At 67.5% G+C, this 114,679-nt stretch carries 105 protein-coding genes and 1 riboswitch (2 of these 106 cut by a window edge); of the genes, 45 read left to right on the forward strand and 60 right to left on the reverse strand.

Features of this window, described 5'->3' with window-relative positions:
• The 5 genes from rpsK to truA form a co-directional block, all read left to right on the forward strand.
• On the forward strand, positions 1-338 hold the 3' portion of the coding sequence (gene rpsK / locus D7316_RS24830; RefSeq protein WP_124710627.1) for a 30S ribosomal protein S11. It extends 70 nt beyond the left edge of the window; 338 of the gene's 408 nt are visible here — the last part of the coding sequence; its start codon lies off the left edge, out of view; its stop codon occupies positions 336-338.
• 24 nt (positions 339-362) lie between these two features.
• Positions 363-968 carry a 30S ribosomal protein S4 gene (rpsD, locus tag D7316_RS24835; protein WP_124710628.1) on the forward strand — a complete coding sequence of 202 codons (606 nt, stop codon included), beginning with the start codon at positions 363-365 and terminating at the stop codon, positions 966-968.
• Between the two features lie 78 nt (positions 969-1,046).
• Positions 1,047-2,099, forward strand: coding sequence for a DNA-directed RNA polymerase subunit alpha (locus D7316_RS24840; protein WP_124710629.1), 1,053 nt, complete (start codon positions 1,047-1,049; stop codon positions 2,097-2,099).
• Positions 2,100-2,161: 62 nt separating this feature from the next.
• Entirely contained in the window at positions 2,162-2,812 is a 651-nt protein-coding gene (rplQ, locus tag D7316_RS24845) for a 50S ribosomal protein L17 (protein WP_124710630.1), read from the forward strand.
• A gap of 11 nt (positions 2,813-2,823) precedes the next feature.
• Positions 2,824-3,705, forward strand: coding sequence for a tRNA pseudouridine(38-40) synthase TruA (gene truA / locus D7316_RS24850; protein ID WP_124710631.1), 882 nt, complete (start codon positions 2,824-2,826; stop codon positions 3,703-3,705).
• 22 nt (positions 3,706-3,727) lie between these two features.
• Here truA and D7316_RS24855 read toward each other — a convergent pair whose 3' ends face one another.
• The 3 genes from D7316_RS24855 to D7316_RS24865 are packed head-to-tail and all read right to left on the reverse strand — an operon-like array spanning position 3,728 to position 6,816.
• Positions 3,728-4,432, reverse strand: coding sequence for a TetR/AcrR family transcriptional regulator (locus D7316_RS24855; protein WP_232017070.1), 705 nt, complete (start codon positions 4,430-4,432; stop codon positions 3,728-3,730).
• A 46-nt stretch (positions 4,433-4,478) separates the two neighbouring features.
• Positions 4,479-5,417 carry a shikimate dehydrogenase gene (locus D7316_RS24860; protein WP_124710632.1) on the reverse strand — a complete coding sequence of 313 codons (939 nt, stop codon included), beginning with the start codon at positions 5,415-5,417 and terminating at the stop codon, positions 4,479-4,481.
• A gap of 40 nt (positions 5,418-5,457) precedes the next feature.
• Entirely contained in the window at positions 5,458-6,816 is a 1,359-nt protein-coding gene (locus tag D7316_RS24865) for an MFS transporter (RefSeq protein WP_124710633.1), read from the reverse strand.
• 225 nt (positions 6,817-7,041) lie between these two features.
• On the opposite strand from D7316_RS24865, the gene D7316_RS24870 reads away from it, so the two are divergent.
• Positions 7,042-8,988 carry a sugar phosphate isomerase/epimerase and 4-hydroxyphenylpyruvate domain-containing protein gene (locus D7316_RS24870; RefSeq protein WP_124710634.1) on the forward strand — a complete coding sequence of 649 codons (1,947 nt, stop codon included), beginning with the start codon at positions 7,042-7,044 and terminating at the stop codon, positions 8,986-8,988.
• A gap of 26 nt (positions 8,989-9,014) precedes the next feature.
• Here the strand turns inward: D7316_RS24870 and D7316_RS24875 are convergent, their stop codons facing one another.
• Complete coding sequence (locus D7316_RS24875) at positions 9,015-9,632, reverse strand: TM2 domain-containing protein (protein ID WP_124710635.1); 618 nt, start codon at positions 9,630-9,632, stop codon at positions 9,015-9,017.
• Positions 9,633-9,756: 124 nt separating this feature from the next.
• The gene (locus D7316_RS24880) at positions 9,757-10,758 is read right to left on the reverse strand and encodes an alpha/beta fold hydrolase (protein ID WP_124711564.1); all 1,002 of its coding nucleotides are present in this window, start codon (positions 10,756-10,758) and stop codon (positions 9,757-9,759) included.
• Between the two features lie 348 nt (positions 10,759-11,106).
• Between D7316_RS24880 and D7316_RS24885 the strand changes: the two genes are divergently transcribed.
• Positions 11,107-11,784 carry a DedA family protein gene (locus tag D7316_RS24885; protein ID WP_124711565.1) on the forward strand — a complete coding sequence of 226 codons (678 nt, stop codon included), beginning with the start codon at positions 11,107-11,109 and terminating at the stop codon, positions 11,782-11,784.
• 7 nt (positions 11,785-11,791) lie between these two features.
• On the opposite strand, the gene D7316_RS24890 is transcribed toward D7316_RS24885, so the two are convergent.
• Together D7316_RS24890 and D7316_RS24895 are read right to left on the reverse strand one after the other, a co-directional pair.
• Positions 11,792-13,216 (reverse strand): MinD/ParA family ATP-binding protein, encoded by a 1,425-nt coding sequence (locus D7316_RS24890; protein ID WP_124710636.1) that lies wholly within the window; start codon positions 13,214-13,216, stop codon positions 11,792-11,794.
• Between the two features lie 176 nt (positions 13,217-13,392).
• A complete protein-coding gene (locus D7316_RS24895; RefSeq protein WP_124710637.1) occupies positions 13,393-14,613 on the reverse strand; it encodes a CaiB/BaiF CoA transferase family protein in 1,221 nt (406 codons plus the stop codon).
• A 334-nt stretch (positions 14,614-14,947) separates the two neighbouring features.
• Between D7316_RS24895 and D7316_RS24900 the strand changes: the two genes are divergently transcribed.
• The 11 genes from D7316_RS24900 to ahcY all read left to right on the forward strand — a co-directional run bounded on the left by D7316_RS24900 (position 14,948) and on the right by ahcY (position 24,143).
• The gene (locus tag D7316_RS24900; protein WP_232017071.1) at positions 14,948-15,343 is read left to right on the forward strand and encodes a hypothetical protein; all 396 of its coding nucleotides are present in this window, start codon (positions 14,948-14,950) and stop codon (positions 15,341-15,343) included.
• 13 nt (positions 15,344-15,356) lie between these two features.
• Positions 15,357-15,683, forward strand: coding sequence for a YbaB/EbfC family nucleoid-associated protein (locus D7316_RS24905; RefSeq protein ID WP_124710638.1), 327 nt, complete (start codon positions 15,357-15,359; stop codon positions 15,681-15,683).
• Positions 15,684-15,840: 157 nt separating this feature from the next.
• Positions 15,841-16,149, forward strand: coding sequence for a type VII secretion target (locus tag D7316_RS24910; RefSeq protein WP_124710639.1), 309 nt, complete (start codon positions 15,841-15,843; stop codon positions 16,147-16,149).
• Between the two features lie 50 nt (positions 16,150-16,199).
• Positions 16,200-17,495, forward strand: a complete 1,296-nt coding sequence (locus tag D7316_RS24915) for a hypothetical protein (protein ID WP_124710640.1) — start codon at positions 16,200-16,202, stop codon at positions 17,493-17,495.
• A gap of 39 nt (positions 17,496-17,534) precedes the next feature.
• A complete protein-coding gene (locus D7316_RS24920; protein ID WP_124710641.1) occupies positions 17,535-17,840 on the forward strand; it encodes a PE family protein in 306 nt (101 codons plus the stop codon).
• A gap of 79 nt (positions 17,841-17,919) precedes the next feature.
• Entirely contained in the window at positions 17,920-18,969 is a 1,050-nt protein-coding gene (locus D7316_RS24925; protein ID WP_124710642.1) for a PPE domain-containing protein, read from the forward strand.
• 1 nt (position 18,970) lies between these two features.
• The gene (locus D7316_RS24930; protein WP_124710643.1) at positions 18,971-19,840 is read left to right on the forward strand and encodes an ESX secretion-associated protein EspG; all 870 of its coding nucleotides are present in this window, start codon (positions 18,971-18,973) and stop codon (positions 19,838-19,840) included.
• 123 nt (positions 19,841-19,963) lie between these two features.
• The gene (locus D7316_RS24935) at positions 19,964-20,290 is read left to right on the forward strand and encodes a WXG100 family type VII secretion target (RefSeq protein ID WP_124710644.1); all 327 of its coding nucleotides are present in this window, start codon (positions 19,964-19,966) and stop codon (positions 20,288-20,290) included.
• 44 nt (positions 20,291-20,334) lie between these two features.
• The gene (locus D7316_RS24940) at positions 20,335-20,631 is read left to right on the forward strand and encodes a WXG100 family type VII secretion target (RefSeq protein WP_124710645.1); all 297 of its coding nucleotides are present in this window, start codon (positions 20,335-20,337) and stop codon (positions 20,629-20,631) included.
• Between the two features lie 390 nt (positions 20,632-21,021).
• The gene (locus D7316_RS24945; protein ID WP_124710646.1) at positions 21,022-22,533 is read left to right on the forward strand and encodes an amino acid permease; all 1,512 of its coding nucleotides are present in this window, start codon (positions 21,022-21,024) and stop codon (positions 22,531-22,533) included.
• A 143-nt stretch (positions 22,534-22,676) separates the two neighbouring features.
• Positions 22,677-24,143 carry an adenosylhomocysteinase gene (gene ahcY / locus D7316_RS24950; RefSeq protein ID WP_124710647.1) on the forward strand — a complete coding sequence of 489 codons (1,467 nt, stop codon included), beginning with the start codon at positions 22,677-22,679 and terminating at the stop codon, positions 24,141-24,143.
• Positions 24,144-24,248: 105 nt separating this feature from the next.
• On the opposite strand, the gene D7316_RS24955 is transcribed toward ahcY, so the two are convergent.
• Positions 24,249-24,830, reverse strand: a complete 582-nt coding sequence (locus tag D7316_RS24955) for an Rv0361 family membrane protein (RefSeq protein WP_232017239.1) — start codon at positions 24,828-24,830, stop codon at positions 24,249-24,251.
• Between the two features lie 344 nt (positions 24,831-25,174).
• Entirely contained in the window at positions 25,175-25,810 is a 636-nt protein-coding gene (locus D7316_RS24960; RefSeq protein WP_124710649.1) for a dTMP kinase, read from the reverse strand.
• A gap of 117 nt (positions 25,811-25,927) precedes the next feature.
• On the opposite strand from D7316_RS24960, the gene mtrA reads away from it, so the two are divergent.
• The 3 genes from mtrA to lpqB are packed head-to-tail and all read left to right on the forward strand — an operon-like array spanning position 25,928 to position 30,112.
• Complete coding sequence (gene mtrA, locus D7316_RS24965; RefSeq protein WP_408610052.1) at positions 25,928-26,605, forward strand: MtrAB system response regulator MtrA; 678 nt, start codon at positions 25,928-25,930, stop codon at positions 26,603-26,605.
• Positions 26,602-28,350, forward strand: coding sequence for an MtrAB system histidine kinase MtrB (gene mtrB, locus D7316_RS24970; RefSeq protein ID WP_232017072.1), 1,749 nt, complete (start codon positions 26,602-26,604; stop codon positions 28,348-28,350). Before mtrA ends, mtrB begins: the two co-directional genes overlap by 4 nt.
• Positions 28,337-30,112: an MtrAB system accessory lipoprotein LpqB gene (gene lpqB / locus D7316_RS24975; protein WP_124710650.1), complete on the forward strand. Its 1,776-nt coding sequence runs from the start codon at positions 28,337-28,339 to the stop codon at positions 30,110-30,112. The genes mtrB and lpqB overlap by 14 nt, the downstream gene beginning before the upstream one ends.
• A 20-nt stretch (positions 30,113-30,132) precedes the next feature.
• On the opposite strand, the gene D7316_RS24980 is transcribed toward lpqB, so the two are convergent.
• Positions 30,133-30,834 (reverse strand): ComF family protein, encoded by a 702-nt coding sequence (locus D7316_RS24980; protein WP_124711568.1) that lies wholly within the window; start codon positions 30,832-30,834, stop codon positions 30,133-30,135.
• 556 nt (positions 30,835-31,390) lie between these two features.
• Between D7316_RS24980 and hpf the strand changes: the two genes are divergently transcribed.
• The 3 genes from hpf to D7316_RS24995 all read left to right on the forward strand — a co-directional run bounded on the left by hpf (position 31,391) and on the right by D7316_RS24995 (position 35,901).
• Entirely contained in the window at positions 31,391-32,209 is an 819-nt protein-coding gene (hpf, locus tag D7316_RS24985; protein ID WP_124710651.1) for a ribosome hibernation-promoting factor, HPF/YfiA family, read from the forward strand.
• A 110-nt stretch (positions 32,210-32,319) separates the two neighbouring features.
• Positions 32,320-35,151 carry a preprotein translocase subunit SecA gene (secA, locus tag D7316_RS24990; protein ID WP_124710652.1) on the forward strand — a complete coding sequence of 944 codons (2,832 nt, stop codon included), beginning with the start codon at positions 32,320-32,322 and terminating at the stop codon, positions 35,149-35,151.
• A 207-nt stretch (positions 35,152-35,358) separates the two neighbouring features.
• On the forward strand, positions 35,359-35,901 hold the full coding sequence (locus D7316_RS24995; protein WP_232017073.1) for an Rv3235 family protein: 543 nt from the start codon (positions 35,359-35,361) through the stop codon (positions 35,899-35,901).
• A gap of 15 nt (positions 35,902-35,916) precedes the next feature.
• Here the strand turns inward: D7316_RS24995 and D7316_RS25000 are convergent, their stop codons facing one another.
• A complete protein-coding gene (locus D7316_RS25000; protein WP_124710654.1) occupies positions 35,917-36,996 on the reverse strand; it encodes a 2,3-butanediol dehydrogenase in 1,080 nt (359 codons plus the stop codon).
• Positions 36,997-37,161: 165 nt separating this feature from the next.
• Between D7316_RS25000 and D7316_RS25005 the strand changes: the two genes are divergently transcribed.
• The 6 genes from D7316_RS25005 to D7316_RS25030 all read left to right on the forward strand — a co-directional run bounded on the left by D7316_RS25005 (position 37,162) and on the right by D7316_RS25030 (position 44,555).
• Positions 37,162-38,679 (forward strand): wax ester/triacylglycerol synthase domain-containing protein, encoded by a 1,518-nt coding sequence (locus D7316_RS25005; RefSeq protein ID WP_124710655.1) that lies wholly within the window; start codon positions 37,162-37,164, stop codon positions 38,677-38,679.
• Between the two features lie 96 nt (positions 38,680-38,775).
• Positions 38,776-39,342 (forward strand): DUF6912 family protein, encoded by a 567-nt coding sequence (locus tag D7316_RS25010; RefSeq protein ID WP_124710656.1) that lies wholly within the window; start codon positions 38,776-38,778, stop codon positions 39,340-39,342.
• Between the two features lie 95 nt (positions 39,343-39,437).
• Positions 39,438-40,607 (forward strand): ferredoxin reductase, encoded by a 1,170-nt coding sequence (locus D7316_RS25015; protein WP_124710657.1) that lies wholly within the window; start codon positions 39,438-39,440, stop codon positions 40,605-40,607.
• A gap of 52 nt (positions 40,608-40,659) precedes the next feature.
• Positions 40,660-41,760, forward strand: a complete 1,101-nt coding sequence (locus D7316_RS25020) for a GNAT family N-acetyltransferase (RefSeq protein ID WP_124710658.1) — start codon at positions 40,660-40,662, stop codon at positions 41,758-41,760.
• A gap of 215 nt (positions 41,761-41,975) precedes the next feature.
• Entirely contained in the window at positions 41,976-43,289 is a 1,314-nt protein-coding gene (locus tag D7316_RS25025; protein WP_124710659.1) for a fatty acid desaturase family protein, read from the forward strand.
• 66 nt (positions 43,290-43,355) lie between these two features.
• Positions 43,356-44,555, forward strand: a complete 1,200-nt coding sequence (locus D7316_RS25030; RefSeq protein WP_124710660.1) for a fatty acid desaturase family protein — start codon at positions 43,356-43,358, stop codon at positions 44,553-44,555.
• On the opposite strand, the gene D7316_RS25035 is transcribed toward D7316_RS25030, so the two are convergent.
• The gene (locus D7316_RS25035; protein ID WP_124710661.1) at positions 44,506-45,828 is read right to left on the reverse strand and encodes an MFS transporter; all 1,323 of its coding nucleotides are present in this window, start codon (positions 45,826-45,828) and stop codon (positions 44,506-44,508) included. The two genes, D7316_RS25030 and D7316_RS25035, sit on opposite strands and share 50 nt — an antisense overlap.
• A 69-nt stretch (positions 45,829-45,897) precedes the next feature.
• Between D7316_RS25035 and D7316_RS25040 the strand changes: the two genes are divergently transcribed.
• On the forward strand, positions 45,898-46,809 hold the full coding sequence (locus D7316_RS25040; RefSeq protein WP_232017074.1) for a LysR family transcriptional regulator: 912 nt from the start codon (positions 45,898-45,900) through the stop codon (positions 46,807-46,809).
• On the opposite strand, the gene D7316_RS25045 is transcribed toward D7316_RS25040, so the two are convergent.
• Together D7316_RS25045 and D7316_RS25050 are read right to left on the reverse strand one after the other, a co-directional pair.
• Complete coding sequence (locus D7316_RS25045; protein ID WP_124710662.1) at positions 46,790-47,572, reverse strand: TIM barrel protein; 783 nt, start codon at positions 47,570-47,572, stop codon at positions 46,790-46,792. The two genes, D7316_RS25040 and D7316_RS25045, sit on opposite strands and share 20 nt — an antisense overlap.
• A complete protein-coding gene (locus D7316_RS25050; protein ID WP_124710663.1) occupies positions 47,572-48,726 on the reverse strand; it encodes a Gfo/Idh/MocA family oxidoreductase in 1,155 nt (384 codons plus the stop codon). Before D7316_RS25050 ends, D7316_RS25045 begins: the two co-directional genes overlap by 1 nt.
• Before the next feature lie 94 nt (positions 48,727-48,820).
• On the opposite strand from D7316_RS25050, the gene D7316_RS25055 reads away from it, so the two are divergent.
• On the forward strand, positions 48,821-49,825 hold the full coding sequence (locus D7316_RS25055) for a LacI family DNA-binding transcriptional regulator (RefSeq protein WP_124710664.1): 1,005 nt from the start codon (positions 48,821-48,823) through the stop codon (positions 49,823-49,825).
• A gap of 238 nt (positions 49,826-50,063) precedes the next feature.
• Here D7316_RS25055 and D7316_RS25060 read toward each other — a convergent pair whose 3' ends face one another.
• Complete coding sequence (locus D7316_RS25060; protein WP_124710665.1) at positions 50,064-51,530, reverse strand: sugar porter family MFS transporter; 1,467 nt, start codon at positions 51,528-51,530, stop codon at positions 50,064-50,066.
• 195 nt (positions 51,531-51,725) lie between these two features.
• Between D7316_RS25060 and D7316_RS25065 the strand changes: the two genes are divergently transcribed.
• Positions 51,726-52,742, forward strand: coding sequence for a Gfo/Idh/MocA family oxidoreductase (locus D7316_RS25065; RefSeq protein WP_124710666.1), 1,017 nt, complete (start codon positions 51,726-51,728; stop codon positions 52,740-52,742).
• 105 nt (positions 52,743-52,847) lie between these two features.
• Here the strand turns inward: D7316_RS25065 and D7316_RS25070 are convergent, their stop codons facing one another.
• The 6 genes from D7316_RS25070 to iolC all read right to left on the reverse strand — a co-directional run bounded on the left by D7316_RS25070 (position 52,848) and on the right by iolC (position 60,601).
• Complete coding sequence (locus D7316_RS25070; RefSeq protein ID WP_124710667.1) at positions 52,848-54,341, reverse strand: CoA-acylating methylmalonate-semialdehyde dehydrogenase; 1,494 nt, start codon at positions 54,339-54,341, stop codon at positions 52,848-52,850.
• A gap of 237 nt (positions 54,342-54,578) precedes the next feature.
• Complete coding sequence (locus tag D7316_RS25075) at positions 54,579-55,637, reverse strand: Gfo/Idh/MocA family protein (protein ID WP_124710668.1); 1,059 nt, start codon at positions 55,635-55,637, stop codon at positions 54,579-54,581.
• A 2-nt stretch (positions 55,638-55,639) separates the two neighbouring features.
• Positions 55,640-57,631 (reverse strand): 3D-(3,5/4)-trihydroxycyclohexane-1,2-dione acylhydrolase (decyclizing), encoded by a 1,992-nt coding sequence (gene iolD / locus D7316_RS25080; RefSeq protein WP_124710669.1) that lies wholly within the window; start codon positions 57,629-57,631, stop codon positions 55,640-55,642.
• A 127-nt stretch (positions 57,632-57,758) separates the two neighbouring features.
• Complete coding sequence (gene iolB / locus D7316_RS25085; protein ID WP_124710670.1) at positions 57,759-58,640, reverse strand: 5-deoxy-glucuronate isomerase; 882 nt, start codon at positions 58,638-58,640, stop codon at positions 57,759-57,761.
• 4 nt (positions 58,641-58,644) lie between these two features.
• Positions 58,645-59,616, reverse strand: coding sequence for a Cgl0159 family (beta/alpha)8-fold protein (locus D7316_RS25090; RefSeq protein WP_232017075.1), 972 nt, complete (start codon positions 59,614-59,616; stop codon positions 58,645-58,647).
• Complete coding sequence (gene iolC / locus D7316_RS25095) at positions 59,609-60,601, reverse strand: 5-dehydro-2-deoxygluconokinase (RefSeq protein WP_408610053.1); 993 nt, start codon at positions 60,599-60,601, stop codon at positions 59,609-59,611. Before iolC ends, D7316_RS25090 begins: the two co-directional genes overlap by 8 nt.
• A 188-nt stretch (positions 60,602-60,789) precedes the next feature.
• On the opposite strand from iolC, the gene D7316_RS25100 reads away from it, so the two are divergent.
• From D7316_RS25100 to D7316_RS25125, 6 genes are all read left to right on the forward strand, one after another.
• The gene (locus D7316_RS25100; RefSeq protein WP_124710672.1) at positions 60,790-62,019 is read left to right on the forward strand and encodes a Gfo/Idh/MocA family protein; all 1,230 of its coding nucleotides are present in this window, start codon (positions 60,790-60,792) and stop codon (positions 62,017-62,019) included.
• An 86-nt stretch (positions 62,020-62,105) separates the two neighbouring features.
• A complete protein-coding gene (locus D7316_RS25105; protein WP_124711571.1) occupies positions 62,106-63,434 on the forward strand; it encodes an MFS transporter in 1,329 nt (442 codons plus the stop codon).
• A gap of 134 nt (positions 63,435-63,568) precedes the next feature.
• The gene (locus D7316_RS25110; protein ID WP_124710673.1) at positions 63,569-64,594 is read left to right on the forward strand and encodes a substrate-binding domain-containing protein; all 1,026 of its coding nucleotides are present in this window, start codon (positions 63,569-63,571) and stop codon (positions 64,592-64,594) included.
• Positions 64,595-64,613: 19 nt separating this feature from the next.
• Positions 64,614-65,672 carry an ABC transporter permease gene (locus tag D7316_RS25115; RefSeq protein ID WP_124710674.1) on the forward strand — a complete coding sequence of 353 codons (1,059 nt, stop codon included), beginning with the start codon at positions 64,614-64,616 and terminating at the stop codon, positions 65,670-65,672.
• Positions 65,673-65,679: 7 nt separating this feature from the next.
• Positions 65,680-66,492 carry an ATP-binding cassette domain-containing protein gene (locus tag D7316_RS25120; RefSeq protein ID WP_124710675.1) on the forward strand — a complete coding sequence of 271 codons (813 nt, stop codon included), beginning with the start codon at positions 65,680-65,682 and terminating at the stop codon, positions 66,490-66,492.
• 116 nt (positions 66,493-66,608) lie between these two features.
• The gene (locus D7316_RS25125; RefSeq protein ID WP_232017076.1) at positions 66,609-67,787 is read left to right on the forward strand and encodes a LacI family DNA-binding transcriptional regulator; all 1,179 of its coding nucleotides are present in this window, start codon (positions 66,609-66,611) and stop codon (positions 67,785-67,787) included.
• Between the two features lie 12 nt (positions 67,788-67,799).
• Here D7316_RS25125 and D7316_RS25130 read toward each other — a convergent pair whose 3' ends face one another.
• The 6 genes from D7316_RS25130 to D7316_RS25155 all read right to left on the reverse strand — a co-directional run bounded on the left by D7316_RS25130 (position 67,800) and on the right by D7316_RS25155 (position 74,338).
• Positions 67,800-69,200, reverse strand: coding sequence for an NAD(P)/FAD-dependent oxidoreductase (locus tag D7316_RS25130; protein ID WP_408610054.1), 1,401 nt, complete (start codon positions 69,198-69,200; stop codon positions 67,800-67,802).
• A 22-nt stretch (positions 69,201-69,222) separates the two neighbouring features.
• A riboswitch (ZMP/ZTP riboswitch) is annotated at positions 69,223-69,303 on the reverse strand.
• Between the two features lie 53 nt (positions 69,304-69,356).
• Positions 69,357-70,355, reverse strand: a complete 999-nt coding sequence (locus D7316_RS25135) for a Gfo/Idh/MocA family protein (RefSeq protein WP_124710677.1) — start codon at positions 70,353-70,355, stop codon at positions 69,357-69,359.
• Positions 70,352-71,242 carry a sugar phosphate isomerase/epimerase family protein gene (locus D7316_RS25140; RefSeq protein WP_124710678.1) on the reverse strand — a complete coding sequence of 297 codons (891 nt, stop codon included), beginning with the start codon at positions 71,240-71,242 and terminating at the stop codon, positions 70,352-70,354. The genes D7316_RS25135 and D7316_RS25140 overlap by 4 nt, the downstream gene beginning before the upstream one ends.
• On the reverse strand, positions 71,239-72,339 hold the full coding sequence (locus D7316_RS25145; protein WP_124710679.1) for a Gfo/Idh/MocA family protein: 1,101 nt from the start codon (positions 72,337-72,339) through the stop codon (positions 71,239-71,241). The genes D7316_RS25140 and D7316_RS25145 overlap by 4 nt, the downstream gene beginning before the upstream one ends.
• Positions 72,339-73,139, reverse strand: coding sequence for an SDR family oxidoreductase (locus D7316_RS25150; RefSeq protein ID WP_124710680.1), 801 nt, complete (start codon positions 73,137-73,139; stop codon positions 72,339-72,341). The genes D7316_RS25145 and D7316_RS25150 overlap by 1 nt, the downstream gene beginning before the upstream one ends.
• Positions 73,136-74,338 (reverse strand): phytanoyl-CoA dioxygenase family protein, encoded by a 1,203-nt coding sequence (locus D7316_RS25155; protein ID WP_124710681.1) that lies wholly within the window; start codon positions 74,336-74,338, stop codon positions 73,136-73,138. Before D7316_RS25155 ends, D7316_RS25150 begins: the two co-directional genes overlap by 4 nt.
• A gap of 146 nt (positions 74,339-74,484) precedes the next feature.
• On the opposite strand from D7316_RS25155, the gene D7316_RS25160 reads away from it, so the two are divergent.
• Both D7316_RS25160 and D7316_RS25165 read left to right on the forward strand, forming a co-directional pair.
• Positions 74,485-75,504 carry a LacI family DNA-binding transcriptional regulator gene (locus D7316_RS25160; RefSeq protein ID WP_124710682.1) on the forward strand — a complete coding sequence of 340 codons (1,020 nt, stop codon included), beginning with the start codon at positions 74,485-74,487 and terminating at the stop codon, positions 75,502-75,504.
• Positions 75,505-75,568: 64 nt separating this feature from the next.
• Positions 75,569-76,306 (forward strand): GntR family transcriptional regulator, encoded by a 738-nt coding sequence (locus D7316_RS25165; RefSeq protein ID WP_124710683.1) that lies wholly within the window; start codon positions 75,569-75,571, stop codon positions 76,304-76,306.
• A 164-nt stretch (positions 76,307-76,470) separates the two neighbouring features.
• Here D7316_RS25165 and D7316_RS25170 read toward each other — a convergent pair whose 3' ends face one another.
• The 6 genes from D7316_RS25170 to D7316_RS25195 form a co-directional block, all read right to left on the reverse strand.
• Complete coding sequence (locus D7316_RS25170; RefSeq protein ID WP_124710684.1) at positions 76,471-77,301, reverse strand: HNH endonuclease signature motif containing protein; 831 nt, start codon at positions 77,299-77,301, stop codon at positions 76,471-76,473.
• 573 nt (positions 77,302-77,874) lie between these two features.
• A complete protein-coding gene (gene rsgA, locus D7316_RS25175; RefSeq protein ID WP_124710685.1) occupies positions 77,875-78,909 on the reverse strand; it encodes a ribosome small subunit-dependent GTPase A in 1,035 nt (344 codons plus the stop codon).
• Position 78,910: 1 nt separating this feature from the next.
• Complete coding sequence (aroA, locus tag D7316_RS25180) at positions 78,911-80,176, reverse strand: 3-phosphoshikimate 1-carboxyvinyltransferase (protein WP_124710686.1); 1,266 nt, start codon at positions 80,174-80,176, stop codon at positions 78,911-78,913.
• A gap of 55 nt (positions 80,177-80,231) precedes the next feature.
• Complete coding sequence (locus D7316_RS25185; protein WP_124710687.1) at positions 80,232-80,618, reverse strand: VOC family protein; 387 nt, start codon at positions 80,616-80,618, stop codon at positions 80,232-80,234.
• Positions 80,619-80,620: 2 nt separating this feature from the next.
• Positions 80,621-80,863 (reverse strand): hypothetical protein, encoded by a 243-nt coding sequence (locus D7316_RS25190; protein ID WP_124710688.1) that lies wholly within the window; start codon positions 80,861-80,863, stop codon positions 80,621-80,623.
• A 57-nt stretch (positions 80,864-80,920) separates the two neighbouring features.
• Positions 80,921-82,624 carry a nucleobase:cation symporter-2 family protein gene (locus D7316_RS25195; protein ID WP_124710689.1) on the reverse strand — a complete coding sequence of 568 codons (1,704 nt, stop codon included), beginning with the start codon at positions 82,622-82,624 and terminating at the stop codon, positions 80,921-80,923.
• A 113-nt stretch (positions 82,625-82,737) separates the two neighbouring features.
• Here D7316_RS25195 and D7316_RS25200 point away from each other — a divergent pair, with 113 nt between their 5' ends.
• A complete protein-coding gene (locus D7316_RS25200; RefSeq protein ID WP_124710690.1) occupies positions 82,738-83,226 on the forward strand; it encodes an NUDIX domain-containing protein in 489 nt (162 codons plus the stop codon).
• Positions 83,227-83,277: 51 nt separating this feature from the next.
• On the opposite strand, the gene ykgO is transcribed toward D7316_RS25200, so the two are convergent.
• The 3 genes from ykgO to D7316_RS25215 all read right to left on the reverse strand — a co-directional run bounded on the left by ykgO (position 83,278) and on the right by D7316_RS25215 (position 86,012).
• Positions 83,278-83,400: a type B 50S ribosomal protein L36 gene (ykgO, locus tag D7316_RS25205; RefSeq protein ID WP_124710691.1), complete on the reverse strand. Its 123-nt coding sequence runs from the start codon at positions 83,398-83,400 to the stop codon at positions 83,278-83,280.
• A 144-nt stretch (positions 83,401-83,544) separates the two neighbouring features.
• Complete coding sequence (locus D7316_RS25210) at positions 83,545-84,171, reverse strand: TetR/AcrR family transcriptional regulator (RefSeq protein WP_124710692.1); 627 nt, start codon at positions 84,169-84,171, stop codon at positions 83,545-83,547.
• 29 nt (positions 84,172-84,200) lie between these two features.
• Positions 84,201-86,012 carry a hydroxysqualene dehydroxylase gene (locus D7316_RS25215; RefSeq protein WP_124710693.1) on the reverse strand — a complete coding sequence of 604 codons (1,812 nt, stop codon included), beginning with the start codon at positions 86,010-86,012 and terminating at the stop codon, positions 84,201-84,203.
• A gap of 240 nt (positions 86,013-86,252) precedes the next feature.
• Between D7316_RS25215 and D7316_RS25220 the strand changes: the two genes are divergently transcribed.
• Positions 86,253-87,308, forward strand: coding sequence for a zinc-binding dehydrogenase (locus D7316_RS25220; RefSeq protein WP_124710694.1), 1,056 nt, complete (start codon positions 86,253-86,255; stop codon positions 87,306-87,308).
• Positions 87,309-87,331: 23 nt separating this feature from the next.
• On the opposite strand, the gene D7316_RS25225 is transcribed toward D7316_RS25220, so the two are convergent.
• The 5 genes from D7316_RS25225 to D7316_RS25245 are packed head-to-tail and all read right to left on the reverse strand — an operon-like array spanning position 87,332 to position 92,866.
• Positions 87,332-88,906, reverse strand: a complete 1,575-nt coding sequence (locus D7316_RS25225; RefSeq protein WP_124710695.1) for a PH domain-containing protein — start codon at positions 88,904-88,906, stop codon at positions 87,332-87,334.
• Entirely contained in the window at positions 88,893-89,393 is a 501-nt protein-coding gene (locus tag D7316_RS25230) for a PH domain-containing protein (protein ID WP_124710696.1), read from the reverse strand. Before D7316_RS25230 ends, D7316_RS25225 begins: the two co-directional genes overlap by 14 nt.
• 46 nt (positions 89,394-89,439) lie before the next feature.
• Positions 89,440-90,225, reverse strand: coding sequence for an SGNH/GDSL hydrolase family protein (locus D7316_RS25235; RefSeq protein WP_124710697.1), 786 nt, complete (start codon positions 90,223-90,225; stop codon positions 89,440-89,442).
• 23 nt (positions 90,226-90,248) lie between these two features.
• On the reverse strand, positions 90,249-91,010 hold the full coding sequence (locus D7316_RS25240) for an SDR family NAD(P)-dependent oxidoreductase (RefSeq protein WP_124710698.1): 762 nt from the start codon (positions 91,008-91,010) through the stop codon (positions 90,249-90,251).
• Positions 91,011-91,042: 32 nt separating this feature from the next.
• Positions 91,043-92,866, reverse strand: a complete 1,824-nt coding sequence (locus tag D7316_RS25245) for an acyl-CoA dehydrogenase (RefSeq protein ID WP_124710699.1) — start codon at positions 92,864-92,866, stop codon at positions 91,043-91,045.
• Between the two features lie 114 nt (positions 92,867-92,980).
• On the opposite strand from D7316_RS25245, the gene D7316_RS25250 reads away from it, so the two are divergent.
• Entirely contained in the window at positions 92,981-93,565 is a 585-nt protein-coding gene (locus tag D7316_RS25250) for a TetR/AcrR family transcriptional regulator (protein ID WP_124710700.1), read from the forward strand.
• A gap of 46 nt (positions 93,566-93,611) precedes the next feature.
• Here D7316_RS25250 and D7316_RS25255 read toward each other — a convergent pair whose 3' ends face one another.
• From D7316_RS25255 to D7316_RS25275, 5 genes are all read right to left on the reverse strand, one after another.
• Positions 93,612-94,751, reverse strand: coding sequence for a helix-turn-helix transcriptional regulator (locus D7316_RS25255; RefSeq protein ID WP_124710701.1), 1,140 nt, complete (start codon positions 94,749-94,751; stop codon positions 93,612-93,614).
• 133 nt (positions 94,752-94,884) lie between these two features.
• Positions 94,885-96,228 (reverse strand): FAD-binding oxidoreductase, encoded by a 1,344-nt coding sequence (locus D7316_RS25260; protein WP_124710702.1) that lies wholly within the window; start codon positions 96,226-96,228, stop codon positions 94,885-94,887.
• 324 nt (positions 96,229-96,552) lie between these two features.
• A complete protein-coding gene (locus tag D7316_RS25265; RefSeq protein WP_124710703.1) occupies positions 96,553-96,963 on the reverse strand; it encodes a RidA family protein in 411 nt (136 codons plus the stop codon).
• A 102-nt stretch (positions 96,964-97,065) separates the two neighbouring features.
• A complete protein-coding gene (locus D7316_RS25270) occupies positions 97,066-97,965 on the reverse strand; it encodes a carbohydrate kinase family protein (RefSeq protein ID WP_124710704.1) in 900 nt (299 codons plus the stop codon).
• A complete protein-coding gene (locus tag D7316_RS25275) occupies positions 97,962-98,618 on the reverse strand; it encodes a class II aldolase/adducin family protein (RefSeq protein WP_124710705.1) in 657 nt (218 codons plus the stop codon). Before D7316_RS25275 ends, D7316_RS25270 begins: the two co-directional genes overlap by 4 nt.
• 118 nt (positions 98,619-98,736) lie before the next feature.
• Here D7316_RS25275 and D7316_RS25280 point away from each other — a divergent pair, with 118 nt between their 5' ends.
• Positions 98,737-99,405, forward strand: a complete 669-nt coding sequence (locus D7316_RS25280; protein ID WP_124710706.1) for a DUF6891 domain-containing protein — start codon at positions 98,737-98,739, stop codon at positions 99,403-99,405.
• 53 nt (positions 99,406-99,458) lie between these two features.
• Here D7316_RS25280 and D7316_RS25285 read toward each other — a convergent pair whose 3' ends face one another.
• From D7316_RS25285 to D7316_RS25350, 14 genes are all read right to left on the reverse strand, one after another.
• The gene (locus D7316_RS25285) at positions 99,459-101,216 is read right to left on the reverse strand and encodes a sigma-54-dependent Fis family transcriptional regulator (protein WP_124711573.1); all 1,758 of its coding nucleotides are present in this window, start codon (positions 101,214-101,216) and stop codon (positions 99,459-99,461) included.
• Between the two features lie 200 nt (positions 101,217-101,416).
• Positions 101,417-103,066, reverse strand: a complete 1,650-nt coding sequence (groL, locus tag D7316_RS25290; RefSeq protein WP_124710707.1) for a chaperonin GroEL — start codon at positions 103,064-103,066, stop codon at positions 101,417-101,419.
• Positions 103,067-103,147: 81 nt separating this feature from the next.
• On the reverse strand, positions 103,148-104,209 hold the full coding sequence (locus D7316_RS25295) for an NAD(P)-dependent alcohol dehydrogenase (RefSeq protein ID WP_124710708.1): 1,062 nt from the start codon (positions 104,207-104,209) through the stop codon (positions 103,148-103,150).
• The gene (locus D7316_RS25300) at positions 104,206-104,976 is read right to left on the reverse strand and encodes an iron-sulfur cluster assembly protein (RefSeq protein ID WP_124710709.1); all 771 of its coding nucleotides are present in this window, start codon (positions 104,974-104,976) and stop codon (positions 104,206-104,208) included. Before D7316_RS25300 ends, D7316_RS25295 begins: the two co-directional genes overlap by 4 nt.
• The gene (locus tag D7316_RS25305) at positions 104,973-106,019 is read right to left on the reverse strand and encodes an amidohydrolase family protein (RefSeq protein WP_124710710.1); all 1,047 of its coding nucleotides are present in this window, start codon (positions 106,017-106,019) and stop codon (positions 104,973-104,975) included. Before D7316_RS25305 ends, D7316_RS25300 begins: the two co-directional genes overlap by 4 nt.
• Before the next feature lie 143 nt (positions 106,020-106,162).
• Entirely contained in the window at positions 106,163-106,501 is a 339-nt protein-coding gene (gene mimD / locus D7316_RS25310; protein WP_197718397.1) for a propane 2-monooxygenase effector subunit MimD, read from the reverse strand.
• A 5-nt stretch (positions 106,502-106,506) separates the two neighbouring features.
• Positions 106,507-107,643 carry an aromatic/alkene monooxygenase hydroxylase subunit beta gene (locus D7316_RS25315; protein ID WP_124710712.1) on the reverse strand — a complete coding sequence of 379 codons (1,137 nt, stop codon included), beginning with the start codon at positions 107,641-107,643 and terminating at the stop codon, positions 106,507-106,509.
• A 32-nt stretch (positions 107,644-107,675) separates the two neighbouring features.
• Positions 107,676-108,725 (reverse strand): 2Fe-2S iron-sulfur cluster-binding protein, encoded by a 1,050-nt coding sequence (locus tag D7316_RS25320; protein WP_124710713.1) that lies wholly within the window; start codon positions 108,723-108,725, stop codon positions 107,676-107,678.
• 271 nt (positions 108,726-108,996) lie between these two features.
• Positions 108,997-110,634: an aromatic/alkene/methane monooxygenase hydroxylase/oxygenase subunit alpha gene (locus D7316_RS25325; RefSeq protein WP_124710714.1), complete on the reverse strand. Its 1,638-nt coding sequence runs from the start codon at positions 110,632-110,634 to the stop codon at positions 108,997-108,999.
• A gap of 168 nt (positions 110,635-110,802) precedes the next feature.
• The gene (locus D7316_RS25330) at positions 110,803-112,008 is read right to left on the reverse strand and encodes a serine hydrolase domain-containing protein (RefSeq protein WP_124710715.1); all 1,206 of its coding nucleotides are present in this window, start codon (positions 112,006-112,008) and stop codon (positions 110,803-110,805) included.
• A 25-nt stretch (positions 112,009-112,033) separates the two neighbouring features.
• Positions 112,034-112,438, reverse strand: coding sequence for a hypothetical protein (locus tag D7316_RS27575; RefSeq protein ID WP_232017077.1), 405 nt, complete (start codon positions 112,436-112,438; stop codon positions 112,034-112,036).
• A 76-nt stretch (positions 112,439-112,514) separates the two neighbouring features.
• The gene (locus tag D7316_RS25340) at positions 112,515-113,693 is read right to left on the reverse strand and encodes a pyridoxal phosphate-dependent aminotransferase (RefSeq protein ID WP_124710716.1); all 1,179 of its coding nucleotides are present in this window, start codon (positions 113,691-113,693) and stop codon (positions 112,515-112,517) included.
• 50 nt (positions 113,694-113,743) lie between these two features.
• The gene (locus D7316_RS25345; protein ID WP_124710717.1) at positions 113,744-114,574 is read right to left on the reverse strand and encodes an aldo/keto reductase; all 831 of its coding nucleotides are present in this window, start codon (positions 114,572-114,574) and stop codon (positions 113,744-113,746) included.
• 44 nt (positions 114,575-114,618) lie between these two features.
• Positions 114,619-114,679, reverse strand: partial view of an NADP-dependent oxidoreductase gene (locus tag D7316_RS25350; protein ID WP_124710718.1) — the end only. 881 nt of this gene lie beyond the right edge of the window; the window shows 61 of its 942 coding nt (coding positions 882-942); its start codon lies off the right edge, out of view; it ends in the stop codon at positions 114,619-114,621.

Raw genomic sequence — 114,679 nt, forward strand, 5'->3', positions numbered from 1 at the left:
ACGGCAACGCACACATCAAGTCGACGTTCAACAACACCATCGTGTCGATCAGCGACCCCAACGGCAACGTCATCAGCTGGGCGTCGTCGGGTCACGTCGGCTTCAAGGGCTCGCGCAAGAGCACCCCGTTCGCGGCTCAGCTCGCGGCCGAGAACGCTGCACGCAAGGCCCAGGAGCACGGCGTCAAGAAGGTCGACGTGTTCGTCAAGGGACCGGGTTCGGGTCGCGAGACCGCCATCCGGTCGCTGCAGGCAGCCGGCCTCGAGGTCGGCACCATTTCCGATGTCACCCCGCAGCCGCACAACGGTTGCCGTCCGCCCAAGCGGCGTCGGGTCTAGCGGGAAAGGGAGGAACTAGAAACCATGGCTCGTTATACCGGCCCCGCAACAAAGAAGTCCCGTCGTCTTCGCGTCGATCTCATCGGCGGCGACCAGGCGTTCGAGCGTCGCCCCTACCCGCCCGGCCAGCACGGCCGTTCGCGGATCAAGGAGAGCGAATACCTGCAGCAGCTGCAGGAGAAGCAGAAGGCCCGCTTCACCTACGGAGTGATGGAGAAGCAGTTCCGTCGCTACTACGAAGAGGCCAATCGGCGCACCGGCAAGACCGGTGATCAGCTGCTGCAGATCCTCGAGACCCGTCTCGACAACGTCGTGTACCGCGCCGGCCTGGCCCGGACCCGTCGTCAGGCCCGCCAGATGGTCACCCACGGACACCTCACCGTCAACGGTGTGAATGTCGATGTGCCCAGCTACCGCGTCAGCCAGTACGACATCATCGACGTCCGTCCGAAGTCGCTGCAGACCGTGCCGTTCCAGATCGCCAAGGAGATCCAGGGCGATCGTCCGGTTCCCGGTTGGCTGCAGGTGGTCCCGTCGACCCTGCGCATCCTCGTGCACAACGTGCCCGAGCGCGCGCAGATCGACGTCCCGCTGCAGGAACAGCTCATCGTCGAGTTCTACTCGAAGTAAACGCCCGACAGCTCATCTGCTGTTCGGTTCACCCTCGAGGCCGTCAAATAGCGGGCGGCCAAAGGAGAGAAACACGAAATGCTCATCTCACAGCGACCCACCCTCACCGAGGAGATCATCGCCGACGACCGGTCGAAGTTCGTCATCGAACCTCTCGAGCCCGGTTTCGGTTACACCCTCGGTAACTCGCTTCGGCGTACGTTGCTGTCGTCCATCCCGGGCGCGGCGATCACCAGCATCCGCATCGACGGCGTGCTCCACGAGTTCACCACGGTCCCCGGGGTCAAGGAGGATGTCACCGACATCATCCTGAACCTCAAGGGCCTCGTGGTCAGCTCCGAAGAGGACGAGCCGGTCACCATGTACGTCCGCAAGCAGGGTCCGGGCACCGTCACCGGCGCCGACATCGTGCCCCCGGCCGGTGTCACCGTGCACAATCCTGATCTGCACATCGCCACCCTGAACGACAAGGGCAAGCTCGAGATCGAGCTGGTCGTCGAGCGGGGCCGTGGCTATGTGCCGGCCGTGCAGAACAAGGCGTCGGGTGCCGAGATCGGCCGCATCCCGGTCGACTCGATCTACTCGCCGGTGCTCAAGGTGACCTACAAGGTCGAGGCCACCCGTGTCGAGCAGCGCACCGACTTCGATCGGCTCGTGCTCGACGTGGAGACCAAGAACTCGATCACCGCTCGGGACGCGCTCGCTTCGGCGGGCAAGACCCTGGTCGAGCTGTTCGGGCTCGCCCGGGAGCTCAACGTCGAGGCCGAGGGCATCGAGATCGGGCCGTCGCCGGCCGAGGCGGATCACATCGCGTCGTTCAGCCTGCCGATCGAGGATCTCGAGCTGACCGTCCGGTCCTACAACTGCCTCAAGCGCGAGGGTGTGCACACCGTCGGCGAGCTGGTTGCCCGGACCGAGTCGGATCTGCTGGACATCCGCAACTTCGGTCAGAAGTCGATCGACGAGGTCAAGGTCAAGCTGCACGCGCTGGGTCTGTCGCTCAAGGACAGCCCGGCCAGCTTCGATCCGTCGCAGGTGGCCGGTTACGACCCGGCGACCGGAACGTGGTCGGATGACGCGTCGTTCGACGCCGATTCCGGTGAGGATTTCGCGGAAACCGAGCAGCTGTAAAGGCTGTCATCCAAACCCTGACTTCCGGTCGAGAGATCGTGAGTTTCTTCTAGGAGAAGACAATGCCCAAGCCCACCAAGGGTGCCCGTCTCGGCGGGTCGGCCAGCCACCAGAAGGCGATGCTGGCGAATCTCGCCACGTCGCTCTTCGAGCACGGCCGCATCACCACCACCGAAGCGAAGGCGAAGCGGCTGCGCCCGTACGCCGAGAAGCTGATCACCCACGCGAAGGCCGGTTCGCTGGCTCATCGTCGTGAGGTGATGAAGGACATCCGTGACAAGGATGTCGTGCACACGCTGTTCGCGGAGATCGGTCCGTTCTTCGCGGAGCGTCCCGGCGGCTACACCCGCATCATCAAGACCCTGCCGCGCAAGGGCGACAACGCCCCCATGGCAGTGATCGAGCTGGTGCGCGAGTCGACCGCGAGCAGCGAGGCCAGCCGCGCAACCCGCGTCGCGGCCTCCAAGAAGGCGGCCGAGGACAAGCTGGAGGCGACCGAAGAGGTTGTCGCCGAGCCTTCGGACGCCGGGAGCGAAGCGAGCGGGTCCAGTGTTGCCGACGCCGACGCCGAGAACGTGGTGGAGGCCGTGGAGGCCGACGCCACCGACGCCGAGGTCGAGAACGCCGACGCTGTTGCCGAGGCCATCGATGACCAGTCGAGTGCGGCGACGGCGGATGACGCCGCAGCCGACGAGAAGAAGTCGGACGACTGAGTCCACAGCAGTTGTCAGAACCCGCCGTCACCGCATCAGGTGACGGCGGGTTCTGTCGTTTGCGCCTCGACGTCTCCTACGACGGCACCGACTTCGCCGGCTGGGCCCGGCAGATCGGCCAGCGGACCGTGTGCGACACGCTGGAGTCGACGCTGTCGACGGTGTTGCGGGTGCCGATCCGGCTGACCGTCGCCGGACGCACCGACGCGGGCGTACATGCCACGGGCCAGGTCACGCACGCCGACGTCGCCGAGTCGGCGCTGGACACCCGGTCCATCGCCGGTGACCCGTCCCGGCTCGTGGGCCGGCTCGCCAAGATGCTGCCCGACGACGTCCGGGTGCGGCGGATCGAGCGGGTGACCGATGACTTCGACGCCCGGTTCTCGGCATTGCGCCGCCACTACGTGTACCGGCTCACCGACGCCCGCTGGGGAGCCGAGCCGGTGGATGCGCGCACCACCGCGACGTGGTCGCGGCCGCTGGATGTCGAAGCGCTCAACGTGGCCTCGCGGAGCCTGGTGGGGCTCAACGACTTCGCCGCGTTCTGCCGGCGCCGCGAGGGGGCCACCACGATCCGCGATCTGCAGCGATTCGACTGGACCGTCGACTCCGACGGCGTGTTCATCGGCCGGGTGAGTGCTGACGCCTTCTGCTGGTCGATGGTGCGGTCGCTGGTCGGTGCGGTGGCCAGCGTCGGCGACGGTCGGCGTGACATCGAATGGTGCCGCGGGCTGCTGGGCGAGACCGAACGCAACAGTCGCATCCCGGTCGCCGAGGCGCGTGGCCTGTGCCTGGTCGGGGTCGACTACCCGGCCGCGGGCGACCTCGCCGCCCGCAACGAGATCACCCGCGACGTCCGGACGTCATCGGGTGGGGGCTGCTGCGGCGGCTGAGCCGCGCGCGGCCGACCGCGGGTCAGGTCGCCGTCGGTGGGATATCGGCTCCGTCGATGTCCGGGGCTTCGGTGAGGTCGACGAGCTCGGTGCCGAGATCCGTGAGGAATGCGACAATCATGTCGCCCAACATCTTTCGCTGACCGGGGCGTTGATCGGCGGCGGTGAGGTCGCGGCCGAACAATGTCTTGAACGTGTAGCGGTTGGCCACCCGGAAGAAGCAATAGCTGCTGATGGCCAGGTGCACATCGAGCGCGTCGACGTCGGTGCGGAACAGACCGCGGTCGCGGCCCACCTCGAGGATGCGACCGAGGATGTCGACGGCTGGGCTGCCCAGCTCCTGGACCGCGGCCGAGTTCTTGATGTGGGCGCCCTTGAGGATGTTCTCGCCCGCGACGATGCGGATGAAGTCGGGATTGCGGTCGTGGTGATCGAAGGTGATCTCCGCGAGCTGCCGGATGGCGGTGACGGGGTCGTCCTCGATGTGGCTGACGCGCTGTTCGAGGCGACGGATCTTGCCGTAGGAGGTCTCCAGGACGGCTTGGTAGAGACCGTCCTTGTCGCCGTAGTAGTAGTAGATCATCCGCTTGGTGGTGTGGGTCTTCGCGGCGATCTCGTCCACCCGGGCGCCGGCATAGCCCTTGTTCGCGAATTCCTTGGTGGCCACGGCGACGATGTTCGCCTTGGTGCGTTCGCTGTCGCGGCGGCGGACGGTCTCGGTGGTCACCTGATGAACTCTATCGTTCGTTCATTGCCGGCGCCGTCCTCGACGGTCACGCACTCCGCGGCACGGCGGCGTCCTCGGCGGCGATCAGATCACGGATGTGGCGCGTCATGCGCGCGGCGTCGGGCTCGATGCCGTGGAACAGATGCAGCGCGTCGACGGCCTGATGGACGGCCATCCCGTCGCCGGTGAGGGTACGTGCGCCGACTGAACGTGCGTTGGCGATCAGTTCGGTGACGACCGGCCGGTAGACGACCTCGGCGACCCAGAGATCCGCACGCAGGGTGCCGGCCGACACCGCCATACCGGGGTGCGCGGCCATCCCGATCGGGGTGGCATGGACGAGACCGTCCGCTCGCGCGATCAGCGTGTCGGCGTCGTCGACGCCGCCCGCGGTGACCGTCGTGTCGACGAACAGCGGCCGCAGCGACTCGGCGAGCGCCCGGGCCCGCACGGGGTCGGCGTCGACGATGTGGAATCGCCCGACCCCCCGCGTCAGCATCGCGTACGCGACCGCCGCACCTGCGCCGCCCGCGCCGAGTTGGACGACGGCCGAGCGCGAGACGGGGTCGGGACTCTCGTCGCCGAATCCGAGGTCGAAGTTGCGTGCGAATCCCGACCAGTCGGTGTTGTGGCCGATGCGGCGGCCGTCGTCGAACACCACCGTGTTGACGGCCCCCAATCGCTCGGCCCCGGGCGACAGCTCGTCGAGGAGATCGAGCACACGCTGTTTGAACGGATGGGTGACGTTGAGTCCCCGCATGCCGATCGCCTGCGCGCGGTCGAGGACCGCGCCGAGGTCGAAGGTCGGTGCGTCGGCGGGCGGAACGTCGAGGACGAGGTAACTGTGGTGTAGCCCGTGAGCCGCGGCCTCACGTTCGTGCATCGGTGGTGTCAGGGAGTGCGAGATGCCCTGCCCGACCAGAGCGCAGACTGTTGCTCCCTCGTGGATTCGGCTTGCGGCGGTGGCGAACTCGGAGTGGAACATGAGTCTCTCTCGTGGTCGGGCAGGGCGATGAGCGGGACGGTCAGGCCGGCGAGCCGTTGAGCACGCGTCGCTTCTCGGCGGCGTCGGGTGCGGCGGGCCGCACACCGAGCTGCATCGTGTCGGTCTTGTGGGTCTCCACCGCCGTGGATGCGGCCGCTGCTGCGATCAGGGCGCAGACCGCGACGACGATCGCGACCGGGACCCAGCCCATGCGGCCGTCACCGAGGATCGCCGCGGCGATGAGCGGCAGGAAACCACTGCTCATGAAGCCGATCTGCGTACCGATCGCGACACCGGAGTAGCGGACCTGGGCGGGGAACATCTCCGCGTAGAACGACGGCCAGATGGCGTTGGCCGCAGCGTAGACGAACGACTGGATGACCAAGGTGGAGAACAAGATCACCCAGAAGGAGCCGGTGGTCAGCAGGAACAGGTAAGGGAAGGCGAGGACTGCGCAGCCGACCGCTCCGCCGATGAAGATCGGCTTGCGTCCGATGCGATCGGATGCGAGGCCCCACAACGGCTGGGTGAACAGCATGGTCAGGTTCGCCACGACGCTCACGATCAGCATCGAACTCTTGGAGACCTCGAAGTCGTCGGTCGCGTACTTGAGCGCGAAGGTGGAGAAGAGGGTGCTCATGGTCGAGATCAATGCGCAGGCGATCACGCGCAGCAGCGGACGCCAGTGATTGCGCAGCAGGTTGAACAGCGGGATCTGGGAGACGCCGTCGGCGTCTTCGAGGGCCTCGAAAACCGGGGTCTCGGGCATGGTCCGTCGGATCAGATACGCGACGATCATCACCACCGCGCTGAACAGGAACGGGATGCGCCAGCCCCAGCTGAGCAGTGCGTCCTCGGGCAGCGCGGCCACCGGGATGAACGCCAGGGTGCCGACCAGCAGACCGGCCTGCGTGCCGTTGAGGGTCCAACTGGCATAGAACGCACGCTTGCCCGAGTCGGAGTGCTCGACGGTCAGTGAACTCGCGCCGGATTGCTCGCCGGCGGCGGACAGGCCCTGCAGGAGGCGCAGGGACACGAGAGCGATGGGTGCGGCGATGCCGATGGTGTTGTAGTCGGGCAGGCAGCCGATCAGGAAGGTGGCAGCGCCCATCAGCAGCAGGGTGAACACCAGCACCCGTTGGCGCCCGATGCGATCGCCGAAGTGGCCCAGGATCACCGCGCCGACGGGGCGTGCGACGTAGGCGACGCCGAAGGTGGCGAAGGCGGCGAGAGTTCCTGCGCCCGAGCTGAACTCGGGAAAGAAGATCTTGTTGAACACCAGCGCTGACGCGGTGCCGAAGATGAAGAAGTCGTAGTACTCGACAAGGCTGCCCATGAAGCTGGCCAGCGCGGCCTTGCGCGGCGCCGGCGCCGGCAGGTCGTGATGGGTGGTGGTCATCGGTCCTCCAGGTGTGGTGGGCGCCACCACGTGGGCGGCGTGTGACTGAGACTACAAAGGTCTTCATTCATCGTCAAGACAACTAACCAGATAGTTCATAAAAGTTCCATAGATGCAGGTGGTGGCACCGCAAAAGCGAACTGTATTCACTCGACATGGACTCGCTAATGAACTGTTTGGTACATTTACGCCCACAGTGTCCGACGTCACTCCCGGAGGTTGACGATGACCACAGCCACCACCACATCGACCGCGACGGCAGCCGTACCCGTGAATCGGGGGGACCGTCTGCCACCCACCGCCATCGCCACGGTGTGTCTGTCGGGCACCCTCGACGAGAAACTGGATGCGGCTGCGGAGGCCGGCTTCGACGGAGTGGAGATCTTCGAACCCGATCTCATCGCCGCGCCGGCGGGGCCGCGCGAGGTCGCCCGGGCAGCCGCCGATCGTGGGCTCTCCATCGATCTCTATCAGCCGTTCCGCGACCTCGACAGCACCGTCGACGACCGGTTCGCGCGTAATCTCGTCCGGCTCGAGCGAAAGTTCGATCTGATGGACGACCTCGGCTGCGATCTGCTGCTCGTGTGCTCGTCCCCGCTCGATACGGCGGTGGTCGACGACGACAGGCTCTGCGAACAGCTCGCGACCGCCGCGGACCTCGCGGCCGAGCGCGGCAAACGGCTGGCATACGAGGCGCTGGCGTGGGGGAGGCACGTCAACGACTATCGTCATGCCGCGCGACTCGTCGACATGGTGGGCAATCCGGTGCTCGGGAACTGCCTCGACAGCTTCCACATCTTGTCCCGCGACGACGACCCGGCCGGTATCGCGACGATGGCGCCGGACTCGATCTTCTTCCTTCAACTCGCCGACGCGCCGAAGCTGCAGATGGACGTGCTGCAGTGGAGTCGACATCACCGGTGCCTGCCCGGGCAGGGCAACTTCGACCTGGCCGGATTCATCCGGGCGGTGCAGGCGGCCGGATATCGAGGTCCGTGGTCCCTCGAGGTGTTCAGTGACCTGTTCCGTCATGCCGACGCGGGACGTACCGCGCGTGACGCCCGCCGGTCGCTGCGTTACCTGGCCGAGTTGGCCGGTCACGATCCCGCCGGAGCCGAGTTGCGCCGGGTCACCGGCGACGTCGTCTCGGTACGGGTCGCCGCCGGGCCGGTGATGGCTCCGAAGGTGGCGGAGACGTTGTCGCACATCGGTTTCGATCTGCAGGGCGTCGACAGCGAGACGGGTCTGCGGCTCTATCGTGATGCCGACATCGCGGTCGTCGTCGATGCGACCGCCGGTACCGTGTGGACGGCGCCGGGCCTGCCCGCCGACATGCCGTCGATCGCCCAGATCGGTATGCGCAGCGACGATCCGACCGCGTGGACCGATCGGGCTGCCGCGTTCGATGTCCCGGTCGCCTCGGTGGCCGCGCCGGGAACCGTCTCGACCGGCGACGAGGTGGTGCGCCTCGAGGTGACCGACACGCTGGCCGTCGATCTCCGCGCCGTGGTGTCCGCGGCTGAGTGGCAGCAGCGGTTCGACCTGGTGCCACGGCAGCCGGAGCCGCCGTCGCACCTCTTCGACGGCGTCGACCACGTCGGCATCGGGATCGCCACCGCCGACTGGGAGGGCGCGATGCTCTTGTTGCGCTCGGTGTTCGGCATGCACGTCGACGACGGCCTCGACGTCCCGGACGCGGTCGGCACGATGCGCAGCCAGGCCCTGACGATGCCCACCGCATCCGGATCGACCGTGCGGATCGTGGCATCGATGGTGCCGAGCCAGCTCGACGCGCACGGTCCGCTCCGTCGACGCGGTGGCCTGACGCACGCGGCGTTCGCCTGCGACGACATCGTCGATGTGGCACGAGCGTGCCGATCCCGCGGGCTGCGTGCACTCTCCATCCCCGACAACTACTACGACGACCTGCGGGCGCGATACGACCTGCCCGAGAACATGATCGAGCAGATGCGCGATCTGGACATCCTCTACGACAACGACGGGCACGGCGGAGAGTTCCTGCACTTCTTCACGCCGACCATCGGAGAAGACCTGTTCTTCGAGGTCGTCTGCCGTCGCAACGGATATCGCGGGTACGGCGAGGTGAACTCACCTGTGCGGGTGGCGGCCGAACTGCACCGCCGGGCCGTCGAGGAGGCGGGCGGCCGGTAGCCGGGCCGGGCGGTCGAGCGATCAGGTCAGGAACGCAGGGGTAGTCCGTTGCGGTCCCGGACGCTGCCGGTCAGCATCATGATGCCGTCGATCAGTGCCCAGAGGCCGACACCCATCAGGATGAACAGTCCGACGATGAAGATCGCGGTGACCCAGCCGATGATGGTGAGCGCCAACTGTATTCCGCCGGTCTGGTTGTCGCCGATGTAGAACCGGCCCACCCCGAGGCTGCCGAGGAAGATCTGCAGGAGACCGGCGACGATCTTGGACTTGTCCGAGTACGGGAGACCGGACGACGGGTCCCGGCCGAACGGTGCGGAGGGATCCATCCCCGGATAGGCGGACCCGTAGGCGCCGTACGGCTGAACTCCGCCCGGCGGCACCCCGTAACCGTAGGGCTGCTGCTGTCCGTACCCCGTCGCCCCGAACGCATTCGGGTCCGCCGGATACGGGTTCGGCTGGGCGTAGGGGTCGGCCTGCGCATACGGATTGGGCTGCACGTACGGATTGGCCTGCGCATACGGATCGGCCTGGGCATACGGATCCGCCTGCGGGTTCGGCGCGCCCTGCGCGTACGGGTCACCAGCGCCGTGGGACTGGGGATCGCGATAGGGGTCGTTCGGGTTCGGTCCCGGGTAGCTCATCGCCACATCATCGCACGCCGGTCCGAGGACGGGGGAGACGTCGTTCGGCCGACCGGCGGCGCGGTCACCGTTCCCCGTCGCTTCGCTCGCCCGGTCAGCATTCCCCGTCGCTTCGCTCGCCCCGTTACGTGGCGCTTCGCTCGTCCTCGATGGCCTCGAGCACGGCCTCGACGGTGTCCTCGTCGCCGGTGAAGTCCTGCGGACGCTGCCCCTCACTCATCAGGTGTCGCCAGTTGGCTGGATCGAACATCACGGCCTCGTTGCCTTCGATGAAGTCGATGATGACCTTCGTGAAGTGTTCCGGGTCGCTGTGGAACGGGAAGTGCCCACAACCGGCGAAGGTGACCAGTTCGGAGTGCGGAATCGCCGAGTGCGCGAGTTGCGCGTGGTGATAAGGGATCACCGTGTCCTCGTCGCCCCAGATCAGCAGGACCGGGAGGCGCTCGGTGAGATAGCAACGATCCATCATCGTGACCACCTGGCCACGCCAATCCACCACTGCGCGCAGCGTGCGCATGAATGCCTGGGATGCGGTCGGGTCGGCGAGATCGCCGAGCACCCGGACCAGATCCTCGTGATCGTTCAACATCCGCCGCGGTGAGACGCCTGCGGGGATACCGGGGACGTGTGGGGCGGCCGCCAGCGTCCGGGCCGCTCCGCGCAGCGTCGGCATCACACCCGGCACACGCAGCAGGGTGAGGATCTCGTGCGCCACCGGCATCGTCACGAGTCGGAGCGCGGGATGGACCTCGCGGGTCACGCCGCCCGCGGCCACCAGGACCAGACGTTCGACAAAGCGGGGGAACTGATAACAGAACTGCATGGCGACACCGCCGCCGAGCGAGTGGCCGACGACGGTGACCTTGCTGTGGCCCAGGACGACCAGCAGGTCGCGCATGCCGTTCGCGAAAGCGGGAACCGAGTAGTCGGCGCGCGGCTTCTCCGAGCGGCCGTGCCCCAAGAGGTCGGGGGCGATGACCGTGTAGTGCTGCGCCAGGGTGGGGATGATGTCGTCCCACGTCGACGAGTTGTCGCCGATGCCGTGGATCAACAGCAGTGCGGGTCCACTGCCCGCGATGCGATAGGCGCGGCGATAACCGTGGATGGTGTGGTACTCGATGCGCATCTCGGTGTCGGTGACGGGCCGCAGCGCCGGGGTCTTGCCGGACTGGGTTCGGGCGCGACCACGCGAACTCGAAGTGGGCGGGTGCGTACTACCGGACACGGTGGCTCCTCGTGATCACGTCTGCGTGATGTCTCGGGCTGCGGCTTCTGCTGCGGCGTCGGCCGCTGGGCGGTGTATGCCGACCGACGCTGGTGCCGACATCCTTACCCCCGAGTAAACCGTACGTTGGCACATCTCGCCCAAGATGTTGCATCGAGTTAACCTCGGCACGAGATCACACTCCACGGACCCATGAACAGGTGGTTCGCCGACCGCATATCGCCGTCGGCGTCACTAGGCTGGACCATGATGAATCCGTTCGATGTCGACACCTTCCTGACGACCGGTGGACTGATCGGGCTGTGCATCCTGATCTTCGTCGAAACCGGCCTGCTGATCGGATTCGTGTTTCCCGGCGACTCGGTGCTGTTCACCGCTGGTGTGCTTGCGGCGCAACCCGATCCGTTCGCGCCGCTGTGGCTGCTCTGCGTCGCGGTGCCCGCGGCCGCCATCGTCGGCGATCAGGTGGGCTACCTCATCGGCAGACGGCTCGGGTCGAGCGTCGTCGAAGGTCGGCTGATGTCCTGGATCGGACCCGAACCGCTGGAGAAGACCCACCGGTATTTCGAGCGATTCGGCGCGCTCACGGTCTTCTTCGCACGCTTCGTCGGGATCGTTCGGACGCTCACGCCGCTGGTCGCCGGATTCACCCGCATGCCGTACCGGACATTCACCCTGTTCAGCGTGCTCGGCAGTATCACCTGGGCCGCCGGGATCATCCTGCTCGGGCACTCACTGGGACAGGTCGCGATCATCCGGGACCACATCGAGGTGTTCATTCTCGCCTCGGTGCTCACCGTCCTGATCCCGACCGCGATCCATGTGGGGCGTCGCTGGCGCACTGTCCGGCGGAGTCGCGCAGCCCAGGCCGGGCGGCCACCTCACCCAGGGAAGGACGAGGCCGTCTCCGACGAGCCGCCGAGATGACGCCGACTCACTGGTAGAAGGGCTCCTCCCGCTCCGACGACGCCGCCGTGAAATCGTCGGCGATGGTCGCCGCGAGCTCGGCGAATGCCTGCCGGGTCTGCTTGCTGACGAGGTCGAGGTCCACGTCGGCGCCCTCGGAGAGGTGGTCGTCGAACGGGATCTCGTGTACCGCGCGGCAGCGCGTCAGGAAGTGCTGACTCAGTGCGGTGGTGTCGATGGTCGACGCCCCCGGCCGAGAGGAACTGAGCACCACCACTGCGCGTGAGACCAGGTGGCCGAACCCGTGGGCCTCGAGCCAGTCCAGCGTGGCCCCGGCACTCCGGGCGCCGTCCATGGCCGGCGAGCTGACCAGGATGATGGCGTTCGCCAGGTCGAGCACTCCGTTCATCGCGGAATGGCTCAGCCCCGTTCCGCAGTCGGTGATGATGATGTTGTAGAACCGTTGCAGGATGCGCATGACCCCGCGGTATTCTTCGTCGCTGAATGCCTCGGCCATCGCTGGATCACGTTCGGAGGCAAGGACTTCGAGTCGACTCGGGGCCTGCGAGGTGTGCGCGCGGACGTCGGAGTAGCGGTAGACGTTCGGGTCCGCGAGCAGATCGCGGACCGTGGATCGGGTCTGCTGCGGGACGCGCTGCGCGAGGGTGCCCAGGTCCGGGTTCGCGTCGACCGCGATGACCCGGTCGCCCCGCAACGAGGCGAAGGTCGAACCCAGGCCCACCGTCGTGGTGGTCTTGCCGACGCCGCCCTTCAGCGAGAGCACGGCGATCCGATAGTCGCCCCGGACCGGCCGGTTCACCCGCTCGAGCAGATGCTTGTACTCGAGGTCTGCGGCTGATTCGCCGGGGTTGATCGCGCCCGCCGAGATCGTGTGCACGGCGCGTCGCCACCCGCGACTCGGCGCTCGTCGGGCCTTGCGGATGAGGGCTACCTCGTCGAGTGCCGGGCCCGAATGCGGGTCGCCGTAGCCCGGCGGGTTCATCGGATAGCCACCGCCGTACGGGGCGCCGGTGCCCATCGGCTGTGGTGGCAGGTGTCCGGGCGGTCCCGGTGGCGGGCCCTGCCGGGGATAGGGGGGCTGCGGTGGCGCCGGGGGCGGTGGCATCTGCTGCGGTGCCATCTGAGGCGGCATGCCCTGCGCGTACTGCGGCGGGATGCCTTGCGGGACCTGCGTTTCGGTCCGGTCCACGGGGCCACCGTCGAGGTGTGCGGATGTGGGTCCGGGCGTCGGCGGGCGGGTGGCGGCGTGATCGGGTCGGGTCGCCTCCACCGGCGGTTGGGTCGGGTATGCGGACTGTTCTCGAGACGGTGCGGTGGGTTGCGGCGCCTCGGATGGCTCGGGCTCGGCGACGTGTGGTTCGGCGAACTGGAGCCACGGCGGGGGCGCCGGCACACCGGAATTGTCCAAACTCCCGGAGTCGTCGTACGTCATGCGGAATGGTCCCCCTGTAGATGGTTCGATGGCGTGAATCCATCGTCGACCGGGAGTCTACCGAAGCCACTCGGCGGCGCAGAACTGCACGGGTGTCCCGTCGGGGCGCTGACCTGCCCCGTTCGGTGTTCCGTCCAGATCGCCGGAGTCAGGTGCGCGGGCCGGATCGGGCTGCGTCAGATGACGGCCCGGTCGGCGAGATCGGCCAGGGTGACGTCGTCGAGCCCCAGGAGGTCGCGGTAGACCTCGTCGTTGTGTGCCCCGGGGCGGGGAGGCCCGGCGGTGCGGACGCTGCCCGGCGACTCGGACAGCTTCGGCACGATCCCGGGCCCCAGCACGTCGCGCCCCAGGCGTTCGTCGTGATGGGGAACCATCATGTCCCGGGCCAGCATCTGGGGATCGCGCACCACCTCGGCCACCGTGTTCACCGGTCCCACCACCACACCGGCGGCACCGAGCAGGGTGATCAGTTCGTCGCTGGAATGACGGACCGCCCAATCGGCGATGATCCCGTCGAGTTCGTCCTGGTTCACCCCACGGGCCGAATGGTCGGCGAATCGCGGGTCGGTGGCCAATTCGGGTTGCCCCATCGCGGCACACAGTCGCCGGAACACCGTGTCCTGGTTGGCGGCGATCACCACGCGGAGACCGTCCGCGGCCTGATAGAGATTGGACGGCGCGATGCCGTCGAGCCGGGTACCCGACGGACCGCGGACGACGCCGGCGAGATCGTAATCCGCGATCGTCGACTCCTGCACCGCGAGGCAGGCCTCGGTGAGGGCCGTGTCGACCACCTGTCCGCGGCCGGTCACGGTGCGCCGGTAGACCGCGGCCAACGCGCCCTGCGCCGCGAACATCCCGGCGAGCGTGTCGCCGAGCGACAGTGCCAGCCGGGGCGGCGCCTCACCTGGGTAACCGTTCAGATAGCGCAGGCCGCTCTCCGCCTCGGCCACCGACGCGTAACCGGCGCGACCGGCCGCGGGTCCGGTCTGCCCGTAACCGGACACCCGGACCAGGATGATGCCCGGATTTCGTACCGCCAGCACGTCATAACCGAGGTCCCATCGTTCGAGGGTGCCGGGACGGAAGTTCTCCACGATGATGTCGGACCGGTCGACGAGGTCGAGGAAGATCTCGCGGCCGGCCGCTGCACGCAGGTCGAGCGTGATCGCCTTCTTGTTGCGGGCGTGCGTGGTCCAGTACACGCGTTCCCCGTCGACCTCGGCCTGGCCCCACGTGCGGATCGGGTCCGGCGAGCCGGGCGCCTCGACCTTGATGACCTCCGCGCCCATGTCGCCGAGGAGGCGCCCGGCGAACGGGCCGGCGATGAGCGTGCCCAGTTCGAGGACGCGGAGACCGTCGAGGGCGCCCGTGGGGGAGACGTCGGTGTTCCTCACCCTGCCAGCATTGCCGATCGTGTTTCACTGGGTCCGCGCGGGTCGGGTCGGCGATGCTCGCATGTCGCCGTCCGGCACGCCACGTCGGGGTTCTCCTCTCATTCGTTCGAACGAGGGGAAACGCGGGTGTTGTGTGGTCGGCCCAATGTCGTTGTGGCAGGATCTGTGCAGGTCGATCGGTACCGGTGTGTACCCGCGTCGACCCGGGGAGGTACCGGCGCGGATTCCGCGTCGTCTGCACGGTCGGTCGGGGGCCCGAATGCATTCCGTCGGATCGAGTGGAACCGATGGCGGTCGCGTTGCGTCCAAATGTCATGAAGGGGGTCGGATGGCGATGAACGCACGAGGTCACAGCGGGTGGGATCACTCCCGCGCACACACTCCCGCGGTTGCGCAGGACGGTGTGGACGCGCACGCGTTGTCCACCGCGCGTTCCCGATCGGGTTCGCTCGCCGTCGTCACCACGCAGCAGGGTCTGCCGGTATCGGTGCGGATCGACAACTCGGCCCTGGCCAAGGACCCGGCGGTGCTCGCCGGTGAGATCCTGCGCCTGTGTCAGCAGTCGGCGATGGCTGCCGGAATCCGCTTGCGCGAACAGTTGATCGACTCCGGTGTCGGCCGTGATGTCGTCGACGCGATGAAGCTGCCGCGCTCCGACGACCTGGCCCGCGCCGAGCAACTCGACGACCACGACCTCGACGCGCCGTCGTCGTGGCTGCGGTCGGTGTGAGGAGCGGGACGCCATGAGCTGGGCGATGGATGAACTCGAGGCCCGCGCCAATGCGCAGTTGAACGGGCTATACGAACTGAACGAGAGATACGCGGCGATCAGTGTGCGCGAGACGTCGGCCGACGACCTGGTGACCGTCGACGTCGACGGTGTCGGTGCGTTGACCGGTCTGTGGCTGGCGCCCGGCGCCAACGAACTCGGCGGCACCCGTCTCGGTGAACTGATCGTCGCCACCGCGGCATTGGCGGCGCAACGTGCCTTCGCCAAACGGGCGTTGATCACCGAGGAGTTCAACGAGTCGTTCGCCGAGCTGCTCGACTCGCGCCCCCGTGGTGACTGAACGCAGTGGTGACTGAACGACGTGGTGACCGACCGCAGAGACCGGGTCGAGAAATCGACCAGAAGACGATGGAACCTGATCGACACCTGGTGCGTCTGAAGTAGCAAGTGCATCGGGAGAAGTGGAAACCGACGGCCGTGAACGGGAGGGAACAGCGATGAGCGATGTGACGGTTGTGCCAGAGGTGGTCGAGGCGTTCGGCGCGACGAGTGCGGCGATGTCGACCGCGGTCGGGGCCGCCGGCTCGATCAATGCGGCGGCGAACACCGCGGTGATGATCCCGGTGTTCGGTCTCATCGGGCAGGAATTCCTGGCGTCGTTCATCGTCGCCCAGGCCAATCACCTGATGTCGGTGGGCAATCTGGCGGCCGTCCATGCGGGCAGCGCAGCGGCGACGTTTGCCGGACTCGCCCAGTTCGATGCCGAGGATGGCGCGGCCGGCGCCGCGATCCGATCGGTCCTGTGACCGGGTCGCCCGTACCCGGCCTTCCGGTCGGGATCCCCGATGTGCCCGCCATGACCCACATGACGGTGCAGGAGATGATCGATGCCTCACCGATCGGACCCATCCTGGACACGTCGGTCGCCGACGTCCTCGCCGGTCACGGACTGCCCGGCCTGCCTGCACTGCCACCACCCACGATGGGCCCACTGCCCGGTCTGCCACCGCTGCCGCCGCTGGACCTCGGTCTGCTGATCAAGCCGTTGACCGATCTGCTCGGGGGCTTCGGCACCGGCGACCTGTCGGCCGGCGACTTCGACCCCTCGGCGATCTTCCAGAGTTTGTCGAAGGTCCTCGAGACCACGATGTCGATGGGTTCGGGGGCGGTCAAGGCACTCGACAAACTGTGGACCGGAACCGCGTCGACAGCCGCGGTCGGGAAGTCGGCGGTCACCACAGCCGACACGGCCAACGTGACCACGCAGGGCACCGGGATGTCGTTCGACATCCAGGCGGCTGCGGGCATCGTCGGGGCGGGATTGGCTGCGGTACAAGCGATCATCGCTGCGACGATCGCGAAGATCTCCGCGACGATCCCGCTCATCATGACCCCGTTCGGTCAGGGCGCGGCGGTCGGCTTCGCGACCGAGGGCCTCGCCGAGGCCACCACGCAGGTCGCCGTGACGCGTGCGCAACTGCTCGGACCCACCGCGAAGATGACCACGAACGGTGCGCAGGTGCCGGTGACCGGCGCCCCGACGCCCGGTGCGGCCGCCCAATCGCCGTTTGCGGTGGCCAGCGCGGTCCTCGACGGTGCGTCGCCTGCGGTGTCGTCGGCGACCGAGTTGCCGTCGATGATCGCGTCGCCGGTCAGCAGCATGCTGTCGGCCACCAAGACCGATCCGTTGACGGGTCGCACCGACGTCACCCCGAAACCCAAGGGCCCCGGTGGCCCCGGCCCGGGCGGCGGAGGAGCCAAGGGCCATGCAGGGGGTGCGGGTGGATCCATCGGTGCGGTGTCCGCTCCGTTGGCGGCTCGCCCGTTCATGAGTGCCACCCCGGGAATGACGGAGCCGGCGGGATACAGCCCGCAGACGACCCCGCGTGCCACCGTCACCCCGACCGGCGCGGTCCCGGGGTCGATGGCCCCGATGGGCGGCGCGGGAACCGCGCGGGGCGCCGGTGCGTCCAATGAAGAACATCAGGTGCCCGACTACCTGGTGACCGAGGACAACGGACAGCAGGTTGTGGGGGATGTGCCCGACGTGGTGCCCGCCGTGCTCGGACACGAGGAGGCGCAGGTGGACACGACGTCGTCGCCCGACATCGAGCTCCGGTTGGGACCACCCGGACCCGCCACCGATTCCTGACACCAGAACCGCCGCGAAGACCGACCCGAACGAGGAGACATGACCGAATCGCAGCTGAATGTCGATCCCGCAGAGCTGATCTCGGCGGCGAGCCGTCTCGACGGGCTCGCCGACCGGTTGGCGCACTCGCTCGGCGCGGTGACCCCCGCGCTGACCGTGCGCGCGGCCGGACGCGACGAGGTGTCGCAGACGTCTGCCGCGTCCTTCACCGCGGTCGCCGAGTCGTTCACCGAGGACTCTGCCCGCGGCGTCGAGGAGCTTCGCAAGATCGCTGCGGTCCTGCGTGCCCAGGCCGGCGGGTTCACCCGCGGTGAGGACGACGCCGCGGCGGCATTCCGCCTCTGACGACCGACCGCACGGCGAGATCCACCATCGCCACACCCACCATCGCGACACCCGTCATCGGACGAGAAGGGAGATTGACATGACCGGTTTCACCGGCGTCGTCTGGGACGCACGTACCACCGAGCAGCTCGCCCTCGACCTCGGTGACGGCGCGGGCCCGGCGCCCCTCGTCGAGGCCGGACTCGCCTGGGCCGATGTGGCCGCCGAACTGGGCTCGGCAGGTGCGGAGTACGGGTCGATCCTCGCGGCCCTCGGCGTGCACTGGCGGTCGTCGTACACCAGTGAGGCGTTCGAGAAGCTGACCCGCCTGGTGCCGTGGTTCGCCGAGGCGGCCGCGGCAGCCGGCCGGACCGCGGCACGCGCCGAGACTCAGGCGGCCGCGGTGACCGTGGCGCGCATGACGATGCCCAACCTGGCCGAGGTGGATCTGGCCGAGAAGGCCAAGGACGTGGCGACCACGGTGAGCGCGCTCGCGCCCGCCCTCGTCGGCGCCGCTGCGCAGGCCGAACGCGCACTGCACGACCAGCGGATGCGGGCCGCGCGGGTGATGGAGACCTACGAGGCGGCCACCGAACCCGCCGCCCAGCCGTGGCCCGGCGGTCCCGCGGCGCCGAACCTGGTGTCGGCGACGGCACTCGGTGCGGAGCGCGCCGCGCGCGAGACCGCGGCCCGGGCCGCGGCTCGGCAGGCGACCGTCACCCCGCCGGTCGCGCCGGGGGCGTCGATGATGGGCGGAGTGGGGCCGGCTCTTGCGGTCCCGGCACCGGAGAAGACGCGGTATGCACCGACGATCCTGGCCGGTGCCGGCCCGGCTGCCACCACCGCGCCGGTGACCGCGCCGTCGACCGGAACCGGAACGCCGACCGGACCGGTTGCGCCGCCCATGGCCCCGCACGGGGCTGCGACGACCGAGCGTGTCATCGCGCGTGGGGCGGGTGCGGCCGAGCCGGCGACCGACGTCGAGCCGTCCGGGGCGGCCGCAGCTGCCGACGGCACCGCCACCTGGGCCGAGCTGGCCGTCGCCGAACAGCCTGTTGCGCACCATCTCTCGACCGGACACGGTGACCGACCGCTCGACCCCAGGTATCTCGACGAGACCCTCGCTCTCGACGGTCGGACGGGGGCCTGACATGTGGAGTGTGACAGCGGAACCCGCGACGGTCCTCGGCGTGCCGGAACTCCTTCGCCTCGGTGAACTCGTCGGCGTGCAGACCTGGCCGGTCGTGCTCGACCTGTGGCGTACACACGACGACGCCGACGAACTGAACGCGGTCGCGGCGGCGGCCGATCGCGAGATCCATGGCCGCGGGCTGATGGAGGGCGGTGAGCCGTCGGCGTGGGTGGCCGCGGCGCTACGGGTGCTGTCGGCGCCCGAGCGCCAACTCGAGATCCGCATCGTGTCCGATGCCGATGCCGATGCCGATGGCGACGGGGATGGGGATGGCGCGGCCGGAGACGGCCGACGCGCCCCAGAAACCGTGCGGATCTGCTTGGCGCGCAACGGTCATGACCACGTCATCGCGCGTCGCGAAGGCGGGCAGATCGGATTGCGACACCTCGACGTTGCCGCCGAATCCGAGCTGGGGGCAATCGTCGCGCGAGAGTTTCCGCCGGCGGATGGTGCGACGTTCGGCGGGTTCAGCGCCCCGGCCGACGAGCTCGCCGCGCGTCTGGCCACCTGCGTGAGCTCGAACGACGTCGCGGATGCGCTGCACGCGCTCGGCGCGACGAGTTCCGATGCGGTCGCCCTGGCGGCGGGACTGACCAGCGCCCACGCCAGGTCGGAGATCGTCGCGGTCTCCTGGACCGGCGGGACGAGTACACAATCTTCTGGTGCATTGGCGATCTTCGACACCGATCGGGGTCGGATCGTCGCCAGTCCCAGCAAGTCTCCGGACGGACGGGTGTGGACCACCCTCTCCCCGGGTAGCGGTCACCGCATCGGACAGGCCGTCGGCCTGCTGATCGAGACCCTGCCCGAGGGGCGGTGGATGCCGTGAACCGGGCGGGGGAAATGTCAGGGTATCTCTGTCGTCGACGCCGGGAGCGTCGCGCGTGGGCCACTGTCCGCGGATACCACCCGAGCATCGCCGTGCGGTGCCGTTACACAGGAGGAAACAAGCATGACAGGTGCAAACTCGGGATTGAATCTCGATGTGGTTGCCGCGCAGGCATCGTCGCAGTCGATCAGCGGGATCGTTGAGACGATGCGCGGCATTCTCCGGCAGGTCCAGAGTTCGGCGGACAGCGGGATGGGATCGTGGGGCGGTTCGGCCGCGAAGTCCTACAACTCCACGCAGACCGACTGGAGCGCCACGGCCGCCAAGCTGCAGGCCGCTCTCGACGAGATCGAGGGCAAGTTGACCACCGGGTTCAAGGGATACGCCGAGCACGACGAAGATCTCGCGCAGACGATCGCCGCCAGCACCGGCGGACATCTCACCATCTGAATCCCGCCCGCACACACCCCCTTCGATCAACCCGAGGAGCTCTCATGTCCGAACCCATCAAGTACGACTTCGCCGGTCTCGACACCCTTTCCGGCGACCTGAACCGCCACTTCGGTGCACTGGGTGAACTGTCCGATCAGCTGAAGAGTGAGGTCACCAAGCTCAGCGGCAACTGGACGTCCCCGGAAGGCGCCGAAGGCTACCGCGTCGCGCAGGCGCACTGGGACAAGCTGTACGAGGAAGCCCGCATGCAGCTCGGCGGCCTGGGCCGGGGCGTCTCGAATGCCTCGGAGCGGATGGCGCACACCGACAAGTCGGTCGGGGCCACCTTCCACGCCTGATCGCCATCACGAGAGCCCACCCCGATCTTCCCCGCGGTGGGCTCTCGTCGTCTGTGCTGATCGCACTCGGCCCCAGTTGAGTCCCGCCCAGTGGAGTCCTGCCCAGTGGAGTCCCGCCCAGTGCAGTCCCACGCAGTGGAGTCCTGCGCCGGGAGGCCGGGATGAATCGGTCGGGCGCGGGACGGGCCGGGTCGTCTTTCCGGGGCCCGACATCAAACCGCGCGACCACGGACTGAGCCACCGCGTGCGCCGCGGCCGACACGCGAACGATCAATCGGCACGCGCGTCGGGTGACGGTCGGCTAGCGTTGGCAATCGCTTCACCAGACGTTCGCGACGATCGAGTCGGCCAGCGATCCTGACCCCGGCTCGGAAACCGGGAGGCCCACGGATGTCCAATCCGCTCACCCGCATCAAATCCATCGAGCAGTCGATGGCAGATACGGACGAACCCGAACACAGTCTCCGCAAGAACCTGTCCGCCTGGAACCTGATCGTCTTCGGTGTGTCGGTCGTGATCGGCGCGGGCATCTTCACCATCACGGCGTCCACCGCGGGCAACAAGGCAGGCCCGGCCATCTCACTGTCGTTCGTGATGGCCGCGATCGCGTGCGCGCTCGCCGCCCTCTGCTACGCGGAGTTCGCCTCGACGGTCCCCGTCGCAGGATCGGCGTACACGTTCGGCTACGCGACCTTCGGCGAGTTCCTCGCCTGGATTCTCGGCTGGGATCTCATCCTCGAGTTCGCCGTCGGTGCGGCGGTCGTCGCCAAGGGGTGGTCGAGTTACCTCGGCAGTGTCTTCGGATTCGCCGGCGGCACGGTCGACATCGGTGGCCTCGCGGTCGACTGGGGAGCGATGGCGATCATCGCCGTGGTCACCACCCTGCTGGTGCTGGGCACGCGACTCTCGTCGCAGGTGTCCGCGGTCATCACCGCGATCAAGGTCGCCGTGGTGCTGATGGTGATCATTGTCGGCTTCTTCTACGTCAAGAGCGAGAACTACGCGCCGTTCGTCCCGCCGGCCGAAACCGGTGCGGGGACGGAGAAGTCGGTCGATTCGACGCTCTTCTCCCTGATGACCGGCGGCGGCGACAGCGCCTACGGTTGGTACGGCGTCCTGGCGGCTGCGTCGATCGTGTTCTTCGCGTTCATCGGCTTCGACGTCGTCGCGACCACCGCCGAGGAGACCCGGAATCCGCGCAAGGACGTCCCGCGCGGCATCCTCGGCTCGCTGGCCATCGTGACCGTCCTCTACGTTCTCGTCACCATCGTCGTGACCGGCATGGTCAGCTACAAGCAGCTCGCGACGGGCCCCGACGGCGACGCCAAGAACCTGGCGGACGCATTCGCGTTGAACGGCGTGACCTGGGCCGAGAAGATCATCGCGATCGGTGCTCTGGCCGGTCTGACGACAGTGGTGATGGTGCTGATGCTCGGGCAGTCGCGGGTGCTGTTCGCGATGTGCCGCGACGGCCTGCTGCCGCGGTCGTTGTCCAAGACGAGCACGCGGTTCGGCACGCCCGCCCGACTGACGATCCTGATCGGCGTGGTCGTCGCGATCGTCGCCGGCTTCTTCCCGATCGACAAACTCGAAGAGATGGTGAACGTCGGCACGCTGTTCGCGTTCATCGTCGTGGCCGCCGGTGTCGTCGTGTTGCGGCGCACCCGACCCGATCTCGAGCGCGGCTTCACCGTGCCGGGTGGACCCGTGATCCCGGTTCTCGCCATCCTCGCCTGCCTCTGGCTGATGCTGAATCTGTCGGCGCTCACCTGGATTCGGTTCATCGTCTGGATGGTGATCGGTGTGGCGATCTACTTCCTCTACAGCCAGCGCCACTCGATGGTCGGCAAACGTGAGCGTGGCGAGGTCGCCGACCCGGTCGGATCACCAGAGCGTCAGTAGCCCGGATCCCGGCCGGCCCGGGCCGGCGCTCCAGTGGTCGGCCCCCGACGGGTTCCAGCCCGGTCGACGGGGTCCGATAGCCTGAGTCGAACGCCTTCCGCACTGCACGAGCAGTGCCCGACAGCGAACGACAAGGGGAACAGATGACGACTGCGCAGGCTCCGCACGCCGACAGCCGCAACGGGATCGACTTCAAGGTGGCCGACCTGTCCCTCGCGGACTTCGGCCGCAAGGAGATCGAGTTGGCCGAGCACGAGATGCCGGGCCTGATGTCCCTGCGGCGCGAATATGCAGATGTGCTGCCACTCAAGGGTGCTCGCGTCTCGGGCTCGCTGCACATGACGGTGCAGACCGCGGTGCTGATCGAGACGCTGGTCGCGCTCGGCGCGGAGGTCCGCTGGGCCTCGTGCAACATCTTCTCCACCCAGGACCACGCGGCGGCCGCGATCGTCGTCGGCCCCCACGGCACCCCGGACGAGCCGAAGGGTGTCCCGGTCTTCGCGTGGAAGGGCGAGACCCTCGAGGAGTACTGGTGGGCCGCCGAGCAGATGCTGACCTGGCCGAACGAGCCGGCGAACATGATTCTCGACGACGGCGGCGACGCCACCATGCTGGTGCTGCGCGGCGCCGAGTTCGAGAAGGCGGGCGTGGTCCCGCCGGCCGACGACGACCACTCCGCCGAGTACAAGGTCTTCCTCGAACTGCTGCGCGCCGGCTTCGAGTCGGACAAGTCGAAGTGGACGACGATCGCCGACTCGGTCCAGGGTGTGACCGAGGAGACCACCACCGGTGTGCTGCGCCTGTACCAGTTCGCCGCCGCGGGTGAACTGACGTTCCCGGCGATCAACGTCAACGACTCGGTCACCAAGTCCAAGTTCGACAACAAGTACGGCACCCGCCACTCGCTGATCGACGGCATCAACCGCGGCACCGACGTGCTGATCGGCGGCAAGAAGGTCCTCATCTGCGGCTACGGGGACGTGGGCAAGGGCTGCGCCGAGTCGCTGGCCGGCCAGGGCGCACGCGTGCAGGTCACCGAGATCGATCCGATCAACGCGCTGCAGGCGCTGATGGACGGATTCGACGTCGTGACGGTCGAGGAGGCCATCGGCAACGCCGACATCGTCATCACCTCGACCGGCAACCTGGGGATCATCACGCTGGCGCACATGCGTCAGATGAAGAACCAGGCCATTCTCGGCAACATCGGCCACTTCGACAACGAGATCGACATGGCCGGACTCGAGAACTCCGGCGCCAAGCGGATCACCATCAAGCCGCAGGTCGACCAGTGGATCTTCGACTCCGGAAACTCGATCATCGTGCTGTCCGAGGGCCGACTGCTGAACCTGGGCAACGCCACAGGTCACCCGTCGTTCGTGATGAGCAACAGCTTCTCCAACCAGGTGATCGCGCAGATCGAACTGTGGACCAAGAACGACGAGTACGACAACGAGGTCTACCGCCTGCCCAAGCACCTGGACGAGAAGGTGGCGAAGATCCACGTCGAGGCACTCGGCGGCACTCTCACCAAGCTCACCAAGGAGCAGGCCGAGTACATCAACGTCGACGTCGACGGTCCGTTCAAGCCTGAGCACTACCGCTACTGACCCACCCACATCCCGGCAGCACCCGACTTCCTCACGGAAGGCGGGTGCTGCCGGCGTATCGGGCTTTTCCCGGCGCGAGAACGGGTGGCCGGGCGGGGGGAGTCGCTATGTCCCGATGTCGGGTTCGGCGCCTGGGCAGACGAACCAGGTGCCGTTCTCGCGGGCGAAGCTCTCGGGGTTCTGCTTGGTCGTCGACCGCTGATTGCCTACCTCGAGGTGCGTGCTGACCGTCGACTCGGCCGAATCGCCGGTCACCGTGACCTCGGACAGTTCCTCGAGGACGACATTGCCGGTGATGTCGAGGGGTTTGGTCACCTGCGAGCGCACCGGCGTGCACACCGATGCCTGGATGCGCGCGACGCTGCGCGAGTTCACCGCGTCGACGAAGTTCTGCATCGCCGACCGGATGGCACTGACCTCGGCCTGACTCGCGGCCGACTCTCCGTCGGGCGACGACGTCGTGGACGATGCGGTGCTCGACGTCGTGACCGCGACGTCACCGTCGTCGGACCCGGAGCTGCGTACGGCGACTGTGACGACCAACGCGGAGACCGCGACCACGGCGAGCACCCCGGCGACGATCGCCGCGATCACGCCGCCGTTGCGGCGCGGTGGCGGCGGCGGTGGGAACGGCGGGGGATAACCGCCGGGCATCGGTCCGAACGGTTGATACGGCGGCGGGGCCATCGGACCCGCCGTGTACCCGGGACGGCCCGGAGGGGGCATGGGTGGCGGCGTCGACGGTTGCCGAGGTGACTGCTGCTGAGGTGACTGCTGGGGTGCTGGCTGCTGGGGCGGCGGATACCCGCCCGACCCGCCCGGCCCCTGCCGCCGGGGATCGGGCTGCCCATGACGTGGTGCGTGCGGACCGGCCGGGAACGGCCCACCAGGACCTCCGGGACGTCCGCCCGGCGGACCCGGCGGAAACGACGATGCGCCGCCGCCCGGCGGTGGCTGGTAGGTCATGCGGCGTCCTTCCCGCGGTGGGTGAATTTCAGGCTATCGAACTCGCCGGTGTTCGGCACGGATCGTCATTCGCGCGACAGACGAGCCGCCAGGTCGGCGACGTCACCGTCTGCGGTGGAGAGCCAGGGCGACATCCAATTCGACTGGGCCAGTTGGCGATACACGCCATCAACGCGGAGCTGGAGGTCACTGTCGCGCTCGTAGAGATCCTGCGGCCGCGACGCGTCGGTGGCCGCGCGATGTGCCGCTCGGTCCATCGCGACCCGCGGCGGTACCCCCAGGAGTACATGGTGGTCGGGTGCGGGGAGGCCGAAGCGGTCGAACTCGAGGTGCCGAACCCACTCGACGACCTCTCCGTCGCTGTCCTGGCCGAGCCTCGCCGCGTTGTAGGCGGCGTTCGACGCGACATAGCGGTCGAGCAGCACGATGTCGTGATCGGCGACGGCGGCGCGGATCTCGGCAGCGGCATCGGCCCGGTCGAGTGCGAACATCAACGCCATCGCGTACACGCTGTCACGCAGATCCCCGTGCCGGCCGTGCAGGGCCTCCGCGGCCAGGTCCGCGGTGACGGATGCGCCGTAGCGGGGGAAGGTGAGTGTCCACACGCGCAGACCGTCGCTGCGCCAGCGGTCCACGAGAGCGGTCACCAAGGTGTTCTTGCCGGCGCCGTCGAGTCCTTCGACCGCTATGAGTTGGCCCACGGGGGCGATGGTAACGGCCGCCGCGGAACTGTTCCGGCCACCCCATCGAGGTGCGTCGCGACGGAACTCGGCGCGTCATGGCCGCGGTTGGGTCACGATGGTGTCACCATTGAACGCATGAAGCCTCGCATCCTTGTCGTCGATGACGACGCCGCGCTCGCCGAGATGCTGACGATCGTGCTGCGGGGTGAAGGTTTCGAACCTTTCGTGGTGGGTGACGGGACCCAGGCGCTGACCGCCGTCCGCGAGGTCCGTCCGGACCTCGTCCTCCTCGACCTCATGCTTCCCGGGATGAACGGCATCGATGTGTGTCGGGTGCTGCGGGCCGATTCGGGTGTCCCGATCGTGATGCTCACCGCCAAGTCCGACACCGTCGACGTGGTCCTCGGTCTGGAATCCGGTGCCGACGACTACATGGTGAAGCCGTTCAAGCCGAAGGAACTCGTCGCGCGTGTGCGTGCGCGTCTGCGGCGCACCGACGAGGAGCCGGCCGAGCTGCTGTCCATCGGGCCGGTGGAGATCGACGTCCCCGCGCACAAGGTGACCCGCGACGGTGTGCCCATCTCGCTGACCCCGCTCGAGTTCGACCTCCTGGTCGCCCTGGCGCGCAAACCGCGACAGGTCTTCACCCGCGACGTCCTGCTCGAACAGGTGTGGGGATACCGCCATCCGGCGGACACTAGACTCGTCAATGTGCATGTCCAGCGTCTACGAGCGAAGGTCGAGACCGACCCGGAGAATCCCGAGGTCGTGCTGACGGTGAGGGGGGTCGGCTACAAGGCCGGCCCGCCGTGATCGGTCGACCCCGCCGCCGCGTCAACAGCACCTTCGGGCGCATCACCCGCGCCGTGAGCAGTATCGGTCGAGCCTTCGGGAAGATCTGGCGTCGATCGCTGCAGCTTCGCGTGGTGGTGTCGACGTTGGTGCTGTCTTTTGTCGTGATCCTGATCCTGGTGTTCGTTCTGATCAGCCAGATCACCGACCGTCTGCTCGACGTCAAGCTGGCGGCCGCCACCGAGGAGGTGGAACGCGCCCGCGTCGCGGTCGAGCGCGACCTGACCAGCAGTGACGGCAACATGTCCGTGCAGAACCGGCTGCGCCAGACCCGGTCGCTGCTGACCGATCGGGACGTCGACACCAGCGAGAACTCGGGGACCGTCGGCACCTTCGACACCGTCCTGCTGGTACCCGGCACCGAGGAGAACGGCAGCGACAGCGGGGTCGGTCCGTCCACGGAGATCCCGGACAATCTGCGCGACATGGTGCAGGGCGGCCAGGTCGCGTACCAGTATTCGTCGATCCCCAACGCGTCCGGCGGCAGCGAGCCCGCCCTCATCGTCGGGACCCCGACGAACTCGGCGGTGCCCGGTCTCGAGTTGTATCTCGTGTTCCCGTTGACGAGCGAACAGAACACGGTCGATCTCGTCCGGGGCACGTTGCTGACCGGCGGTGTGGTCCTGCTCGGCCTGCTGGCCGCCATCGCCTGGCTGGTGTCGAGGCAGGTGGTGTTGCCGGTGCGATCCGCGTCGCGCATCGCGGTGCGGTTCGCCGACGGCAGGCTCAAGGAGCGGATGCCGGTGCGCGGCGAGGACGACATGGCGCGGCTGGCCATGTCGTTCAACGACATGGCCGAGAGCCTGTCCAAACAGATCACCCATCTCGAGGAGTTCGGCGGACTGCAACGGCAGTTCACCTCGGATGTCAGTCACGAACTCCGGACGCCGCTGACCACCGTCCGGATGGCCAGCGACGTGCTCTACGAGGGTCGCGACGACCTCGACCCGGTGCGCAAACGGTCCGTCGAGCTCCTGGACAAGGAACTCGACCGGTTCGAGACGCTGCTCAACGAACTGCTCGAGATCTCCCGTCACGACGCCGGCATGGCCGAACTGGCCGCCGAACGGATGGACATGGCGATCCCGATCGACGGTGCCCTCGCCACCGTCGGTCATCTCGCCGAGGAGACCGGCACCGAACTGGTCCTCGACCTGCCGACCGAACCGGTGATCGCCGAGATCGATCCGCGTCGCGTGGAGCGGATCCTGCGCAATCTGCTGGCCAACGCGATCGACCACGGCGAGCGCAACCCGGTCGTCCTGACCATGCGGTCGGACGGCGATGCGGTCGCGATCACCGTGCGGGACAACGGTATCGGTCTGCGGCCCGGTGAAGAGAAACTCGTGTTCAACCGGTTCTGGCGGTCGGATCCGTCCCGGTTCCGGCGCTCGGGCGGCACCGGGCTGGGGCTCGCGATCAGCATCGAGGACGCCCGGTTGCACCAGGGGCGTCTCGAGGCGTGGGGTGAGCCGGGCAAGGGTGCGTGCTTCCGGCTGACGCTCCCACTGGTGCGGGGTCACAAGGTGCTCGGCTCGCCGCTTCCGCTCAAGCCGGTCGGTGGCATCGCGCGCACGTCATCCGGCGCTCGGACCAGCACTCAGAAGAGCCCCGCGCTGAAGTCCGAACCCGACGCGGGTCAGGGCGATCCCACGGCGCGGACGGCGGAGAGCAATCCCGGGGGAGGTGGCGGTGTCACCGCCTGACAGGACCATCGGCCGTCGACGACCGTGGCACCGCTCCCGGTGGGCGGTGCCGATCGCGCTGGTGCTGGCCTGCCTGCTGGCTGCATGCGGCTCGATCCCGAACAACTCGTCGCCGCAGCCCATCACGGCGTTCGCGCGCCAGGGTCCCACGAACGCCGTGCCGGTCCCGCAACGTGACATGGACCCCGAGGCGCTCGTCCGTGCGTTCCTCAAGGCGACGGCGGACCCCGACGCCGGTCACGGCGCGGCGCGCAACTTCCTGACGACTGCCTCCTCGGAGCAGTGGGACGATCGTGGCGACATGCTCGTCGTCGACGAGATCAACGTCTTCGTCGACCAGCGCAGCGAGGACGCGGTTCGGCTGCGGCTGATCGGGGACAACGTCGGGACGCTGAAATCGGACGGTCAGTTGCTGCCGGCGACCGGGCGGGTGGAGACGACCCTGGCGCTCACCCGGGTGGGTGACCAGTGGCGCATCGACGGCCCGCTGCCCAACGGGACCATGATCGACCGCAACCAGTTCGACGCGGCGTATCGGGCGGTCACCCTCTACTTCACCGACCGCAACCTGCAGCGCCTGGTGGCCGACCCGCGCTGGCTCTACGCCGGCAAGGACACCGAGCCGACGGTGCTGATCAACCATCTGATCGCCGGGCAGGCCGCCGATCTCGACGGATCGGTGGACAGCGGTTTCCCCAACGGCGCGGCGCTGCGCGGCCCGGTGTCGTCGCTGTCCGGCGGTGGCGTGCGGATCGAGCTCACCGGCATCGGATCGAGTTCGGTGCGTGACCGCACGGCGCTCGCGGCGCAGATCATCTGGACCCTCGACGGCGCCGACATCGGTGGTCCGTACATCATCAACGCCGACGGTGGGCCGTTGATCCCGGAGCGTGCGTCCGGATGGCAGACCGCGGATGTCCGCTCGTTCGACCCGACCGCCGTACCGGCGACCGACGTCGGGCTCAACATCATCCGGTCCGGGGCGCTCCTCAAGGTCACCGACTCGGGCACCGTCCCGGTCGGCGGCCCCCTGGGCACGAGCACTGCGGTGCGTTCGGCGACGATCTCGTCGGACGGCCAACGGACCGCTGCGGTACTCGCACGATCGAATCCGACTCCGAGACTCGACCTCGCGATCGGGCCCTACGGCGCCGAGCCGGGGGTGGCGGTGTCCGGGAACTCGATCACCAGGCCGTCGTTCGGGCAGGACGCGAACACGGTGTGGGCGGTTCTCGACGGCCGACCCGTTCAGTGGGTGCGCCACGAGAGTGGTGCCAGTGATCGGCTGACCAGCGTCGACGCCTCCTCGATCGCGACCGTCGCACGTGGCGCGATCACCGAACTCCAGGTCTGTCCCGACGGGGTGCGGGCGGCTCTGATCGTCGGTGGGCAGGTCGTGTTCGCGGTGATCTCGACCAATGCCGAGGGTGCGGTGTCGCTGACCAGCCCGCGGATCGCGGCATACAACATCGGCAACCGCGCGGTGTCGCTGGACTGGGCGTCACCGACGACATTGATGATCGCCCGCGATGCGGTCGAATCGCCGGTCGTGCAGTTGGCCATCAACGGCACCCCGGCGGTGGGTCTGCTGAGCGGGAACCTGTCGCCGCCGGTGCGGGCCGTGGTGGCCGACCAGTCTACCGTCTACGTCGGCGACACCCGCGGCGTCCTGCGGCTGGGCAGTGCCAACGGCCAGCCCGACCAGTACTGGACCGAGGTCGAACCGGCGATGTCCCCGAACGCGGTCCCCGTCCTGCCCTGACGTCGGCGATCCGGGTGCGCTCAGGCGCCCGCGACCACCACCACGGCGTGCACGGTGATGCCCACGGACGCGAGCACCCGGGCCGACTCGGCCGCGGTGGCCCCGGTGGTCAGGACATCATCGATCAGCACCACGGCACCGGGGTCGTGGCGCAGCGAACGCGTGCGACGGACGCGGATGGCGCCGGCGAGGTTGCGTACCCGGTGTCGGGCGTCGAGGCCGGCGGAGTCCCGCGCCCAGGTCGAGGTCACCAGCAGGTCGGGGACCCGCACGCGCGGACCGAGATCCGCCGCGGCCACCCGGGCGATCGCGGCGACCGGATCGCCGCCACGACGTCGGGCCGACGCTCGGCGGGTGGGGGCAGGGACGAGGGTCAGGAGGTCGCGGTCGGGGAGTTCACCCCACCCTGCCAGCGTGCACAGCGCACCGGCCAGTGCGCGCCCCAGCGGCGCGCGGAGATCTCGCCGACCGTGCTCCTTGAGCGCGATCAGCGAGTCGCGGTAGGCGCCCCGGTAGCGGCCGAGCGCCCACGCGTCGACGCCGATCTCCACCCGGGGGTCCAGCCGTATCGGGACGTCGGCGAGGGTGGTGGCGCAGTCGGGACACCACGGCACCCCGACGGCCCCGCAACCGCCGCACACCGTGGGCAGGACGAGGTCCGACCCGGATCGCAGGATCTCGGACACGTGGGCGGCCACGCCGATTCGTCGGCGCGCGGCCATCTGCCGAGCGTGCCACGCCGCCGGGTCGCCGCGTCGTCCCACCACGGCGATCGGGCCGCTCTGTGGAGAACGGGCCACCTGTGGACAACCGACCCGGCGACACGCCCGCGCGCCGGACGAGAACGCGGGCCCGATGACCCGGCCCCACCGGGACCTGAGTCCCGACCTGTGCCGGGACACGCCTCACGTTGGGCCGAAACGTGGCCAGTGGGCAAACTTCGGGCTACCGTCGTAGGCACAACAGGTAGCCGCCGCTTTTCGCGAGGAGGTGAGGCCCCTGCCCGTGAGTGCCAGCCGTCGGCTGGCATGGCCACGATTCCTGACCGACAACGAAGGCGTCAGCGCGACAACGGATCTGACGCGTCGCTGAAAAGACAATGCCAGGTTCTCCCATCGGGGCGCAGCGGCAGCCCCCGACGGCATTCACGAGAGCGGACCCTCCGCCGACAGCGACGTTTCCCACAGCGGCACCATGCCGCCCGTACCGGTGGGGCAGATCGGATGTCCGAGGCACCTTGGCGTGGTCGGCCCGGGACCATCTGAAGGAGGAAGTTGTATGTCAACAGTCATCCATCGAAAAGGCCACCGCGAATCGAAGGTCGGTGAGCCGCGTCCTGCCGAGACGACCCGAGATACCGCGGACGAGCAGTCCTCGCCGGCCGATGATCCGGCGTTCGACCCCAGTTTCGCCTTTGTCCGCCCGGCCGGCACCGTCGACGACGACGAGCCCGCCGAACCCACTGCCAAGGTCGGTATCAGCGGCCGCAACGTCGAGATCCCCGAGCATTACCGCATCTATGTCGGCGACAAGCTCGCCAGACTGGAGCGGTTCGATCCCTCCATCTTCCGATTCGACGTCGAGCTGAATCACGAACGCAATCGCAGGCAGTCCAAGGTGTGTCAACAGGTCGAGATCACCGCGATCGGCAAGGGCCCCAAGGCGCGTGCCCAGGCGTGCGGTGAGAACTTCTACGCCGCGCTCGAGGCAGCCCTCGACAAGCTCGAGTCGCGTCTGCGCCGGGTGAAGGACCGTCGGCGGGTCTCCTACGGCAACCGCCGCCCGATCTCGGTCGCCGAGGCCACCGAGATCGGGGCACCGCTGCTGCGTGCCGATCAGTTGAATGCGCAACCGGACCCGGGCGCGGTGAACAACTCGACCGAGAAGGCGTACGACGACGGCGTCGACGATCACGAGCCCGGTCAGGTCGTCCGGATCAAGGAACACGATGCGGTCCCGATGTCGGTCGACGACGCCCTCTACGAGATGGAACTGGTCGGCCACGACTTCTTCCTGTTCCACGACAAGGAGTCGGACAAACCGTCCGTGGTCTACCGGCGGCACGCCTTCGACTATGGGTTGATCCGCCTGGCCTGACACCGATCAGGTTGCGCTCAGCCAGCCGTGAGTACCATGGGATCCGGCCTGTACCGAGTGACAGGCCGGATTTCGTGTGTTGTCGACATGAGTGAGGGACTCGATCAACGGTGCTGAACAAGCTGCTGCGCGTCGGTGAAGGCCGGATGGTCAAGCGTCTGGATGCGATCGCCTCGCATGTCGAGGGCCTCTCGGACGAGGTCGAGGCGCTGACCGACGCCGAACTGCGCGCGAAGACCGACGAATTCAAGGAGCGCATCGCCGACGGTGCGTCGCTCGACGAACTGCTGCCGGAGGCCTTCGCGGTGGCCCGCGAAGCGGCCTGGCGCGTCCTCGAGCAGAAGCACTTCCACGTTCAGATCATGGGCGGCGCCGCGCTGCACTACGGCAACATCGCCGAGATGAAGACCGGAGAGGGCAAGACCCTGACCTGCGTGTTGCCGGCCTACCTGAACGCGCTGTCCGGAGACGGTGTGCACGTGGTCACCGTCAACGACTATCTCGCCAAGCGTGACTCCGAGTGGATGGGTCGCGTCCACCGGTTCCTGGGGCTCGACACCGCGGTGATCCTCACCGGGATGAACTCCGACCAGCGCCGCGAGGCCTACTCCGCCGACATCACCTACGGCACCAACAACGAGTTCGGCTTCGACTACCTGCGCGACAACATGGCGCACACCCTGGCCGACCTGGTTCAGCGCGGCCACAACTACGCCATCGTGGACGAGGTCGACTCGATTCTCGTCGACGAGGCCCGCACCCCGCTGATCATCTCCGGCCCGGCCGAGGGATCGAGCAAGTGGTACGTCGAGTTCGCTCGTATCGCGCCGCTGCTCGAGAAGGACGTGCACTACGAGGTCGACATCAAGAAGAAGACGATCGGCGTGCACGAGGCCGGTGTCGAGTTCGTCGAGGACCAGCTCGGCATCGACAACCTGTATGAGGCCGCGAACTCGCCGCTGGTCAGCTACCTGAACAACTCGATCAAGGTCAAGGAACTGTTCCACCGGGACAAGGACTACATCGTCCGCAACGGTGACGTGCTGATCGTCGACGAGTTCACCGGTCGCGTTCTGGACGGCCGCCGCTTCAACGAGGGCCTGCACCAGGCCATAGAGGCCAAGGAACACGTCGAGATCAAGGCCGAGAACCAGACCCTGGCCACGATCACACTGCAGAACTACTTCCGCATGTACGACAAGCTCGCCGGCATGACGGGTACCGCCGAGACCGAGGCCGCCGAGTTCGACCAGATCTACAAGCTCGGTGTGCTGCCCATCCCGACCAACAAGCCGATGGTCCGCAAGGATCAGACCGACCTGATCTACAAGACCGAAGAGGCCAAGTTCGACGCCGTCGTCGACGACATCACCGAGCGGCACGAGAAGGGCCAGCCGGTGCTGATCGGTACCACCAGCGTCGAGCGATCGGAATACCTGTCCCGCCAGCTCGAGCGTCGCGGCATCCCGCACAACGTGCTGAACGCGAAGTTCCACGAGCAGGAGGCGCAGATCATCGCGGAGGCCGGTCGGACCGGTGCGGTCACCGTCGCCACCAACATGGCCGGCCGCGGTACCGACGTCGTGCTCGGCGGCAACCCCGACATCATCGCCGACACCCGCCTGCGCAAGGCAGGGCTCGATCCGGTCAACACCCCCGACGAGTACGAGGCGGCATGGCCCGAGGCCATCGAGGTGGCCCGTACCGCTGCGGCCGAGGAGGCCGAGGCGGTCAAGGAGGCCGGTGGTCTGTACGTGCTCGGCACCGAGCGTCACGAATCGCGCCGCATCGACAACCAGCTGCGTGGTCGTTCCGGACGCCAGGGGGACCCGGGTGAATCGCGGTTCTACCTCTCGCTGGGTGACGAGCTGATGCGTCGATTCAACGGTGCCGCACTCGAATCCATCATGAACCGGGTCAATCTGCCCGACGACGTGCCGATCGAGGCGAAGATGGTCACCAAGGCCATCCGGAGCGCGCAGACACAGGTCGAGCAGCAGAACTTCGAGGTCCGCAAGAACGTCCTCAAGTACGACGAGGTGATGAACGAGCAGCGCAAGGTCATCTACGGCGAGCGCCGCACCATCCTCGAGGGCGAGGACCATCGCGCCGAAGTGCAGACCATGATCGACGACGTAGTCGGCGCCTACGTGGAGGGCGCAACGGCAGAGGGCTACGCCGAGGACTGGGATCTCGACGAGTTGTGGAACGCGATCCGCACCCTCTACCCGGTCACACTCGACCCGAAGAAGGTCGTCGGCGAGAACGAGTTCGGTGAGCGCGACGACATCAGCGCCGACGAACTCAAGGAGACCCTCGTCGCCGACGCGCACCAGGCGTACGAGGCTCGCGAGGCCGAGATCGAGGAGATCGCCGGCGAGGACGCCATGCGCCAGCTCGAACGCACCATCCTGCTCACGGTGCTCGACCGCAAGTGGCAGGACCACCTCTACGAGATGGACTACCTGCGCGAAGGCATTCACCTGCGCTCGATGGCGCAGCGCGACCCGGTGGTCGAGTACCAGCGCGAGGGTTACGACATGTTCACCGGCATGCTCGAGGGCCTCAAGGAGGAGACACTCCAGTTCCTGTACAACGTGCAGGTCCAGACCGAGCCGGCGCCGGCGGCCGCTGCCCCGGCGTCGGTCCCCGCGGCGGCGCTTGCCGGGTCCGGGAATGGTGGCACGCCTGCCGCCGCACCGGTCACCGACCAGCAGGAGGTGCCGGCGGCACTGCGTGCGGTCGGGGTCGAGCAGTCCGACGTCCCGATGACGTACTCCGGTCCGGCCGAGGGCGGCGGAACCGAGGTCCACTCGGCGGAGGAGGAGCTCGACGATCCGGCACTGGTGTCGGCGAGCCGGCGGGAACGTCGCGCTGCTGCCCGGGACACCGCGAAGGGCGGCCGCGCCAAGCCGCCGAAGGCGAAGAAGCGCCGCCGCTGAGGCCGCGCACGTCGACGCTCGATCCCTGAACAGCGGCGCAGCGGGGATGGGCGGAACGTCAGGCAAAGGCCTGCAAAAGTATTTCGGTCGGATGTGGAACCGACGACGACCCCGCTGCGTCCGATACTCATGGAGACGCCTCGAGTCCTGATCCGGCCGGCCCCGCCCTACGAGCCACCGGGCCGACCCACGGATACGCCCGGGCCAATGGCGCCGGGTCCGCCCGCCGTCGTCTCGTCTGACGCGCCGCGAGCGGCCGGGTCGCCGGTCACCGTCGCCCGAGGCGCCTCGCCCCGCGCCCTGGCCGTCGCGACCACCGAGGCGCGGCGGTTCTCCATAGGCACGCTGACCCTGCTGCTCGAGATCATCGACCGCCGTCGCGGCCTGAACCAACTCGAGGCCCATGCGCCCGCCCACCTGCTCGAGCAGGTGGCGACGCTGGTGCGCATGCACGACTCGTCGCGCCGTGGATCGACGCGCCAGGGATCGACGCGCCAGGGATCGACACGGGGCGGCGCATCGTCGGTGCACGACAATGCGGCCACCCTGCGTCGGGTGCACATCCAGATGTGCGGGCCGGGGGCTGCAGAGATCTTCGGCAGCTATCGACGAGGCGAGCGGGTGCGGGCGTTCGCGGCGCGGATCGAGCAGATGCCGTGCCGGGTGCGGTCACCGAGAGGTCAGTCCCGGGTCGGCCTGTCACGAATGGTCGAATACCGTTGGCAGCTGGTCGCTTTCACGCTCGTCTGAGTGTGTGGCGGTACTTCACACACCGGCCCCGGAGGGCGACACCAGGATCTTGACCGCTGTCTCGTTGCGGTGGATCAGGGTCTCATATCCCTCGTCGATCAGGTTGTCGAGGCCGATCCTCCCGGTGATGAACGGCGCGAGGTCGACCTTGCCCTCCTCGACCAGCGCGATCGCTGCGGGATGATCGTTGACGTAGGCGATGGTGCCGCGCATGTCGATCTCCTTGAGCACCAGCTTCTGCATCTCGACCGATCCCGGGTGGCTCCAGATCGACACGACGACGAGCACACCGGTGGGCTTCAGGGCGTCGAAGAGGGTGTCGAGGGCCGGCTGCACGGAGGTGCACTCGAACCCGACGTCGGCGCCGCGGCCGTCGACGGTCAGCTCCTTGACCCTGGCGACGACGTCCTCGCTGGTGGGGTCGACGATGTGGTCGCCGACCCCGGCGTCGAGGGCCTTCTGACGTCGCATCGAACTCGGTTCGCTGATGATCGTCGTGATGCCGCGCGCCTTGCAGACCGCGGCGGTGAGCAGACCGATCGGGCCGGCGCCGGTGATCAGGGCGACCGCGCCCGCTTGTGCGCCGCTGCGTTCGACGGCGTGGTAGCCGACCGACAGCGGTTCGATGAGGGCGGCCTGATCGAGTGGGATGCTCGACGAGATCGGGTGCACCCAGCGACGCTTCACCGAGATCTTCTCCGCGAGCCCGCCGCCGCAGCCGCCGAGCCCGATGAAATTCATGTCCGCCGACAGGTGATAGTCGTGGCTGGCCGGTCCGGTGTCGACATCGTCGTACAGGATGTACGGCTCCACGACGACATGATCGCCGACCGACACGTCGTCGACGTCGGGGCCCACCGCGTACACGACCCCGGACATCTCGTGTCCGATGGTGACCGGCGCACTCTCCTTGCTGATGGGTTGGGGATGACCGGCCGGCGGGATGAAGATCGGTCCCTCGGCGTATTCATGCAGGTCCGTACCGCAGATCCCGCACCAGGCGACGTCGATCCCCACCATGCCGGGGCCCACCTCGGGTTCGGTGATCTCTTCGATCCTGATGTCGCCCCGGTCGTAGTAGCGTGCTGCCCGCATGATGATCTCCCTCGTCGCTGATGGGTGTACCGCTGATGGGTGTACCGCTGTCCTGACTTCACCGTCGCGGGAGGGCGTGGTCAACGGTTGCACCCGGTTGCACCCGGTTACAGCGGACCGGTGGATCGGCGGGGCGGCCGGCGTCATGACACTAGGATCATCGGTGTGGTGAACCGACTCTCCCCGCGCGATGCGATGTATTACTTCCTCGACGAGTCCGGTTCCACGACGCATCTGGGTGCACTGCTCATCCTCGATCCACATGACCTGGAAAAGCGCGCTGCCGCACGTGCTTCCCGATCCAAGAAGGCGACGTCGGCGGTCGATCCCGGGACGGCACAGGGTTCGTCGGGTACCACCTCGGGTGCCACACCTGTGACCCTGGACTACCCGCGCCTCGTCGCGCTGGTCGAGAATCGTCTGCAACTCGTCCCGCGATATCGCCAGGTGGTGCGGGAGGTGACGCTCGGACTCGCCCGTCCGGTCTGGGTGGACGACCCCGATTTCGACATCAACTTCCACATCCGACGCTCCGGTCTCCCGCGTCCGGGCGAGACCGCGCAACTCCAGGACCTGATCGCCCGGGTGATGTCGCGACCGCTGGACCGGACCCGACCGCTGTGGGAGATGTACCTGATCGAGGGTCTGCCCGACGGCAAGCTGGCCATCCTCACCAAGACCCACCGGTGCATGGTCGGTGGTGACTGGACGCTCGAGATCAGCGAGGTCATCTGCGACGAGGTGCGTGCCGTCGAGCCGCTGCCCGAGGATCTGTGGATGCCGGGGTCTCCGCCCGGCAGCACCAATCTCGCAATCGGCGCGCTGGCCGAGGCGCTCTCGCGGCCCGGCGATCTGGTGGATTCGTTGGTACACGGGAACTCGGTGATCGCGGATCTGCGGACGACCGCGGAAGTCGCGCTGCGCCGGGTCGGCGGCATCGTCCAGCAGATCACCGACTCGGCGCCGTCGAGCAGGCTCAACAGCTCGACGACGTCGACGAGGATCTTCGCGGTGGCGTCCGTGCCGCGCCGCGGGTGCGCCAAGATCGCCGATCGATACGACTGCACCGTGAACGACGTCGAGCTCGCGATCATCTCCGGGGTCATGCGGCGCTGGATGCTCTCGTTCGACGAGTCGGTGCAGTCCGGCGACACCGTGCGTGTGGTGCTGCCCTTGTCGGCCCGCGATCCCGCTATCGAGCGGCGGGTCGACGCCGACGGACGCTGGATCACCGTCGGCAAGCCCAGCTTTGTCACGGATCTTCCTGTGGGAGAGGATAATCCGGCGGTGCGGTTGGCTCAGGTCGCGGGTCTGGCCAATCGGCACGCGCAGTCGTCACGGCGCCTGTCGATGGGTCCGCAGCCGCTGCTCCCGGAGCTCGGGGTGGTGCCGTTCCCCGAACTCAGTTCGCGCGCGTTCCGCAGCCTCAACCGCCGCAACTACAACGTGCCGGTCGCGATGGGAACGTCGCCGGTGGCCGGTCGTTATGTGGCGGGATGCCCGGTCGCGGAGATGTTCGCGATCCCTACCTTGATGGCCCAGCGTGCGCTCGCGATCACCATCACCGACTATCACAACACCCTGCAATTCGCCTTCCTCGCCGACCGCGGGGTGATCAGCGACCTCCCGGCGATGACCGACTACGTCACCGAGTCGTACGAGGAACTGCTGGCCACCAAGTGAGCTCGCGACCCGGGGGTCTCCCGCGCGGCGATAAGGTTGGCCACAGATCACGGTTGTATCGAGGGTGCGGGAATCACAGGTGAGGGAACGGGTGCGATGAGGGTGTATCTGCCGGCGACGTTGGCCATGCTGATGGAGCTCACCGAGACAGGCGAGTTCCGTGCGATCGGGGGGACCGGTTTCGCGCTGACGCCGGCGTTGCGGGAATCGTTCCTGTCCGGCGACGACGAGGAACTCGCCGAGGTCGCCATCCGGGAGGCGGCGCGGGCATCGCTGCGGTTGATGGCGGGGGAGGCCCCCGAGCCCGCCGACGCCGACGCGGATGCCGACCTCGCCGCCGACGCGGAGGTCACCAAGCCCGGTGACACGCCGAAGCTCCCGCCGCGACGCGCCGTCGTCGCGGCCGATGTCGCCGATGTCACGTTGCACCCGGAGCTCGATGACGCGGTGGTCAAGATCCGTGGCCCGGTGCCGCTGTCGGCGATCGCGTCCGTGCACGTGGACGGTGCGGAGGCCGAGGACAGCGTGCGTACCGCCGTGGTGGTGATCGACGCCGCCGATCTCGGCGACCAGGACGCCGAACTCGCCGTCGGTGACGTCGAGGACCACGATCTCGCGTGGTTCGCCACCCAGGAGTTGCCGTTCCTGCTCGAACTGCTCTGACGCGCGGTTGCGCCGCGCACCCCGTCGCGTAACCTACGGAAGCGTAGGTTGTCGATGCGTGGTCCACGGGCCATGCGAGTGAGGTGGTGGCGCACATGGGTTGGCTCGAACGTTTCGAGGAACCGGTGGCCGATATCGCGGCCCGTAGTCGCGGTGCGCACTGGGCCCGCGCCGCCTTTGCGCGGATCACCACTCCGCTGCTGCCCGACGACTATCTGCATCTCGCCAACCCGTTGTGGTCGGCGCGCGAACTGCGCGGCAAGGTCGTCTCCGTCACGCCGGAGACCGAGGATTCGGCGACCATCCGCATCCGGCCCGGCTGGGGGTTCTCCCTCGACTACACGCCGGGACAGTACGTCGGCATCGGCATCCTGGTCGAGGGTCGGTGGACGTGGCGGTCGTACTCGCTGACGTCGGTGCCGGTCGCTGCGATCCCCGCGGCGGCGATGTCGGGTGCGACGACCCGAACGACCGCGCTCGACGACGCCCACGACAAGACCATCGCGATCACGGTCAAGGCGATGCCCGAGGGTTTCCTGTCCTCGCACCTGGTGAACGGACTGCAGCCGGGCACCGTGGTGCGCTTGGCCGCACCCCAGGGTGAGTTCGTCCTCCCCGAGCCGCTGCCGGCGAAGGTCCTGTTCGCGACCGCGGGGAGCGGAATCACCCCGATCATGTCGATGCTGCGGATGATCCGGCACCGGGGCCAGCACACCGACATCCGGCTCGTGCACTCCACCCCGACGCCGGCCGACCTGCTGTTCGGTGACGAGCTGGCCGCGATGGCCGACGACGGGGTGATCGATCTGCACATCCAGCACACCCGCTCGGACGGCAAGGTGACCCCCGACAAGCTGGCCGAACTCGTACCGGACTGGCGCGAACGCGAGACCTGGGCCTGTGGGCCGGCCGGATTCCTCGACGGGCTGCATGCGGCGTTCGACGCCGCCGGGGTGAACGACCATCTGCACATCGAGCGATTCGCGCTCGAACGCGGTGCGGTCGGCGCCGAGGGTGGCACCGTGACCTTCGGCCGGTCCGGTCGGACCGCCGAGATCGACGGGGCGACAACGCTGCTCGAGGCGGGGGAGTCCGCCGGCGTCATCATGCCGTTCGGCTGCCGGATGGGCATCTGCCAGAGCTGCGTGGTGATGCTGGACAAAGGCTGTGTACGGGACCTGCGGTCGGGGACCGAGCACGTCGAGGGTGAACGCATCCAGACCTGCATCAGCGCCGCGGCCGGAGACTGCACCCTCGACGTCTGATCGGATTGTCGCGAGCCGCTCGTCGCGGGCATCGAGGCACTAGGCTGGCCGTGTGCGAGCCGAAGCCGTCGAGTCCCATGACGCCCCCGTCCTCGCCGACGGAGCGGTCACCCTACGCCCCCACATCCGGGAAGATCTCGATCGGATGGTCGAACTGGCCGCCGATCAGGAGATGCTGCGGTGGACCCCGATCCCCGCACCGTACGGACGGTCCGCCGCCGAGCGATTCGCCTTCGACTACGCCCCTCGCTGCTGGGTCGACGGCACCCGGATGGTGTGGGCGGTGGAGTTCGCCGGTCGCTTCGTCGGCACCGTCGACATCACCGGCGAGGGCGTGCTCACCCACCTGAGTTTCGATCTCCATCCCGATGCCCGCGGTTGGGGTGTCATGACGCGTGCCGTCGCGCTCGCGCTGGACCACGCGTTCGGTGAAGGCGGCAAACAGGTCGTGCGGTGGACGTCGCGTGCCGGCAACATTGACTCGCTGCGCGTCGCACACGCCTGCGGTTTCCGGCTCGACGCCGCGATCCCGGACGGTGTGGAACTGCGCGGAGAGACCCACGAGGCGTGGGTCGGTTCGATCCGGGCCGGCGACCCGCGGACGCCCCGGACCACATGGCACGCCACCACATTCGAGACCGAACGGTTCCGCCTCCGGCCGCTCCTGGCCACCGACGACGAACGCATTCGGGAAACCCTCGACGATCCGGTGTCGCGCAGATACCTGTTCGAGCGTCCGTCACCGCTGACCCTCGCCGAGGCGTCCGGCGAACGGATCCGCAAGTGGTGGACGGCGGCTCGCGGTGACACCTGCACCTGGGCCGTCGCAGGTCTCGACGACGATCTCTATCTCGGTGACATCACCTTGCTCGGCATCGACGAGGTGACGGGTGCGGAAGCGGGTTTCTACACGCATCCGGACGCGCGCGGGAGCGGTGTGCTGGGGGAGACGTTTCCCGCCGCGGTCCGGCACGCGTTCGACGTCCTCGGTCTCCGTCGTCTGACACTGTTCGCCGCAGACAGCAACAAGGGCAGCAAGGCGCTCGCCGAATCGGCGGGCTTGCGATGGTTCGGCACGCAGCCGCTCGCGGCGCGATCCGACGGTGTGCTCGAGGACCTCGTCGGCTACCAGTTGCTGCGCGAGGACGCCTGAGCGCGACGCCCGACCTGCTCGTCCGATCGGTCTCGTCGATCCGGACAGGCCACGGAGTGTGCTGGCTCACATTCGTACCCGACCTCATGGCAAAGGGTGGACACATCGCGGTCCGGCAACCTACGCTTGCGTAAGTTACGGAATGGTAGGTCCGGCCGGGTGATCCCCGGCGGCCCTACCGACCACCATCTCCGAGAAGAATCCCGGGAGGGCGCATGGCGATCACCGACATCCCCGAATACGCACATCTCTCCGCTGCCGACGTGGAGGCGCTCGGCGCCGAGCTCGACGCGATCCGTGCCGACATCGAGGCCGATCGCGGTGAGCGCGACGCACGCTACATCCGGAACACGATCCGCTTCCAGCGCGGCATGGAACTCGCCGGGCGGGCCCTGATCTTCGGGTCGTCGAAGCGGTCCATGTGGTGGGCCGGTGCCGGTGCCCTGGGTATCGCCAAGATCGTCGAGAACATGGAACTCGGCCACAACGTGATGCACGGGCAGTGGGATTGGATGAACGATCCCGAGGTGCACTCGACGAGCTGGGAGTGGGACAACACCGATCCCTCCGCGCACTGGAAGCACACCCACAACTACATCCATCACAAGTATACCAATGTCCTCGGCATGGACGACGATGTGGGCTACGGCCTGCTGCGGGTGACCCGCGATCAGCGGTGGCAGCCGTTCTATCTCGGCAACCTCGCCTACAACACGCTGCTCGCGGTCGCCTTCGAATACGGTGTCGCCGCACAGCATCTCGAGCTGGCCAAGAAGCGTCGGACGCCAGAGGCGAAAGAGCAGTTCCGTCGTGACCTGGCCGATGTCGGCAAGAAGGTCGGCAAGCAGGTCGCCAAGGACTACGTGGTGTACCCGGCCCTGGTGGCCGGCGCGACCGGCCGCAAGGTCGGCGTGGGACGTGCGTTCGGCAAGGCCGTCACCGCCAACCTCACCGGCAACGTGATCCGCAACATCTGGACCAACGCGGTCATCTTCTGCGGTCATTTCCCCGACGGTGCGGAGAAGTTCACCAAGCAGGACGTCGACAGCGAGACGCAGGGCGAATGGTATCTGCGACAGATGCTGGGCAGCGCCAACTTCCGCTGCGGACCCGTGCTCGGGTTCATGAGCGGAAACCTGTCGTATCAGATCGAGCACCACATCTTCCCGGACCTGCCCAGCAACCGACTGGCCGAGATCGCCATCCGTGTGCAGGCGCTCTGCGAGAAGTACGACCTCCCGTACACCACGGGCTCGTTCCCGCTGCAGTACGCGAAGTCGTGGCGCACCATCGCCAAGCTCTCGCTGCCGGACAAGTATCTGAAGGCCACCGCCGACGACGCGCCGGAAACCGCGTCGGAGCGCCGCTTCAAGGGCGACGTGCCCGAGGGGATGCGGCTGCAGTCGGTCGTCGACCCCGCCACCGGCCGACGTCGAGGCCTGCGATCGGCCATGCGTGCGCTGCGTCGTGGCCGCGGTCGCCGCATCGCCCCGGCAGCCTCACCCGCACAGCAGCGCCGAGCGGCCTGATCGGGTGCGGTCGGGGGACCGACGCCCGTGGGCCGCGGGTGCGGCCTGCGGGCATAATGGAGCGCGATGGCGATAACCGATATCAACGCCTACGCCCATCTCACCGATGCGGACGTCGAGGCATTGGGTGCAGAACTGGACGCGCTTCGACGTGAGGTCGAAGCCGACAGAGGCGTGCGCGATGTCCGCTACCTGCGCCGCACCATCTACGCGCACCGTGCTCTCGAGGTGGCCGGGCGGCTGGCGCTCATCGGCAGCCACAAACGATCACTGTGGTTGCTCGGCACCGGTGCGCTCGCGCTCTCGAAGATCATCGAGAACATGGAGCTCGGCCACAATGTGATGCACGGGCAGTGGGATTGGATGAACGATCCCGAGGTCCACTCCACCACGTGGGAGTGGGACATGGTCTGCGCGTCGCCGCATTGGAAGCACTCCCACAATTACATCCATCACAAGTACACCAATGTCGTCGGGATGGATCACGACGTCGGTTACAAGATCCTGCGGGTCACCCGCGACGAGGAGTGGGAGCCGCGGCGCCTGCTCCAGCCGTTCTTCAACGTGGTCCTGGCGGCCACGTTCGAGTGGGGGATCGGGCTGCACGACCTCGAACTCAAAGAGGTCCTCAACGGTACGAAGCCGAAAGACGTCGCCGTACCGCAGATCAAGGTGTTCCTTCGCAAGATCGGCAAGCAGGTCGGCAAGGACTACGTGCTGTTCCCGGCCATGACCGGTCCGAACTTCGTGCACACCCTGACCGCCAACCTGAGCGCGAACCTGATCCGCAACCTGTGGGCCTACCTGGTCATCTTCTGCGGCCATTTCCCTGATGGCGCAGAGAAATTCACCGTCGACTCGCTCACCGACGAGACGCCGGGGCAATGGTATCTGCGGCAGATGCTCGGCACCGCGAACTTCGATGCCGGCCCGGCCATGGCGTTCCTGAGCGGCAATCTCTGCTACCAGATCGAGCATCACCTCTACCCGGATCTGCCGAGCAACCGGTACGCCGAGATGTCCGTGCGGATCCGCGAACTCTGCGACAAGTACGACCTGCCCTATACGACGGGTTCCTTGTTCGTGCAGTACATGCAGACCCTGCGGACCATCAACAAGCTCGCGCTGCCGGACAAGTTCCTGCGCGACACCGCCGACGACGCCCCCGAGACCGCGTCGGAGCGTCGGTTCGCCGGCATGCCCCGGACGCGCGGCCTCAAGACGGCGATCGCCGAACTGCGTCGGAAGAAGTTGTCGCGGAAGTGATCCCTGCGCCCCGCACCATCGCGCGCAGCTCCGCATGCGCCGCCCGACCCTGAACCGGATGCTCGCGCTCGGTCCAGGAGAACAACGCCCACGCGGCGAATCCCACTATCGCCGAACCGATCCCGATCTCGCAGACCAGCCCCCACCCGCCGCTCTGATACGCCCATCCGCCGACCGACGATCCGATGACCCCGCCGGCGAAGTAGGCGACCATGTACGCGGTGGTCAGCCGCGACCGTGCCTGCTCGTCCAGCGAGTAGACCCCGGTTTGGTTGGCCAGTTGGACGCCCTGGACGCCGAAGTCGAAGACCAGCAACGCGATCACTAACATCACGACCTCGTTGCCACCGGCCCAGAGCAACAGCCAACCGACGATCTGTGCGCCCCACACCCCGTACTGCGTGTGACGCAGGTAGCCCCGGTCGGCGAGTTTGCCGACCACGGGTGCGACGAGCGCGCCGGCCACTCCGGCGAGACCGAAGAGGCCGATCTCCGCCTCGGAGTACGAGTAGTGCGAGTCGCCCGCCCCGGCGAGCAGGAATGCGATCGCCGTCCACATGCAGCTGAAGGCCGCCATGCTGAGTCCACCGAGGAACATCCGGTGTCGCAGCACATCGTGGGTCCCGACCAGGGTGAGGATCGACCGCAGGACCTGCGGATAACTCTGTCCCGAACCTGCCGCCGCAGGGCGGGCGACGGGCGCGCGGAACCACACCGCCGCGGCCATCAGCACCTGCAGGCCCGCGGCGACGAACAGGATCGCCCGCCAACCGCCGACCTCGGCGACCAGGCCACTCACCACGCGGGACAACAGGATTCCGATCAGCAGTCCGCTCATCACGTTGCCGACCACGGCGCCGCGCTCGTCCGGCGCCGCGATGGCGGCGGCCCACGGCACCACGATCTGCGCCGCCGACGCCGACACCCCGACCGCGAACACCATCGTCAGCAGGCCACCGTAGGCCGGCATCAGCCCGGCGGCCACCAGCGCAAGGCACGACACCAGCAGTAGGCCGGTGACGAGACGGCGGCGATTGACGAAGTCGCCCAGCGGGACGACCAGCGCGAGGCCCAGGAGATAGCCGATCTGAGTGACGGCGATCAGCAGACCGGCCGTCGCGGTCGAGATCGAGAAGTCCATGCTGATCTCGTGCAGCAACGGCTGCAGGTAGTAGAGACAACCGGCCGACGATCCTGCGGTCACCGCGAAGAGGAAGACCACGAAGCGACTGAGATGGGCCTGCGCGCGGGCGGGATCGGTCAACGTTGCCATGAATCCATCTTCCCGGCGCAATGCCTTCAAGAAAAGCGATAGATTTCGATACAGACATCACCTATCGAGATGGGAGTCGGTGTGGAACTGCGCCACCTGGAGTATTTCCTCGCCTGCTGCGACCAGGGCACGTTCACCGCGGCAGCGCGCGCACTCAACGTCGTGCAGTCGGCGGTGTCGACGGGTGTCGCCAAGCTGGAGCGTGAACTGGGGGAGCGCGTCTTCGAGCGCACGCCCACCGTGCTGGTGCTGACCGACACGGGCCGTGCCATCGTCGGTCCGGCCCGCGCGGCGCTGCGCGCCCGCGCCGACATCTTCGACGCGGTCGACGGCGTTCGCGGCGACATCCGTGGCGAGGTCGCGGTGGGTGCGTTGGTGAACGTCGTGTCGATCGATCTGGCCGAGGCGTTCGCGGAGGTCCATCGCCGACATCCGGGCATCACGATCGCGATGCGGCAGAATCCTCGCGGCACATCCGGCAACATCGTCGGTGTGCGTGCGGGGACGCTGGATCTGGCCTTCCTGGGGGCCTATCCGGATGATCTCCCCGGTCTCGCCCTGCACCGGTTGGCGCAGGAACCGCTGGTGCTGGTCTGCGCCCCGGATCATCGCCTGGCCGTGGCGGGTTCGTTCGCGACGACCGATCTCGTCGACGAGCGGATGATCGACTATCCGCCGGGGTGGGGCACGCGTGCGGTGGTCGATCGCGACATCCCGAACCGTCGGACGGTGATCGAGGTGGCCGATCAGTTCTTCGGGATGAGTCTGGCGGCCAAGGGTTTCGGCGTGACACTGGTGCCGCTCGGGGTGGCACACATGCAGCCCGGGGCGAGCATCGTGCCGTGCACCGACAAGCCGCTGATGTGGGACATCGCTATCGCGCACTCATCGACGCGGACGCCGTCGCGCGCAGCCCGGGCCGTGCTCGACATGGTGCTCGAGCTGGCCCGGCCCGTGCGCGTCAGGCGAACGCTCTCGTGAACGCGTCGAGGGCGGCGTCCGGGTCGGTGCGCGCCCAGCCCTCCAGCCCGACGACCCCGGTGTAGCCGATCTCCCTCAGCGCTGCCGCGATCGCCGGGTAGTTGATCTCCCCGGTACCCGGTTCGCATCGGCCCGGGACGTCGGCGACCTGGATCTCGCCGACGAAAGGTAGTGCGGCGCGGCACAGTTCGATGAGGTTACCCTCGCCGATCTGTGCGTGATACAGGTCGAGATTCATCCGGAGGTACGGGGAGTCGACGGCCCGCACGAGTGCCATCGTGTCGGCGGCGGTGGCGAAGGGGGTCCCTGGATGATCCACCGCGAGGTTGAGGTTCTCCAGCGTGAAGACCCGATCGTGGTGTTCACCGATCTCGGCGAGCCGGCGCAGGGTGTCCGCTGCGGTCAGCCACATCTCGGGTGTCACCACCTCGACCGGTACGACCGGCAGCCCTTCCGGCCCGAGCCCGGTGCCGTGCACGTTGAGGCTCGGACAATTCAGCCGCGCGGCGACCTTGACCGACTCCTCGGCGGAGTCGAGGAACGCGGAGATTCCGCCGGGGTCGGTGAGGTTACCGGTCACATATCCCGTCATCGAGACGATCTCGGCTCCGGTGGCCACGAGAGCGTCGATGTCCTTGGTGGTCCAGTCCCAGATCTCCACCAGCAGGCCACGATCGTGAATCGCGCGCACCCGATCCACGAAAGGCCGTTCGACATAGAGCATCTCGGCGCTGGCAGCCAGCCGATACGGCGCGGCGCCCATCAGCCGACCTCGTCGATACGTACGGTGGTACCGGTCTCGACGCTGCGGATGGCCGCCAACGCGATCTGCAATGCGGTGCGAGCGTCGGCGCCGCCGACCACGGCCGACGACGCGCCACGCACGGCCTCGACGAACGCCGTCAGCTCACCGACGTAGGCCTCGTGCAGGAGGATCGTGTCGCGCCGAGCGGTCTCGATCTCCACACCGGCCGCGCCGTAGAACGTCATGTCTGTGGTGCGGCCACTGCCCGTGGTGGCCATGCCGGCCGAACCGAAGACCTCGCCGCGGACGTCGTATCCGTATAGGGCGGAGAAGTTCGCCTCGGCGGTGGCCATGGCGCCGTTGTCGAACGTGATGGTGACGATCGCGGTGTCGAGGTGACCGGACACATTTCCCGTCGCTTCGCTCGCCCCGGACACATTTCCCGTCGCTTCGCTCGCCCCGGACACATTTCCCGTCGCTTCGCTCGCCCCGGATTCTTTCGCGTCCGGCCGGATCAGGGCATCGGCGAATGCGTGCACCGAGACCGGGCGGGCGCCCGGGTTGAGGAAGCACAGGGTGTCGAAATCGTGGATCAGGGTCTCCAGGAAGATCGTCCATTGCGGGACCCGCGCCGGATCTGCCTGCCAGGGACCGGGATCCCGGGTGAGGGAGCGCAGCAACTGCGGAGTGCCGACCCGGCCGTCGTCGACCGCCCTACGGGCGGCGGCGAACCCGGGTGCGAACCGACGGTTGAAGCCGACCTGCAGGATCACCCCGGCGTCCGCGGCCGCGGCGATCGCCCGATCGGCCTCGTCGAGAGTCACCGCCATCGGCTTCTCGCAGAAGACATGTTTGCCGGCCGCCGCTGCGCGACAGACCAATTCGCTGTGGCTTCGTGCCGGAGCGGTGATCAGAACGGCGTCCACATCGGACGATGCGAGCACCGCTTCGATGTCGGTGGTCGCGAGGTCCGCCCCGACCGCCGCGGCGAGGCGATCCGCGGCACCGTCGACCGGGTCGGCGACTGCTGCCACGACCGCGCCCGGCACGTGGCGGGCGATCAGCTCGGTGTGGCTGGTGCCGATGCGGCCGGCGCCGATGGTCGCGACGCGCACGGGCGCGACGGCCCCGATCCTGGATGCGGTCGCGGTGGGAGAGGTGCTGGTGGTCATGAGGGCTCCGAGGTCTCGAGGAACTAGAACGTTCTAGTAGAACGTTCTAGGCTAGAGTAGGTCGCTGAGTCACATCTGGTCAAGGAGGCGATCGATGGCCCGGAAGAACGGCGGGCGGGTCACCCTCGCCGACGTCGCGCGCGCCGCCGGGGTGTCGACGGCGCTGGTGTCGATCGTCATGCGCGGAGTGGCCGGTGCCGGTGACGAGACCCGCGCGCGTGTCCTGTCGATCGCCGACGAGATGGGTTACGTCCCGGATCAGCGCGCGCGCAAGTTGCGGCAGGCGTCGTCGCGCCTGTTGGGGGTGATCTTCGAACTCCGTGAGCCGTTCCACGGCGATCTGGTGGAGGAGACCTACCGGGTGGCCGGCGAGGTCGACTACGACGTGGTGATCAGTGCTGTCGCACCCAGTCGATCGGAGGACGCCGCCCTCGACACCGTGGTGCGGGAGCGCTGTGAGGCGGTGATCCTGCTGGGTTCGCGTCTGTCCGACGACGCACTCGCCGGACTCGCCGAACGCCTTCCGGTCGTGGTGGTGGCCCGCGACAGCGGCGCGCCGGGAGTCGGTCATGTCCGCAGCGACGACACCGCAGGCATCGGATTGGCCGTCGAACATCTGGTGGGACTGGGTCATCGGCGCATCGTGCATGTCGACGGCGGGGACGCCCCGGGTGCGGTGGACCGTCGGGCCGGGTTCTCGGCGGCGATGGCCGCAAGGGGCCTGCCGACCGAGGGGACGATCGTCGCGGGCGGCCTGACGCAGATCGACGGGGCCAGGGCCACCCGGGACCTCATGACGGGCCAGGTGCCGCCGACCGCGATCGTCGCGTTCAACGACGAGTGCGCCACCGGGGTGATCGATGTGCTCGTAAGATCGGGTCTCCGTGTGCCCGAAGATGTCTCGGTCATCGGCTACGACGACGCGAGGCTTGCGTCGCGCGCGCCGGTGCCGTTGACCACGGTCTCACAGGACGCCGGGGAGTTGGCGGCCGATGCGGTCGCGGGTGCGCTGGAGATGATCGGCGGCGGCCCTCCGCCTCGGATCGTGCGACGGCCGCGCCTCGTCGTGCGGGCGACGACGGCGCCGGTCCGGCGCTGACCGGTCCCGACTGCCGGGAGGCTCGTCGCACCCGAAGTGTTTGTCCGCGAGCGCCCTTCGAGGCATCCCTGACGGGCGAGGGGCGGGCGCCGTCGGTGCGGGGGCTTCCGGAAAAGCGCCCCCGACATGCGCCCTGGCTACAGGGATCGACGACATATTGTCGACGGCGGCTCTGCGCCGGGCGCAATTCAGGGGCGCTTATCCGGGAAACGGGTTCGCAATGGTGCTCCGCGGCGGATCAGGCGTCGGTCTTCTCCCGGAGGTGATGCGTGTAGATCGCACCGGTGGTGACGTCGTCCTCGACTTCTTCCAGTGTGCGACCGCGGGTCTCGGGTGCCTGGGTATAGACGAACCCGATGGCGAACAGTCCGATCACCCCGAACATGAAGAACGTGCCGGTGATGCCGATCGCCTCGACGATCGTCGGGAAGAACAGGCCGAGGAAGGCGTTGGCGATCCAGAGGCAGAACACCGAGATGCCGATCGCCAGACCGCGGATCTGCAGCGGGAAGATCTCCGACAGCAGCACCCAGGTGACCACGTTGAGGAAGGTCTGCATGGAGCCGACGAAACACACGATCAGGAACAGGAGCACCCACGGGCGCCAGGCATTGCCCTCCGGCAACGTGACCGACGCGATGCCGATGAGGAAGTGGAACAGGGTGGTGAGGCTGTAGCCGATGAGCAGGGTGGTGCGCCGGTTCATGTGCTGGGCCAGCCAGAGGGCGATCGCGGAACCGATCACCGCGATCACGCCGGGTGCGATGTTGGCGATCAGTGCGGCCTTCGATTCGAAGCCGGCGTCCTTGAGCACGGACTGGCCGTAGTACATGATCGCGTTGATGCCGGTGAGCTGCTGGAAGACGCCGAGTCCGATGCCGACCAGGAGGATGCGGCGTACCCATCGACTGTCCCGGATGGACGACCAGCTGCCCTTGACCCGGGTCTTCTCCATCTCTGCGATCTCGGTGATCATGTCGACCTCGGCCTGGGCGCGTTGCTGCGACCGGATGGTGGACAGGACCGCGGTCGCTTCTTCGACACGGTCCTTGGAGATCAGCCAGCGTGGGGACTCGGGGACGGTCATCATGCCGACCATGAGGCAGATCGCCGGCAACGCGGCGACGGCGAGCATGTAGCGCCACACGCCGTCGTGATCGCCCCAGACGTTGCCGATGATGGCGTTGATGACGAACGCGGCGAGCTGGCCGATGACGATCATCAGCTCGTTGCGGCCCGCGAGGGAGCCGCGGATCTCATACGGCGCGAGTTCGGCGAGGTACACCGGTACCACAGTGGATGCACCGCCGACGGCAAGGCCGAGGATGATGCGACCGAGGACCATGACACCGAATCCCGGGGCGAACACACACGTGATGGTGCCGATGAGAAAGAGCACGGCGAGCGCCATGATCGTCTTGCGCCGCCCCAGGGCGTCGGAGATCCGCCCGCTGATCATCGCGCCGATGGCTGCGGCGAACAGCAGCGAACTGGTCACCACGCCCTCGGTGAACGCGGTGAGCCCGAGATCCTCCTTCATCGGCTCCAGGGCACCGTTGATGACGCCGGTGTCGTAACCGAAGAGCAGACCGCCGAGGGTCGCGATCAGCGCCACCGCGTGCAGGCGACGGCGGAAGGAGCCGTGGCCCAGGGGCGGGAGCGCGATACGTTCTCGGACCAGTCCCGAATTCTCGGCTGTTGACATGGAGACTCCTTGGTTGGTGCGTTACACAGTCATCGTGACGGTGATGCTGGTCACGGTTGGTCTACTCCGATACTGTCATAATGTCCTAACAATCTGTCAAGGGTTTATTGGCCTCAATTTCGAGAGATGGCCAGATGATCGGCCGCGATGCGGACCCGAGCAGAAGTAATTGTCCTTACAAACTGGGAGAACGTGATGCGACTTGGCCTCGTCGGTTACGGAGCGGGCGGACGCCTGTTCCACGCCCCGTACATCCGGGCGGTCCCCGAGATCGACCTGGTCGGGGTGGTGACCCGCAGTCCGGACCGTCGGCGCGACGTGGCGGCCGACCTCCCCGACGTCGCGGTGTTCGACTCGCTCGGCGACCTCCTGGACGCCGGCGTCGATGCCGTCACCATCACCACCCCACCGGACACCAGGCGGGATCTGGTGCTCGAGGCGGTGCGTCGTGGTGTCCACGTCGTCGCCGACAAGCCGTTCGCCCCGGATGCCGCGGGCGGCCGCGAGCTCGCAGCCGCGGCGGACGGCGCCGGTGTGTTGCTCAGCGTGTTCCACAACCGGCGCTGGGACACGGACCTGGAAACGGTCCGGCGGATACTGCCTCGCCTGGGTGAGGTGTGGCGGGTGGAATCCCGATTCGACCTCGACGAGCCGGGAAGCCTCGATGCGGGTCCCTCGGGCGGTCTGCTGCGGGATCTGGGTGCGCACATGGTGGATCAGGTGTTGACGGTGTTCGGGCCCGCGGTGTCGGTGACGGCGCATCTGGATCAGATCGATCAGCCCGAGGGCCGCACCGACTGTGGGTTCACCGTCGCGATCGCCCACCGCGACGGTGTTCATTCGACTGTGAGCGCCAGCAAGATCAATCACGTCTCCGCGCGGCAATGGCGCATCTACGGTTCGGCGGGCGCTTACGTCAGCGACGGCACAGATGTCCAGACCGATCAGATCAAACAGGGTCGCAGACCTGCCGACGACCTCGACAACTGGGGGTACGAGCGTCCCGATCGGCTCGGCACGCTGCACACCGCGGACGGAGTTGTCGCCGTCCCGTCCGCGCAGGGCCGCTACGACGAGTTCTACCGGCAGTTCGCGGCGGCCGTGGACCGGCAAGGGCCGCAGCCTGTTCCGGCGCGCGACGGGATCGCGACCCTCGAGGTGCTCGATGCCGCACGCGACAGCGCGATCGACGGGGCCACCGTCCGGCTCTGACATGCCGGGAAACAGAAGTCGCCGTGTCGCTCGGTAGACGAGCCACACGGCGACTTCCGTGGTCGGCGCCCTTGTCTCAGGCGCCCTTGTCTCAGGCGCCCCGCCTCAGGCGTTCTGGGGGAAGCCCAGGTTCAGACCGCCGTGCGACGGGTCCAGCCAGCGGCTGGTGATGGCCTTGCCGCGGGTGAAGAAGTTGACGCCTTCCATGCCGTGGGCGTGGGTGTCGCCGAACAGTGAGTTCTTCCAGCCGCCGAAGCTGTAGTAGGCCATGGGAACCGGGATGGGCACGTTGATGCCGACCATGCCGACCTCGACCTCGTTCTGGAAGCGTCGTGCTGCGCCGCCGTCATTGGTGAAGATGGCGGTGCCGTTGCCGTACTGGTTGGAGTTGATGAGCTCGAGGGCTTCGTCGTAGGTGTCGACGCGCACGACGGACAGGACCGGGCCGAAGATCTCGTCGGTGTAGACGCTCATGTCGGTCGTGACGTTGTCGATCAGCGTCGGACCCAGCCAGAACCCGTCGGCAGATCCATCTGCCTCGACGGTGCGGCCATCGAGAACGATGGTGGCGCCGTCCTTCTCGCCTGCGTCGACGTACGACTTGACCTTGTCGCGGTGGGCCTTGGTGACCAGCGGACCCATGTCGGAGTTCTTGGTGCCGTCGCCGGTCTTGATGGTGGTCGCGCGCTCGGTGATCTTGGCGACGAGGTCGTCGGCGATCGGTCCGACCGCGACGCAGGCCGAGATGGCCATGCAGCGCTCGCCGGCCGAGCCGAAGCCGGCGTTGACCATCGCGTCGGCGGCCAGGTCGAGGTCGGCGTCGGGCAGCACGATGGCGTGATTCTTGGCTCCGCCTAATGCCTGCACACGCTTGCCCGCGGCGGTGCCGGTGGCATAGACGTACTGGGCGATCGGCGTCGAACCGACGAAGCTGATCGATTTGATCGCCTTGTTGGTGAGCAGTTCGTCGACGGCAAGCTTGTCACCCTGCAGGACGTTGAACACACCCTCGGGGAGGCCGGCTTCCTTCCACAGTTCGGCCAGCCACAGCGAGGCCGACGGGTCCTTCTCGGACGGCTTGAGCACCACGGTGTTGCCGGCGGCGATGGCGATCGGGAAGAACCACATCGGCACCATGGCGGGGAAGTTGAAGGGACTGATGATGCCGACGGGGCCGAGTGGCTGGCGGATGGAGAAGACGTCGACCTTGGTCGAGGCGTTCTCAGTGAATCCGCCCTTGAGCAGATGCGGTATCCCGCAGGCGAACTCGGCGACCTCCTGGCCACGGCTGATCTCGCCGAGGGCGTCGGAGAGCACCTTGCCGTGCTCGGCGGTGATGATGGCGGCGAGTTCGGGCTTGCGTGCCTCGAGCAGTTCGCGGAACTTGAACAGGACTGCGGTGCGCTTGGCGAGGCTGGTGTCGCGCCATGCGGGGAAAGCTGCTGCGGCGGCATCGATCACCGCGCGGGCGTCTTCGATGTTGGCCAGCGACACCTCGCCGGTGACCTCGCCGGTGGCCGGGTTGGTGACCGGGGCGGTGTTGCTGCTGGTGCCGGGGTAGGCCTTGTTGTTGACCCAGTGGCTGATGGTTGTGGACATGGTGGTTCTCCTGTTGGGGTTTGTGCGCTGGTCGGGTTTCGAGGCTTGTTGCGGGGTCTCGATACGGTCCTCGCCTAGTGGCTCGGACCTACTCGACCAGCGGTGGGGGTGGGCTCGGACCTACTCGACCGGCGGTGGGGGTGTTGCTTGGACCTACTCGACCGGCGGTTGACTTCTGGTGGTCGAGTAGCCGCGAACGAAGTGAGTGGCGTATCGAGACCTACGTGCGCCGCCTGCTCAGGCTCCCGGAATCGACGCGCGGGAAACCATCTCGACGGTTTGCGGTTCACCGGACTCCAGCGCCTTGACGCCCGCGGCACACACGGCCGCCGCGGCATACCCGTCCCATGCGCCCGGACCGTCGACGTTCGTCCCGGCCTGTACCGCGTTGACCCAGCGCTGGATCTCGTTGTCGTAGGCCTGACCGAAACGTTCGACGAAGGACGGGGTGATGTCTCCGCTGGAGATGCCGGCGATCTTGCGCCCGTCGCCGGTGTCGGACTGGACCGGGTTGCGCTGCTTGCGGATCAGGCCCTGGTCGAGTCCGATGAACGCCGAACCCAGCTCGCCGACCAGTTCGGTGCGCACCTCGTAGGCGACGCCCGTGGTCACGAAGCACTCGACATCGACGTGCCGCCCCGACTCGGTGGTGAAGATCGCGATCTGCGGATCCTTCAGTCCCTCTGGAGCATTGGGGTTCGCACCCGGAGCGATGATCTGGACGGAGGTGATCTCCTCGTCGAACAGGTACCGGGTGACGTCGACCTCGTGGACGAGCGAGTCCTTGACGATCATCGAGCTGTCGAAGCTCGGCGGGACGGCCGGGTTGCGGTGCACGCAGTGCGCCAGCAGCACCTGGCCGAACGTACCGTCGTCGATCAGGCCCTTGAGCTGTTCGTACTCGTGGTCGAACCGCCGCATGAAGCCGACCTGGATCAGCTTGCGGCCCAGCTCCGCCTCACGCTTGACGATCTCCAACGAGGTGGCCACATCGGTGGTGAGCGGCTTCTCGCACATCACCGGCTTGCCGTTCTCCAGACACGCCAGCAGCTGCTTCTCGTGGGTGGGTCCGGGGGTGGCGAGGATGACCGCGTCGACCTCGGGGTCGGCGATCGCGTCGAGCGGGTCGTTGATGACCCGACAGCCGGGGATCGTCGCGGCCAGTTCCTCGGCCTTCTCCGGGAAGTAGTCGTTGAGCACGGTGACGGTGGCGCCCTTGGTGCGCCCGGTGATGCGGGCGACGTGGTCGGCACCCATCATGCCGACGCCGAGGACGGCGATGCGCAGGTCTTGCATTTCTACTCTCCGTTGGTCGGGTTCAGATATGGACGTTGGACTGCTTTCCACTGCGTGTAGACGTCATATGCCTGTTGCGTGGATTCGAGTGTCGAGGTCTCCGACACCGGTACATCCCACCAGGATTCGCTGTCCGGGGCACCGATCAGCGGGTCGGTCTCGACGTGGATGACGGTGGTGCGCTCGGCGGCCTTGGCCGCCTTGATGGCGTCGGTGAACTCGGCCGCGGTGGTGGCGCGGATGACGTCGGCGCCGAGCGATGCGGCATTGGCGGCCAGGTCGATCGGTAGCGTCGAGCCCTCGAGTCGTCCGTTGTCCCCGCGGTAGCGGTAGTTGGTGCCGAAGCGTTGCGAGCCCAACGATTCCGACAGGGAACCGATCGACGCGAAGCCGTGGTTCTGCACCAGGACGACGATCACCTTGAGGTTCTCCTGCACAGCGGTGACCAGTTCGGTGGCCATCATCAGGTAGGAGCCGTCGCCGACCATGACGAAGACGTCGCGGTCCGGGCAGGCCATCTTCACGCCGAGCCCGCCGGCGACCTCGTAGCCCATGCAGGAGTAGCCGTACTCGACGTGGTAGCCCTTGGAATCGCGCGTGCGCCAGAGTTTGTGCAGGTCCCCGGGCATCGATCCGGCGGCACAGACCACCACGTCGCGCGGGTCGGAGGTCTCGTTGACCAGACCGATCACCGCTCCCTGGGTGAGTGCCTCGTCGCCGGTGGCGATATTGGTGCCGACCGCGGTCGGGGAGTAGGCCTTCTCGACGATGGCGTCCCACTCGGCCGCCAACGTCGCGACCTGCTCGCGGTAGGCGTTCTCGACGGTGTGGTCGGCCAGCAGTTCGTCGAGCGCGTCCAGGGATTCGCGTGCGTCGGCGACCACGCTGTACCCGCTGTGCTTGACCGAATCCAGCGATGCCACATTGATGTTCACGAATCGAACGCCGTCGCCGGTGAAGGCCGTCCGGGAGGCGGTGGTGAAGTCGCTGTAGCGGGTGCCGATACCGATCACCACGTCCGCCTCCGCCGCCAGCGCGTTGGCCGCGGTGGTGCCGGTGGAGCCGATGGCGCCGACCGACTGCGGATGGTCGTAGGGCAGTGACCCCTTACCCGCCTGGCTCTGACCAACCGGGATTCCGGTGCGAGAGCAGAACTTCGCGAGCGATTCGGTGGCGCCGCTGTAGATGACGCCGCCGCCGGCGACGATGAGGGGGCGCTTGGCGGACCGGATGATCTCGGCGGCCTCGGCGATCACGTGACGTTCCGGCAGTGGCCGGGCGACGTGCCAGGTCCGTTCGGCGAACAGTGATTCCGGCCAGTCGAAGGCCTCGGCCTGGACGTCCTGCGGGATGGCGAGGGTCACCGCGCCGGTTTCCACGGGGTCGGTGAGCACGCGCATCGCGCCGAGCAGTGCGCCCGGCAGCTGTTCGGGTCGCCAGACACGGTCGAAGTAGCGCGAGACGGGTTTGAACGCGTCGTTGACGGTGACGTCGCCCGACGACGGGAGCTCGAGTTCCTGCAGCACCGGGGAGGTGGACCGGGTCGCGAAGGTGTCGGCGGCCAGCAGCAGCACCGGCAGGCGGTTGATGGTGGCCAGCGCTGCGCCGGTGAGCATGTTGGTCGAGCCGGGACCGACCGAGGCGGTGACCGCCCAGGCCTGCAGACGATCCTTCATCCGGGCGTAGCCGACCGCGGAGTGGACCATCGCCTGCTCGTTGCGGCCGAGGACGTACTTCAGAGACAGTTCGCGGCCGGCGTCGACGTCGTCGATCTCGTTCTGCAGCAACGCCTGACCGAGACCGGCGACGTTGCCGTGACCGAAGATGCCGAAACAGCCGGCGAAGAACTTGGTCCGCTCGCCGTCGCGCTCCACGTACTGGTTGGCGAGGAATCGCACCGTCGCCTGCGAAACGGTCAGTCGGACGGTCGGTTCACCGTGGGGAGTACGGACGCCGGTGACTCCGCCGGCGCGTCCCTGGTTGATCGGTGCCACGATTGCTTCTTTCTCGTCGGGTGGGGTTGGGGGGTGGTGTTGGTGTTGGTGGGTGATCTCGATACGCCCTCGGCCGGCGCCGCGGGCTACTCGATCAGCGGTTTCGAGGCCGGCGTATCGGGATCCATCAGCGGGACGGTTTCTCGTGCAGCGGGAGTCGGGGGTCGACGTCCTGGTGCTCCCAACTGCCGCGCAACCAGGTGTGCGCCGGGTCGTCGCAGATCTTCCATGCGCGTTCCCCGCCCGGTCCGGCCATCACGTTGAGGTAGTACATGTGGTAGCCGGGCGCCGCGATCGACGGTCCGTGATAGCCGTGCGGCACCAGGACCACGTCGCCGGTTCGCACCTCTTCGAGCACCTCGATGGGCTTCTCCGGCGTGCCGTACACCCGGTGATATCCGAAGCCCGCGCCGGCGGGTCCGGCCGGGTTGTCCTGGATCTCGAAATAGTAGATCTCCTCGAGCTGGGACTCGACGTCGGAGTTCTCGTCGTGCTTGTGCGCGGGATAGCTGGACCAGTTGCCGCCGGGGGTGATGACCTCGCAGGCGATGATCGAGTCGGCCTCGAACGCGTCCGCGGTGCCGAAGTTGTGCACCTGACGGCTGCAGTTTCCCGCACCGCGCAGTTCCACCGGGACGTCGGCGACCGGCACATACCGGAAAGGGAGCTTTGTCGCGGCACGTGCGCCGCACAGGGCGAAACGTCCACCGGCAGCGCTGCTCACCGTGAACTCGCTGTCGCGACCGACGTAGGCGAAGTCGCTCGGGCCGTCGAACACACTTGCGCGTCCTGCCAATTCGAAGGACTCGTCACCGGAGGACACAATCGCCGAACCGGACAGCGGGACCACGATGATCTCGTCGTCACCGGACCGGCGTGTCACCGACTCGGCGGCGCCCAGTTCTACGACGAACAGTGAGGACTCGGTCCACCCTGCCGATTCCGGCGTGACGTCGACCGTCAGCGGCGACGTCGCCGACCGTGCCGGGATGTAGTACTTGGAGTTCATCAGCTCACCTCACCAGCGACACCGCGGTATCGACCGCGGTGGCGACGTCATCGTCGGCCGGGTACAGCAGGGTGCGTCCGACGATCAGGCCGCGTACCGACGGGATCTGCAGTGCGCGTTCCCAACTCGCGAACGTCTCGTCCGGGGCGGTCTGGGGGTCGCCGCCGAGCAGCAGGGTCGGCAGGGTGGTGGCGTCCATGACGCGTTCCATCTCCTCGACGACCGGCAGCTTGAGCCAGGTGTACGCCGACGTCGAGCCGAGGCCCTGGACGATGTGCATCGACTTGATGACGGCGTCGGCGGTCAGATCGTTGCGGACCTTGCCGTCGACGCGATTGGACAGGAACGGCTCCAGCATCGCGATGGCGCCACCGGCGGCCAGTTCGTCGATGGCGGCCGCGGCCGCGGTGAGCATGTTCAGCGTGCCCTCGTCGGTCAGATCGACCCGGTTGAGCATCTTCGCACCGTTGAGACCGGCGTCGATCGTCCATTTCGCGGTGGCCGCGGTCATGCGGTCGTCGAGCTCGAAGGATGCGCCCGCCAGACCGCCGCGATTCATCGAGGAGAACACGACCTTGTCCTCGAGCGCGCCGAGCAGCAGCAGGTCCTCCAGGATGTCCGAGGTCGCCAACACGCCGTCGACACCTGGATTCGCCAGAGCGGTGCGCAGCCGGTCCAGCAGGTCGGAGCGGCTGTTCATCGCCGTCGGATTGGCGCCGACGGAGAGCGCGCCGCGGGCCGGGTGGTCGGCGGCCACGATCATCAGGCGCTCGTCCCCGGACACCGTCGCGCGCCGACGGCGTCGCGCCCATGCCTCGGCGATGGCCTGCGGGTGGGTGGCCCGGACGGCGGTCACCTCGGCGTAGGTCGAGCACGTCGAGCCGGCGACGCCGTTGCGGCCGGATGACCCATCGTTCCGGTTGCCCGGTCCGATCAGGGTCGCTGCATTTCCGGCGGTGGTCGCGACGTCAGACATTGATCTTCTCCTCTGCGGTGGCAGCGAATGCGGCGACCTCGTCGGCGGTGGGCATGGCGGTGGAACATTCCAGCCGGCCGGCGACGATCGCACCGGCGGCGTTGGCGTGGCGCAGGATCTTCTCCAACGGCCAGCCCTCGAGCAGTCCGTGGCACAGGCTGCCACCGAAGCTGTCGCCGGCGCCGAGGCCGTTGACGACGTCGACCGGGGTGGGGGCCACCTCGACCGTCTCGGTGCGTGTCTTGCCGAGCACTCCCTTGGGGCCCTGCTTGACGATCGCGAGTTCGACGCCGAGGTCGAGCAGCGCATCGGCGGCGGCGTGGGGATCGGTCTCACCGACCGCGATCTCGCACTCCTCACGGTTGCCGACGGCAACGGTGACGTGGGACAGCGCCTTGCGGACCTGCTCGGTCGCGGCTTCCGGGGTCGACCAGAACATCGGCCGGTAGTCGAGGTCGAGGACCGTCAGCGACTGGCGGCCACGAGCCTCCCAGGCGGCGAAGTGCGCCCCGCGGGACGGTTCTTCGGAGAGTCCGGTCACCGTCGACCAGTACAGCCGCGCAGCGTGCACCGCGGCGGTGTCGATGTCGGTGACCTCGATCTGCAGATCCGGTGCGGTCGGCTTGCGGTAGAAGTACAGCGGGAAGTCGTCGGGCGGGAAGATCTCGCAGAACGTGACCGGGGTCGCGTACTCGTCGTCGATGCCGACGAAGCGGTTGTCCACGCCCAGACGGGCGAGCTCGCTCCGCACGAACCGACCGAACGGATCGTCGCCGGCTCCGGAGATCAGCGCGCTGGAGTGGCCGAGGCGGGCCGCGGCCACGGACACGTTCGCGGCGCTGCCGCCGAGGAACTTGCCGAAGCTGGTGACCTCCTCGAGGCCGACTCCGATCTGTTGCGGATAGATGTCGACACCGCTGCGGCCGATGGCCAACACGTCGAAGACGGGTGTCTCGCCCAGAAGGGGTGGATGCTGTGAGGTCACGTACTGCTCCCTGCTCGTGCTTGGACAGGTGGGTGCCCCGCCGGGATTCGGGTTGTCGGGGCGATGCATCCACTGTGCGTCAGTTCACAACCCAAAGTCAAGACTTTGTCCGGACATTCTTACCTGGCATAGTGAGTGTCGGAGATCACAAGGGTCCGGCCCGGGCCCGAGGCGAAGGGAATTCAGAGATGACAGCAGGAAATGGGACCGCGCTGGACACCGCTACCGCATCGGCACCCGGCGGGCGCGACGGTACCGGTGTCGTCCTGCCCGTCGGCATCATCGGCTTCGGCTGGATGGGCCGCGCGCACGCACAGGCATATGCACGCGTCCGCCATCACTACCCGCAATTGACGCCGGTGCCGAAACTCATGGTGATCGCCGACGAGGTCACCGACCGTGCCGCCGAGGCCGCGGCGCAGTTCGAGGTGCCGTCGACCGTCGCCGACTGGCGTCAGGTGGTCGAGGACCCGACGATCGCGGCCGTGAGCGTCACCGCCCCGAACTTCCTGCACCGCGAGATCGGCTGTGCGGTCGCATCCGCGGGCAAGCATCTGTGGATCGAGAAGCCGGTCGGGCTGTCGGCCGATGACGCGCGGGCCGTCGCGCGCGCGGCGCGCACCGCGGGTGTGCGGACCGCGGTGGGCTTCAACTACCGCAATGTGCCGGCCGTCGCGGCCGCCCGCGAACTGATCGCCGCCGGCGAGATCGGCGAGGTCACCCACGCGCGATTCCGCCTGTTCAGCGACTATGCGGCGCACCCCGACGGTGCGCTGAGCTGGCGCTTCCAGCGGGCCCGTGGCGGCAACGGGGTCCTCGGTGACCTCGCGTCGCACGGCGCGGACCTGGTCTGGTTCCTGCTCGGCGACATCGACTCCGTGGTGGCGGACACCGCGATCTTCGTCGCCGATCGACCGAAGCCGACGGGTGCCACGTCGGGTCATCAGCTGGCGTCGGGCGGCGAGCGCGGACCGGTGGAGAACGAGGACTACGTGTCCGCGCAGATGCGTCTGGCGTCGGGCGCGCGTTGCGTCCTGGAGGCCAGTCGTGTCTCGGTCGGCGCGCAGAACTCGTACGGATTCGAGATCCACGGCACCGCAGGCGTTGTGCGATGGGACTATCGCCGGATGGGTGAACTCGAGGTCGGCGCCGGTCAGGCATATCAGGATCTGCCCGTCGCGACCCGGTTCGTCGGTCCGGGGGCGGGTGACTACGCCGCATTCCAGCCGGGTGCGGCCAACCCGATGAGCTACGACGACCTGAAGGTGATCGAGGCGGCGCGGTTCTGCGCATCCATCACCGACGAATCGCAGGCGGGCGCGACCATCGACGACGCGGTGCGCAGCGCCGAGGTGCTCGACGCGATGACCACCTCCGTGCGTGAGGGCACCCGGGTCTCGCCGGCCGCGCAGGGGTGACCGGACGGTTCGGTCGGGCGTCGCGGGCAACGCCGGCGGCGGATTTCCCGTACGCATTGGCGCTGCTCGGTGCCGGCGCGATGTTCATGGAGATCCTGGACGCGACGATCGTCGCGACGGCCCTGCCGGCGATCGCCGCCGACCTCGGTGTGCGGCCGCTCGATGCGGCAGTGGTGGTGACCTCCTACCTGATCACCCTGGCGGTGCTGATCCCGCTGTCGGGGTGGGTGGCCGACCGGTTCGGGGTGCGACGGGTGTTTCTCGTCGCGGGCGCGGTGTTCACCATCGCCTCCGCGGGATGCGCGCTCGCCCCGGATCTCTCGACCCTGGTGGCGATGCGCGTGCTGCAGGCGGCGGGCGGCGCGATGATGGTGCCGGTGGGTCGCCTGGCCGTCTTGCGGACCGTCGAGCGTGGCCAGCTCGTCCGGGCGATCGCGTATCTGACCTGGCCCGCCCTGGTCGCCCCGGTGGTGGCCCCGCTGATCGGCGGTCTCATCGTCACGCACGCGGACTGGCGGCTCATCTTCGCCATCAACATCCCCATCGGGGTGGCCGGACTCGTGGCCGCGACGATCTGGTGCCGCCCCGCCGAGACGGATGCGGGTCGTCGGCGGCTCGACCTGGTGGGCGTCGCGCTCACCACTCTCGCGGTGGGCGCCGCGATGCTGGCGACACAGGAGGTCTCGGGGGGCACGCCGCGGTGGCCGGTGGTGATCGCGGGGACCGTCGGTGCGGTCGTCCTCGGTGTCGCGGCCGTGCGGCGCATGCGCTCCTCGCCCCATCCGTTGCTCGATCTCGGCGTGCTGCGGGTGCCCTCGTTCGCGTCGGTCATCGGGTACGGAACCGTCTACCGCATGGCGATCAGCGCGGTCCCGTTCCTGCTTCCGCTGATGTTCCAACTCCAGTTCGGCTGGACGCCGGTCGCTGCCGGAGCCATGGTCACCGCCCTGTTCGTCGGCAACGTCGTCATCAAGCCGCTGACCACGCCGATGATGCGGCGCTGGGGAATCCGGCGTGTCCTCGTCGTGGACCTGTTCGTGTCGGTGGCGGCGTTCGTCGCGCTCGCGGTCCTCGGGTCCGCGACGTCGGCGGTGGTCATCGTGATCGTGCTGGTCATCTCGGGAGCTCTGCGCTCCATCGGATTCTCGGCCTACAACACCCTGGCGTTCGCCGACGTGGACGCCGCCGAGCTCAGTGACGCCAATGCGGTGCACGCCGCCGTCCAGGAGCTCGGCGCGGCGTTCGGCGTCGCACTCGGGGCGGTCGCCGTGTCGGCGCTCGCGGTGTTCGACGGACTGCCCGCGGGTGCGTACTCGGCGACCTTCGTGCTCCTCGCCGTACTGATGGTCGTCTGCGTCATCGGTGCCTCTCGGTTGCCCGCGGGGGCCGGTCGGCGCGCGGTCGGACCCGCCTGATTCCCCGGATTTCGACGGTTTAGATCCGAATGTCTTAACAAAGTCTTGACAGCGCGTATGTGACGGGTATTACATCTTCACAGGAGAGTGGCCCGTTGGACACTCTGGAGTCAGATCGAAGGGAAGAGACAACGATGCATTCCACAGAGCGTCGCCGGGCCACGCGCACACGGCGGCTCGTCGGGATCGCCGCCGTCATGTCATCGGCGGTGTTGATGGTGGCGGCGTGTTCCAGCACCGGCGGCGCGCCAGAGGACAACGGCAGCGGCGACGGTGGCGCAGGCAACGCCGGGACGCCGACCAAGACCGTCGCGATGATCACCCACGAGGTCCCCGGGGACTCGTTCTGGGATCTGATCCGCAAGGGCGCGGAGATGGCCGCGAAGAAGGACAACATCAAGCTGCAGTACTCGTCGGACCCCGAGGCGCCGAACCAGGCCAACTTGGTGCAGACCGCCATCGACAGCAAGGTCGACGGCATCGCGCTGACGCTGGCCAAGCCCGACGCGATGGCGCCGGCCGTCAAGAAGGCGATCGACGCCGGCATCCCGGTCGTGGCCTTCAACTCCGGCTACGACAACTGGAAGCAGATGGGCGTCCAGCAGTACTTCGGCCAGGACGAGACCCTCGCCGGCAAGACCGCGGGCGAGCGTCTCACCAAGGACGGTCGCAAGAAGGTCCTCTGCGTCATCCAGGAGCAGGGCCAGATCGCCCTCGAGTCCCGGTGTGCCGGTGTCAAGCAGGGCTTCACCGGTGGTGGATTCGAGATCCTCAACGTCAACAGCAAGGACATGCCGTCCGTCGAGGCGACCATGACCGCGAAGCTGCAGCAGGATCCGTCCATCGACACCGTGGTCACGCTCGGCGCACCGATCGCACAGACCGCGGTGCAGTCCAAGGGCAACGCCGGTTCGAACGCCGAGATCGTCACCTTCGACACCAACGCCGCCCTGGTCCCGCTGATCCAGAACGGTGACGTGAAGTGGGCCATCGACCAGCAGCCGTACCTGCAGGGCTACCTGGCAATCGACTCGCTGTGGCTCTACATGACCAATGGCAACACCATCGGCGGTGGCCAGGCCGTCCTGACCGGTCCCGCCTTCATCGACGAGTCCAACATCGACGCAGTCGCCGAGTACGCCAAGAGCGGCACCCGCTGACCGGCGGAAGGAACCCATCATGAGTACACAAACAGATCTCGACCTGTCCACGCACAAGGTCGTCACCGATGAGCGGGTGAAGCGGCAGAAGCCGTTGCAGCGCTTGCTGGTCCGGCCGGAGATCGGCGCCCTGGTCGGCGCCATCGCGATCTTCATCTTCTTCTGCATCGTCGCGGCGCCGTTCCGCACCCCGGAGGCGTTGGCCACCATCCTCTATGCCAGCTCGACGATCGGCATCATGGCCTGCGGCGTCGCCGTCCTGATGATCGGCGGCGAGTTCGACCTCTCGACCGGTGTGGCCGTGACGTTCTCGTCGCTGGCCGCCTCGATGCTGGCCTACAACCTGCATCTCAACGTGTGGCTCGGTGCGGTGCTCGCGCTGGTGCTCGCCCTGGCCGTCGGCTTCTTCAACGGGTACCTGGTGATGAAGACGAAGATCCCGTCGTTCCTCATCACGCTGTCGACGTTCCTGATGTTGACCGGTATCAACCTCGCGGTCACCAAACTGGTGACCGGCCAGGTCGCGACCCCGTCCATCTCGGACATGCAGGGCTTCGACTCCGCGCAGAAGGTGTTCGCCTCGTCGTTCAACGTGCTCGGTGTGTCGGTGCGCATCACCGTCGTGTGGTGGATTCTCTTCACACTCGTGGCGACCTGGGTGTTGATGCGGACCCGCATCGGCAACTGGATCTTCGCGGTCGGCGGCGGCCAGGAGTCGGCGCGCGCCGTCGGTGTGCCGGTGACCAAGGTGAAGATCGGCATGTTCATGTTCGTCGGCTTCTGCGCCTGGTTCGTCGGTATGCACCTGCTGTTCGCATTCGACACCGTGCAGTCCGGTCAGGGTGTGGGCAACGAGTTCTTCTACATCATCGCCGCAGTGGTCGGTGGGTGTCTGCTCACCGGCGGATACGGAACCGCCGTCGGTGCGGCCATCGGTGCCTTCATCTTCGGCATGGTGAACCAGGGCATCGTCTACGCCGGCTGGAATCCCGACTGGTTCAAGTTCTTCATGGGCGCGATGCTGCTCTTCGCGGTGATCGCCAACAACAGCTTCCGCAACTACGCGGCGAAGAGGTGAGCAGACAATGAGTTCAGCAATCGAGACCAGACCCGAATCGGAATCCAGCGGCGGCAAGGTACCCCTGATCGAGCTCCGCAACGTCGGCAAGTCCTACGGCGCCATCATCGCGCTCAAGGACATCAGCCTGCGGGTGAACGCCGGTGAGGTGACCTGCGTGCTCGGCGACAACGGCGCCGGCAAATCCACCCTCATCAAGATCATGGCCGGTCTGCATCAGCAGACCGAGGGTGAGCTGCTCATCGACGGCGATGAGACGATGCTCGAATCGCCCAAGCACGCCCTCGAGACCGGTATCGCCACGGTCTACCAGGACCTCGCGGTCGTGGGTCTGATGCCGGTGTGGCGCAACTTCTTCCTCGGCCAGGAACTGCGTAAGGGGCCGTTCAAGTCGCTGGACATCCAGGCGATGCGGGCGACCACCAAGGAAGAGCTGTTCAAGATGGGCATCGACCTGCCCGACGTGGATGCGCCGATCGGCTCGCTCTCCGGCGGTCAACGCCAGTGCGTGGCGATCTCCCGCGCGATCTACTTCGGCGCCCGCGTGCTGATCCTCGACGAGCCGACCGCCGCGCTGGGCGTCAAACAGTCCGGGACCGTGCTCCGCTACATCTCGGCGGCACGTGACCAGGGCTTCGGCGTCGTGTTCATCACCCACAACCCGCATCACGCACACATGGTGGGCGACCACTTCGTGCTGTTGAACCGCGGGCGGCAGAAGCTGGACTGCACCTACGACGAGATCACCCTCGACGAGCTGACCCAGCAGATGGCCGGCGGCGACGAGCTGGACACGCTCAGCCACGAACTGCGGCGCTGAGCGCTTCGGCGAATCACGACGACCCGCTCGGCCCCGCACGGGGTCGAGCGGGTTTCCATTTCCGGTACATGCGGTGAACGCGCGGGATACGTTGACCCGGCGGAGGAAGGATGGGGATGGCTGAGGTAGCGGACGGGGTGGAGATGCGTCGCCTGGTGGGCGTGGTGTTCGGGGCGTCGAGCCCGTTCGAGGCGGATCTCGTCGACGAACTCTATGCGGCCGCCGACGCCGCCGGATACCGGCTGACGCTGGGATTGCACAGCGCGGCGCGGACCCGGGCCCGAGCGGTGTCCGACCTCGCCGACCAGGGGTGCGCCGCGATCGTCGTCGTCGGGGCCGAGCACGGTGACCGATTCGACCTCGAGGTGCCGATGGTCGTGGTCGGTGAACGCATCCCGGACCTCACCGCGGTGACGGTGGGCACCGACGAATGGCGCGGTGCGCACCTGGCCGTGCAGCACCTGATCGACCTGGGTCACACCGCGATCGCCCATGTCGAAGGCGGCGAGCATCCCTGTGCATCCGAGCGACTGCGCGGCTACCTCGGCGCCATGACCGCCGCCGGATATCGGGACGACTGCCGCACCCTGGTCGGCGACTACACCGAGGAGGCGGGCGCACTGGCCGCGGAGCGAATGCTCGCGGAAGGGCACCTGCCCACCGCCACGTTCCTGGCGAACGACCGGATGGCCGTCGGCTTCATCGACGTCATGCGGCACAACGGTATACGCGTTCCCGTTGACATGTCGGTGATCGGCTACGACGATGGCCCGCATGCCGTCCTCGGACATCTCAACCTCACGACCGTCCGTCAGGACGTCGCAGGATTGGGCCGAGCGGCCATCGATGCCGTGGCCTCTCTCGTCGGCGACTCCGATCGTGCCGCGAACACAGGTGGATTCGGGTTCTACGGCGCCATCGCGCTGGAGCCCGCGCTGATGGTCCGGGGCACCACCGCGCCGCCGCCCGGCGCCGACCACGGACCGGCCGACGCCCTGACCCCGGTCCGATGGGGTCTGCTGGCGGACAACTGTGACGACGCCCTGGTGCATGAACTCGGTACCCCCGGAACGGTTTCCGGTGCGATCGAGGTCGTCGCCAGCGCGTCCACAGCGGTCGCGTGGGAGATCGCCGACCGCCTGGGCATCATGGTCTCCTATGGCATCTACGAAGACCTGATCGAAGACCCGGACATCGACGCCATCTTCATCGCGCTGCCCGGCGACGCGCGTGAGGTGTGGGCGACCAAGGCGCGTGAGGCCGGCAAGGTCGTGCAGCTCTCGACGACCGGGTGAGCGGCCGCAGCGCTAGGCAGCCTCGTCGATTCGGTTCCGTTCCTCCAACTCGCCGATCGCGTTGCGCGCGAACACCTGTTGCTCGGTGATCGCCAGCTGCGTGCGACTGCGGCTGGTGAATGCGAACAGCCAGTCGACGAGCGTGGTGAAGCGGTTGCGGAAACCCACGAGGTAGACCAGGTGCAGGACCAGCCATCCGATCCAGGCCGTGAAGCCGGCCAGCTCGATGCTGCGTGAGGTGCCCGGGACGGGGATCTTGGCGACCGCACTGAACCGTGCGATCGTGGCCATCGATCCCTTGTCCCAGTAGGAGAACGGCTTTCGTGCTTCCGGCGGCGCGCCCTTCAGTGAATCCCGGATCGCCGACGCGGCGTACTTCGCGCCCTGGATCGCCCCCTGAGCCATACCCGGCACGCCGTCGACCGCCATCAGGTCGCCGACGACGAAGACCTCGGGATGGTCCGGCACGGTGAGGTCCTCGCGCACCTTCACCCGTCCGGCGCGGTCGAGTTCCACGCCACTCTGCTCGGCGAGCTGCCGTCCCAGCGGACTGGCCGCGACGCCGGCCGACCACACCTTGCACTGGCTCTCGATCCGTCGATGCGTACCGTCGGGGTCCTTCACGACGAGACCGTGGTAGTCCATGTCGACGACCATCGCGCCCAATTGGATGTCGACGCCGTTCTTCGCCAGTCGAGCCGCCGCACGTGCGCTGAGTTTTCCGCCATAGGGCGGGAGGACCACAGGCGCGGCGTCGAGCAGGATGACCTTCGCCTCCGTCGGATCGATGTTGCGGAATGCACCACGCAGCGTCGTGGTGGCCATCTCGGCGATCTGACCGGCCATCTCCACGCCCGTCGCACCCGCGCCGATCACCACGAACGTCAGGAGTCGTTCGCGCTCTTCCGGATCGGTCGACAACTCGGCCTGCTCGAATGCTCCGAGGATCCGGCCGCGGAGCTCCAGGGCGTCGTCGATCGTCTTGAGGCCGGGCGCGAACTCGGCGAAGTGATCGTTGCCGAAGTACGACTGGTCGGCACCGGCGGCGACGATCAGACTGTCGTACCCGGTGACCTTCGTTCGCTCCAGCAAACGAGATGTGACCGTGTGGTTTTCGAGGTCGATCCGTTCGACGTCGCCGAGCACGACCCGCACGTTGTCCTGTTTGCGCAGGATCACCCGCAGCGGTGGCGCGATCTGGCCTTCCGAGATCACACCGGTCGCCACCTGATAGAGCAAGGGCTGGAAGAGGTGATGGGTGGTCCGGGCGATCACGGTGACATCGACGTCGGCCTTTGCCAACCGGCGGGCGGCGGTCAGGCCGCCGAAGCCCGAGCCGATGATGACGACGCGATGCCGTGCGGCACCGACCTCATCCTCATCGACAGCAGTCATCGGGCGTTGCGAATTCATGGCGACCTCCAGCGTTCCACCTTCGGGACACCCAGGCGGTCGATGTCCCTGTCAGTTCGCTCCACGCCGGTCCATCCCGGCTACGCCAGTCGCGTTCTTGATGCTACCGAAGTCAACGACGACCGCGCGACCCGATATTCCTCGCGGGTGGTGCGGTCACCGCGGATCGAGGCCGATCGCGCGGTAGGCCTCGTCGAGGTAGCGCATGTTCTCCACGGCGTCGTCGAGATCGATGGGCAACGCCGAGCCGTGCCGGATCGACGCGGCCAGTGCCTCGAGTTGGTACGTGTAGGTGGACCGCGTGCCGAGATGCTCGACCCGGACCGTGCCGTCCTTCGACGACACGACCGTGAGTCGGTCGTCCCGGCTCGGGCCGAGGTAGTCGTGCAGGTACAGGCTGCCGTCGTCGCCGACGATCCGCAGGCTGAACACATACTCGCCCGCCACCATCGACACCGCATGGGTTCCGGTGGCGCCGTTCGGGTACCGGATGTCGAGCACGGCCGACTCATCGATCTGCGGACCGCGCAACACCGCCCGGCCGCCCGAGATCTCCGGCCGGCCACCGCACCAGCGACCCAGAGCCCGAGAGACATGCAGTGCGTAGCAGCCGAGGTCCATCAGTGCGCCGCCCGCGAGGTCGTACGACCAGCGCGGGTCGTCGTCGCCGGGTGCCGGCATCGCCATCACCACCTCGACGTCGCGCACCGCGCCGATCGCGCCCGCATCGAGGAGTTCGAACGTCCGGGCCATCAGCGGGTGGAACAGATAGTGGAAGCCCTCCAGGATCGGGACGCCGGCCGCGCGTGCCGCGTCGGCGACCTGTCGCGCCTCGGTGGCATTGCGCGCGAACGGCTTCTCCGAGAGCACCGCCTTCCCGGCCGCGACGGCAGTGAGGTTCCACCGCCCGTGCAAGGAATTGGCCAGCGGGTTGTAGACGACGTCGACCTCGGGATCGTTGATCACCTCGTCGTACGAGTCGAGCACGCGCTCCACGCCGTACTTGCCGGCGAACACCTCGGCACGACCGCGATCACGCGCGGCGACCGCCACCAGCCGGTGACCGAGCGTCTGAGCCGGGCCGACGAGCGCGGACTCGGCGATGCGTGACGCGCCGAGGATGCCGATGCGCAAGGGCTCCGTCGGGGCGCTCATACGCGCACCGGGCGCTCAGCGGTCTTGCGCAGGAACGACATCGAGACGGCGACGTTGCCGGCGGCCGCGTCGCCGTCGGCCTCGTCGGCCAGGATCGTGTCCTGCTCGAGCACGTACCAGCCGGTGAAACCGGCATCGACCAAGGTCCCGACGACCCGCGCGATGCGGGCCTCGCCGGCACCGAGGGGCACGTACATACCCTGCGCCACGGCATCGGTGTAGGTGAGATCACCACGCTGGACCTGCTCGGCGAGCTCGATGCGAACGTCCTTGAGATGCGCATGGGTGATCCGGTCGGTGAACGCCTTGGTCACCTCCAACGGATCGGTACCGCCGATCAGCAGGTGTCCGGTGTCCAGGCACAGTCCGATCGTCGAGTTCTCCAGGACGCGGTAGACCTCGTCGCGCTTCTCGATCATGGTGCCGACGTGCGGATGCAGGGCAGGGGTGACGCCACGTGCCTTCGCCAACTCGCCGAGCCGATCGAGATTGGCCAGCAACGTCGCCCACTCCGACTCGGACAGATCCGGCCGATCGTCATACCCGTCCACGCCGGTCGCGGCGGCGAGCACGATCACGTCGCCGCCGGACGTCTCGAGGCGATCCAGCACCTCGTTCACTTCCGCGGTCGGGTCATGGTCCGCCTTGTGCAGCACCACCGGTACGAACGACCCGACGCACCGCAGGGAGTAGGACGCGAGGGTGTCGCGCAACTCGGCCGGTGAGGTGGGGAGGAAGCCCTCCGGTCCGGTCTCGGCAGCGGTGACGCCCAGGTCGCGCATCTCGCCGAGTACCCGCTCCGGAGTGAGCTGATATCCCCAGCCGGGTACCTCACACACGCCCCAGGAGATGGGGGCGGCGGCGATGCGCAATTCGGAGGTGGTCATGTCGGTGATCCTTGCTGTCGTGGTGTCGAAATGTACTGGGCCCGCACCTCGTCGGTGCGGATCGGTTGATGGGTGGCGGCCGACCGGGAGGCAGCCTCTGCGATCACGGCCACCTCCAGGGCATCGTGAGCCGTACACAGGGCCGGCCCGCTCGCTGCGATCCCGGCGCCGGTCGCATTCGGCCCGCTCGCTGCGCTCCCGGCGCCGGTCACCGTGTCACAGAACGCCGTCATCTCGGCCCGGTACGCGTCGGCGAACCGGTCCATGAAGAACGCGTGCGGGGTACCGCCAGGGAAATCATTGCCCGGCTGAAGATTTCGGACTGGCGTGCCGTCGTCCCATCCGGCGACGACGGAGTCGGTGCTGCCATGGACCTCGAGTCGGCAGTCGTAGCCGCGGCCGTTGTAGCGGGTCACCGACACCACGCCGACAGTGCCGGACGCGAACGTCAGCAGGATCGACGCCGAGTCGACGTCCCCGACCTCTGCGAAGTACGGATCGCCCTGGTTGCCGCCCGCTGCATACACCTCGACCACTTCGTCGTCGAGAAGCCAACGCACCGTGTCGAAGTCGTGCACCGCGCAGTCCCGGAAGATCCCGCCCGAGGCGGCGATGTAGCCGGGCGGGGGAGGCGCCGGGTCCAGGGTGGTCGACCGTACGGTGGTGATGAAGCCGAGATCTCCGCCGGCGACGGCGGCGCGGGCCGCGGCCATCGCCGGATCGAACCTGCGGTTGTACCCGATCCGCACGGGCACACCGGTGTCGGCGACTCGGCGCACCACCTCGGCCGAGTCGCCGATCGACAGCGCGATCGGCTTCTCGCACAAGGTCGGGACGCCGGCGGCGACGGCCTTCTCGATCAGTTCGGCATGAGTGGGGGTGGCGCTGGCGATGACCACCGCGTCGATCCCGGCGCTCAACAACGCATCGGCGTCGGCTGCGGCGCGCGCCGTGCTCAGCCGTGCGGTGGTCGCGTCGATCGCAGCCGGATCGGCGTCGGTGACCACGAGGTGGTCGACGGTGGGCAACGCGGCGAGCGTGTCGGCGTGGAAACCGCCGATCCGCCCGAGTCCGATGACCCCGATTGTGAGTCCCATCAGTCGAATCCACCCATCACGATCTGGTCCCAGTCGATGACCGAGCCGGTCACCACCCCACTGCGGTCGGACAGCAGGAACACGACGAAATCGGCGATCTCGTCGGGCTGTCCGAGTTTGCCCATCGGCACCGACGCGTTCGCCTCGTCGATCCAGGTGTCGTCGGCGCCGTGGAACCGCTTCTGGATGTCGGTCTCACCCTCGGTTTCGCTCCACCCGATGTTGAGGCCGTTGATGCGGATGCGATCCCAGCGGTGCGCGTGCGCGGCGTTCTTCGTCAGTCCGACCAGGCCCGCCTTCGAGGCCGAATACGGTGCGAGGTACGGCTGCCCGCCGTACGAGGACATCGTGATGACGTTGACGATGCTGCCCGGCGCACCCCGCCCGATCATGTCCTTGACCGCGGCCTGCATGGTGAAGAAAGGTGCGCGCATGTTGATGGCGATGTGAGTGTCGAACAATTCCGGGGTGGTGTCCACGAGACTGCCACGCGTGGTGGTGCCTGCCGCGTTCACCAGGCAGTCGATGCGGCCGAACTCGGCGACCGTCGCACTCACGGTATCCGCGGCGGCCACCGGATCGGCCAGATCGGCCTGGATGAAACTGACCGGCGCGCCGTCGAATTCGGCGGCCAGCCCCTTGCCCTTCTCCGCGTTGCGGCCGCTGAATGCGACCCGGGCGCCGGCGTCGGCCGCAGCGCGGACGATCGCCGCGCCGAGCCCCTGCGTCCCGCCGCTGACCAGCAGGACCTTGTCGTCGAGGGGGCCCCGCTCAATCGACGTCTCGGTACGGTCGGTCATGGGATGTGACGTGCGTCGAGTGCGGACAGTTCCTGGTCGAATCGGGCCTCGTCGAAGTCGTCGGCGAGCGCCCGGGCGAGCAGCTGGGCTTGTGATTCGCCGGTGAGACCGGTGATCGGCTGATCGAGGTCGAGATTGCTGGGGAAGGCATAGCCCTCGGCGCTCGCGGCGATCGCATTCGCCACACCGCGGGTGTCGCCCTCGGCCGTGCGTCGCCGCAAGGCGGGGTAGATCCAGCGCATGATCGCCGAGCGGTCGACGGAATCCATCGCCCGGCCGAATGCGGACGAGACCTGTAGCAGATTCGCCATGCGTTTGATGTCGGACGACGTGTTGTGTCCGGCGGCGTGGAACAGCGCGGGGTTGAAGAAGACCGCGTCGCCCGCGGAGAGCGGCAGCTGCACGTAGTTCTGCGCGAAGTACTCGCGGAACTCCGGCAGGTTGAATGCCAGGTAGCCGGCCTCGTATGTCTGCGAGTACGGCAGGTACATCGTCGGGCCGGATTCGATCGGCATGTCGACGTGGGCGACGGCACCCTGCAGGGTGAGCGCCGGCGACAGCCGGTGGACATGTGCCCGGAAGGTGGCTGCGGTGTCGGTGGACATGAATCCGAGGTGGTAGTCGCGGTGCGGGTTCTGCGCCGCTCCGCCCGGGTTCACGACGTTGACGGCGGAGGTCACCTGATACCACGGTCCGAGCCAGGCCTGGCTGATCAACGCGAGGACGTCGTTGGCGTAGTAGCGGCTGAACAGTTCGGGGTCGCGTTCGGCGAACTTCTGCAGGGCGTTCCAGACGCGGTCGTTGGCGCCGGGCTTCGCGAAGTGGTCGCCGTTGGACACGCCGGCCGCATTCTGGTCGGCGATGATGCGGTCGAACAGCGCAGTGGTCTCGGCAAGGCCGTGGCGGTCGTCGAACGCGCCGGCGAAGACGACGATGCCCGGGCCGTTCAGGAGGGCATCGGCGAGTTCGTCGGCCAGCAACTCGCGGGCTTCGCCGGTCGTCGCGGACACCGCGGCCGAGTCGTAGAACAGCACGCCGCGTTCGGTCGAGGCCGCGTGCGGGTAGTCCGCGAGATCCGTGGTCCGCTCGGTGAGGGCGATGAAGTCGTCGAGATTGCAGTCGCGCTCGGTGATCCGGTTGGCTCCGGCCCGGGTGGTGTCACGGGCTGTGGTGGTGGGGCTGGCGCTGCGCAGGGTCATGTGCGTGCGCTCCTCTCGGGAAACTGAAGGTCGGTGGTGCGAGATCGGGCCCTTGGCGATATCGCCGTGATCACTTGACCAGAATGGCAAGATCTTATTGTCTGGACAAGGGCAGAAAACCATCAAGAATCCCTCAGGAGTGTTCCGTGCCACATCGCTATCCGGTCCGGGAGATCGCCCGGCAGGCAGGGGTGAGTGAGGCGACCGTGGATCGGGTGCTGCACCAGCGTCCGGGGGTGCGGGCGGGCACGGTGTTGCAGGTGGAACAGGCGATCGCCGACCTGGATCGTCAGCGGACCCAGTTGCGGCTCTCCGGTCGTCGGTTCCTCATCGATCTGGTCATGGAGACGCCGAACCGGTTCTCCGGACTCGTGCGTGAGGCGTTGGAGCAGGAACTGCCGGGATTACGGCCGGCGGTGATGCGCGCGCGGTATCACCTGAGGGAGACCTGGAAGCCCGACGACCTGGTCGCCGAACTCGACACGATCTGCCGGCAGGGCAGCCACGCGGTGGTGCTCAAGGCGCCCGACACCCCGGAGGTGGCGGCGGCGATCGGGCGGTTGACGTCCGCGCGTATCCCGGTGATCACCCTGGTGACCGATGTCCCGATGAGCACCCGCATCGCATATGTGGGTATGGACAACCGGGCTGCCGGCGCCACGGCCGCCTACCTGATGTGTCAATGGCTGCGGCACGTTTCCGTGGACGTGTTGGTGATGACCAGCAGCGAGATGTTCCGCGGCGAGGAGGAGCGCGAGATGGGCTTCCGCGCGGCGATGCGGTCCTACGACCCGGGTCGGAACATCGTCGAGGTCTCCGAATCCGATGGACTCGACGAGACCAGCCGGGTGCTGACCGCCCGCGCATTGCGCGAGCACCCGGGCATCGGTGCGGTCTACTCGATCGGGGGAGGCAACAGCGGGATCGTCGAGGCGTTCGCGGCGGCGGACCGGACCTGCGAGGCGTTCGTCGGTCATGACCTCGGGGATGCGAATCGCGGTCTTCTCCGCAGCGGTCACCTGACGGCGGTGTTGCACCATGACCTGCGCGCCGACATGCGGCAGGTTGCGCAGACCGTGATGGGCTTTCACGGCGCGTTGCCCGGGGAACAGCGCCCGCGTGCGTCCGGAATCCAGATCATCACCCCGCACAACCTGCCCGAGTGAGGCTCGCGTAAGGGATTCTTGTCATGACATATTAATGTCTGCATTCTGGTGTTAATGTGTCGTGGTGATCACACCCATCCCGGTGGAGCTCGATCGGTCGACGCCGGTTCCGCTGTACCACCAGCTCGCGCAGGCCATCGAGGCCGCGATCGTGCGCGGCGACCTGACACCGGGTGATCGGCTCGAGAACGAACTCGACATGGCGAGCCGGCTCAAGTTGTCCCGGCCGACGATCCGGCAGGCCATCCAGGAACTCGTCGACAAGGGTGTGGTGGTCCGCAAGCGTGGCGTCGGTACCCAGGTGGTGCAGAATCCCGTGCACCGGTCCGTCGAACTGACCAGTCTCTTCGACGACTTGTCCACCGCTGGAATGCATCCCACCACGCAGCTGCTCGAGTACCGGATCGGTTTGCCTGACGAGGAAATTCGTACCGAGCTCTCGCTACCGGTGGGGGCTGAGGCCGTCACGGTCAAGCGCCTGCGCATGGCAGGCGGAGAACCGTTGGCGCTGATGATCAATCACCTGCCCGCCGACATCTGTCCGCCGGCGGGAGAACTCGAGAGCGGTGGTCTGTACAAGGGCTTGCGTGGACGCGGCGTCCACATCCGCCTCGCTCGGCAACGGATCGGCGCTAAGGCGGCCGACCAGGACGAGGCGACATTGCTCGGCGACGAGGTCGGTGCACCGCTGCTCACCATGCAGCGCACCGCATTCGACGACGCCGGCCGGGTCGTTGAGGTCGGCCAGCACGCCTATCGAGCGGACCGATACTTCTTCGAGACGACCGTCGTCGATCGCTGAGATGTGGCGGTCGGTGTCGCGCATCGCGCACCGTCCGACCTGATGAGTCGGGGCCGTCGGATGCGTGACACCGATGTGGGTGGCACGTTCACTCTATGGAGTTGTCAAGGGACGGTTGCGGTCCCGGATTTCGCCGGGTGCGTGGGCGTTTGTTGGGGTGGGTGTCAGGCGGCGGTGGGTAGGTTGTCGAGGGTCAGGGTGCGTCGGTTGTAGGCGGGTAGGGGTGTTCGTTGGGGGTCAACGGTGGCGGGTGGGATGAGCCAGGGGTGGTTGTCGGTGCCGATGATCACGTCCCAGCCGTTGTGGTGGATGTCGGCGTGGCAGGACGGGCAGAGTAGGCAGCCGTTGTCCAGGACGGTTGTGCCGTTGTGGGCCCAGTGTTGGATGTGGTGGTCGTGGGAGCGGTCGGCGCGGATGTGGAGGCGTCCGTGGTCTTCGTGGTGGGTGAGGGTGTTGAGGGTGCGGTCTTGTCCGGCGGGTAACCCGCCGGCGGTGGTGGCGGCCAGGTCGTTGCCGAGTTGTTTGGCGCGGTGTGCGATCTGGGCGGGGGTGGCGCCGGAGAAGTAGTGGCCGAGCAGGTCGCTGACCTGGGTGTAGCGAGCCTCGCTGTCGACGGGTTGGGGTGATCGGGTGGCGATGTGGGTGATGCCGGTGGTGATGGCGTCGATGTGTTCGGCGGGGATGGCGCCGTCGGCGGCGTGGGCGTGCAGGGTCGGCAGGGTGGTGGTGGAGCCGGCGATGCGGATCAGGCGTGCGGCGACCGCGGGTGCGTAGCCCATGACGATCAACAGTTCTCGTGTCTTACGACCGTGGGTGGTGGCGACGCCCAGGCGGTCGAGGGTGGCGACCAGGTGTGCGGCGTGGTGGTCGATCAGGTTGCGTAGCGTCAGGATGGTGCGCATCGCGTTGAACGCGTCCCGGCCGGACAGGTCGTCGTCGATGGTGAGGTCGCGCAGGGTGTCGGTGAGGGTGGGCAGGTCTGACACGGTGGTCATGGCGGGGCCTTTCAGAGAACACGGTTACGGCTGTCGGGCGTCGTCATCGTTTCTCTGGGTGACAGAACTGGCTGTCCTGTCGCCCGGCTTCGCTGTCATCAATTCATCTGTTGGGAACCAGAGTATCGGTGGGTACCGACAAGCTTGTTCGCGTCGTCAGGAGTGTGCACAGTGTGGAACTCTTCGGTCCCGCGGTGTGCGTCGTCATCTCGACCGTCGGGGACGAGCGTACCGGCAACCACCGACAGGCTCGGAATCATCTGCAGGACAACACCACCGGAATCTCCGGGCGACAGAACTGGCTGTCCTGTCGCCCGTTTCGCTGTCATCGTCGATCTGTTCGGAACCAGACTATCGGTGGGTACCGACAAGTTCGGTCGCCTGTGCTCCTCGTCGGGGTGCGAATTCCCGTAGTGCGGCAATAGCTGTGAGGCGCCGTCATCGATCCTCCGGGCCACGGAACCGAATGTCCTGTCACCCGTTTCGCTGTCATCGTTGATCTGTGGAACCCGGCATCTTTGAGCGGAGCGCTGAAATCTGGCCCCGATGTGGCCGGCTGTTCCTGACCCCCATCTAGTGCGGGTCGTGCATGCGTTCGGAGTCGGCTTCGGGTGAACCGGTGACCGCGACGAGAAGGGCGCGCACCGCCATCGCGCGACGATATGAGTTGCCCTCCAACTGATCGAGCGCACACTCCGGGTCCGCAGGGGGACCGAGATGAGTGCATCCGCGTGGGCAGTCCTCGATGGCGTCGCGCAGGTCGTCGAAGGCGTCGACGATGTCGTCGGGGGTCACGTGTGCGAGACCGAACGAGCGGATGCCGGGGGTGTCGATCACCCAGCCCCTTCGTCTGGCAGGACCGGGTAGTGGCAATGCGACCGACTGGGTGGAGGTGTGCCGCCCCTTGCCGACCCCCGACACCACGCCGGTGGCCCGATCGGCATCGGGCACAAGACGATTGACCAGGGTCGACTTGCCGACTCCGGAATGCCCGATGAGTGCGGTGATGTGACCGGCGAGCATGCCCGTCACCGCATCGAGCGGGTCGGCCTGGCCGGCGAGCACGATCGGGAGGTCGAGATCGGCGAAGGCACGGGTGAACTCGGCCGGATCGGCGAGGTCCGACTTGGTCAGGCACAGAATGGGCATCAGCCCGCCGACGAAGGCCGCGGCGAGTGCCCGCTCGACGAAACCGGTGCGCGGCGGGGGATCCGCGAGCGCGGTGACGATGAGGAGCTGATCGGCATTGGCGACGACGATCCGCTCGTACGGGTCGGTGTCGTCGGCGGTGCGGCGTAGCACGGTGGACCGCTCGGCCACCTTGACGATGCGCGCCAACGTGTCCGGGCGTCCGGTGAGGTCGCCGACCACCGACACCTGATCGCCGACGACGACCGGGGTCCGGCCCAGTTCCCGCGCCCGCATCGCCACCACCAGACGGTCCGGGTCGCCACCGATGACGCACCCCCAGCGGCCACGATCGACCGACACCACCATGGCGTCCTCGGCGTCGTCGTGACGTGGGCGGGTCTTGGTGCGTGGCCGAGTCCCCTTGCCAGGACGTATCCGGACGTCGGATTCGTCATAGCTCGAGGTGCGGCGGCTCACGTCACACGTGCCCGATCATGTTCTGCCACATGCCCGGGAAGTCCGGCAGCGTCTTCGCGGTGGTCTCGATGTCGTCGACGGTCACACCCTGGACCGCGAGCCCGATGAGGGCGCCGGCCGTCGCCATGCGGTGATCGGCGTAGGACTCCCACACCGCCCCGTGCATACGGGTCGGCGTGATCCGCAGGCCGTCGGCGGTCTCGGTGCAATCGCCGCCCAGGCGATTGATCTCGGTCGACAACGCCGCGAGCCGGTCGGTTTCATGGCCACGCAGGTGCGCGATGCCCGACAGCACCGACTCGCCATCGGCGAGCGCACACAGGGCCGCAACCGTCGGCGTCAGCTCCCCGATGTCGCGCAGGTCGATGGCGAGTCCGGTGAGTTTGTCCGGACCGGTGACGGTCAGTGCGCCGTCCGCGCGTTCGACGGTGCAGCCCATCTCCGAGAGGATGTCCACGATCTGTGCGCCGGGCTGAGTGGTTGTCGCCGGCCACCGGGGCACCGTGATGGCGCCGCGCGTGACGGCCCCGGCCGCCAGGAACGCGGCAGCGTTGGAGAGGTCGGGCTCGATCTCCCAGTCGACGGCGCCGATCGGGCCCGGCGCCACCCGCCAGACGTCGGACTCGGGCCGATCGACGACCACGCCCGCGGTGCCCAGCATGTCCAGCGTCATGTCGATGTGTGGCGTCGACGGGACAGGCGGGCCCACATGGCGGACGGTGACGCCGTCGTCGAACCGTGCGGCGGAGAGCAGCAGACCCGAGACGAACTGTGATGATGCGGACGCGTCGACGGTGACCTCGCCGCCACGAGCGGACCCGCGTCCGGTCACCGTGAACGGCAGGCTGTCGCCGCTGACCTCGACACCCAGTCCGCGTAGCGCGTCCAGAATCGTCGCGAGGGGCCGGGTCCGGGCCTGCTCGTCACCGTCGAACCCGACGACACCGTCGGCGAACGCCGCGACCGGAGGGAGGAAACGCATCACCGTGCCGGCGAGGCCGCAGTAGACGTCGGCGGCCCGTACCGGTCGCGGGTCGACGGTGATCGTGGTCTCGTCGGCGGTATCGACGCGGACGCCGATACCGAGCGCACTGAGGCCGTTCAGCATCAGATTGGTGTCGCGACTGCGCAATGCGCCCCGCACCGTCGACGGTCCGTCCGCCAGCGCCGCCAGGATGAAGGCACGGTTGGTGATCGACTTGGAGCCCGGCAGGTCCACGGTCGCCACCACCGGTGTGGTGACGGTCGGTGCACTCCAGATACTCATGCGCTCCAGTTTGTCATGCCGAAACGTGGGTATCGGACGGCACCGGAGGCGTGGATCACCGGGTGTCCCGGCGCAGCGGGTGGTCGTCCGGTATCTCGACGACGATGATCGTGCGCTGATCGGGATCGGCGATGTGCATCTCGATCAGTCCCCACGGCTCGGTGCGCGCCTCCCGCACGATCGGGACGTCCGCCGCCCGCAGGTCACGTTCGGTGACGTCGATGTCGCGGACCTGCAGCCACAGTGCGGCGTCGGCCCCATCGCCGTCGCCGACGTCCTCGCTCATGTGTCCGGGGACCTCGATGAGTCCGTTGCCCGCATGGAACACCACGCCTCCGGGGTACTCGCGGGCGACGGCCAGCTTCAGCCGATGTCGATAGAACTGCTGCAGTCGTTGCGGATCCCGCGTGCGCAGCAGGATCCGGCTGCCGAGGACCTCCACGTCTACTGGCCCTCGGTGGTCCCGTCGGAGCCGCCCAGGGCATGGCCCCGGTTCAGGTCGTTGCCGTGCCGCGCGGCCTCGTAGATGGCCCTCTCGCGGGCGATCCGGTCGGTCTCACCGATCGGCGTGGCGTCGCCGAAGGCGAATGCCGAGTCGTGCTCGTACTCGTGCGGCATGTCGGGGTCGTCGTCGATCAGGGCGTCGGCCGGCTCATGGTCGTGATCGGGGCGTGGGCTGTCGGACATGTCGTCAACGATAAGCCGACATCGCCGACTCCACGTGTGCTGCGGCAGAAACGATCGTCATGATCCGCGCCGCGAGAAGCCGCCGTCGGTGTAGCCGTCCCACGTCTCGAAGAGTCGGGTCACCTTGGGGTCGCCGAGTCCGCGGATCCAGTCGCACAGATCCTTCGGCGCGGAGGGGTTGGTCACGATGAACGGATGTAGGCCCTCGTCGTGTTCGGCGAGGTACCGCAGGGTCTCGGGCGGCGTGTCCGGGTCGGCGGCGGCGAGGGCGTCGCGGGGATCGAACGCGGCGCCGCGCACCGCATCCGAGGCGGACAGCCCGGCGATGGTCGGATCGGCGACCTCGATCTCACCGGTGTTGTGATAGTCGACGGGGTCCGGTGAGGTGCTGCGCGGGTTCAGCAGGATGTTCAGCAGGATCGCGGTCAAGGCGCCCGCCGAGATGCCTGAGTGGAAGATCGTCTGGAACCAGTCGGGGAACTGGTGATACAGGTCCAGCGAGACGTTGACCGGCGAGTCACCGAGGCTGCGATCGGTGTAGTACAGCTTGGCCTCGGTGAGCATCGCGACGCCCACCGAGATGGCGACCACCAGGATGTTGGTGTTGTTGAACTTGACCTTGGTGAGCGTGCGGACGCCACTCGCGGCGACCATGCCGAACAGTGCGACGCCCGCACCGCCGAGTACGGGCAGCGGGATGCCCTCGACGATCGCGGCCATCTTCGGCAGCAGTCCGAGGACGACGAGGATGATGCCGGCGCAGGTGGCGACGTGGCGGGTGCGGACACCGGTGATGGCGACCAGTCCGACGTTCTGGGCGAACGCGGTGTACGGGAACGTGTTGAAAACACCGCCCAGCACGGTGCCGAGACCGTCGGCGCGCATGCCGTCGGCGAGCTTCTGCGGCGTGATCTTCTGGTCGACGATCTCACCGACGGCGACGATGTCGCCGGTGGTCTCGGTCATGATCACCAGGGCCACGATGATCAGCGCGATGATCGAACTGATCTCGAACGTGGGGAAACCGAACTGGAACGGCTGAGGGATACCCACCCACGGGTTCTCACCGACGGCGTCCCAGTTGGCCATGCCGAACGGGATCGAGATGAGCGTGCCGACGACGAGACCGATCAGGATGGAGACCCGACGGATCGTGTCGGGCGCGAATCGTTCGATGACGACGATGATCGCCAGGGTGAGGAAGCCGAAAGCGATGTTCTTGGGGTCACCGAAGTCGGCACCCGCGGCGGTGCCGCCACCGAACCAACCCGCGGCGACGCGCATCAGCGAGACACCGATGATGAGGATGATGGTGCCGGTGACCAACGGTGGGAAGAAGCGGATCAACTTCCCGATGATGGGTGCCGCCGCGATCATGAAGACGCCACACGCGATCACCGAGCCGTAGATGGCGGTGATCCCGTGGGCCGTGCCGATGGTGATCATCGGGCCGACGGCGGCGAACGTGACGCCCTGCATGAGCGGCAACCGCACCCCGAACCGCCAGAAGCCGACCGCCTGCAGGATCGTCGCGATACCCGCGACGAACAGGTCGGCCATGATCAGGTGGACGATGTCGCCCTGCTCGAGTTGCCCGACGCTGACCATCGCACCGCCGACGATCAGCGGTACGGCGACCGCGCCGGCGTACATCGCGAGGACGTGCTGGATGCCGAGCGGGAGGAGCTTCGCCAACGGCGGTATCTCATCCACCGGATGAGGTGTGGTCTTGCCGTGTCTGATCGTGTCGAGAACCGCCATATGCAGTGTCTACGAGTCGGACATTGCGGGCGTGGCGCGTATGTGTGACGCCTGTGTTTCCGCGAAAATATATTGCCCGCCGAGTGTCAGGAATCGCCGTGCACAATGGTCGGATGGCGCAACGGACCACCAGGCGGAGTGCGGGACTCTTGTTGTTCCGACGTCGCGAGCAGGGCATCGAGGTCCTCATCGCGCATCCGGGTGGTCCCCTCTGGGCGCGCAAGGACGACGGTGCGTGGTCGATCCCCAAGGGTCTGCTCGAGCCCGGGGAGGACGCCGAGGCGACCGCGCGCCGCGAGTTCGCCGAGGAGATCGGCACGCCGCCGCCCGCCGGGCCGATCGTCGAGCTCGGCGACGTCACGCTCGCGAGCGGCAAAGTCGTCACCGGGTTCGCGATCGAGGGTGATCTCGACACAACCACCGTGGCCAGCAACATGTTCGAGATGGTGTGGCCACCGAAATCCGGTCGTCTGCAGAGCTTTCCCGAGATCGACCGTGCCGAGTGGGTACACCCCGACGTCGCGCGCGTGAAACTCAATCCTGCGCAGGCGGAGTTCGTCGACCGGCTTGTCGTTGCGGTCGAGGCCGCCGATCAGGCCTGAAGTTCGTGTCCTGGAGCGTCACAAGGTCCGTCCCTCGACGAGAAGCCCTGCTCAGCCCTGACGCGCCTTGAACCGGGGATTCTGTTTGTTGATGACGTAGATTCTGCCCTTGCGCTTGACCACCTGCGATCCAGGTTGGTTCTTCAGGGACCGGATCGAGGAACGCACCTTCACTTCACCATCTCCTTATTGGCAACAATTGTCATTAACCTACAGGGTAGGAGTGCCAATCGAAAATGGTTGCCAAGAAGGACGTGGGGTCCCAGGCCTGGTGTTCGCTGCGGTCACGGCCCCGCCGCGTGTCCCGGCCCTGAGCGCTCAGAGCAGATAGGTGGCCGTCATGGCCTTCCACAGATCCAGATGCGGGTCGGTGGTCGGGTCTCGGCGGTCGATCAGATAGGTCGCCGCGACGCCGCGCATGCTGGACAGCAGGATCGGGTAGAGCTCGGGATAGCGTGGGCGCGCGGTCAGTTCGGGGCCGAGGAATCCCGCGACCGCCTGCCGGACGACGGGCCCGAGTCGGTGTTCGGTCGGCAGGAGGGCGCTGCGCAACTGCTCGTTGGTGCGGGCGGCCGTCCACAGCTCCATCGATGCGACGAAGTAGGGCTGATGGAACGTGCTCCAGCCGAGGTCGATCGCGGGCCCGATCCGCTCCGCGGGCTCGGCGGGCCAGTCGACCTGGAACGGCATCTCCTCGATGCGCGTGCGAGCCAGATGGTCGACGGCGGCCATGAGTAGGCTGTCGCGCGACGGGTAGTGATGCAGGAGCCGACCGCGGCTGACCCCCGCCTCGGCTTGAATCGCCAGGGTGCTCGCCCGGGCGTACCCGCGGTCGACGAGGACCCGGATGGCCGCGTCGAGAATCCGGATGCGGGTACGGTCACCGCGAAGTTGTGTCGTCGTTCCCGCGCTCCTGGGTACGTCGTCGTGCGCAGATCGATCCACACGGCGATCCTAGCGGTCGATCCTGGTGGTCAGACGTCCAGGAAATGCGGGAGTCCTGCCTGGTACCGCCGCCGGTCCTCCGCCTTGATCGGGTCGAGCACAGGCAACTCCCACAGCGGGTGCACGGGCGCGGGCCGGGCGGGACTGTCCGCGGCTGCCAGGATCGCGTTGGCGACCCGACGCCCGGATTCGTTGGCGCCCTCCATGGTTGCGAGGTCGATGTTGGTGCGTACGTGGTCGCCCCCGATGAAGAGGTTCGCGATCGCAGTGGGCGCGGTGGGTCGGTTCTGATACGACCCCGCGGTGTTGACCATCAGTGGCGTGGCGTTGGCGATCGTCGGTGACCAGGTGACACCCGGGTCCAGCGACCAGGTGACGATCTCCTCGCTGCGCAGGATCTGCTTGCCCCCGGAGTTCATCGCCCGGCTCATCTGGGCCCACACCTCCCGGGCGATCTGCTGTTTCGTGCACTGCTTGGCGGGCTTGCCGTAGATGATCCCGGGTTTCTCCCAGTCCGAGATGTCGATCGACAGGCAGTCCCGCACACGACCGTCGCCGTAGGTCTTGGCGAAATCGATGTTCCACGGCCGGGCCTGGAACAGCCCCGTGAGCGCCCACGGGGTGCCCAGTGCGGCGATGTGGCTCGGCGGGGTGTCCGATCGGCGGGACAGGAAGTACTGGATGCCCACCATCCAGTCGTCCTCGAGGCGGCGGATGCGTGCGAGCGAGGGATCGGCCGCCACCACTGAGGGGGTGAGCAGCGGGCGGAGACGATCGAGTGGCATCGCCGCGACGTACCAGTCGGCCGCCACGTTGCCGCCGGACCGGAGCCGCGCCCCGGTGACCCGGCCGCGGGACACCTGGAAGTCGGCGACGCCTTCCCCCATCACGAAGGTGACCCCGCGGGTGCGCAGATATGCCACCCACGGGTCGATCCAGGCATGATTGGTGGGGGCGTTGAGGATTCGGTCGACGCCACCGTGGACGAGACCGGCGTCGTACTGTCCGATCAGCCCGGTGGCCGAGGTGGCGAGTGCGAGGCCGATCTGCCCGATGGTGCGCGCCGATGCGGTGTGCGACTTGGCGGCGACGAGCGCGCGGGTCAGTGCGCCGGCCAGATAGCGTTGGTAGCCCGACGATTTGCCCTTCGCCTTGACGAACTGCATCCAGGACTGCTTCTCCCACTGTCCGAGTCGGCGTTCCTCGCAGCTGGTCGCGATGATGAGCTCGCGTGTGACGAAGTAGGCGAGTTCGTGTGGCGGCACGTCGACGACGAACTTCAGTCCGGTCGTCAAGGCGTTGCGCAGATTGTCCAGTTCGAGGATCGCCGGTGCGTGATCGACGAATCCCATGATCGACGCGGGCGCGGTGGTGGGTGCGTACCCGGACTCGTCGAATGCGATGACCGCGGTCTCGACGTTGATCAGGTGCCGATCCTTGACGTTCCCGCCACGAGCGAGTGGGATGCGCTCCATCGACTCCGTGACGTGTTGGTAGCACCCGGGGAAGAACCGGAACCCGTGCTCGCCGGGCAGTGGCAGACGACCTCCGCGCGCGGTCCCGGGCACGTCGTGGCTTCGCGCCTTGCCGCCGAGATAGGCAGGCTCGTAGACGGTCACGCGGAATCCGCGTTCGATCAGTTCGTGCGCGGCCGCGAGGCCGGACATCCCGCCACCGAAGATCGCGACGTCCCGCCCCCGCGCGCCACCGGTGCGCGGAACCGCTTGTGCCGATGGAACTCTCACGCCCGGCAAGGCCACGGCGGTGCCGGCGAGCACGGCTGCCGCGGCCGCACCCTTCAGCACTGACCGCCTGGAGAAGTCATCCTGATCGTCGTCCATTGTCCCCGTCCCTTCTGATGACCAAGCCAGGCGAACCAGTCAGCACTGACTGATTCGGGTTTACCACCCTCGAGACGCCGATGGGACTGATTCGGGGAAAGGTCTCAGAAAACTTGGTCAATCGTCTCACTGTGGCCGTCGTGGCGTCCCCGGGATCGGTCGGCGGCGGTCTCAACATGAGACATCCGGAGCCCCGCCACGGCGTTAGCCTCAGGCGTCCACACATCGAGAGGGGTCAGAATGAAGGCGCTCGTCTACCACGGACCGGGTCGGAAATCGTGGGACACGGTGCCGGACCCCGTGCTGCAGGACTCCACCGATGCGATCGTGCAGATGGAGACGACCACCATCTGCGGGACGGATCTCCACATCCTCAAGGGCGACGTCCCCGCGGTGACGCCCGGGCGAATCCTCGGACACGAGGGCGTCGGCGTGGTCACCGAGGTGGGATCGGCGTGTACGAAGGTCAAGGTCGGCGACCGCGTGATCGTCTCGTGCATCAGCAAATGCGGGACCTGTGAGTACTGCGTCGCGGGCATGACGTCGCACTGTCAGACCGTGGGCGGGATCGGTTGGATCTTCGGCCACCTGATCGACGGCACCCAGGCCGAGTACGTCCGCGTGCCGTTCGCCGACAACGGCCTGATCCCGCTGCCGGACGGGGTGAGCCCCGAGCAGGGCACGATGCTCAGCGACATCCTGCCGACCGGTTACGAGATCGGAGTGCTCTACGGCGCGGTCCGGCGCGACGACGTCGTCGCCGTCGTCGGGGTCGGGCCCGTGGGACTCGCCGCGGTGATGACCGCGTCCGCCGCGGGCGCGGCGAAGGTCATCGCCGTCGACGGCAACAAGTTCCGTCTCGAACAATCCCGCGAGTTCGGCGCCACCGACACCATCGACGTGAATGCCGGCGGTGACGTGGTCGCGGAGCTCAAGGAACTCAGCCGCGGAGGTCTGGGCGTCGACGTGGCCATCGAGGCGGTCGGTGTGCCGGTCACCTTCGGCGTCGCGCTCGACTCGGTCCGGCCGGGCGGGCACATGGCCAACGTCGGCGTGCACGGCGAGAGCGTGTCGTTCCCGATCGAGCGGGACTGGATCAACAATCTGACCATCACCACCGGGCTGGTCAACGCGACCACCGCGCCGGAACTACTCGAGGGCATCCAGCGCGGGGACATCGCACCGGAGAAGTTCATCACGCACCGGTTCACGTTCGACCAGTTCGACGAGGCGTACGAGACGTTCGGCAACGCCGCCGACGAGCATGCCCTGAAGGTGATCATCGCCAGTTCGTGACACCGTCCGGCAGGCCGCGACCGTCAGGCGTGTGGCGCCCGCCGATCGGTTACGACGAAGGGCGCCAACAGATCTGGCGACACCGCGGTCATCAGTCCGGTCGCGTCGGTCGGCGAGAGGTCGACGGCAGCGTAGGCCTCCGCTCCGGCGGCGGTCGCCAGCACCACGGTCTCGACGCCACGCCGACGCTGGAAGAACGACGCGCTCGATGCCCATCCGACGACCCCGCCACGGTCGATGACGTAGCGGTGACGGGCGATGCGGGGTGGGGCGATCACCACCGAACGTTCGGTGACCCCGAAGCCGAGGTTCTGGTAGCGGACCACACCGAGCGCGCTCGAGGCCACCGCCAGCGCGGCCGCGACGATGAGCCACGGCCATGTCAGTGGTCCGATGACCAGGACGATCACCACCGGCACGACGATCACGCCCGCCCAGAATCCACGGGTGATCCGGCGGATCAGGGCAGGCCGGCCGTGGCGGCGTAGGCCGGTGGTCAGTTCGTCGCCGTCGTCGGTGACGAGCCGGCCCACTCGGATCGCCTCGTCGACGGGCGCCGGCGGGAGCAGGAGCGGTTGCTTGGTCGAGCCGGTGGCGATGGCGTGTAGCCGGGCACCACCGACCGGACGCATGAGGACCGGCTCGTGGAAATGCACGCCGCGGATGCGGTCCGAATCCAGGCTGGTCGCGTTCGTCGTGATCAGTCCGCGGCTGATGCGCAGCGTACCGTCGTCGTGATTGCGGACCAGCACGAAGTTCCAGTACCCGAGCAGATAACCGGCGACGGACAGGACGGTGCCGATCGCGATCACGGCGACCACCGCGACTCCGATGACCAGCGGAAGTGGGACTTCGCGGATGCTGTCGACGGCACGCTCGGCGGCGGTGGCGCCACGTTCGAAGAGCCCGGCCTCGTTCGCGACCTGGGCGGTCAGTCCGGCGAGCGCTGCGGCGGTGGCGAATCCGGTGAGCGAGAAGGGCGCGAACCGCAGCCAGGAGAGCCGGAGACGCGAGAGTTCCTCCGGGGGTGTGGGAGGCGCATCGCGTGCGGTCCCGCGGGACGTGGTGGTGCCGGTGGACGTGGTGGCGCGGGCGACGGTCGCCATGAGTTCTTCGTGCAGGGCGTGCGCCTCGCCGGCCGGGATGGCGTTGAGCTCTACCACCGACGATTCCTTGTCTCCGCCGGTGCCGATCTTGACCTTCTGCAGTCCCAGCACCCGATGGGGGAGAGACGCGGTCAGGTCGACACTGCGGATCCGGTCGCGCCGTGCAGTCGCCACCTTGCGGGTGACGAGGCCGGACCGGACCCGCACGTGCTCGTCGGTCACCTGGTACCGCGTGACCAGCCACGGGACGATCGTCACCAGCGGTACCGCGATGAGCGTGAGGACGATCGTGATGTCGGGAGCGCCCCGGCCCGCGAAGACGATCGCGATGACGAGCGGGATGAGTTGGGGGAGTTGCTCGATGGGCTTGACCGCGATCATCCATGGGGACAGCCGATGCCACTCGTCCGGCCGGTCGTCGCCGATGCGCTGCGGCCCGACGGGCCCGCCAGGCGACGAGCTGTCTGCGGCGGGCGGATCAGGTTGCGTCATCGGTGTACGCCTGTGTGCGCGCGGTGAGGTCGGCGGCCGCCTGCCGGGCCAACTCGGCATCGAGTCCGACGATGCGTACCGTGCCCGCCGACGATGCGGTGGTGACGGTCAGCGTCGCGAGGTTCAGTGCCTGCTCGATCGGCCCGGCCGCCGTGTCGACGACCTGGATGCGCGCGATGGGGATGATCACCCGGCTGCGCACGAACCAGCCGGACTGGGTGTAGACGGCGTCGTCGCTGATCTCCCAGCGGTGAAAGCGGTAGCGCCACCCGGGCACGACGGTCACGAAGAACGTCGAGATCACCAGGGTGACGATCGCGACCGCGATCGCCGGCCAGCGCACGGGGTCGGCCAGCGCGGCGACGATGACGGCGGCGGCGAGGATCGGGATACCCGCGAGCAGTGGCGACATCCGCCACATGGTGACGGCACGCGGGTCGACCTGGTGGACGGGTTCGCGGAGCAGCAGCGGCGGTGTCGGTTCCATCCCGGCCGAGCTTATCCGCCGGTCGCGCGTATTCCCCGGGCTGCTCTCACTTTCCCGGGGTGCGGTCCGGGAGGCCGGCGGCCGTGCCGGAGATTCTCGACCAGGTCGGATGCTTCGCCTCCCGGTCGTCCCCCGACGACCGACCGCGGAGCCGTCGGATCACCCACGGGGCCAGATGGCTGCGGGTGAACCGGAGATCCTCGGTCCAGCGGTAGCCGCTGACCTGGTCAGCCGGTGGGTCCGGTACCGCGAGGGTGTGGACACCGATGGCGTGCAGCACATGTGCGGCGACCCGTTGGTGGCCGATCGGATTGAGGTGGAGACGATCGGCGGACCAGTAGACCGGTCGTCGGATCTCGCTGTCGTGGAACATGTCGACGAAGGTCAGATCCTGCTCGGTGGCCAGGGCGGCGATCTCGGTGGTGAGGTACTCGCCGCGCGACCGGATCGTGTCGCGGAACGGCAGCCCCGACGACGGATCCGCACCGGCGAGCAGGACGACCTCGATCCCCGCGTCGCGGCAGCGCCGCACCGCGGTGCGTGTGAGTCCGATCAATCGTGCGAGATCTCCGCCGGGACGCAGCATGTCGTTGCCGCCCCCGTTGAAGGTGAGCAGCGTGGGCCGCGGAGCCAGAGCCAGTGCGGCGTCGATCTGACCCGTGGCGATCGGTTCCAGCAGCCGTCCGCGGATCGCGAGGTTGGCGTACTCGACGCTGCCGTGTTCGGCGGCCAGTCCCTCCGCGACGAGGTCGGCCCACCCACGGGGGTGAACGCCATCCGGCTCGTCGCCGACGCCCTCGGTGAAGCTGTCCCCGACAGCAACATAACGCATTGTGTCCCAGTGTCTTTCGGAATCTAGGTGATGGTGACGCCGCCGTCGACCGCGATGGTCTGGCCGGTCACATAACCGGCAGCCGGCGAGGCCAGCCACACGGCGGTCGCGGCGAGTTCCTCGCCCCGACCCATCCGGCCCAGCAGGACCCGTGGCAACTGGGACTCCAGGTAGCCGTCGTGATAGGTGTCGGTCATCTCGCTCTCGAAGAACCCGGGTGCGATCGCATTGACGCGGATGCCCTTGCGGGACGCCCATTGCTGCGCGAGGTCGCGCGTGAGGCCGATGACACCGGCCTTGCTGGAGGCATACGCGGCCTGCGGCAGTCCGGCGGTGGTGATGCCCAGGACGCTGGAGATGTTGATGACGGCGCTGCCCGGTTGCATGACGCGCCCGCAGGCCTGCGCCATCCAATAGGAGCCGTTGAGATTGACGTCGATCACGGCACGGAACTGGTCGGGGGTCTCGCGGGTGGCCGGGACGGCGGTGCCGACCCCGGCGTTGTTGATCAGCACGTCGACACGTCCGAAGGTCTCCATCGCGGCGTCCACGACGGCCTGGCACTGGTCCGGGTCGGCGACGTCGGCGGGGACGCACAGCGCTCTGCGGCCCAGCGCCTCCACCTTCGCGGCGGTGTCGGCGAGGCGCTCGGCGCGCCGGGCGGCGAGGACGATGTCCGCGCCGGCCTCGGCGAAGCCGGTGGCGAACGACACGCCGAGTCCCGATGACGCACCGGTGACGACGACGACCTTGTCGGTCAGGTTGAACATGTCCGGCAGGGACATCTGGGTGACTCCTTCGATCAGCGGTGGTGTGCTCAGAACCAGGCGGGAGCGGCGTCGAGGGTGGTGCGGTCCAACGCGGCGAGCAGGGCCAGCTGCGGCCCCGTCTTCGGTAGCTCGTAACGGAAGAAGTACTGGGCCGCAGCACGTTTGCCGTCGTAGAAGTCGCCTTGGGCGCCCCCGACCGCGAGGAGCTGATCCAGCCACAACCAGGCCAGCACGATGTGACCGGTCGCCTCCAGGTAGGCCGTCGCGTTGGCCAGCGACACCGCGGGATCCTCGGCGGACCACACCTGGCCGGTGGTGGTCACGAGCAGGTCGACGGCCCGGCGGAGATCGGCCGCGTACTCCGCGGTGGCCTCATTCCCCGTCGCTTCGCTCGCCCCTGTCACATTTCCCGTCGCTTCGCTCGCCCCTATCGCCCGGTCGATGGTCGCCCCGATCGTCTCGGCGAGCAGGGCGAGTCCTGCGCCGCCGCGCATGATGACCTTGCGGCCGAGCAGATCGAGCCCGTGGATACCGTGGGTGCCCTCGTGGATCGGGTTGAGTCGGTTGTCGCGGTAGTACTGCTCGACGTCGAACTCCTTGGTGTAGCCGTAGCCGCCGTGCACCTGGATGGCGAGACTGTTGGCCTCCAGGCACCACTGCGACGGCCAGCTCTTGGCGATCGGGGTGAGGACGTCGAGCAGGAGACCGGCCCGCTCGTGCTCGTCGCCGGTGCTGGTGGTCTGCTCGTCGACCAGCTTGCTGCAGTACAGGCCGAGGGCGAGTGCACCCTCCACGTAGGACTTCTGTGCCAGCAGCATGCGTTTGACGTCGGCGTGCTCGATGATCGGGATCGGCTTGCTGGTCGGATCCTTCTGATCGACCGGGCGGCCCTGGGTACGCACCTTGGCGTATTCGACCGACGCCTGGTACCCGGCGTATCCCAGTGAGGTGGCGAGGAATCCGACGCCGATACGGGCCTCGTTCATCATGTGGAACATGTAACTGAGGCCGCGGTGTTCTTCGCCCACCAGGTAGCCGACAGCGCCGGGAGCGTCTGCCGGTGCGAAGGTTCCGTCGCCGAAGTTCAGCAGCGTGTTGGTGGTCGCGCGGTTGCCCATCTTGTGGTTGAGGCCGACCAGCGCGACGTCGTTGCGGGTACCGTCCGCGAGGTACTTGGGCACGATGAACAGGGAGATGCCCTTGACGCCGGGGCCGCCGCCGGGTGCCTTCGCGAGCACGAGATGCACGATGTTCTCGCCGAGTTCGTGATCGCCCGCCGAGATCCACATCTTGGTGCCGGTGATCCGGTAGCTGCCGTCGTCGGCCGGCTCGGCCTTGGTCGTGATGTCGGCCAGCGACGATCCGGCCTGCGGCTCCGACAGGCACATCGTGCCGAAGAACCGGCCCTCGACCATGGGTCGCACCCACGTGTCGATCTGCTCGGGAGTGCCGTACTCGGCGAGCAGGTTCGCGTTGCCGACGGTGAGGAAGGTGTACGACGACATCGCCGCGTTGGCCGCCTGGAACCAGGCGCTGGACGCGCGGTTGACGACCGTCGGCAGCTGCATGCCGCCCAGCGATTCGTCGAAGGAGCCGGCCGCGAGTCCTGCCTTGAGGAACTCGTTGATCCCGCTGCTGATCTCGTCGGGCAGGACGACCTTGCCGTCGTCACCCACGTACGGCTCGTTCTGGTCGCCGGTCTTGTTGGCCGGCGCGAAGCACTTGGTGGCGATGTCCTCGCTGAGTTCGAGCACGGCGTCGAAGGTCTCCCGCGAGTGCTCGCGGTAGCGTTCACGGCTCGTCAGCTTCTCGACGTCGAGCCATTCATAGAGCAGGAACTCGAGATCACGTCGGGAGAGTGGGGCGGCCATACGACTCCTTCGTCAACATAAGCACTCGCTCATTTCTAAGCGCTCGCTTATGATGCACCGGATGGTGCGATCAGGTCAATGGGGCCGTGATCCGATGAGCCGGGAGCAGGGGAGATGACCAGTACGCGCAGTGGTGACTCCGCGGCGGCGGAGCGCATCCGCCACGCCGCGATCGCCTCCTTCGCGGAGGTCGGCTACGGCGGCACGTCGACTCGCCAGATCGCCAAGCGCCTGAACATGAGTGCCGCGGCGATGTACCCGCACTACCGGTCGAAAGAGGAACTCCTCTTCGCGATCGCCGTGGAGGGTCATCGCGGGGTGCTTTCCGCCCTGCGGGCCGTCGACGACGAAACCCTTTCCGACGGTGAGCGTTTGCGAATCGTGGTCGAGGAGTTCACCCGGTGGCAGGCCGAGCATCATGAGCTCGCGAAGGTCGTCCAGTACGAGATGCACGGATTGACCCGTGAGCATTACCGGGAGATCACCGCCATCCGGCGCGACACCTCCGAGGTGCTCGCCGCGATCGTCCGTCGCGGAGTGGAGGCGGGGGAGTTCACGGTGGCGGCTCCGGACGACGCGGTCCTGGCGCTGTCCTCGCTGTGCGTCGACGTCTGCCGGTGGTTCCCGTCGCGGACCCACCGTGATCCGGTCGCGTTGGGCCGCGCATACGGCGATCTAGCCGTGCGGATGGTCAGGTAGGGCCGATGACGCCGGGACACCCCGGACGCCCTGGCGGTGATGTCACCTAGCCGCCGACCGCCCCGAACGACCCCGACGGCAGCAGCGTCTCGTTCATCCGCGGTGCGTACTGGTCGAAATACACTCGCGCGATGAGCTCCCGGCGGCTGCGGACCCCGGCCTTGTCGAAGATCGACTTGAGATGATCCTGCACCGTATAGGCGGACACGTGCAGCGTCGCGGCGATGTCCTTGGTCGCCACGCCCTGCAACACCATCTGGGTGACGTCGCGTTCGCGGGAGGTCAGTCCGAACGCGGCGACCACCATCGGCACGATGTCCGGTGGTCGCGCCTCCTCGATCGTCACCACCACCTCGCCGACCCGGCCCTCGGCGTTGGTCAGGGGCGATGCATGCACCACCAACCACATCCCGGACGCCGCCCGCACCCGTAGCCGGGGCGGCACGTCGGTCTCGCCGCGGCCGTACCGGCGGGCCGCGCCCACGAGAGAGGTGATCACCGAACTCGCTGCGCCGCTGTTGCGTCCGGCGAGCAGGTCGTCGAGCCGTTCCTCGGCGCCCGCGCTCATCTGGATCATCTGGTTGGTGCTGTCCACGATCAGGACGCACGGACCCGACGGCGCCGACTGGGGTTCGGCCACGATGGTGGTGAGCAGCCCGGTCCGTACCCCGCGTGCCATGGACTGCGACAAGGTGTCGAGATAGTCGATCTCGACACTGTCGAACGGCTCCTCACCGGACTCCCGGAAGAACGCGATCGCGCCCCAGACCTGCGACCCGTCGCGCAGGATCAGTCGCGCCTCGTCCCGGAAGTCGAAGTGCGGGGTCATGAACTCGGTCATTCGCGGCGAACGCCGTTTGTCGCCGCCGGTCAGTTCGTGCACGCCGACCGCGTCGACGCCGGCGAGCGCGAGTTCGCGGAAGGACGAGTCCTCGGTGCGGCCGTACTCCATCAGACCGAACTCGTCGTCATGGGTGTTGCGACCGAGCAGAGACCCGTATTTGCGGACGCTGGTGAGGATCAGCGAGTTCGGGTCGACGGTGGCGGCGCACGCCGCGGCGTGCGGTACCGCACGGGTCAGCGAGTCGATGGCCTCGCCGATGAAGTCGCTCACCCCGAGGCCGGCATGGGCCAGCACGTCGATGTCGCGGCGTACACGCTCGGCGGTCAAGGCTGCTGTGGCCATGGTGATCAGTTTCCGTCGTCGCAGGTCAGATGTCCATCCCAGATTTGTGGGGCGGACATTCGAGGGACACCGATGGCCGTACTCGCCGACGCCCGGCGAGAACGGCCACCGCTTCGTGATCGGCGGAACGCGATCAGACGGTCCGGCGGAAGATCCCGCCCGGATCGTGACGCTCGCGGATCGCACAGAGCCGATCGTGATCATCGGTCGACCACAGCCCGGGCAGGTCCGCCGCCGGTGTCGACCCCGCGAAGTTCAGCAGCCCGCCGTCGGCCCATGGTGCGACCGCGGCGTTCACCGCGCCGACGTGTGGGCCGGCCAGCTCAGCGGCAGGCCCCGCGGGCACGGCGATGGCGAGGACGCTGTAGGACGCCGATCGCGCGGTGACCGAGTTCGGCACACCCTGGGGTGCGGTCAGTCGCCCGCCCAGCAGCCGGATCTCGACGATGGCGAGCGGACTCGCGACCGTCGGCCCGGCCACGGCGAGTATCGCGTCGACGGCGTCGGCCGGGAGGTCCCGCACGGTGCTGCCGCGTTCGATGCTCGGCATCGGCCCGGGCGGATCCATGTGCACCGCGTCCAGCGCGGCCACCGGCATCACATCGACGTTCTGCAGCAGCACCGGTCCGACCGACGTCATCGGGGCGAGTAACTGCGCACCGACCGCGGGATCCCCCGTATAGGTGAACCGCACGTGGACGGCGATCTGGCCCTGGAGGGGCGGCGGGAGCATGGGGTCCGGCGGCAGCCGCAGGATGGCCACCGAGGTTCCTGCCTCTTCCGGGAGGGTCGGTGCCCATCGTCGCCATGCATGCAGGACCTGCTCGGCCGCGCCACCGGCGAAATAGATGCCGCCACCGTAGAGGGTGGTCAGGCCGACGAGGTCGAACTCGAGCGCGGTCACGATCCCGCAACCGTCCCGACCGCCGAGCAGAGCCCAGAACAGATCGGACCCCGCCCCCGCATCAACCGTCCGGACGGTGCCGTCGGCGGTCACGACCTCGATGCTGCGAACGCGATCGGCGGCGTAGCCGAACTGTCGTCCGAGGGGGCTCAGTCCGCCGCCGAGCGTGTATCCGACGACGCCGACCGACGAGGACGATCCGACGAGCCCGGTCAGTCCGTGTGGCGCGGTCGCGGCGATCACGTCGCGCCAACGCGCCCCGGCGCCGACGCGGGCGGTCCGGGCGATCGGGTCGACCGTCACCTCGGTCATCCGGCTGGTGGTGATGGTCAGCAGGCCGTGGCCTTCCACGACCGGTCCGTGGCCGGTGGCGCGGACGCCGATGCGGAGTCCATGGGCGCGGGCGTGGCGGACCGCGGCGGCGACGTCGTCGGCCGACGTGGCACCGACGACGACGTCGGGCGCCTGGACCGTCGCGACGTTGAATCCGGCGAGCTCTTCGGCGTATCCGGCGTCTCCGGGGGTGAGGACGGGGCCGACGATCGTCGCGGCGTCAGGGGTGGTGAGGGACATGGTGTTCTCCTGGTTGTGAGGGGTTGTGAGGGGTTGTGAGGGGTTGTGGTGGAAGTGATCTCGATACGGCGGCTCGCTACGCTCGCTGCCTACTCGATCAGCGGAACGTCGCCGCGGCTGCCTACTCGATCAGCGGAACGTCGCCGCGGCTGCCTACTCGATCAGCGGGAAGGCCCGCCGCTGGCTACTCGATCAGCGGGAGTCTGTGTCAGACAGTGCTTTCCGCTGGTCGAGTAGGCACGAGCCGCCAGGCGAGGGGCGTATCGAGACCACGCTCGATGCAGCGACCTGCGGCCGGCACGAAAGACTGTGCGAGAGCGGCGGTCAGCGACCGGCCTGGGCGGTGATCTCGACGGCGAGTCCGGGCAGGGCGAGTGCCGCGACTCCGACGAGGGCGGCAGGCGGCGTCGCGCCGTGCGCGTCGAGGCGTTCGGTGAGCGCCTCGTACGCGGCCAGGGTCGCGGCGATGTCGGTGGTGTAGACGGTGAGCGAGAAGACGTCCGCGAGGGTCATGTCGACGCGCGCCAGGATCTCCTCGATGTGGTGCACGGCGAGGGAGAGTTGCGCCGCGACATCACCGTCGTGCAGCACGCTGCCGTCGTCGGCGACGGAGGCCTGCCCGGCGACGGTCAGGACTTCACGCGGCGCCGGACGCAGCTGGGCGTGGTCGAAGCGGAACCCGGCGTTCCAACTCGTCGGGTTGATACGAATGGTGGTGGGGGTCGGTGTGGTCATACACACGAGACTCGCTCGTGCGCTGACCGATTCCCATCCCGATCTTCGGTGGAGTTCTGCGCCCAGATTTCTGGGGGTCGACCGGACGATCGACGTGGGGGGTCAGTCGGCGATCGACGACCAGGTGAAATCGCCATGGTCACTGCCCAGTCCGGTGGCGACGATTCCCGCCACGGCGCAACCGATCCGGGCTGCGTCGAGCAGTCCGAGGTCGTGCCCGCGCGCGGCCAGGAAGCCTGCGGAGAAGGAATCTCCGCAACCGCTGGTGTCGACGACGGTGACCTCGTGGGCGGGTGCGTGTTCGACGTCGTCGGCGGTCACCACGTAGGCGCCGTCCGCACCCGCGGTGGCGGCCACGCATGTCACGCCGCGGTCGATGAGGTGACGGGATGCGGTGACGAGGTCGCTCTCGCCGGTGAACCCGCGCACCTGGTCGTCGTTAGGCAGGAGGTAATCCAGGTGCGGCAGAACGGGTTCGATCCAGGCGAGCAGGCCCGGGTCACCATCGGCCAGGATGTCGGCGGACAGGGTGATGCCGACGGCGCGGATGTCGCCCAGCAGCGCCGCCAGTTCCGGCGGGTTCAGCAGTTCGGGTGCGCCGATGTGCACGTGGTCGACGCCGGTCAGCAACTCGAGTGGCGCGTCGGCGAGCGGGTAGGCGAGATTCGCGCCGGGCAGGTGCAGTGCCGGCCGGTCGCCGTTGCTGCGGATCGGCAGCATGCTCATCGAGGTAGGCTGGTCCACCGTGACGAGGTGATCGGTGTTCACGCCGTGCCGGTTGAGCACCGTCGTCATCAGGTCGCCGGGATCGTCGGCGCCCACCGCACCCACCGTGTAGACCTCGACACCGAGCTTCGCGAGGGTGATCGCGGTGCCGCCGGCCGGGCCCGCGACCGACATGCGGATGTTCTGCACCAGGGCAGCACCCTGGCCGGCGGGGATCTCGTCGACCGGCTGGGCCAACACGTCGAGCACGTGTGCGCCGAAGGTGGCGATTCTCATGACTTCCTCCCGGGGAACGGTGTGTACTGCCGCTCGGTCGCGGCGACCACGACCTCGACGATGTCGTCGGCGTCCAGGGTCGCCGGCGGGGCCACCGCCGCGGACCGCAGGTAGACATCGGCCAGCCAGTCGACGAGTTCGATTCGGTCGCATGCGGTGTCGAGATCGTCGGCGTAGGCCACCGACCCGTGGTTGCGCATCAGGGCGGCCGTTCGATCGGACAGCGCGGTGGCCACGCCGTCGCCGAGCGCGCGGCTGCCGAACACTGCATACGGCGCGACCCGGATGGATCCGCCGAGCAGTGCCGCCGTGTAGTGCACCACGGGGAGGTCGTCGACGATGTTGGCCACGGCGATCGACGCGACGGGATGGGCATGCACGACGGCCGTCGCCGACGTGTGCCGGTAGACGTCGAGATGAATGCGGAGCTCCGAGGTCGGACGGAACGTGGTGTCCTCGACCACCACACCGTCGAGGTCGACGACCACCATCTGGTCGGCGGTGACGTCGGCGAGCCGGCATCCCGACGGCGTGAGCACGACGCGGTCGCCCATTCGGACGGAGAGATTGCCGCCGGTGCCGTGGGTCATCCCCTCGCGGGCGAGTCGGTGAGCCGCGGCAGCGAGCGCCGCGCGTTCGTCGGAGAAGCGCACGCCCGAGACACTACGCCCACCCCGGTGTCATCCGAACGGACCAACTGCTGCGAACGCGGAACCGCAGGGCCTGGGTCGGCGTCCAATGACCATGCAGACCCCGTGGATGGGAGCACCGATGCAGGCACCGCATCTCACCGACCTGCGTGATCTGGTCCGGTCACGACTGATCCCGGGTTTCACCGGGCTCACCGAGATCGAGGCGGACGCGCGGGACTGGGCCGAGGACGTCGGTGAGCCGCCCGACGCGGCAGTTGTCGAGGTCCGGCGACTGTGGGACGAACGTGCCGATGCGCAACAGCGATGGACCGAGGACGGCGACTATGCGCGGTTGCGTGCGGCGTTCGACGAACTCGACGCCGACGGTGTGCTGGCCCGGATGAACTTCTCCTGCTGCACCCGATGCGCCACCCAGGCGATCGACGGGGAGCGTACGCCGGAGCCGGATCGCGACGACTGGTACAAATTCCGCGAATGGGCCTACGTCTACTTCCACGAACAGGATGCCGAACGCCTGGCCGACGAGGACGCCGTCCTCTACCTGGGCTACAGCGCATTCCGTCCACATCCGACCCTGCCGGACTCGCTGCTCGATGCGATGTCGGAGGGAGACGTCGATGCCGAACACACCGCGTACGAGCGCACCGAGACATTACTGGCCGAGCAGATCGTCGGCGTGCTGAACCGGCATGGACTGGACGTCGCCTGGTCGGGTTCGCGCCACGATCGCATCGGCATCCGCATCGTGCGGTGGCGCAAGCCGTTGCCGCACAGCGCGATCTCGTAGCCGGGACCCGGTGGCGCCGCAGGTCGGGGGCGGCGCCACCGGACACCGACGGCTCACATGTCGATGCCGAACTCCTTGATCTTCCGATAGATCGTCGCGCGCGAGATGCCCAGTGCCGCTGCGGCAGCCGCCTTGCTGCGGCCGTTCTCCTCGAGGGACCGGACGATCGCGTCGCGTTCGAGCGCCTCGATCCGGGTGAGCGTGTGCCGGCTGAGTGAACGGCAGGACGGGGGTAGCTGCCCGACGTCGATGACCCCGGAGCGCTGGTGGGTGACGATCTCGCGCAGGATCTGCCGGAGCTCGGCGACGTTGCCCGGCCAGCTGTACTTGCTGAGCTGGCGCATGGCCTCGGCGGAGACGGTCAGCTCGCGACCGCGGGTCAGTTGGCGCAGCAGGACCGGGATCAGCTCGCGCAGGTCTTCGATCCGATGACGCAGCGGCGGGATCGTCACCGTGTGGGTGAAGAACGGGAGCAGGATCGCCGCGGCGTCCGAGCCGCCGGTGTCGCCACCGGCGCCCTCGCCGATGGTGACTCCCACCCAGCCCGACTCCTCGCGACCCTGGAACAGGCCGGCGACCGCGGCCAGGGTCGTTTCGTCCAGCCGGTCGACGTCGCGCAGCACGACACCGAAGTCCTCGCGGTCGAGCTCGACGCCGAGCGCATCGATGGTGGCGGGCAGCTCGAAGTCCTGGGCCGAGAACACCCGAACGGTGCCGCGGCCGTGGACGGCGGCCATGCGCAGGACGGTCGATCGGCCGGAACCCGGTTCGCCGGAGACCGCGATCCATTCACCGGTCCCGACGTAACGGACCACCCGGTCGCAACTCTGCTGCCACGACGAACTGCGTCCGACGACGCCCGGCAACATCGTCCCCGGCCGCCGTGTGGACGTTCGCGGACCACGAGGTTCACCGGTGTCGAGCAGGTGGACATGGAAGACGGCCATCCCCGACTGCTCGTCCCAGTACTCCGGCACCGGGGACAGACGCGCGACGCGACCGCTCGCCAACGTGCTCACCCGGCGAGACGTCGTCGACTCGAGTGTCTGGTCGACCGCGTTCTCGAGCAGCGAGATCTGGTCCTGGGGGTCGACGGCGAGACGCAGGCGTTGATTCATCAGCACGATGTCGCCGGCGATCGCGAGCACCATCATCTGCGGCGCCCGGCGGCAGGTCGCGAGATATGCATTGAGCAAGCGTGATTCGCGTTCGCTCGCCTGCGACAGCATGCGTTGCTCGATCTGGGCGGTCGCGGACTTCGCGAGCGACAGCAGCAACGGTCCGCCGTCATCGGCGAGTCCGGTCAGGTCCAGCGCTCCGACGACGGCGCCGGACACCGGGTGCACGATCGGCACACCGGCACAGGACAACTGCGCGAGGCACCCCGCGTAGTGTTCCGAGCCGCGGACCAGGGTCGCCTGGCGATTCTCCAGCGCGGTGCCGATGCCGTTCGTGCCGGCGTGCTCCTCGCTGTAGCTGTAGCCGGGTGCGAGACTCACGTCGTCGAGCATGCGGAGAAGGGGACGATGTGCGCTGGCCCGCGACAGCACGACGCCGTCGGATGAGGTGAGGACGATACTCACCGGTTCGGCGGACAGATCGTCGGCCAGCTGCCGGATGATCGGGCGGGCCGCCGACACCAGCGGACTCTCCAGGTTGGGTTCACGGACGAACGGCAACTCGAGACGGTCGGCGTGCACGTTGAAAGCACGGGACCGCCGCCAGGACGTGGAGATGCTCTCGCGCACGCCTGCGGCGATGTTGTCATCGGTCAGGAATCGCTCACGTGCGGCAGCGATCTGCGCGGGCATCTCGGTCTGGGAGCTGGGCTGAGGTCTCACAGAAAAACGAACTCCTATGTGATGTGGATCTCACATCGGTTCGAGTCTATACGACTCGGGAAACCTGGACTGACGTGCACAGATAACAGGCCAGGTGGGAGGGCCGGCCGCGATCAACGCCGCGAACCGAGTTCGGACCGCGGCCGGCCCAGCTGGGGGAGAATCCGCAGTCAGTAGATGTTCGAGGGACGCACCATCCCCTCGGCGAGGTCGCCGAACCCGGGCGCCTCGATCGCACCCGGATGTGTCAGCACCTCCTCGACCACCGCGGTCTCGGTGGTGATCAGCAACGCGGCAATGGACGCGGCGCTCTCCAGGGCGGCGCGGGTCACCTTGCACGGATCGATCACGCCCTCGTCGAACATGTCGCCGTACTCACCGGACAACGCGTTGAAACCGTGGCCGATGGGCAGCCCCGCCACCACCTTGACGACCTCGTCGCCGTCGTAGCCGGCGTTGGTGGCGATCCAGAACAGCGGCTCGGCGAGGGAACGGCGTACGACGTCGATCCCGACCGCCTCGTCGCCCTCGGCGACCAGTGCCTCGAGTACCCGATGCGCCTGTGCCAGTGCGGTTCCGCCACCCGAGACGATGCCTGCCTCGACTGCAGCCCGCGTCGCTGCGAGCGCGTCCTCCACGCGCAGCATGCGTTCCTTGAGTTCGACACTCGTGAAGCCGCCGACCCGGATTACCGCGACCCGCCCGGTGAGTCGGGCGATGCGCAACTCGAGACTGTCGTGGTCCGCGTCGATCCGTGCCCGGCGCAGCTGTGCCTCCAGTTGCGCGACGCGCGCGTCGACGAGCGCCTGATCGCCGTGTGCGCCGACGATGGTCGTCTCGTTCTCGGTGACCGTCACGCGATCACAGGTGCCCAGGTGTGCGACGGACACCTCCGACAGCTCCAGTCCGGTGTCCTTGGCGATGACCTGTCCGCCCAGTGCGACCGCGAGATCCTCGAGTTCGGCGACCCGGCGATGGCCGAAGCCCGGCGCGCGGACGACGACCGACTGCATCGTCTTGTGCATGTTGCCGCCCACCAGCAACTGCAGTGCCGGTCCGTCGACGTCTTCGGCGAGGACGAGCAGCGGCCGGTCGGCGCGCTTGGCCGACTCGATGGCCGGCATGATCTCCTGCACCGTGGAGATCTTCTTGTTCGTCAGGAGCACGACCGGGTTGTCCAGCACCGCCTCCATCCGTTCGTGATCTGTCACCATGTAGCCGGAGATGTAGCCGTGGTCGAACTCGATGCCGTCGACGACGTCCACAGACAGTCCGAGGGTGTCGCTCTCCTCGGTGGTGATCACCCCGTTCTTGCCCACGTGCTCGACGGCCGACGCGATCACCGCACCGATGACGTCGTCGTCGCTGGCCGCCAGGCTCGCGATCCGCTCGAGGTCGCTGCGCCCCCCGATCTGGACGGCCTGGTCGCTCAGCCCGTCGATGACGGTCGCGACCGCACGTTCGATACCGCGACGTACCCGCATCGGGTTCGCGCCCTGATCAACCGCGCGCAGACCCTCGCGGACCATCGCCTGCGCGAGAACCGTTGCGGTGGTGGTGCCGTCACCGACGACACCGTTGGTCTTCATGGCGACTTCCTTGACCAGCTGGGCACCCATGTTCGCGAACGGATCGCGGAGCTGGATCTCGCGAGCGATGGTGACACCGTCGTTGGTGATGGTGGGTGGTCCGGTGAGCTTCTCCAGGACGGCATTTCGACCCTTGGGGCCGAGGGTGACCTTGACTGCGTCGGCGAGGGCGTTGACGCCCCGTTCCAGCCGTAGCCGCGCTTCGGCGTTGTAGCGCAACTCTTTGGCCATGGGTATCTACCTTTCGTGGGTGATCATGAACTGATCGGGGCTGACCTGCGGACTATGGGATGCAGGATCGGGATGGGGTGATCAGGGGACGAGGATGGCTCGTCCCCGTACGCGGCCGGCGTCGAGATCGTCGATGGCCTGCTGGAAGTCGTCGAGGGCGTACTTCGTGGTGTGCAGGGTGACCTTGCCCTGCGCCGCCAATGTCATCAGCTCGGTGAGGTCGTTGTAGGACCCGACCAGATTGCCGATGAAATTGATCTCCGTGGAGATGACGTCGATGGTGGGGACGTCGATGTTCTCGCCGTATCCGACGACGAAGTAGTTGCCGGCGCGGCGCAGCATCGCGATGCCCTCCGCGGTCGCGCCGCCCTCGCCGACGAAGTCCAGGACCGCTTGCGCGCCTTTGCCGTCGGTCAGCTCGAGCACCTTCTCCACGTGGCTCGGTACGCCCGCCGGCTCCGCTCCCGGCGCGTGCGCGCCATCCGCGACGATGCCCTGATGCGCCCCGACCTCGACGGCGAGGTCGACTGCGGCGGGGTTGCGATCGACCACCACGATCGTCACCCCGGAGATCGCGCTGAGCACCTGGATGCCGATGTGCCCGAGGCCCCCGGCGCCGATGACCACGCAGACATCACCGGGACGGGTCGTCCGGGCGACCTTCGCGGCGGCGTGATAGGCGGTCAGCCCGGCGTCGGCCAGGGCGGCGACGTCCGACGGTTCGAGCGAGTCGTCGATGCGGACCACGCTGCGCGCGGTCGTCTTCAGGTACTCCGCGTACCCGCCGTCGGTGTCGATACCGGGGAAATCGCTGTTCTCACAGTGCACATCGTCGCCGTCGCGGCAGGCGTGGCACAACCCACAGGTGACCAGCGGATGCAGGATCACCTTGTCGCCCACGGCGACGTTGGACACCGCGTCGCCCACGGCGTGGACCCAGCCGGCGTTCTCGTGACCGATCGTGTACGGCAGGGCGACCCCGCTCTTCTCCGCCCACTGACCCTCGAGGATGTGCAGATCGGTGCGGCACACACCGGCACCGCCGATCTTCACGATCACGTCCAGCGGACCGGTGACGGTCGGATCGGGGATCTCGTTGAGCTGCAGCTTGTCGTGGTAGCCGATGACCTGGACGGCTTTCATGATGCACTCCTGTGTGTTCTGAGGTCGGTGATGACTGGGCCGGATCTGCCGTCGCAGTCGGCGTCGTCGGCGTAGCGGGTGGCGAGCAAGCCGCGGCAGAAATGGCCGTTGCCCTCCATGGAGATCCGGACCGAGCGAGCGAACCGCAGCCGCATCCCGGCATCGTCGGGGGATACCGGTTGGCCGTCGTCGCCGACGAGGACCAGACTGTTGGGGCACAGGCTGAGTCCGACGTTGGCCCGGCGACGCAGCAACGCCGACTTCTTGGGCCCGGGCGGGAGATCGCGCAGGGTCAGGTGTCCGATCTCGTCGGGCGTGACCTCGTGCCGCGCGAGCAGATCCGACACACAACGCTCCATCGCCGCCGTGTGCGCCTTGCGGACGAAGGTCGCCCGCAGGTCGTCGAGACCCTCGTCCGCCTCGACCCCGAAAGTGCCGAGATATCCTGCCTCGGCGGCGAGACCGGCGTTGATCTTGTCGCTGTCGTGGTGATCGTCGAGCATCACCCGGACGAGGCCCGCATCGTCGAGCTGCTGCAATGCGTCCTGTGCGTCGGATGCCATGAGATAGGCGAAGTTCGGCGAGCAGAACGATGTCGGCAGTCGCAGGTGCACGGTGATGCCCTCGTCGTCGACGAGGATCGACCGCACGAAGTTCAGATCGGTGATCGGCTCGTCGAGTTCGGGATCGACCACGGTGCCCAGTGCGGCGATCGCCGCTTCCACCATGGTCGACGGTGTGGCCCGGCGATCGGCGACGGCGGTCATGCGTTCACCGCATCCTTGGCGCCGGCCGCCACCTCCGCACCGGGATCGGCGGCATCCGTGGGGATCTGCAGCTCGTCGGGAACCTTGATGTTCGGGTACAGGGCCGCGGCGTTGAGTCCCAGGATCTTCTTCTTCTGATTCACGGTCAGCGGCGCATACTCGCTCATGTCCTCGGGGATCTGGAAGTCCACGAAGCGCTCCACCAGCCACTGCGGGGTCCACAGGGCGTAGTCGGATGCGAACAGGATCTTGTCCTCGCCGATCCAGTACATGAGTTCGCCGATGATCTGCGCGAAATAGCGCGGGCGGGTGTGGATGAACGGGATCGCGACCGCCAGACCGCCGTACACATTCGACTCCTGCGTGGCGATCCAGCAGAAATCCTCCAACCGGGGCAGGCCGACGTGCTCGACGATGAAGTTGAGATCGAGGTAGTCGGTCGCGACCTTGTCGATGTCGGCGACGTCGAACGCATCGCGATCGAGGGGGCGGATGGTCGGGCCCTTGTGCACATGGACGTTCTTGATCCCGAGGTTGATGCATTCCTCGAGATAGCGCCGCGACCACGGATCGTCGAGCTTGTAGCCGCGCGAATCGCCGTGCCACTCGGCGGTATAGAGCTTCACACCCTGCAGGTGCATCGACTCCGCGTCGCGGCGCAGCTGCTCGAGGCCCTCCTCACCGTCCCGCGGATCGTAGGCGTGGTTGTACGTCAACTTGTCCGGGTTGCTGCGACACAGCTCGAGAGACTTGTCGACCTGCGCGAACCCGTTGATGTAGAAATCCTTCAGGATCGTCGCCTGGAAGATGGCGTGGTCGGCGGGGCCATCCTCGAACAGATCCCGCATCAGGCGCTCGGGGCCGTAGTAGCAGTAGGTCTCGTAGTCCCAGACCTGTTCTTCGGGGCTGAGATTGCGGTGATAGTCGTAGAAGCAGTCGATGAACTGCTTGCCGTGGATGTTGCGCAGATTACGTGCGCGCGCATCCCACAGATGGACGTGGGCATCGACGATGAAGTATTTGTCGCCGTTCTTTTCGTACATCGGTTCGCTCGCTGTCTGTCGTCTGGCTGTGACACTGGTTGTGGCCCACCGGTTGTGGGACGTCGTTGGTGCGGGAGGTCGAGTGGCCTGGACCACGCCGCCGGGGGACTTGCGGACACCCCCGGAGGCGGGAGTTCAGGCCGCTATGAGGACGCGGTGAGGTCGAAGCCGATGAACTCGGCCGCGTCCTCGGGGCTGGCGAACAGGATGGTGCGATCGTCGAGATGCACCATGCGTCCGTAGTGCGTCGAGCTGATCTCCTCGAAGATCGATCCGTCGAACTCCTGGCCGAGGGCGTCGGTGAGTTCGTCGTAGTCGAAGTCGAGGCGGTTGACTCCGTCGACGCGGATCATCGACGGGTACTCGGTGAGTTCGACGTCGTCCTTGGACCCCATCACGTCGGCCACGACGCGCCCGATGGGCGTGTTCATGAGGGTCACGCCGCACATGTTGGAGAACTCTGTCTCGGATCCGAACTGCATGGTGCTCACTGCTTCAACTCCTCGGGGATATCGACTTCGATGGCGGTCAGAACGTCGCGCATGTGGGTCTTCGCGTTCTCGAGACTGATCGCGAAGGTGACCGACTTGTCGGCCGGCTGCGACCAGATCGGTTGCAGTGCGCGCGCGGCGTCGAGGCAGCGCGGCACCCATTCGGCCATCCACCGGCCGAACAGCTCCCGGTTGGCGGCGCCGTGCTCGGGATCACGTGACAGCATCTGGAAGAGCGCCCGTGAGTAGTTGAGATCGCGGTCGTAGTCGTACTCGCCGGTGCCGACGATCGTCGGCGTGATGTAGTCACCGTTGCGGGCGGCCACCTGCATCACCAGCTCCGAGCGGAACAGCGAGCCGACGAGCTGTTCGAACACGATCTTGGTGGCGAACAGCAACTCGCACCAATCGCCGATCGCGGTGAGCCGCTCGACGGCCTCGCGGGTGGGCTGCCATTCCGGTGCGGATTGCCAGACCTCCTTGTGGATCTGGCCGTCGAATCCCTCCTCGGCCTCGGAGAGGTCGAGGTTGAACAATGCGAGATCCTGTGCGAAGCGCAACTTGTGGGCCGCGCTCACCGCCACCGCGTTGTTGATCATGTTGGTGGGACCCGAGCGCTGGATCGAGGTGAACACATGCAACCCCATGCCGCTCTCGGCGTGCATCCAGGCACCGAGATTGCGTGCGATGAAGGTCAGCCACGCGGAGTTCCAGCCGTCGTATGCGCGGGCGCGCTTGGCGTTCTGGAGGCACAGGTCCACCTGGTGCACGACCGCGGAGTTGTTGCGGAAGATCGTCTGTTCCCACTCCTCGTTGGGGTCGAGGAAGGCGTGCCAGTTGCTCGACTTCGCAGCCGTCCACTCCTGGGGGTAGCCGCCTGGACCGTCGCCGAAGCCGTAGATCCAGCCCTGGGTGAGATGCCGCTCGGGATCGGGCTGGACGTCGACCGTGACGTCCTCGTACATCGTCGCGCGCTTCTTGGCCGGGGTGTAATAGCTGTACTTGCGGCTCTTGCTGCTGGGGAAGACCTTGGCGCCTGCCTCGGCGTCGGTGAACTCGATGGACGGGAAACTGCGTTCCCGTTGCGGTGACGGTGCCGGTGTTGATGATTCCGGTACTGCTGGTGCGGACATACCTTTCGATCCTGTCGTTCGAGGGCTGACTTCTAGTCGAATGCCGGGCTGGTGAACTTGTCGTAGAAGATCTGGTCCCGGGGAACCGAGTGCTGCTCGGCGAGCGCGAGCGCAGCGTCGACCATCGGTGGGGGACCGCAGAAATACACCTCCGTTCGGGCCAGGTCCTGTTCGGCGTCGTTGACGATGTCGGTGACGTTTCCTTCTTCGACACGAAACGATTCGGGGGCGTCGGAAGCGCTCTCCGACAGACAGGCGATGAACTCGAAGTCGTCCAACTTCTCTCCGAGAGCGAGGATTTCGTCGATGCGGAAGAGGTCTGCCGCGGTGCGCGCCCCGTAGTAGAAGCGCACCGGTCGGTTCAGTCCGGTCTCGCTGACGTGCCGTAGCAGCGACAGCAGCGGTGCCATGCCCGCGCCGCCGCCGATGCAGATGATCGGCAGGACATGACCGGTGCGCAGCGTGCACGAACCATAGGGTCCGTTGACCATGATCTCGTCGCCGGGTGAGATCCCGGTCGGGCCGTCCTCGAGCATGCCGGCGAACAGCCCGCCCGGATACTTCTTGATCAGGAACTCCAGTTTGTCCGGAGTGCTCTGGGTGGTCGCGATGGAGAAGGATCGGGTCTGATCCGTGCCCGGCACGGACAGGTCGACGTACTGGCCCGGTTTGAACTCGAAGGTCTCCGGCTTCACCACGTCGAGCCGGAGTGAGACGATGTCCTTGGTCATCGGCTCGATCGCCGTGACTCGGGTCCGGACGTCCTGAATCGGTGCGCCGCCGAGCAGTTCCTCCTCGTCGAAGTTGAGGAGTTCGATCTCGCAATCGCTGTAGGCGTAGGACCGGCACAGCAGGACGTACCCCTCGGCCTCCTCGGCCTCGTTGCAGGCGAAGGTGGAGTAGTCGTCCATCTGCACGTCGCCGTCGAGCATGAATGACTTGCACGCCGAGCACCGACCCTCCCGACATCCGTGCATCAGGTGGACGCCCTGCCGGAAAGCCGCGTCGAGGATGGTCTCGTCCTCGCCGACCTCCATCTCGATGTCGACCGGTTCGAACTTGATGTGGTGTGTGTCGGCCACGGGAACTCCTGTCTGTGAATTGAACCGCCGGTCGATCTCGGTGCGTGTTCCGCTGGTCGGGCCGCGTTCCGCTGGTCGAGTAGATCCGAGTCGCGTTCCGCTGGTCGAGTAGATCCGAGCCGCGTTCCGCTGGTCGAGTAGATCCGAGCCGCCAGGCGAGGATCGTATCGAGACCACTTGTGGCTCAAGTGGTCTCGATACACCACTCGCCTAGCGGCTCGTGGCTACTCGACCAGCGGAAGGGTGTGACCCGACCAGCGGCCGCGGTCACTCAGGCGGGAACGGCGCCGTTCGGGTTCGCCTTGTACGCCGCGATGTGCGCCTCGCGCTCCGCGTCGGACATCTCGTTCAGCAGCACGTTGGGGCTGTTGAACACGTTGCCGCGCACGTCGTCGAGGGTCCACATCTTCTTCGGATCGAGGTTCAGGTGCGGCTGCGGGATCAACGTCTTCCCGTCATCGCGCACATAGCCCAGATCCTTGATGATGTCGGCGAGATCCTTGCCGTGGTGCAAGGTCTCCCACTCGCGGAACCCGGTGAGCCGACCCATGTTCGGTGTCTCGCGACCCTCGTACTCGTCACGGAACGCGACCGCGTCGGTCCAGTAGCAGGTCTCCGAGCAGTACGTCCGCCATTGGCCGTCGACCTTTTCGGTGACCATGTCCTCGCGGATGAGCGCGGGCACCATGCAGGTCCAGCAGCGGTGTGGGTACTCGTAGTCGACGTCCTCGAACGCGATGGGCTTGTTGCGGCCGGGGTAGGCGAGCCGGTTGTAGTTCTCCCACCACTTGCCGAACTTGTTGTACCACCCGGGGTACTTCTCCTCGAACCACTCGAAGTCCTTGTCGGTCATGGCGTCGATGCGCCAGTAGTTGACCGGCCAGCCGGTGGCGAAGAATCGCGCCACTTCATGCACGTAGTGCTTGTTGGTGATGCGGTTCCATGCCTCTTCGACGAGATCGTGCGGAATGGTGAGGCCGTACTTCTCCAGTGGCAGAAGGTAACTGCGGTAGTAGTCGTCGTAGATCCACCGACGCCACATCTCGGCGTAGCTCTCCCGGTCCTTGCGACGGTCCTTGGTGCCGTACTCGATGAAGGTACCGATCGCTGCATCCACGACGCAGTGGTTGTTCCACCACGCATAACGCAGATCACGTTCCAACAGAGGGCGATTGCGTTCATCGGCCAACGCCATCAGCAGGATGGAGTAGCCATTGGAGATGTGTCGCGACTCGTCGGACTGGACGGAGTGGAACACGGTGGGCAGCAGGTAGTCGCCGTTGGCGGCGGCCTCGTCGGGCATGGCGACGAACAGGGTGTTGGTGAACGCGGTCTCGGCGACCACGGTCAGATAGATGTTGGCGGCGGTGATCGCGTCGCCGGTGATGAAACCCTCACCGAACTGGCGGCCGATGGTGCCCGCGTAGTTGTTGGCGAACGCCTTCTCGGTGATGTCGAAGCCGGCCGGGTCGATGTAGTTGTTCATGTACAGCTTCTTGAGGTTCATCTGGATCGTCGAGTGACGAACCTCGTCGATCATCTGTACCGCGAGTCCGTTGTGGATCTCCGGGTTCGGCACGGCGTCGATGGCCATCGGCATCGCGCGGGCGGCCGAGATCTCCGGAAACGGGATGATCGACAGGAACAACTTCTGCCATTCCAGCCACCGTTCCTGGACCTGCCGGAACATGTTGCCTCGGATGGCGCCGTCCATGGCGCCGTAGACACGGTTGTCCTTCTCCTCCTCCATCGGGAAGTACGACCGCATGATCTGCTTGAGGGGGTCCTTCTTCGGGGCCTTCTCAAATGTGTAGTCGGTACCGAACCGGGTGGCCGGGGTGGCGAAGGTGGGCTCCCAGGACAACTCGGTGATCTTCGCATGGGCTTTGGTCAAGCTCTGCCTGCTCAATGTGCGCCTCCTCGTATGGGCCGGCGCGGTGCCGACCTGCTGGACTGAAGCGCTTCCGATACAACATTGTGGAACAGGTCATAGCCGTCTCACTGTGAGACAGCGGGCACATTTGCTGGTCTGCATCGTCGCCGCAGCCGCGACATCGCAGCTCACACGGCTGCGGTGTCAGGGGCGAAGGCTGCGATACACCGCCGACTCGAAGGCGAGATGGGAGCCGAGTGCGGTCGGATCGACGAATGGGAAGAGTTGAGATGCCCAGAATCCGCCGATCCCGGTGCGGCGATCGATCCAGTAATAGAGGTTGGCCAGCCCGGCCCAGGAGAGCGATCCCGCCGGACGGCCGGTGGGGGCGTCCTCGTCGTTGATCATGAAGCTCAGCCCCCACGACTTCGGTATGCCGGGGAAGAAGTCGACGTCATGCGACAGCGCGGGTTGGACGCCGGGCAGCGCGGTCACCGAGAGGTCGCCGAGATGGCTGCGCTCGGCCTCGGCGATGGTTTCGGGCCGCAGGATCTGCTCGCCGGAATCGGACCGGCCGTCATTGAGCCACATCCGAATGAACGCGAGGTAGTCGCGGACGGTCGAATAAAGACCCTGACCGCCCATCTGGACCTCCGGCTCCTCGGGGAATCGCCACCTGTGGTTGGCCTTGAGTGATCCGTCGTCGCGCCGATGATGCAGCAGCGCCCGCCGCCCGGCCATGTCGGCGGTGAGGGCAAAGGACGTGTCGGACATGCCGAGGGGTGCGAAGACGGTCTCGGACATGACGTCGCCGAGTCGACGTCCGGTGATGCCCTCGATCACCAGGCCCACCCAGTCCAGGTTGCTGCCGTACTCCCACCTCGTGCCCGGATCGAACAGCAGCGGGGTGTCCAGTGAGGACATCGTCGCGCTGATGACGCCGGGCACACCATGGTCGCGGGTCAGGCGCCGGTAGTTCTCATTGAAGAAGTCATAGCCGAATCCAGCTGTGTGGGTGAGTAGTCGGCGTGTCGTGATCGCGGTCGCGCGCGGCCTCAGGCGGGGACTCCCGTCGTCGTCGAAGCCGTCGAGTACCGCGACGTCACGCAGGCCCGGGGCGTACTCCTGCGCAGGCGCGTCGAGGTCGAGGCTGCCCTGTTCGACGAGTTGCAGCGCGACCGTGGCGGTGATCGCCTTGGTGGTCGAGAACATCGCGAAGATGCTGTCGGTGGTCATCTCATCGGAGTCGTCGATCGCGCGTACGCCCGCCGATGACAGGGCCACGACCGCCTTGTCGGTGGTCACGCCGGCGACCACCCCGGGCATCCGGGGCGAGCCCGCGATCGCCGCGAGGACGGCCTCGTCGACGGCCGGTCCGATCCGCCGGGGTTCGATCGTCGGACTGCTCATGAGCTGCAGTCTAGGTTCCCGGTGCTCAGCCCCGGGCGATGGCGTCGATGATCCAGATCGGCAACCACAGTCCGCAGGTCAGCAGCGTGAGCACGAGATGCAGCGCGTGGGGGCACGAGCTGGTGCGCACGACGATCGGGGTGTTGACGGTGGTGGTGACGAAGACCGGGGGCGGTCCGTAGGCCGGGTGTGGCGGATGACCCGGTCCGGGGAGCTGCGCATGCGTCGGCGGCGGTCCATGGTGTTGCGGCCACGCCGGTTGCGGAGGCCACGATTGCGGGGGCCACGGTTGCGGGGGCCACGATTGCGGAGGCCACGATTGCGCCGGATGCCGGGGCGGCGGGGCCGCGGCGCGTAACTCCGCCGGGTGGATCACGATCGGCTCCTCGGTGAACCGGTCGTCGCGCGGCGGAGGCGTGGGTGCGTTCATGGACACAGTGTGGCGTGGCCCACCGACAAGACCGCCACGGCGGAAACGCCAGGCCGGAGACGCCAGGCCGGAGACGTCAGGCAGCGAGGCCCGCGACGAACTCGCCGAGCCGGCGCAGACCTTCGGTCAGGTCATCGGTCGACGCCGCATAGGAGAGGCGAATGTGGTCGTCGGCGGTGTGGTGGCCGAAATCCTTTCCCGGAGTGAGGGAGACATGCGCCTCCCGCAATGCCCGGTCGCAGAACTCGAACGACGTCAGGCCCGTGCTCGCGACGTCGATGTAGACGTAGAACGCGCCGTCGGGAGCCACCGGGACGTCGAGGCCGATGCGCGACAGACCGTCGACCACGAGGTCGCGTCGGATGCGGAACTCCGCGCACCGCGCCTCGGTCAGGGCGAGCGATTCATTGGTGAAGCATTGCAGCGCCGCGTGCTGCGCGGGTGTCGGCGGGCAGATGTAGAAGTTCTGCGCGAGACGCTCCATCACCGGCACCAGATCGTCGGGGACGATGCACCAGCCGAGACGCCAACCGGTCATGCCGAAGTACTTCGAGAAGCTGTTGATCACGATCGCGTCCGGGTCCGCGGTCAGGATGCTCCGCGCGCGACGGCCCTCGATGTCCGGATCGGCGAGACCCAGGTAGATCTCGTCCACGATGCGCCATCCGCCGCGGTCGCGGACGTCGGCGCACAGATCGGCGAGTTCGTCGTAGGGCACCGACGTCCCGGTGGGATTCGACGGTGACGCGACCATCACTCCGCGGGTGGCGTCGCCCCACGCCTGCCCGACGAGCTCGGTGGTGAGCTGGAAGCGCGTCGCCGGGCTGGTGGGGATCAGCCGGACCCGGGCACCGAAGCTCTCGGCGAACTGCCGGTTGCACGGATAGGACGGATCGGCGACCAGGACCTCGTCGCCCGGGTCGACGAGTGCCGCGCAACTGAGCAGAAGGGCGGCCGATGCGCCCGACGTCACCACCACCCGGCGCGGGTCGACCTCGGCGCCGAACCGGGTGCCGCTGAAGTCCGCGATCACCGTACGCAACTCCGGCAGACCCAACGCTTCCGTGTAGGCCAGGGAGCGGCCGTCGGTGAGGTCGCGGATCGCGGCGAGGAAGGCCGGCGGCGCGCCGAAGTCGGGCTCGCCGATGCTGAGTTTCACCACGTCGTGGCCGGCGGCTTCGAGTTCGGCGGCCCGCTTGCCGAACTCCATCGCGTAGAACGGTGCCACGGCGTCGGCGCGCTGGGAGATCCTCATGACGCCATTGTGCTCGGTCGGCCGCGGTCCGCGGCCGACCGGGCCCGGCCCTACGGGATGCGGTTGAACTCGTCCGGATCCGGTCCGCGCCGACGATCCTTGTTGAGCCCGTCGATCGCCGCGACGTCCTCGACCGAGAGGTCGAAGTCGAAGAGAGCGAAGTTCTCCTCGACCCGCGAGCGGGTGACCGACTTCGGGAACACGATGTCGCCGCGCTGGATGTGCCAGCGCAACGTGACCTGGGCCGGGCTGCGGCCCTTCTCCTGAGCGATCTTGGTGATCACCGGGTCGTCGAGCACATCGCCCTGGGCGATCGGCGACCATGCCTCGGTCGCGATGCCGTGATCGGAGTTGAACGCGCGCAACGGGTTCTGCGACAGATACGGGTGTACCTCGATCTGGTTCACCGCCGGGACGGTGTCGGTCTCGGCGAACAGTCGCTCGAGATGGGCACGCTGGAAATTGGAGACGCCGATCGCGCGCGCCTTGCCGTCGGCGTGGAACTTCTCCAGTGCCCGCCAGGTCTCCACGAAATCACCGACGCCGGGCAAGGGCCAGTGGATGAGGAAGAGGTCGACCGCGTCGACTCCGAGATCGGTGAGCGTCTGATCGGCCGCCTTCAGCGCATCGTCATAGGCGTGGAATCCGTTGTTGAGTTTGCTGGTGATGAACACCTCGTCGCGCGGGATGCCCGACTCGGCAACCGCTTCGCCGACACCCTTCTCGTTGCCGTACATCTCGGCGGTGTCGATGTGCCGGTAGCCCACCTCCAGGGCGGTTGACGTGGCCGCCTTGGTATCGGCCGGCGGAATCTGGAACACGCCGAAACCGAGCTGGGGGATCTCGACACCATTGTTGAGAGTGATTGTGGGAACCGACATTCGGATCTTCCTTTCGGTTGGGAATCTGGGGACGGGTGAATCGGTCAGGGCAGGAGGACGTACTTGCCGCGAGGATGGGCGGCGGCGAGCTCCGCCAACGCAGTC

It is taken from the genome of Gordonia insulae, from assembly GCF_003855095.1.
In the GTDB taxonomy this organism is placed as follows: Bacteria; Actinomycetota; Actinomycetes; order Mycobacteriales; family Mycobacteriaceae; genus Gordonia; species Gordonia insulae.

What these genes read in the sequence shown, in the direction of transcription:
- rpsD (WP_124710628.1), top strand. Translation starts at nt 363, where the DNA reads ATGGCTCGTTATACCGGCCCCGCAACAAAGAAGTCCCGTCGTCTTCGC.
- D7316_RS24840 (WP_124710629.1), top strand. Translation starts at nt 1,047, where the DNA reads ATGCTCATCTCACAGCGACCCACCCTCACCGAGGAGATCATCGCCGAC.
- rplQ (WP_124710630.1), top strand. Translation starts at nt 2,162, where the DNA reads ATGCCCAAGCCCACCAAGGGTGCCCGTCTCGGCGGGTCGGCCAGCCAC.
- D7316_RS24860 (WP_124710632.1), bottom strand. Translation starts at nt 5,417, where the DNA reads ATGTTCCACTCCGAGTTCGCCACCGCCGCAAGCCGAATCCACGAGGGA.
- D7316_RS24865 (WP_124710633.1), bottom strand. Translation starts at nt 6,816, where the DNA reads ATGACCACCACCCATCACGACCTGCCGGCGCCGGCGCCGCGCAAGGCC.
- D7316_RS24870 (WP_124710634.1), top strand. Translation starts at nt 7,042, where the DNA reads ATGACCACAGCCACCACCACATCGACCGCGACGGCAGCCGTACCCGTG.
- D7316_RS24875 (WP_124710635.1), bottom strand. Translation starts at nt 9,632, where the DNA reads ATGAGCTACCCGGGACCGAACCCGAACGACCCCTATCGCGATCCCCAG.
- D7316_RS24880 (WP_124711564.1), bottom strand. Translation starts at nt 10,758, where the DNA reads ATGCGCATCGAGTACCACACCATCCACGGTTATCGCCGCGCCTATCGC.
- D7316_RS24885 (WP_124711565.1), top strand. Translation starts at nt 11,107, where the DNA reads ATGAATCCGTTCGATGTCGACACCTTCCTGACGACCGGTGGACTGATC.
- D7316_RS24890 (WP_124710636.1), bottom strand. Translation starts at nt 13,216, where the DNA reads ATGACGTACGACGACTCCGGGAGTTTGGACAATTCCGGTGTGCCGGCG.
- D7316_RS24900 (WP_232017071.1), top strand. Translation starts at nt 14,948, where the DNA reads ATGAACGCACGAGGTCACAGCGGGTGGGATCACTCCCGCGCACACACT.
- D7316_RS24905 (WP_124710638.1), top strand. Translation starts at nt 15,357, where the DNA reads ATGAGCTGGGCGATGGATGAACTCGAGGCCCGCGCCAATGCGCAGTTG.
- D7316_RS24910 (WP_124710639.1), top strand. Translation starts at nt 15,841, where the DNA reads ATGAGCGATGTGACGGTTGTGCCAGAGGTGGTCGAGGCGTTCGGCGCG.
- D7316_RS24915 (WP_124710640.1), top strand. Translation starts at nt 16,200, where the DNA reads ATGACCCACATGACGGTGCAGGAGATGATCGATGCCTCACCGATCGGA.
- D7316_RS24920 (WP_124710641.1), top strand. Translation starts at nt 17,535, where the DNA reads ATGACCGAATCGCAGCTGAATGTCGATCCCGCAGAGCTGATCTCGGCG.
- D7316_RS24925 (WP_124710642.1), top strand. Translation starts at nt 17,920, where the DNA reads ATGACCGGTTTCACCGGCGTCGTCTGGGACGCACGTACCACCGAGCAG.
- D7316_RS24930 (WP_124710643.1), top strand. Translation starts at nt 18,971, where the DNA reads ATGTGGAGTGTGACAGCGGAACCCGCGACGGTCCTCGGCGTGCCGGAA.
- D7316_RS24935 (WP_124710644.1), top strand. Translation starts at nt 19,964, where the DNA reads ATGACAGGTGCAAACTCGGGATTGAATCTCGATGTGGTTGCCGCGCAG.
- D7316_RS24940 (WP_124710645.1), top strand. Translation starts at nt 20,335, where the DNA reads ATGTCCGAACCCATCAAGTACGACTTCGCCGGTCTCGACACCCTTTCC.
- D7316_RS24945 (WP_124710646.1), top strand. Translation starts at nt 21,022, where the DNA reads ATGTCCAATCCGCTCACCCGCATCAAATCCATCGAGCAGTCGATGGCA.
- ahcY (WP_124710647.1), top strand. Translation starts at nt 22,677, where the DNA reads ATGACGACTGCGCAGGCTCCGCACGCCGACAGCCGCAACGGGATCGAC.
- D7316_RS24955 (WP_232017239.1), bottom strand. Translation starts at nt 24,830, where the DNA reads ATGGCCCCGCCGCCGTATCAACCGTTCGGACCGATGCCCGGCGGTTAT.
- mtrA (WP_408610052.1), top strand. Translation starts at nt 25,928, where the DNA reads ATGAAGCCTCGCATCCTTGTCGTCGATGACGACGCCGCGCTCGCCGAG.
- D7316_RS24980 (WP_124711568.1), bottom strand. Translation starts at nt 30,834, where the DNA reads ATGGCCGCGCGCCGACGAATCGGCGTGGCCGCCCACGTGTCCGAGATC.
- hpf (WP_124710651.1), top strand. Translation starts at nt 31,391, where the DNA reads ATGTCAACAGTCATCCATCGAAAAGGCCACCGCGAATCGAAGGTCGGT.
- D7316_RS24995 (WP_232017073.1), top strand. Translation starts at nt 35,359, where the DNA reads ATGGCGCCGGGTCCGCCCGCCGTCGTCTCGTCTGACGCGCCGCGAGCG.
- D7316_RS25000 (WP_124710654.1), bottom strand. Translation starts at nt 36,996, where the DNA reads ATGCGGGCAGCACGCTACTACGACCGGGGCGACATCAGGATCGAAGAG.
- D7316_RS25010 (WP_124710656.1), top strand. Translation starts at nt 38,776, where the DNA reads ATGAGGGTGTATCTGCCGGCGACGTTGGCCATGCTGATGGAGCTCACC.
- D7316_RS25015 (WP_124710657.1), top strand. Translation starts at nt 39,438, where the DNA reads ATGGGTTGGCTCGAACGTTTCGAGGAACCGGTGGCCGATATCGCGGCC.
- D7316_RS25025 (WP_124710659.1), top strand. Translation starts at nt 41,976, where the DNA reads ATGGCGATCACCGACATCCCCGAATACGCACATCTCTCCGCTGCCGAC.
- D7316_RS25030 (WP_124710660.1), top strand. Translation starts at nt 43,356, where the DNA reads ATGGCGATAACCGATATCAACGCCTACGCCCATCTCACCGATGCGGAC.
- D7316_RS25035 (WP_124710661.1), bottom strand. Translation starts at nt 45,828, where the DNA reads ATGGCAACGTTGACCGATCCCGCCCGCGCGCAGGCCCATCTCAGTCGC.
- D7316_RS25040 (WP_232017074.1), top strand. Translation starts at nt 45,898, where the DNA reads ATGGGAGTCGGTGTGGAACTGCGCCACCTGGAGTATTTCCTCGCCTGC.
- D7316_RS25045 (WP_124710662.1), bottom strand. Translation starts at nt 47,572, where the DNA reads ATGGGCGCCGCGCCGTATCGGCTGGCTGCCAGCGCCGAGATGCTCTAT.
- D7316_RS25050 (WP_124710663.1), bottom strand. Translation starts at nt 48,726, where the DNA reads ATGACCACCAGCACCTCTCCCACCGCGACCGCATCCAGGATCGGGGCC.
- D7316_RS25055 (WP_124710664.1), top strand. Translation starts at nt 48,821, where the DNA reads ATGGCCCGGAAGAACGGCGGGCGGGTCACCCTCGCCGACGTCGCGCGC.
- D7316_RS25060 (WP_124710665.1), bottom strand. Translation starts at nt 51,530, where the DNA reads ATGTCAACAGCCGAGAATTCGGGACTGGTCCGAGAACGTATCGCGCTC.
- D7316_RS25065 (WP_124710666.1), top strand. Translation starts at nt 51,726, where the DNA reads ATGCGACTTGGCCTCGTCGGTTACGGAGCGGGCGGACGCCTGTTCCAC.
- D7316_RS25070 (WP_124710667.1), bottom strand. Translation starts at nt 54,341, where the DNA reads ATGTCCACAACCATCAGCCACTGGGTCAACAACAAGGCCTACCCCGGC.
- D7316_RS25075 (WP_124710668.1), bottom strand. Translation starts at nt 55,637, where the DNA reads ATGCAAGACCTGCGCATCGCCGTCCTCGGCGTCGGCATGATGGGTGCC.
- iolB (WP_124710670.1), bottom strand. Translation starts at nt 58,640, where the DNA reads ATGAACTCCAAGTACTACATCCCGGCACGGTCGGCGACGTCGCCGCTG.
- D7316_RS25090 (WP_232017075.1), bottom strand. Translation starts at nt 59,616, where the DNA reads ATGTCTGACGTCGCGACCACCGCCGGAAATGCAGCGACCCTGATCGGA.
- D7316_RS25100 (WP_124710672.1), top strand. Translation starts at nt 60,790, where the DNA reads ATGACAGCAGGAAATGGGACCGCGCTGGACACCGCTACCGCATCGGCA.
- D7316_RS25105 (WP_124711571.1), top strand. Translation starts at nt 62,106, where the DNA reads ATGGAGATCCTGGACGCGACGATCGTCGCGACGGCCCTGCCGGCGATC.
- D7316_RS25110 (WP_124710673.1), top strand. Translation starts at nt 63,569, where the DNA reads ATGCATTCCACAGAGCGTCGCCGGGCCACGCGCACACGGCGGCTCGTC.
- D7316_RS25115 (WP_124710674.1), top strand. Translation starts at nt 64,614, where the DNA reads ATGAGTACACAAACAGATCTCGACCTGTCCACGCACAAGGTCGTCACC.
- D7316_RS25120 (WP_124710675.1), top strand. Translation starts at nt 65,680, where the DNA reads ATGAGTTCAGCAATCGAGACCAGACCCGAATCGGAATCCAGCGGCGGC.
- D7316_RS25125 (WP_232017076.1), top strand. Translation starts at nt 66,609, where the DNA reads ATGGCTGAGGTAGCGGACGGGGTGGAGATGCGTCGCCTGGTGGGCGTG.
- D7316_RS25130 (WP_408610054.1), bottom strand. Translation starts at nt 69,200, where the DNA reads ATGAATTCGCAACGCCCGATGACTGCTGTCGATGAGGATGAGGTCGGT.
- D7316_RS25135 (WP_124710677.1), bottom strand. Translation starts at nt 70,355, where the DNA reads ATGAGCGCCCCGACGGAGCCCTTGCGCATCGGCATCCTCGGCGCGTCA.
- D7316_RS25140 (WP_124710678.1), bottom strand. Translation starts at nt 71,242, where the DNA reads ATGACCACCTCCGAATTGCGCATCGCCGCCGCCCCCATCTCCTGGGGC.
- D7316_RS25145 (WP_124710679.1), bottom strand. Translation starts at nt 72,339, where the DNA reads ATGGGACTCACAATCGGGGTCATCGGACTCGGGCGGATCGGCGGTTTC.
- D7316_RS25150 (WP_124710680.1), bottom strand. Translation starts at nt 73,139, where the DNA reads ATGACCGACCGTACCGAGACGTCGATTGAGCGGGGCCCCCTCGACGAC.
- D7316_RS25155 (WP_124710681.1), bottom strand. Translation starts at nt 74,338, where the DNA reads ATGACCCTGCGCAGCGCCAGCCCCACCACCACAGCCCGTGACACCACC.
- D7316_RS25170 (WP_124710684.1), bottom strand. Translation starts at nt 77,301, where the DNA reads ATGACCACCGTGTCAGACCTGCCCACCCTCACCGACACCCTGCGCGAC.
- aroA (WP_124710686.1), bottom strand. Translation starts at nt 80,176, where the DNA reads ATGAGTATCTGGAGTGCACCGACCGTCACCACACCGGTGGTGGCGACC.
- D7316_RS25190 (WP_124710688.1), bottom strand. Translation starts at nt 80,863, where the DNA reads ATGTCCGACAGCCCACGCCCCGATCACGACCATGAGCCGGCCGACGCC.
- D7316_RS25195 (WP_124710689.1), bottom strand. Translation starts at nt 82,624, where the DNA reads ATGGCGGTTCTCGACACGATCAGACACGGCAAGACCACACCTCATCCG.
- D7316_RS25200 (WP_124710690.1), top strand. Translation starts at nt 82,738, where the DNA reads ATGGCGCAACGGACCACCAGGCGGAGTGCGGGACTCTTGTTGTTCCGA.
- D7316_RS25215 (WP_124710693.1), bottom strand. Translation starts at nt 86,012, where the DNA reads ATGGACGACGATCAGGATGACTTCTCCAGGCGGTCAGTGCTGAAGGGT.
- D7316_RS25220 (WP_124710694.1), top strand. Translation starts at nt 86,253, where the DNA reads ATGAAGGCGCTCGTCTACCACGGACCGGGTCGGAAATCGTGGGACACG.
- D7316_RS25225 (WP_124710695.1), bottom strand. Translation starts at nt 88,906, where the DNA reads ATGACGCAACCTGATCCGCCCGCCGCAGACAGCTCGTCGCCTGGCGGG.
- D7316_RS25230 (WP_124710696.1), bottom strand. Translation starts at nt 89,393, where the DNA reads ATGGAACCGACACCGCCGCTGCTGCTCCGCGAACCCGTCCACCAGGTC.
- D7316_RS25235 (WP_124710697.1), bottom strand. Translation starts at nt 90,225, where the DNA reads ATGCGTTATGTTGCTGTCGGGGACAGCTTCACCGAGGGCGTCGGCGAC.
- D7316_RS25240 (WP_124710698.1), bottom strand. Translation starts at nt 91,010, where the DNA reads ATGTCCCTGCCGGACATGTTCAACCTGACCGACAAGGTCGTCGTCGTC.
- D7316_RS25245 (WP_124710699.1), bottom strand. Translation starts at nt 92,866, where the DNA reads ATGGCCGCCCCACTCTCCCGACGTGATCTCGAGTTCCTGCTCTATGAA.
- D7316_RS25250 (WP_124710700.1), top strand. Translation starts at nt 92,981, where the DNA reads ATGACCAGTACGCGCAGTGGTGACTCCGCGGCGGCGGAGCGCATCCGC.
- D7316_RS25255 (WP_124710701.1), bottom strand. Translation starts at nt 94,751, where the DNA reads ATGGCCACAGCAGCCTTGACCGCCGAGCGTGTACGCCGCGACATCGAC.
- D7316_RS25260 (WP_124710702.1), bottom strand. Translation starts at nt 96,228, where the DNA reads ATGTCCCTCACCACCCCTGACGCCGCGACGATCGTCGGCCCCGTCCTC.
- D7316_RS25265 (WP_124710703.1), bottom strand. Translation starts at nt 96,963, where the DNA reads ATGACCACACCGACCCCCACCACCATTCGTATCAACCCGACGAGTTGG.
- D7316_RS25270 (WP_124710704.1), bottom strand. Translation starts at nt 97,965, where the DNA reads ATGAGAATCGCCACCTTCGGCGCACACGTGCTCGACGTGTTGGCCCAG.
- D7316_RS25280 (WP_124710706.1), top strand. Translation starts at nt 98,737, where the DNA reads ATGCAGGCACCGCATCTCACCGACCTGCGTGATCTGGTCCGGTCACGA.
- D7316_RS25285 (WP_124711573.1), bottom strand. Translation starts at nt 101,216, where the DNA reads ATGCCCGCGCAGATCGCTGCCGCACGTGAGCGATTCCTGACCGATGAC.
- groL (WP_124710707.1), bottom strand. Translation starts at nt 103,066, where the DNA reads ATGGCCAAAGAGTTGCGCTACAACGCCGAAGCGCGGCTACGGCTGGAA.
- D7316_RS25295 (WP_124710708.1), bottom strand. Translation starts at nt 104,209, where the DNA reads ATGAAAGCCGTCCAGGTCATCGGCTACCACGACAAGCTGCAGCTCAAC.
- D7316_RS25300 (WP_124710709.1), bottom strand. Translation starts at nt 104,976, where the DNA reads ATGACCGCCGTCGCCGATCGCCGGGCCACACCGTCGACCATGGTGGAA.
- D7316_RS25305 (WP_124710710.1), bottom strand. Translation starts at nt 106,019, where the DNA reads ATGTACGAAAAGAACGGCGACAAATACTTCATCGTCGATGCCCACGTC.
- mimD (WP_197718397.1), bottom strand. Translation starts at nt 106,501, where the DNA reads ATGCAGTTCGGATCCGAGACAGAGTTCTCCAACATGTGCGGCGTGACC.
- D7316_RS25315 (WP_124710712.1), bottom strand. Translation starts at nt 107,643, where the DNA reads ATGTCCGCACCAGCAGTACCGGAATCATCAACACCGGCACCGTCACCG.
- D7316_RS25330 (WP_124710715.1), bottom strand. Translation starts at nt 112,008, where the DNA reads ATGAGCAGTCCGACGATCGAACCCCGGCGGATCGGACCGGCCGTCGAC.
- D7316_RS27575 (WP_232017077.1), bottom strand. Translation starts at nt 112,438, where the DNA reads ATGAACGCACCCACGCCTCCGCCGCGCGACGACCGGTTCACCGAGGAG.
- D7316_RS25340 (WP_124710716.1), bottom strand. Translation starts at nt 113,693, where the DNA reads ATGAGGATCTCCCAGCGCGCCGACGCCGTGGCACCGTTCTACGCGATG.
- D7316_RS25345 (WP_124710717.1), bottom strand. Translation starts at nt 114,574, where the DNA reads ATGTCGGTTCCCACAATCACTCTCAACAATGGTGTCGAGATCCCCCAG.